The sequence below is a fragment of the Gluconobacter albidus genome, assembly GCF_002005485.1.
GTDB lineage: Bacteria > Pseudomonadota > Alphaproteobacteria > Acetobacterales > Acetobacteraceae > Gluconobacter > Gluconobacter albidus.
Genome location: NZ_CP014689.1, coordinates 1820001 through 1933870 on the forward strand (window position 1 = coordinate 1820001; position 113870 = coordinate 1933870).

Annotated in this window: 113 protein-coding genes and 1 pseudogene (1 of these 114 only partly in view); 63 read left to right on the forward strand and 51 right to left on the reverse strand. The window is 61.5% G+C overall.

The annotated features are described in order from the left end of the window. Together A0U94_RS08310 and A0U94_RS08315 are read left to right on the forward strand one after the other, a co-directional pair. A protein-coding gene (locus A0U94_RS08310; protein WP_149026729.1) for a hypothetical protein crosses the window boundary here: on the forward strand, window positions 1-420 show its 3' portion. It extends 15 nt beyond the left edge of the window; only the last 420 of its 435 coding nucleotides appear in the window; the start codon falls outside the window, past its left edge; the stop codon is at window positions 418-420. Next, the gene (locus A0U94_RS08315) at window positions 407-985 is read left to right on the forward strand and encodes a thiamine phosphate synthase (protein ID WP_077803071.1); all 579 of its coding nucleotides are present in this window, start codon (window positions 407-409) and stop codon (window positions 983-985) included. The genes A0U94_RS08310 and A0U94_RS08315 overlap by 14 nt, the downstream gene beginning before the upstream one ends. On the opposite strand, the gene A0U94_RS08320 is transcribed toward A0U94_RS08315, so the two are convergent. The 3 genes from A0U94_RS08320 to epmA form a co-directional block, all read right to left on the reverse strand. After that, the gene (locus A0U94_RS08320) at window positions 956-1738 is read right to left on the reverse strand and encodes a fasciclin domain-containing protein (protein ID WP_077803072.1); all 783 of its coding nucleotides are present in this window, start codon (window positions 1736-1738) and stop codon (window positions 956-958) included. The two genes, A0U94_RS08315 and A0U94_RS08320, sit on opposite strands and share 30 nt — an antisense overlap. A 56-nt stretch (window positions 1739-1794) precedes the next feature. Continuing rightward, a complete protein-coding gene (locus tag A0U94_RS08325; protein ID WP_198945504.1) occupies window positions 1795-2220 on the reverse strand; it encodes a hypothetical protein in 426 nt (141 codons plus the stop codon). A gap of 107 nt (window positions 2221-2327) precedes the next feature. After that, entirely contained in the window at window positions 2328-3335 is a 1008-nt protein-coding gene (gene epmA / locus A0U94_RS08330; RefSeq protein ID WP_077803073.1) for an EF-P lysine aminoacylase EpmA, read from the reverse strand. Between the two features lie 53 nt (window positions 3336-3388). Between epmA and A0U94_RS08335 the strand changes: the two genes are divergently transcribed. Then, window positions 3389-4447 (forward strand): lysine-2,3-aminomutase-like protein, encoded by a 1059-nt coding sequence (locus tag A0U94_RS08335; RefSeq protein ID WP_077803074.1) that lies wholly within the window; start codon window positions 3389-3391, stop codon window positions 4445-4447. Between the two features lie 14 nt (window positions 4448-4461). Here A0U94_RS08335 and A0U94_RS08340 read toward each other — a convergent pair whose 3' ends face one another. Further along, window positions 4462-4770: a carboxymuconolactone decarboxylase family protein gene (locus A0U94_RS08340; protein WP_077803075.1), complete on the reverse strand. Its 309-nt coding sequence runs from the start codon at window positions 4768-4770 to the stop codon at window positions 4462-4464. 216 nt (window positions 4771-4986) lie between these two features. Between A0U94_RS08340 and efp the strand changes: the two genes are divergently transcribed. The 7 genes from efp (at window position 4987) to A0U94_RS08375 (ending at window position 12690) form a co-directional block, all read left to right on the forward strand. Then, window positions 4987-5553: an elongation factor P gene (efp, locus tag A0U94_RS08345; RefSeq protein ID WP_062110196.1), complete on the forward strand. Its 567-nt coding sequence runs from the start codon at window positions 4987-4989 to the stop codon at window positions 5551-5553. A gap of 6 nt (window positions 5554-5559) precedes the next feature. Further along, the gene (locus A0U94_RS08350) at window positions 5560-6387 is read left to right on the forward strand and encodes an inositol monophosphatase family protein (RefSeq protein ID WP_062032950.1); all 828 of its coding nucleotides are present in this window, start codon (window positions 5560-5562) and stop codon (window positions 6385-6387) included. Window positions 6388-6461: 74 nt separating this feature from the next. After that, complete coding sequence (locus A0U94_RS08355) at window positions 6462-7226, forward strand: OmpA family protein (RefSeq protein WP_208611623.1); 765 nt, start codon at window positions 6462-6464, stop codon at window positions 7224-7226. Window positions 7227-7244: 18 nt separating this feature from the next. Further along, the gene (locus A0U94_RS08360; protein ID WP_062032955.1) at window positions 7245-8381 is read left to right on the forward strand and encodes a hypothetical protein; all 1137 of its coding nucleotides are present in this window, start codon (window positions 7245-7247) and stop codon (window positions 8379-8381) included. A 3-nt stretch (window positions 8382-8384) separates the two neighbouring features. Then, window positions 8385-9386: a peptidoglycan -binding protein gene (locus A0U94_RS08365; protein ID WP_062032960.1), complete on the forward strand. Its 1002-nt coding sequence runs from the start codon at window positions 8385-8387 to the stop codon at window positions 9384-9386. An 84-nt stretch (window positions 9387-9470) separates the two neighbouring features. Beyond that, window positions 9471-11273: a translation elongation factor 4 gene (lepA, locus tag A0U94_RS08370; protein WP_062032966.1), complete on the forward strand. Its 1803-nt coding sequence runs from the start codon at window positions 9471-9473 to the stop codon at window positions 11271-11273. A 10-nt stretch (window positions 11274-11283) separates the two neighbouring features. Further along, on the forward strand, window positions 11284-12690 hold the full coding sequence (locus tag A0U94_RS08375) for a glycosyltransferase family 2 protein (RefSeq protein WP_077803076.1): 1407 nt from the start codon (window positions 11284-11286) through the stop codon (window positions 12688-12690). On the opposite strand, the gene A0U94_RS08380 is transcribed toward A0U94_RS08375, so the two are convergent. Then, a complete protein-coding gene (locus A0U94_RS08380) occupies window positions 12681-13238 on the reverse strand; it encodes a biliverdin-producing heme oxygenase (protein WP_077803077.1) in 558 nt (185 codons plus the stop codon). The two genes, A0U94_RS08375 and A0U94_RS08380, sit on opposite strands and share 10 nt — an antisense overlap. Before the next feature lie 113 nt (window positions 13239-13351). Here A0U94_RS08380 and A0U94_RS08385 point away from each other — a divergent pair, with 113 nt between their 5' ends. From A0U94_RS08385 to A0U94_RS08395, 3 genes are all read left to right on the forward strand, one after another. Further along, window positions 13352-15490 (forward strand): AsmA family protein, encoded by a 2139-nt coding sequence (locus A0U94_RS08385; RefSeq protein WP_244177978.1) that lies wholly within the window; start codon window positions 13352-13354, stop codon window positions 15488-15490. 85 nt (window positions 15491-15575) lie between these two features. Continuing rightward, a complete protein-coding gene (locus A0U94_RS08390; RefSeq protein WP_077803906.1) occupies window positions 15576-16907 on the forward strand; it encodes an NCS2 family permease in 1332 nt (443 codons plus the stop codon). A 59-nt stretch (window positions 16908-16966) separates the two neighbouring features. Beyond that, window positions 16967-17755 carry a hypothetical protein gene (locus A0U94_RS08395; protein WP_077803079.1) on the forward strand — a complete coding sequence of 263 codons (789 nt, stop codon included), beginning with the start codon at window positions 16967-16969 and terminating at the stop codon, window positions 17753-17755. A gap of 115 nt (window positions 17756-17870) precedes the next feature. Here A0U94_RS08395 and A0U94_RS08400 read toward each other — a convergent pair whose 3' ends face one another. Together A0U94_RS08400 and A0U94_RS08405 are read right to left on the reverse strand one after the other, a co-directional pair. Further along, complete coding sequence (locus tag A0U94_RS08400) at window positions 17871-18350, reverse strand: hypothetical protein (protein WP_062110183.1); 480 nt, start codon at window positions 18348-18350, stop codon at window positions 17871-17873. A 9-nt stretch (window positions 18351-18359) separates the two neighbouring features. Next, entirely contained in the window at window positions 18360-18704 is a 345-nt protein-coding gene (locus A0U94_RS08405) for a hypothetical protein (RefSeq protein ID WP_062110181.1), read from the reverse strand. A gap of 168 nt (window positions 18705-18872) precedes the next feature. On the opposite strand from A0U94_RS08405, the gene A0U94_RS08410 reads away from it, so the two are divergent. The 8 genes from A0U94_RS08410 to A0U94_RS08445 all read left to right on the forward strand — a co-directional run bounded on the left by A0U94_RS08410 (window position 18873) and on the right by A0U94_RS08445 (window position 26293). Next, window positions 18873-19127, forward strand: coding sequence for a sulfurtransferase TusA family protein (locus tag A0U94_RS08410; protein ID WP_062032992.1), 255 nt, complete (start codon window positions 18873-18875; stop codon window positions 19125-19127). 97 nt (window positions 19128-19224) lie between these two features. Beyond that, on the forward strand, window positions 19225-19488 hold the full coding sequence (locus A0U94_RS08415) for an exodeoxyribonuclease VII small subunit (protein ID WP_062032996.1): 264 nt from the start codon (window positions 19225-19227) through the stop codon (window positions 19486-19488). Then, complete coding sequence (locus tag A0U94_RS08420) at window positions 19485-20390, forward strand: polyprenyl synthetase family protein (RefSeq protein WP_062110179.1); 906 nt, start codon at window positions 19485-19487, stop codon at window positions 20388-20390. The genes A0U94_RS08415 and A0U94_RS08420 overlap by 4 nt, the downstream gene beginning before the upstream one ends. Before the next feature lie 4 nt (window positions 20391-20394). Beyond that, entirely contained in the window at window positions 20395-22377 is a 1983-nt protein-coding gene (gene dxs, locus A0U94_RS08425) for a 1-deoxy-D-xylulose-5-phosphate synthase (RefSeq protein ID WP_062033003.1), read from the forward strand. A 7-nt stretch (window positions 22378-22384) separates the two neighbouring features. Then, window positions 22385-23146: a TlyA family RNA methyltransferase gene (locus A0U94_RS08430; RefSeq protein ID WP_077803080.1), complete on the forward strand. Its 762-nt coding sequence runs from the start codon at window positions 22385-22387 to the stop codon at window positions 23144-23146. Between the two features lie 80 nt (window positions 23147-23226). Further along, entirely contained in the window at window positions 23227-24450 is a 1224-nt protein-coding gene (rlmN, locus tag A0U94_RS08435; RefSeq protein ID WP_077803081.1) for a dual-specificity RNA methyltransferase RlmN, read from the forward strand. Between the two features lie 77 nt (window positions 24451-24527). Beyond that, window positions 24528-25760 (forward strand): argininosuccinate synthase, encoded by a 1233-nt coding sequence (locus tag A0U94_RS08440; RefSeq protein ID WP_077803082.1) that lies wholly within the window; start codon window positions 24528-24530, stop codon window positions 25758-25760. A 26-nt stretch (window positions 25761-25786) separates the two neighbouring features. Beyond that, complete coding sequence (locus A0U94_RS08445; RefSeq protein WP_062033022.1) at window positions 25787-26293, forward strand: FKBP-type peptidyl-prolyl cis-trans isomerase; 507 nt, start codon at window positions 25787-25789, stop codon at window positions 26291-26293. 6 nt (window positions 26294-26299) lie between these two features. Here the strand turns inward: A0U94_RS08445 and A0U94_RS08450 are convergent, their stop codons facing one another. Then, the gene (locus A0U94_RS08450) at window positions 26300-26866 is read right to left on the reverse strand and encodes a thymidine kinase (protein ID WP_077803083.1); all 567 of its coding nucleotides are present in this window, start codon (window positions 26864-26866) and stop codon (window positions 26300-26302) included. A gap of 95 nt (window positions 26867-26961) precedes the next feature. Between A0U94_RS08450 and A0U94_RS08455 the strand changes: the two genes are divergently transcribed. Together A0U94_RS08455 and trpS are read left to right on the forward strand one after the other, a co-directional pair. Continuing rightward, window positions 26962-27447, forward strand: a complete 486-nt coding sequence (locus A0U94_RS08455) for a c-type cytochrome (RefSeq protein WP_062033032.1) — start codon at window positions 26962-26964, stop codon at window positions 27445-27447. 55 nt (window positions 27448-27502) lie between these two features. After that, window positions 27503-28492: a tryptophan--tRNA ligase gene (gene trpS / locus A0U94_RS08460; protein WP_077803084.1), complete on the forward strand. Its 990-nt coding sequence runs from the start codon at window positions 27503-27505 to the stop codon at window positions 28490-28492. Window positions 28493-28496: 4 nt separating this feature from the next. Here the strand turns inward: trpS and lpxB are convergent, their stop codons facing one another. The 5 genes from lpxB to rpmI form a co-directional block, all read right to left on the reverse strand. Continuing rightward, window positions 28497-29744 carry a lipid-A-disaccharide synthase gene (lpxB, locus tag A0U94_RS08465; protein ID WP_077803085.1) on the reverse strand — a complete coding sequence of 416 codons (1248 nt, stop codon included), beginning with the start codon at window positions 29742-29744 and terminating at the stop codon, window positions 28497-28499. Continuing rightward, window positions 29741-32209 (reverse strand): phenylalanine--tRNA ligase subunit beta, encoded by a 2469-nt coding sequence (gene pheT / locus A0U94_RS08470; protein ID WP_077803086.1) that lies wholly within the window; start codon window positions 32207-32209, stop codon window positions 29741-29743. The genes lpxB and pheT overlap by 4 nt, the downstream gene beginning before the upstream one ends. Window position 32210: 1 nt before the next feature. After that, window positions 32211-33281 carry a phenylalanine--tRNA ligase subunit alpha gene (pheS, locus tag A0U94_RS08475; RefSeq protein ID WP_062033285.1) on the reverse strand — a complete coding sequence of 357 codons (1071 nt, stop codon included), beginning with the start codon at window positions 33279-33281 and terminating at the stop codon, window positions 32211-32213. A gap of 97 nt (window positions 33282-33378) precedes the next feature. After that, window positions 33379-33735, reverse strand: a complete 357-nt coding sequence (rplT, locus tag A0U94_RS08480; RefSeq protein WP_062033041.1) for a 50S ribosomal protein L20 — start codon at window positions 33733-33735, stop codon at window positions 33379-33381. A gap of 14 nt (window positions 33736-33749) precedes the next feature. Further along, on the reverse strand, window positions 33750-33950 hold the full coding sequence (gene rpmI / locus A0U94_RS08485) for a 50S ribosomal protein L35 (RefSeq protein ID WP_046901279.1): 201 nt from the start codon (window positions 33948-33950) through the stop codon (window positions 33750-33752). Between the two features lie 310 nt (window positions 33951-34260). Between rpmI and A0U94_RS08490 the strand changes: the two genes are divergently transcribed. From A0U94_RS08490 to A0U94_RS08500, 3 genes are all read left to right on the forward strand, one after another. Then, on the forward strand, window positions 34261-36687 hold the full coding sequence (locus A0U94_RS08490) for a glucose/quinate/shikimate family membrane-bound PQQ-dependent dehydrogenase (RefSeq protein ID WP_077803908.1): 2427 nt from the start codon (window positions 34261-34263) through the stop codon (window positions 36685-36687). Between the two features lie 133 nt (window positions 36688-36820). After that, window positions 36821-37474, forward strand: coding sequence for an energy transducer TonB (locus tag A0U94_RS08495; protein ID WP_077803087.1), 654 nt, complete (start codon window positions 36821-36823; stop codon window positions 37472-37474). Window positions 37475-37581: 107 nt separating this feature from the next. Next, window positions 37582-37791, forward strand: a complete 210-nt coding sequence (locus tag A0U94_RS08500) for a hypothetical protein (protein WP_077803088.1) — start codon at window positions 37582-37584, stop codon at window positions 37789-37791. A 39-nt stretch (window positions 37792-37830) separates the two neighbouring features. Here the strand turns inward: A0U94_RS08500 and A0U94_RS08505 are convergent, their stop codons facing one another. The 3 genes from A0U94_RS08505 to A0U94_RS08515 are packed head-to-tail and all read right to left on the reverse strand — an operon-like array spanning window position 37831 to window position 42030. Beyond that, window positions 37831-38271 (reverse strand): SufE family protein, encoded by a 441-nt coding sequence (locus A0U94_RS08505; protein WP_077803089.1) that lies wholly within the window; start codon window positions 38269-38271, stop codon window positions 37831-37833. Continuing rightward, window positions 38264-40234, reverse strand: a complete 1971-nt coding sequence (locus A0U94_RS08510; RefSeq protein ID WP_077803090.1) for a response regulator — start codon at window positions 40232-40234, stop codon at window positions 38264-38266. Before A0U94_RS08510 ends, A0U94_RS08505 begins: the two co-directional genes overlap by 8 nt. Further along, window positions 40231-42030, reverse strand: a complete 1800-nt coding sequence (locus A0U94_RS08515; RefSeq protein ID WP_408735607.1) for an ATP-binding protein — start codon at window positions 42028-42030, stop codon at window positions 40231-40233. Before A0U94_RS08515 ends, A0U94_RS08510 begins: the two co-directional genes overlap by 4 nt. A 138-nt stretch (window positions 42031-42168) precedes the next feature. On the opposite strand from A0U94_RS08515, the gene A0U94_RS08520 reads away from it, so the two are divergent. After that, window positions 42169-42579 carry a hypothetical protein gene (locus A0U94_RS08520; RefSeq protein ID WP_077803091.1) on the forward strand — a complete coding sequence of 137 codons (411 nt, stop codon included), beginning with the start codon at window positions 42169-42171 and terminating at the stop codon, window positions 42577-42579. 29 nt (window positions 42580-42608) lie between these two features. Here the strand turns inward: A0U94_RS08520 and A0U94_RS08525 are convergent, their stop codons facing one another. Together A0U94_RS08525 and A0U94_RS16335 are read right to left on the reverse strand one after the other, a co-directional pair. Next, complete coding sequence (locus A0U94_RS08525) at window positions 42609-42992, reverse strand: hypothetical protein (RefSeq protein ID WP_062110146.1); 384 nt, start codon at window positions 42990-42992, stop codon at window positions 42609-42611. Window positions 42993-43004: 12 nt separating this feature from the next. Then, a pseudogene (locus A0U94_RS16335) lies at window positions 43005-43097 on the reverse strand (zinc-ribbon domain-containing protein); the annotation flags it as partial. A 123-nt stretch (window positions 43098-43220) separates the two neighbouring features. Between A0U94_RS16335 and A0U94_RS08530 the strand changes: the two are divergent. The 8 genes from A0U94_RS08530 to A0U94_RS15705 all read left to right on the forward strand — a co-directional run bounded on the left by A0U94_RS08530 (window position 43221) and on the right by A0U94_RS15705 (window position 50378). Then, window positions 43221-43922 (forward strand): cell division ATP-binding protein FtsE, encoded by a 702-nt coding sequence (locus A0U94_RS08530; RefSeq protein WP_062033066.1) that lies wholly within the window; start codon window positions 43221-43223, stop codon window positions 43920-43922. Then, a complete protein-coding gene (locus tag A0U94_RS16125) occupies window positions 43919-44827 on the forward strand; it encodes a cell division protein FtsX (protein ID WP_077803094.1) in 909 nt (302 codons plus the stop codon). Before A0U94_RS08530 ends, A0U94_RS16125 begins: the two co-directional genes overlap by 4 nt. Next, window positions 44824-45417, forward strand: coding sequence for a YdcF family protein (locus A0U94_RS08540; protein ID WP_062033073.1), 594 nt, complete (start codon window positions 44824-44826; stop codon window positions 45415-45417). The genes A0U94_RS16125 and A0U94_RS08540 overlap by 4 nt, the downstream gene beginning before the upstream one ends. Window positions 45418-45462: 45 nt before the next feature. Next, complete coding sequence (locus A0U94_RS08545; RefSeq protein ID WP_077803096.1) at window positions 45463-46212, forward strand: lysophospholipid acyltransferase family protein; 750 nt, start codon at window positions 45463-45465, stop codon at window positions 46210-46212. Between the two features lie 249 nt (window positions 46213-46461). Beyond that, on the forward strand, window positions 46462-47520 hold the full coding sequence (locus A0U94_RS08550; protein ID WP_077803097.1) for a DUF2125 domain-containing protein: 1059 nt from the start codon (window positions 46462-46464) through the stop codon (window positions 47518-47520). A 219-nt stretch (window positions 47521-47739) separates the two neighbouring features. Beyond that, window positions 47740-49179, forward strand: coding sequence for a cytochrome ubiquinol oxidase subunit I (locus A0U94_RS08555; protein ID WP_062033084.1), 1440 nt, complete (start codon window positions 47740-47742; stop codon window positions 49177-49179). Window positions 49180-49184: 5 nt separating this feature from the next. Beyond that, window positions 49185-50210 (forward strand): cytochrome d ubiquinol oxidase subunit II, encoded by a 1026-nt coding sequence (cydB, locus tag A0U94_RS08560; protein WP_077803099.1) that lies wholly within the window; start codon window positions 49185-49187, stop codon window positions 50208-50210. Between the two features lie 18 nt (window positions 50211-50228). After that, complete coding sequence (locus A0U94_RS15705) at window positions 50229-50378, forward strand: DUF2474 domain-containing protein (RefSeq protein WP_149026731.1); 150 nt, start codon at window positions 50229-50231, stop codon at window positions 50376-50378. A gap of 58 nt (window positions 50379-50436) precedes the next feature. On the opposite strand, the gene gloB is transcribed toward A0U94_RS15705, so the two are convergent. Continuing rightward, window positions 50437-51153 (reverse strand): hydroxyacylglutathione hydrolase, encoded by a 717-nt coding sequence (gloB, locus tag A0U94_RS08565; protein WP_077803101.1) that lies wholly within the window; start codon window positions 51151-51153, stop codon window positions 50437-50439. A 40-nt stretch (window positions 51154-51193) separates the two neighbouring features. Between gloB and A0U94_RS08570 the strand changes: the two genes are divergently transcribed. From A0U94_RS08570 to A0U94_RS08580, 3 genes are all read left to right on the forward strand, one after another. Then, window positions 51194-51910, forward strand: coding sequence for a class I SAM-dependent methyltransferase (locus A0U94_RS08570; protein ID WP_077803103.1), 717 nt, complete (start codon window positions 51194-51196; stop codon window positions 51908-51910). A 79-nt stretch (window positions 51911-51989) separates the two neighbouring features. Continuing rightward, on the forward strand, window positions 51990-52667 hold the full coding sequence (locus tag A0U94_RS08575; protein WP_062033099.1) for a phosphatidylserine decarboxylase: 678 nt from the start codon (window positions 51990-51992) through the stop codon (window positions 52665-52667). Window positions 52668-52681: 14 nt separating this feature from the next. Then, window positions 52682-53587, forward strand: a complete 906-nt coding sequence (locus A0U94_RS08580; RefSeq protein ID WP_062033103.1) for a CDP-alcohol phosphatidyltransferase family protein — start codon at window positions 52682-52684, stop codon at window positions 53585-53587. A 75-nt stretch (window positions 53588-53662) separates the two neighbouring features. Here the strand turns inward: A0U94_RS08580 and A0U94_RS08585 are convergent, their stop codons facing one another. From A0U94_RS08585 to A0U94_RS08635, 11 genes are all read right to left on the reverse strand, one after another. Next, a complete protein-coding gene (locus A0U94_RS08585; RefSeq protein WP_062033107.1) occupies window positions 53663-54598 on the reverse strand; it encodes an ROK family protein in 936 nt (311 codons plus the stop codon). Window positions 54599-54763: 165 nt separating this feature from the next. Next, a complete protein-coding gene (locus A0U94_RS08590; protein WP_174694440.1) occupies window positions 54764-55249 on the reverse strand; it encodes an NADH-quinone oxidoreductase subunit B family protein in 486 nt (161 codons plus the stop codon). Next, entirely contained in the window at window positions 55246-56733 is a 1488-nt protein-coding gene (locus A0U94_RS08595; RefSeq protein WP_244177981.1) for an NADH-quinone oxidoreductase subunit D-related protein, read from the reverse strand. Before A0U94_RS08595 ends, A0U94_RS08590 begins: the two co-directional genes overlap by 4 nt. Next, window positions 56682-57770: a hypothetical protein gene (locus tag A0U94_RS08600; protein WP_077803107.1), complete on the reverse strand. Its 1089-nt coding sequence runs from the start codon at window positions 57768-57770 to the stop codon at window positions 56682-56684. Before A0U94_RS08600 ends, A0U94_RS08595 begins: the two co-directional genes overlap by 52 nt. Next, window positions 57770-58291 carry a hypothetical protein gene (locus tag A0U94_RS08605; RefSeq protein ID WP_077803108.1) on the reverse strand — a complete coding sequence of 174 codons (522 nt, stop codon included), beginning with the start codon at window positions 58289-58291 and terminating at the stop codon, window positions 57770-57772. Before A0U94_RS08605 ends, A0U94_RS08600 begins: the two co-directional genes overlap by 1 nt. Continuing rightward, complete coding sequence (locus A0U94_RS08610) at window positions 58288-59157, reverse strand: hypothetical protein (RefSeq protein ID WP_077803109.1); 870 nt, start codon at window positions 59155-59157, stop codon at window positions 58288-58290. Before A0U94_RS08610 ends, A0U94_RS08605 begins: the two co-directional genes overlap by 4 nt. Beyond that, window positions 59157-60395 (reverse strand): hypothetical protein, encoded by a 1239-nt coding sequence (locus tag A0U94_RS08615; RefSeq protein ID WP_244177982.1) that lies wholly within the window; start codon window positions 60393-60395, stop codon window positions 59157-59159. Before A0U94_RS08615 ends, A0U94_RS08610 begins: the two co-directional genes overlap by 1 nt. Window positions 60396-60505: 110 nt before the next feature. Then, window positions 60506-61351 carry an aldo/keto reductase gene (locus tag A0U94_RS08620; RefSeq protein ID WP_077803110.1) on the reverse strand — a complete coding sequence of 282 codons (846 nt, stop codon included), beginning with the start codon at window positions 61349-61351 and terminating at the stop codon, window positions 60506-60508. Between the two features lie 35 nt (window positions 61352-61386). Further along, window positions 61387-62475, reverse strand: a complete 1089-nt coding sequence (locus A0U94_RS08625; protein ID WP_077803111.1) for an aromatic ring-hydroxylating oxygenase subunit alpha — start codon at window positions 62473-62475, stop codon at window positions 61387-61389. Window positions 62476-62560: 85 nt separating this feature from the next. Then, complete coding sequence (locus tag A0U94_RS08630) at window positions 62561-63037, reverse strand: DNA polymerase III subunit chi (RefSeq protein ID WP_167369368.1); 477 nt, start codon at window positions 63035-63037, stop codon at window positions 62561-62563. Continuing rightward, window positions 63021-64493: a leucyl aminopeptidase gene (locus A0U94_RS08635; protein ID WP_077803112.1), complete on the reverse strand. Its 1473-nt coding sequence runs from the start codon at window positions 64491-64493 to the stop codon at window positions 63021-63023. The genes A0U94_RS08630 and A0U94_RS08635 overlap by 17 nt, the downstream gene beginning before the upstream one ends. A 91-nt stretch (window positions 64494-64584) precedes the next feature. Here A0U94_RS08635 and A0U94_RS08640 point away from each other — a divergent pair, with 91 nt between their 5' ends. From A0U94_RS08640 to rsmA, 9 genes are read left to right on the forward strand one after another with little or no spacing between them, the layout of a single operon-like run. Next, window positions 64585-65223 carry a hypothetical protein gene (locus tag A0U94_RS08640; RefSeq protein WP_077803113.1) on the forward strand — a complete coding sequence of 213 codons (639 nt, stop codon included), beginning with the start codon at window positions 64585-64587 and terminating at the stop codon, window positions 65221-65223. A 53-nt stretch (window positions 65224-65276) separates the two neighbouring features. After that, window positions 65277-66074, forward strand: a complete 798-nt coding sequence (locus A0U94_RS08645) for a 3'(2'),5'-bisphosphate nucleotidase CysQ family protein (protein ID WP_077803114.1) — start codon at window positions 65277-65279, stop codon at window positions 66072-66074. Beyond that, window positions 66071-67096: an L-threonylcarbamoyladenylate synthase gene (locus A0U94_RS08650; RefSeq protein ID WP_062033157.1), complete on the forward strand. Its 1026-nt coding sequence runs from the start codon at window positions 66071-66073 to the stop codon at window positions 67094-67096. The genes A0U94_RS08645 and A0U94_RS08650 overlap by 4 nt, the downstream gene beginning before the upstream one ends. Before the next feature lie 2 nt (window positions 67097-67098). Next, a complete protein-coding gene (locus A0U94_RS08655; protein WP_062110115.1) occupies window positions 67099-67596 on the forward strand; it encodes a hypothetical protein in 498 nt (165 codons plus the stop codon). A gap of 57 nt (window positions 67597-67653) precedes the next feature. Beyond that, window positions 67654-68823, forward strand: a complete 1170-nt coding sequence (gene lptF / locus A0U94_RS08660; RefSeq protein WP_077803115.1) for an LPS export ABC transporter permease LptF — start codon at window positions 67654-67656, stop codon at window positions 68821-68823. Next, entirely contained in the window at window positions 68820-70010 is a 1191-nt protein-coding gene (lptG, locus tag A0U94_RS08665; RefSeq protein ID WP_149026733.1) for an LPS export ABC transporter permease LptG, read from the forward strand. The genes lptF and lptG overlap by 4 nt, the downstream gene beginning before the upstream one ends. Continuing rightward, window positions 70010-72334 carry an LPS-assembly protein LptD gene (locus tag A0U94_RS08670; protein WP_077803116.1) on the forward strand — a complete coding sequence of 775 codons (2325 nt, stop codon included), beginning with the start codon at window positions 70010-70012 and terminating at the stop codon, window positions 72332-72334. Before lptG ends, A0U94_RS08670 begins: the two co-directional genes overlap by 1 nt. A gap of 2 nt (window positions 72335-72336) precedes the next feature. Next, on the forward strand, window positions 72337-73695 hold the full coding sequence (locus A0U94_RS08675) for a peptidylprolyl isomerase (RefSeq protein ID WP_077803117.1): 1359 nt from the start codon (window positions 72337-72339) through the stop codon (window positions 73693-73695). 1 nt (window position 73696) lies between these two features. Further along, complete coding sequence (rsmA, locus tag A0U94_RS08680; protein WP_077803118.1) at window positions 73697-74515, forward strand: 16S rRNA (adenine(1518)-N(6)/adenine(1519)-N(6))-dimethyltransferase RsmA; 819 nt, start codon at window positions 73697-73699, stop codon at window positions 74513-74515. Between the two features lie 6 nt (window positions 74516-74521). Here rsmA and A0U94_RS08685 read toward each other — a convergent pair whose 3' ends face one another. The 7 genes from A0U94_RS08685 to dnaG all read right to left on the reverse strand — a co-directional run bounded on the left by A0U94_RS08685 (window position 74522) and on the right by dnaG (window position 81990). Next, complete coding sequence (locus A0U94_RS08685) at window positions 74522-75742, reverse strand: SAM-dependent methyltransferase (RefSeq protein WP_077803119.1); 1221 nt, start codon at window positions 75740-75742, stop codon at window positions 74522-74524. A gap of 139 nt (window positions 75743-75881) precedes the next feature. Next, a complete protein-coding gene (gene rplI / locus A0U94_RS08690; RefSeq protein ID WP_062110103.1) occupies window positions 75882-76472 on the reverse strand; it encodes a 50S ribosomal protein L9 in 591 nt (196 codons plus the stop codon). Window positions 76473-76482: 10 nt separating this feature from the next. Further along, window positions 76483-76773, reverse strand: coding sequence for a 30S ribosomal protein S18 (gene rpsR / locus A0U94_RS08695; protein WP_062033187.1), 291 nt, complete (start codon window positions 76771-76773; stop codon window positions 76483-76485). A 5-nt stretch (window positions 76774-76778) separates the two neighbouring features. After that, window positions 76779-77261 (reverse strand): 30S ribosomal protein S6, encoded by a 483-nt coding sequence (gene rpsF / locus A0U94_RS08700; RefSeq protein ID WP_062033192.1) that lies wholly within the window; start codon window positions 77259-77261, stop codon window positions 76779-76781. Between the two features lie 159 nt (window positions 77262-77420). Continuing rightward, window positions 77421-77996 (reverse strand): GNAT family N-acetyltransferase, encoded by a 576-nt coding sequence (locus A0U94_RS08705; protein ID WP_208611624.1) that lies wholly within the window; start codon window positions 77994-77996, stop codon window positions 77421-77423. A 21-nt stretch (window positions 77997-78017) separates the two neighbouring features. Then, on the reverse strand, window positions 78018-79976 hold the full coding sequence (rpoD, locus tag A0U94_RS08710) for an RNA polymerase sigma factor RpoD (protein WP_062033200.1): 1959 nt from the start codon (window positions 79974-79976) through the stop codon (window positions 78018-78020). 166 nt (window positions 79977-80142) lie between these two features. Beyond that, on the reverse strand, window positions 80143-81990 hold the full coding sequence (gene dnaG / locus A0U94_RS08715) for a DNA primase (RefSeq protein WP_077803912.1): 1848 nt from the start codon (window positions 81988-81990) through the stop codon (window positions 80143-80145). Window positions 81991-82218: 228 nt separating this feature from the next. Here dnaG and A0U94_RS08720 point away from each other — a divergent pair, with 228 nt between their 5' ends. Beyond that, window positions 82219-82590: a hypothetical protein gene (locus A0U94_RS08720; RefSeq protein WP_062110099.1), complete on the forward strand. Its 372-nt coding sequence runs from the start codon at window positions 82219-82221 to the stop codon at window positions 82588-82590. Between the two features lie 46 nt (window positions 82591-82636). Here A0U94_RS08720 and A0U94_RS08725 read toward each other — a convergent pair whose 3' ends face one another. Beyond that, window positions 82637-83587: a cation diffusion facilitator family transporter gene (locus A0U94_RS08725; RefSeq protein ID WP_077803121.1), complete on the reverse strand. Its 951-nt coding sequence runs from the start codon at window positions 83585-83587 to the stop codon at window positions 82637-82639. Window positions 83588-83716: 129 nt separating this feature from the next. Next, entirely contained in the window at window positions 83717-84172 is a 456-nt protein-coding gene (locus A0U94_RS08730; RefSeq protein ID WP_077803122.1) for a GatB/YqeY domain-containing protein, read from the reverse strand. 260 nt (window positions 84173-84432) lie between these two features. Between A0U94_RS08730 and carA the strand changes: the two genes are divergently transcribed. Continuing rightward, window positions 84433-85812, forward strand: a complete 1380-nt coding sequence (gene carA / locus A0U94_RS08735; protein WP_077803123.1) for a glutamine-hydrolyzing carbamoyl-phosphate synthase small subunit — start codon at window positions 84433-84435, stop codon at window positions 85810-85812. Window positions 85813-85815: 3 nt separating this feature from the next. Continuing rightward, on the forward strand, window positions 85816-89070 hold the full coding sequence (carB, locus tag A0U94_RS08740; RefSeq protein ID WP_077803124.1) for a carbamoyl-phosphate synthase large subunit: 3255 nt from the start codon (window positions 85816-85818) through the stop codon (window positions 89068-89070). Window positions 89071-89125: 55 nt separating this feature from the next. Here carB and A0U94_RS08745 read toward each other — a convergent pair whose 3' ends face one another. Next, window positions 89126-89332 (reverse strand): helix-turn-helix domain-containing protein, encoded by a 207-nt coding sequence (locus A0U94_RS08745; protein ID WP_062033219.1) that lies wholly within the window; start codon window positions 89330-89332, stop codon window positions 89126-89128. Next, the gene (locus tag A0U94_RS08750) at window positions 89332-89853 is read right to left on the reverse strand and encodes a hypothetical protein (protein WP_062110092.1); all 522 of its coding nucleotides are present in this window, start codon (window positions 89851-89853) and stop codon (window positions 89332-89334) included. The genes A0U94_RS08745 and A0U94_RS08750 overlap by 1 nt, the downstream gene beginning before the upstream one ends. Before the next feature lie 168 nt (window positions 89854-90021). Here A0U94_RS08750 and greA point away from each other — a divergent pair, with 168 nt between their 5' ends. Together greA and A0U94_RS08760 are read left to right on the forward strand one after the other, a co-directional pair. Further along, a complete protein-coding gene (greA, locus tag A0U94_RS08755; RefSeq protein ID WP_062033225.1) occupies window positions 90022-90495 on the forward strand; it encodes a transcription elongation factor GreA in 474 nt (157 codons plus the stop codon). Beyond that, window positions 90495-91721 (forward strand): threonine ammonia-lyase, encoded by a 1227-nt coding sequence (locus A0U94_RS08760; protein ID WP_077803125.1) that lies wholly within the window; start codon window positions 90495-90497, stop codon window positions 91719-91721. The genes greA and A0U94_RS08760 overlap by 1 nt, the downstream gene beginning before the upstream one ends. A gap of 3 nt (window positions 91722-91724) precedes the next feature. Here the strand turns inward: A0U94_RS08760 and A0U94_RS08765 are convergent, their stop codons facing one another. From A0U94_RS08765 to msrB, 3 genes are all read right to left on the reverse strand, one after another. Further along, window positions 91725-92012, reverse strand: a complete 288-nt coding sequence (locus tag A0U94_RS08765) for a DUF1330 domain-containing protein (protein ID WP_062033232.1) — start codon at window positions 92010-92012, stop codon at window positions 91725-91727. 81 nt (window positions 92013-92093) lie between these two features. After that, window positions 92094-92732 carry a uracil phosphoribosyltransferase gene (gene upp, locus A0U94_RS08770; RefSeq protein WP_011251913.1) on the reverse strand — a complete coding sequence of 213 codons (639 nt, stop codon included), beginning with the start codon at window positions 92730-92732 and terminating at the stop codon, window positions 92094-92096. Then, the gene (msrB, locus tag A0U94_RS08775) at window positions 92729-93145 is read right to left on the reverse strand and encodes a peptide-methionine (R)-S-oxide reductase MsrB (RefSeq protein WP_062033235.1); all 417 of its coding nucleotides are present in this window, start codon (window positions 93143-93145) and stop codon (window positions 92729-92731) included. The genes upp and msrB overlap by 4 nt, the downstream gene beginning before the upstream one ends. A gap of 163 nt (window positions 93146-93308) precedes the next feature. Between msrB and A0U94_RS08780 the strand changes: the two genes are divergently transcribed. The 6 genes from A0U94_RS08780 (at window position 93309) to A0U94_RS08805 (ending at window position 99696) form a co-directional block, all read left to right on the forward strand. Then, window positions 93309-93500 (forward strand): CsbD family protein, encoded by a 192-nt coding sequence (locus A0U94_RS08780; protein WP_062033238.1) that lies wholly within the window; start codon window positions 93309-93311, stop codon window positions 93498-93500. A gap of 114 nt (window positions 93501-93614) precedes the next feature. After that, window positions 93615-95147: a 2,3-bisphosphoglycerate-independent phosphoglycerate mutase gene (gene gpmI / locus A0U94_RS08785; protein WP_077803913.1), complete on the forward strand. Its 1533-nt coding sequence runs from the start codon at window positions 93615-93617 to the stop codon at window positions 95145-95147. Then, window positions 95134-96426 carry a murein hydrolase activator EnvC family protein gene (locus A0U94_RS08790; protein WP_077803126.1) on the forward strand — a complete coding sequence of 431 codons (1293 nt, stop codon included), beginning with the start codon at window positions 95134-95136 and terminating at the stop codon, window positions 96424-96426. The genes gpmI and A0U94_RS08790 overlap by 14 nt, the downstream gene beginning before the upstream one ends. Before the next feature lie 128 nt (window positions 96427-96554). Then, a complete protein-coding gene (locus tag A0U94_RS08795) occupies window positions 96555-98012 on the forward strand; it encodes a S41 family peptidase (RefSeq protein ID WP_062033242.1) in 1458 nt (485 codons plus the stop codon). Window positions 98013-98029: 17 nt separating this feature from the next. Next, window positions 98030-99187 (forward strand): divergent polysaccharide deacetylase family protein, encoded by a 1158-nt coding sequence (locus A0U94_RS08800; RefSeq protein ID WP_077803127.1) that lies wholly within the window; start codon window positions 98030-98032, stop codon window positions 99185-99187. Then, complete coding sequence (locus A0U94_RS08805; protein WP_077803128.1) at window positions 99184-99696, forward strand: RNA pyrophosphohydrolase; 513 nt, start codon at window positions 99184-99186, stop codon at window positions 99694-99696. Before A0U94_RS08800 ends, A0U94_RS08805 begins: the two co-directional genes overlap by 4 nt. On the opposite strand, the gene A0U94_RS08810 is transcribed toward A0U94_RS08805, so the two are convergent. From A0U94_RS08810 to A0U94_RS08820, 3 genes are read right to left on the reverse strand one after another with little or no spacing between them, the layout of a single operon-like run. Then, window positions 99654-101408: an ABC transporter ATP-binding protein gene (locus tag A0U94_RS08810; protein ID WP_077803129.1), complete on the reverse strand. Its 1755-nt coding sequence runs from the start codon at window positions 101406-101408 to the stop codon at window positions 99654-99656. The two genes, A0U94_RS08805 and A0U94_RS08810, sit on opposite strands and share 43 nt — an antisense overlap. Window positions 101409-101453: 45 nt before the next feature. After that, window positions 101454-102644: a CCA tRNA nucleotidyltransferase gene (locus A0U94_RS08815; protein ID WP_077803130.1), complete on the reverse strand. Its 1191-nt coding sequence runs from the start codon at window positions 102642-102644 to the stop codon at window positions 101454-101456. After that, the gene (locus A0U94_RS08820) at window positions 102641-103180 is read right to left on the reverse strand and encodes a DUF1285 domain-containing protein (RefSeq protein ID WP_244178120.1); all 540 of its coding nucleotides are present in this window, start codon (window positions 103178-103180) and stop codon (window positions 102641-102643) included. Before A0U94_RS08820 ends, A0U94_RS08815 begins: the two co-directional genes overlap by 4 nt. A 152-nt stretch (window positions 103181-103332) precedes the next feature. Between A0U94_RS08820 and A0U94_RS08825 the strand changes: the two genes are divergently transcribed. The 5 genes from A0U94_RS08825 (at window position 103333) to A0U94_RS08845 (ending at window position 110771) form a co-directional block, all read left to right on the forward strand. Continuing rightward, window positions 103333-104361, forward strand: coding sequence for an AAA family ATPase (locus tag A0U94_RS08825; protein WP_077803131.1), 1029 nt, complete (start codon window positions 103333-103335; stop codon window positions 104359-104361). Window positions 104362-104366: 5 nt separating this feature from the next. After that, complete coding sequence (locus A0U94_RS08830; RefSeq protein ID WP_062033260.1) at window positions 104367-105293, forward strand: DUF58 domain-containing protein; 927 nt, start codon at window positions 104367-104369, stop codon at window positions 105291-105293. Then, a complete protein-coding gene (locus tag A0U94_RS08835) occupies window positions 105290-108040 on the forward strand; it encodes a DUF4159 domain-containing protein (protein WP_077803132.1) in 2751 nt (916 codons plus the stop codon). Before A0U94_RS08830 ends, A0U94_RS08835 begins: the two co-directional genes overlap by 4 nt. Further along, complete coding sequence (locus tag A0U94_RS08840) at window positions 108037-110076, forward strand: hypothetical protein (protein ID WP_077803133.1); 2040 nt, start codon at window positions 108037-108039, stop codon at window positions 110074-110076. Before A0U94_RS08835 ends, A0U94_RS08840 begins: the two co-directional genes overlap by 4 nt. Before the next feature lie 77 nt (window positions 110077-110153). Next, a complete protein-coding gene (locus A0U94_RS08845) occupies window positions 110154-110771 on the forward strand; it encodes an ankyrin repeat domain-containing protein (RefSeq protein WP_077803134.1) in 618 nt (205 codons plus the stop codon). A 74-nt stretch (window positions 110772-110845) separates the two neighbouring features. On the opposite strand, the gene A0U94_RS08850 is transcribed toward A0U94_RS08845, so the two are convergent. From A0U94_RS08850 to A0U94_RS08865, 4 genes are all read right to left on the reverse strand, one after another. Then, window positions 110846-111931 (reverse strand): site-specific DNA-methyltransferase, encoded by a 1086-nt coding sequence (locus tag A0U94_RS08850; protein ID WP_077803135.1) that lies wholly within the window; start codon window positions 111929-111931, stop codon window positions 110846-110848. After that, window positions 111928-112551 carry a ribonuclease HII gene (locus tag A0U94_RS08855; protein WP_062110072.1) on the reverse strand — a complete coding sequence of 208 codons (624 nt, stop codon included), beginning with the start codon at window positions 112549-112551 and terminating at the stop codon, window positions 111928-111930. The genes A0U94_RS08850 and A0U94_RS08855 overlap by 4 nt, the downstream gene beginning before the upstream one ends. 146 nt (window positions 112552-112697) lie before the next feature. Further along, entirely contained in the window at window positions 112698-113333 is a 636-nt protein-coding gene (locus A0U94_RS08860) for a DUF4339 domain-containing protein (RefSeq protein ID WP_077803136.1), read from the reverse strand. A 75-nt stretch (window positions 113334-113408) separates the two neighbouring features. After that, window positions 113409-113699: a CsbD family protein gene (locus A0U94_RS08865; protein ID WP_062029330.1), complete on the reverse strand. Its 291-nt coding sequence runs from the start codon at window positions 113697-113699 to the stop codon at window positions 113409-113411. Window positions 113700-113870 lie beyond the last annotated feature (171 nt).

A 113870-nucleotide genomic window follows, 5' to 3' on the forward strand; every position in this document is an offset into this window, starting at 1 on the left:
CCGCTCCGGCCCGTTGCTCAGGAAAGACCCGATCCCGCTTTGGGGTCAAGGACATCCCTGCCCATTCACTATCCTGTTTTCGTAATTTCGTCGCGCCACGAGATGGAGCGTCTGGCCCGACTCAAGGGAAAACGGTTTCTTGCTCTTTCCGTCGAAAGTGCAGGCAGCAGTTTTGGCGTTCCCTGGTGGCTGAACGTCGTGAATACCCATGCAGAACTGTCCATTCTGGACTGCGGCGACTCCCCCACGGCGGCACGGCAGGCACTGGATCTCGGGGTTGGAGGGGTGATCTGCCGGGTCAATGCGGCACAGTTGCGCACTCTGCAATCCTATGACCGATACCGCGGGCGCCTCCTGACGCTCAGACCGCCTAGCTCCCGCTCCGACAATCTGCGAGAAGATCCCCATGACAGCCTGTGATCTCTACCCCGTTCTGCAAACCGGTTTCAATATGGATGCCGCTTTGGCGGTACTGCGCGATATTCTGCCGTTGCCTGAAGTCACCGCCCTGCGGCTGCCTCGTGGCTGGACACCAGAGAAAGCACAGCTTTCAAAACTCGCAGCCCTGCTTCATGCCAATGGGGTCGCCCTGATTCCTGAAGTCGACGTTCCGCTGTCCGGCACATCAGACTCTCTGCTGGGAATCTGCGATGGACTGCATGTCGCCTGTGTCGAGGATCTGGTCACCCTTCGTAAGACCGTCGGGAGCGACATGCCAATCGGCTGTCACTGCGACAACCGTGATGACGCCATGAAAGCTGGCGAATCGGGCGCAGACTATGTTGCGTTTCCAGCGGGCGATCTGGAACTGGTGAAATGGTGGAGTTCCGTCATGGAGCTTCCGGGCGTTACCGAGAACGTCACAACCCCGGCTGACGCATCCCTGGCGATCGCTGCCGGAGCTGATTTCCTTGCCATCCCCCTTCAGTTTGATGGCAAGGATCAGGAGCGGTTTTCAGCGATGGCCGTGCTTGCCGCCGGTTGAAACCGTTTTGACGGGTATCGGCAGCAGCGTATCCTGGGTGAAGTAAAGAACGCCATTGGACTGTGGGAAAGACTTACCCCACAGGCGGTTAGTCTCACCAACTGCGTTTTCGAGCAGCAACTCACCAGTATGCGGAGCCACTTCCACGCCCAGAAGATCGCCATACAGCGTCTTCAAGCCGATCGCACGCCCATGATTGCGGCGGATTGCCCGGCGCAAAGCGGCTTCGTCCCATTTTCCATTGGCAATCGTGTAGCCCAGAATATGGACAAGCTGCCCACGGTTCGCCGGAGCCAGCAGCCCACCGGGCCAGCGCGCACTCAGACGCTCAAAAGCGGCATTGGGAATCGCAAAAAGCGTGTACGGCCCCGGACCGCTGATCCAAGGCTCCAGCTTCGCCACCCGGAGCGCCTTGACGTAATCGCTCAGTTCCAGAGAACCCGCGATATTTTCGTCAAGGGGACGGTCCTCGTAGGACATCATCGGAGGAGAATGGTAGGCAACCGGGCTGTTGGGCGTCCCGTCCGCGCTGGGCTGGTAAGCACCATCCGTAGTTCCCGGCATGGTGGAAGCCCGGGCGCTGATCCGGGTCTCGAAACTGTCCTGATAGTTCTTCGTCCAGTCCGTACCCTGCCAGTCAGGATCGCCACAGGCGGAGAGCGTGGCCCCGAGAAGAAGCCCTACGCCGAGTTTCAGCCCCTTCCCCCAGCCTGGAAACCGTCGTGAGGGAAAAACATCGAGTCGCACATCCATGCCTGATCGCACCATCCTGTGAGCGGGAGAGACGACCATAGAGCAGGTCGGGTGATTCAGCACCCGTCCCCGCGCATGGTCCATCCGACGACCCTGCCGCTGACCAGCTCGAATGTCGTCTGACAGCTCGTGTTGTAATAGGTCGACGGAAAACCGCCACCCCATCCACCCATGCCGCCCCAGCCGCCACCCCAGCCGCCCATACCACCCCAGCCACCGCCCCAGCCGCCCATACCGCCGCCCCAGCCATCCCAACCCCAGCCACCACCGGGAGAATACTGCGTCTGGTTGTCGATATAGGCGAGGAACGTATGGCCCTGCGCATCGTAGTTGCGGGTCGGCACACCGAACTGGCGCAGGACATCCACTTCGGACTTGCCGACCATGGAATCCAGAACCTTGCGCTGCTGAAGAGTCGGGACCTCACAGGCGGAAAGGCCCAGCAGCACCAGAACGGACAGCACGCCAACTTTTTTCATCATCATCTTCCCCGACTGTGCCGCTGCAACGCGGTCATGTTCCTCTTTCGACACGTTCTAGCCCTTCTGACGCAAAAGAAGGATTAAAACTCCTGCAAGTTCCGAAAAGATCAGGCCAACCACAAAATGTCACTGATCCGCGGCGCCCCCGTTGCCAGCATCACCAGCCGGTCAAATCCGAGCGCGATCCCCGAACAGGGCGGCAGATCCGGCAGCGCCGCCAGAAAATTCTCGTCCACCGGCCAGTCCTGATCCGGTGACAGACCGATACGGCGCTTGCGGTCCGTTACAAAACGCTCCCGCTGCTCCACCGGATCCGTCAGCTCCTCGAACGCATTTGCCAGTTCCAGCCCCCCCACATACAGCTCGAACCGCAGGGCGGCGCGCCCATCCATCGGATCCCGGCGCGCAAGAGCGGCCTGTTCAGCCGGCCAGTGCGTCAGGAATGTGGGACGTTCACGGCCGATCACAGGCTCGATACGCTCCAGCAGAAGCCGGAAAAACAGATCCTCCCAGGTCTCCCCGTTGCGCAGACCAACACGCGCCTGCTCTGCAAGGGCTGCAGCATCTCCAGCCGTTCCCAGCAGATCCGCCCCCACATAACGCGCGAAAGCAGCCTGCATCGTCAGACGCTCGAAGGGGAGTGACAGATCAATGACATCCGTGCCCCGATGCACCACAGGCGGCAGAAGCGCGCGCAGGAAAGATTCCGTTTCATCCATCAGGGACGACAGGTCGGCACCCGGACGGTACCATTCCAGCATGGTAAATTCGGGCGCATGCGTGTTGCTCGCCTCACCATTGCGCCAGACGCGCGCGAGCTGGAACACGGCTTTCCCCGTCGCCGCCACGATCCGCTTCATCGCGAATTCCGGACTCGTGTGCAGGAAACGCGCCTCGCGGGAGCCGTCAGGGCGTTCAAGCTCGGTTCTGAAGCACCGCAGATGGACTTCTTCTCCTGGAACGGGAACGGCGCAGGGCGTCTCGACTTCCAGATAGCCCCGTTCTTCAAAGAAGCTCCGAACGGATCTCACCATCTGTGAACGCCGTTCGAGCAGCGGCAGACGCTCGGCGATCCGGGCCGAATCAGCGGCCAATCCAGCGGACAATACGGTCATGGCGTCTATCGCTCCTGTTGCAAAACGGGGACCCGCACCGCTAGAGGCATCACATGCACGATATGGTCAAGACAGCCCAACAGCATTCCCCAAAACGCGCCACTCTCCGCACACCGTCGGATCTGATCGACGCGGGGCTGGCGCATGAGACGGACCGTTCAACGCTCGAAGCGGTGGGCGAACGCTTCACGATGGCTATTCCTCCCGCCTTTCAGGACCTGATCACACATCCGGACGACCCTATCGCCAGACAGGTCATTCCCGATGCGCGCGAACTGGTCACGCTGCCGCACGAAGACACGGACCCGATCGGTGACGATGCGCTCTCGCCCGTCCCCGGAATTGTCCATCGCTACGCGGATCGTGCGCTTCTCAAGCCTCTGCTGGTCTGCCCGCTTTACTGCCGCTTCTGCTTCCGCCGCGAACATGTCGGGCCCGGCGGCGGTCTTCTGAACGATGCGCAGCTTGAAACCGCGCTGGACTGGGTGCGGCAGCATCCCGATATCCGTGAAATCATCCTCACGGGAGGCGACCCGCTCATGCTGGCGCCGCGCCGGCTGAAGCATATCGTGCAGTCCCTGTCGGACATGCCCCATATCGAAACCATCCGCATCCATTCCCGCGTCCCCGTCGCCGACCCGGCCCGCATGACGGAAGAGCTTCTGGATGCGATGGAGACGGACCGCGCCATGTGGCTCGTGGTCCATGCCAACCACTCCAGCGAACTGACACCGAAGGCCACGAAAGCCATCCGCGCCGTCCTGTCGCGCGCCATTCCGGTCCTGTCGCAGTCCGTTCTGCTGCGTGGGATCAACGATACGGTGGAAAATCTGGAAGCCCTTCTGCGGGCATTCCTGAAAGCGCGGGTCAAACCCTATTACCTGCACCATCTGGATGCCGCCGCCGGAACGGGACATTTCCATGTTCCGGTCGAGGAAGGACAGGCGTTGCTGCGGCAGCTTCGCGGGCGGGTCACCGGCCTTGCCTGGCCAACCTATGTTCTGGACATTCCGGGCGGGCGAGGCAAAGTCCCGATCGGCCCGGAATATCTCAAGCCCGGCTCTCCGGGCACGGTTTCAACACCCGACGGAGAGACGTGCGACTTCACCTGAGACGGAAGAAGAGCCTACTTCGCTTCAAACATATGCGTGGCGTGTGTAATCGCACCGCCCGCGCGGATCGCCGCGGCCACAAGGGCGATTTCGGAAAGCTGGGCGTCCGTCGCCCCGGCTTCGCGCGCCGCCTTCACGTGAAGTTCAATACAGTACGGACACTGGGTCGTCAGGGCGACAGCCACGGCGGCAAGCTGCTTGGTCAGGGCGCTGACGGCCCCTTCTTCGAAAGCCGCGCGGTCGAACTGCCAGAAAGCGTCCATGCCCTTGGAGGCATTGGCTTCGAGATGGGAAATGCGCGAGAGGTTCTTCATATCGTACATGCGTCTTCTCCTTGCGTTTCGCCCTGACCCTCAGGACGCACACATAGTCTGACATGACCTGCCCGGCGTGCGCTCCCAAGCCCCTCTTCCTTCACACTTTCCTGAAGTCCCCACAGCCCACGTATCCCTTGTGCCTTGCTTAGAGCCCCCGTGCGGCGCTAGAAGCCCACAAGACGTGACAGAAAATCCCTATCCAAGGGTCATCAGGACACAAGCATGAAACAGCAAGCCAACCTTATCCGGGCCGGCCAGGTCATCGAGCACGACGGTCGCCGCTGGACGGTTCTCAAGCAGCAGATCATCACCCCGGGCAAGGGTGGCGCCTTCATCCAGGTCGAAATGCGCGATCTCAAGACGGGCAACAAGACCAACGAGCGCTGGAGAACGGCTGATTCCGTCGAGCGCCTGATGACGGAAGACAAGGACTACACCTATTCCTACATGGATGGTGACAATGTCGTCCTGATGGACCCGGAAACGTTCGAGCAGCTGATCCTCGCCAAGGACATCTTCGGCGACCAGTTCGCGTTCCTTCAGGACAACATGGCGCTGAACGTCAAGCTGGTCGAAGGCGACCCGGTGGGCGTGGAACTGCCGCCGCATGTGACGCTGGAAATCACGGAAGCCGACCCTGTGGTCAAGGGCCAGACGGCCAGCTCGTCCTACAAGCCCGCCGTCCTGTCCAATGGCGTCAAGACGCTTGTTCCGCCGTTCATCGAAGCCGGTGAGCGCATTGTTGTCCGCACGGAAGACGCCTCCTACGTCGAACGCGCGAAGGACTGATCCATCATGCGTCTCTCCCCGCACATGGCCGTCATGCAGGGCGCCGCGCAGAAGGCCTCGCGCCGTCTGCTCCGTGACTTTGCAGAGGTCGAACAGCTTCAGGTCAGCATCAAGGGTCCGGGAGATTTCGTCTCCCAGGCCGACCTGCGTGCCGAAACCATCCTCCGCGAGGAACTGAGCCGTGCGCGGCCGGGCTATGCCTTCCTGATGGAAGAAAGCGGCGCTTCGGGCGGGGACAACTGGACCTGGCGCTGGGTTGTCGATCCGCTGGACGGTACGACGAACTTTCTGCACGGCATTCCGCACTGGGCCATTTCCATCGGCCTTCAGCGCAGACTGCAGGACGGCTCGGTCGAACTGGCCGCCGCGGTTGTCTACAACCCGGCTGCCAACGAAATGTTCTGGGCCGAAAAAGGCGTGGGCGCGTTCCTCAACGAGCGCCGCCTCCGCGTCTCCGGCCGCCGCAACATGCTGGAAGCCGTTTTCGCAACGGGCATTCCCTTTGCGAAGGTTCCGGGCAGCAGCCGTCTGCCGTTCGCCCGCGTTCTCGGCGCGCTGATGCCGCAGGTCGCGGGGATTCGCCGCTTCGGCGCCGCCGCTCTCGATCTCGCATGGGTCGCCGCAGGCCGTTACGAAGGGTACTGGGAATTCGGCATCAAGCCGTGGGACTGCGCAGCAGGCCTGCTTCTGGTGCGTGAAGCCGGTGGCTACGCGACCGATCCGGACGGCAACGAACTCCACGATCTGCCGGACGACGTGAATGTCGTTGCGGGCAACACAAACCTGCACGGCACTCTGCGCGCGCTCGTGCATGAAGCCCTGAACCGGAACTGACTGACCGGAGCTGACGAAACTGTCCTCACGCCCCATTGCGGGAGTCGTGAGGCGTCGTCTAGGATCGGCCTGACATGCACAGGCCGATCCTCTCCTCCCTTTCTCTGGCGGCCTTTCTGGCCTGCCTTTCGCTGCCCGCCGCACAGGCACAGGTCACCAGCAATCTGGATGACCTGCCTCAGGCTAAACCAGCCCCTTCCGCGAAAAAACCGGTCCCTGCGCCGCGCACGGCCCACACCCCGGCGGCCCATGACGGCACAAAACCGGCTGCCCAGAAACCTGCCGTAGCCTCCACGCCTGCCCCGGCGGCCACTCCGGCCAGATCCGCTCCCGCGCATGAAACGGTTCCAGAAGTTCCTCCCGCTCCGCCGCCGCCCGTCGTGCTGCCCCCCCCGTTCGTTCCGGTCCAGCTTCACCCGCCCGTTCCTCCTGCGGACGTGACAGCTGTCGCCGATGCCGCAAGCCGTACGGAATCGCTGCCTGACGGTGGATTGCGGGTTCTGTTTCCATCCGGAAGCGAAGCGCTGAACGCCGACAGCCTTAAAACGCTTCAGGCCTATGGAGCCGAACTCTCCCATCACCCGGAAGAGCGGGTGGTGCTGATCGCCCATGCCACCCTGCCGGGCGATGACGTGTCCATGCCGCGCCGCATCGCGCTGGCCCGCGCACTCGCCGTGCGCTCGATCTTTATTCACGCAGGTGTCGCTACCACCCGTCTCTATCCCCGCGCGCTGGGACGTCCGGACGCCGGAGACAGCGCGCATGCCGACCGGCTGGATGTTGTCATCGAGACAAATCCCGCAGACCCCTCACCTTCCGCAAACGGCCTGCCGAAATAACATCAGGAAAGACACGCCGTGACACGTCCTACGACCTATCTGCTCCGAATGGCCGTTTTCCTTGTCGCGGTCGGCCTTCTGGCCGCGACAATGGGCACAACCCTGCTTCAGGCCTTCAGTGCGAACCCGAAGCTCGATGCCATCATCCTTGGTGTGCTCCTCCTGGGCATCCTGTGGAACCTGCATGTCGTCCAGCGCCTCATGCCGGAAGTGCACTGGGTTGAACTCCTGCGCCAACCCCGCGCCGGTCTGGCCGCACCCAAGGCGCCGCGCCTGCTCGCCCCCATGGCCAGCATGCTGGCGGCCCGCAACCGCACGGACCGCCTGACGCTTTCAACCCAGACGACACAGGCCATGCTCGACAGCCTGTCTTCGCGTCTGGATGAAAGCCGGGAAATCTCCCGCTACATGACGCAGCTCCTGATTTTTCTGGGTCTGCTGGGCACGTTCTACGGACTTCTGCTGACGGTCAGCTCGATTGCCGGTGTTATCGGCAACATGTCCGCGGGCGGTGGGGACATGGATGTCATGTTCAACCAGCTCAAGACCGGACTGGCGGGCCCGCTGGCGGGCATGTCCACGGCGTTTTCGGGCTCGATGTTCGGTCTCGCCGGCGCACTGGTCCTCGGCTTTCTGGATCTGACCGCCGGACAGGCCCAGACCCGCTTCTTCAACGAACTGGAAGAATGGCTGGCTGGCGTGACGCGCGTGAGCGGCAGCACGTCGATCGACAGCGATGGCGCACCTGTTCCCGCCTATGTTCAGGCCCTGCTCGAACAGACCGCCGAAAATCTGGAAACGCTCCAGAACGCCGTCTCCCGCAGCGAGGAAAACCGCGTCCGCGAACTGCACATGCTCGACAGCCTTCAGGAACGCCTGCGCGGCATGACGGATCTGCTCGCCGCCAACCAGACGCTCATGACCCGCACCGCCGAAACCCAGACCGCCCTTCTGCGCCATATGGGCGATGACGGTCCCGGCTCTCAGGGCACGGCGCTCCTACGGATCGAGACGCATCTCAGCCGCCTGATCCAGGAACTGCATGAAGGCCGTGCGCAGACGATCGGAGAGCTTCGAAACGATCTCCGCGTTCTGGCCCGCACGATTGCGGCGGCCTCCGGCAGCACGACGCCCTCCCCCGGCAGGCAGGACTGATCCATGGCCCGGCGCAGACGCGGATCCCACAACGCCCTTGATGCCTGGCCCGGCTATGTGGACGCCCTGTCCACCCTGCTGATGGTCGTCACCTTCGTCCTGCTGGTGTTTGTCGTGGGGCAGCAGTTCCTTTCGGTCTCGCTGTCACGACGCGAACACACGCTCGACGCCCTGCAAAAGCAGCTGGCCGAGCTGTCGCACATGCTGTCGATGACGGAAGACAAGAACAAAAGCCTGTCTTCGACCGTTGCCACGCTGTCTGACGAAAAGCAGCACAATCAGGTCCAGCTCCAGACCCTTTCGACCCAGATCGCCGCCTTGACGGGTCAGCTACAATCGAAAGATCAGGCCCTGGCCTCGGCAGACGACACGAGCAAACAGCAGAACAGCAAGATTTCTGACCTTCAGGCGCAGGTTGAAGAACTGACCCGCCAGCTTCAGGCGATCAGCAACGCCCTCGACATTGAAAAGAAGAACGAGCAGGGCAAGGACGCCCAGATCGCTGATCTTGGCAACAAGCTCAATCTGGCGCTGGCCGACAAGGTCAACCAGCTCAAACGCTACCGATCGGAATTCTTCGGCCGTCTGCGGGACCTGCTGAAAGATCAGAAAGGCGTGAATGTCGTGGGAGACCGTTTCGTCTTCCAGTCGGAAATCCTGTTCCCGCAGGGCAGCGCCGATCTGACGCCTGAAGGCCGCAAGGAAATCACAACCCTCGCCCATACCTTCAAGCAGGTCGCCTCAACGATCCCGACGGATCTTCCCTGGATCCTGCGCGTGGACGGCCATGCCGACCGCCAGCCGATCCACAGCGCCTTTCCCAGCAACTGGGAACTGTCGTCCGAACGCGCGATTACGGTGGTCAAACTGCTGATTGCCGAGGGCGTGGACCCGCGCCATCTGGCCGCGACAGGCTTTGCCGACTACCAGCCTCTGGACGCTGCCAGCACGCCGGCAGCCTATGCCAGAAACCGCAGGATCGAGTTCCGTCTGACGGACCGCTGATCCCACTCCCGCCTGCCTTTTCACAAAGGCAGGCTTTTGCGCAGATCTACTGACATTTCTGCGATAATCCCTTATGTAGCAGCCATGACCGATACCCCGCTCTCCCTTATCCGCAATTTCTCGATCATCGCCCACATTGATCACGGCAAATCGACGCTGGCCGATCGCCTGATCCAAGCCTGTGGTGCCCTGACCGCGCGCGAGATGAAAAATCAGGTCCTCGATTCGATGGAACTCGAGCAGGAGCGCGGGATCACCATCAAGGCGCAGACGGTACGCCTGACCTATCCGGCCAAGGACGGCCAGACCTATACGCTGAACCTGATGGACACGCCGGGCCATGTCGACTTCGCCTATGAAGTCAGCCGTTCGCTCGCTGCCTGTGAAGGCTCGCTTCTGGTCGTGGACGCCTCGCAGGGTGTGGAAGCCCAAACGCTGGCCAACGTCTATCAGGCGCTTGACGCCAACCACGAGATCGTCCCGGTCCTGAACAAGATCGACCTTCCGGCTGCCGAGCCTGAGCGCGTCCGCGCCCAGATCGAGGACGTGGTTGGCATTCCGGCTGATGATGCCGTCGAAATCAGCGCCAAGACCGGTATCAATATCGAAGGTGTGCTCGAAGCCCTCGTGCAGCGCCTCCCTGCTCCCACAGGCGACGCCGAAGCCCCGCTTCAGGCCCTGCTGGTTGATAGCTGGTACGATGCCTATCTGGGCGTCATCATTCTTGTCCGCATCAAGGATGGCCGCCTCAAGCGCGGTGACCGCATCCGCATGATGCAGACTGGCGCAACCTATCATGTCGATCAGGTCGGCGTCTTTCTGCCCAAGATGCAGTCGGTCGAGAGCCTCGGCCCGGGCGAGATGGGTTACATCAATGCCGCCATCAAGACCGTTGCAGACTGCAATGTTGGTGACACCGTCACGCTCGACAAGCGCCCCGCCCCCAAGGCTCTACCGGGCTTCAAGCCGTCTATTCCTGTGGTGTGGTGTGGCCTCTTCCCGATCGACGCGGACGATTTCGAAAAGCTGCGTGACAGCCTCGGCAAGCTGCGCCTGAACGACGCCTCTTTCCACTTCGAGGCCGAGACATCGGCGGCTCTGGGCTTTGGTTTCCGCTGCGGATTCCTCGGACTGCTGCATCTGGAAATCATCCAGGAACGCCTGTCTCGCGAATTCAATCTGGACCTGATCGCGACCGCCCCGTCCGTGGTCTACAAAATGCACATGACGGACGGCACGTCCGAGGATCTGCATAACCCGGCCGACATGCCGGAGCTGAGCAAGATCGAAACCATCGAGGAGCCCTGGATCAAGGCGACCATCATGGTTCAGGACGAGTATCTCGGCCCGGTCCTGACGCTGTGTTCCGAACGTCGTGGCGTCCAGATGGATCTGACCTATGTCGGCAACCGCGCCATGGCCGTTTATCGCCTTCCGCTGAACGAAGTAGTGTTCGATTTCTACGACCGCCTGAAATCCATCAGCCGGGGTTACGCCTCTTTCGATTATCAGATGGACGGCTACGAAGAGAGCGACCTGGTCCGCATCTCCATCCTCGTGAACCACGAGCCTGTCGATGCCCTGTCCTTCATCTCGCACCGCACCGTCGCCGAACAGCGCGGTCGTTCGATCTGCGGCAAGCTCAAGGATCTGATCCCCAAGCAGCTCTTCAAGATCGCCATTCAGGCGGCCATCGGCTCCAAGGTCATCGCCCGTGAAACAATCGGCGCCCTGTCCAAGGACGTGACGGCCAAATGTTATGGCGGCGACATTTCCCGCAAGCGCAAACTTCTGGACAAACAGAAGGAAGGCAAAAAGCGCATGCGACAGTTCGGCAAGGTCGAAATCCCGCAGAGCGCCTTCCTCGCCGCCCTGAAAATGGACTGATCCCAGCCCGATGTCGAAAAGCGCCGCCATCCTGTTCGTTCACAACGAGGTTGATACGATCGGATGGTGGCTGGCCCACCATGCCACCATCGGTTTTTCGACCCTGATCGTCTGCGACGACCATTCGACCGACGGAACCGCTGCCGTCCTCTCAAACGCAGCCACGCTCTACGACATCCGGGTCCAGTCCGCCGATACGACGCTCCCCACACAACTGGAGCGTCAGACCCGCTTCCATGAAAATGCTCTCGAACAGGGCCGGGACGAGTTCGACTGGATGATGATCCTGGCGGCGGATGAGTACCTACATTTCGAGACCGCCCGATCCGTCACCGAATTCACGGCGGGTGCGACCGAAACAGCAATAGCGATAAACTGGTGTCTGTTCGGCTCTTCCGGACACTTGACGCCTTCGGCCTTCTCACCCGTCGAAACCTTCACCCGTCACGGACTGCTCAACCTGCCGGATCACCGTGTTGTGCGGCATCTTGTCCAGCCCCGTCATCATGGCAGCAGCCTGCCCGATCCCTTCTCGGCAATGGACAGACAGGCGACCTGGGACAAAAGCCGGGTCCTTCATTTTGCCGCGGGCGACCGGGAAAGTTTCTTCAGGCGCAACCCGAGTGCAATGCCTGAACAGGCATGGAAAAATTTCGATCGCAACGATGCCGACTATGGCGGTGCAAGGCGCTGGCTTCCCGAAAGCCGGCGAATTTCCTCTTTCATAACACAGGCGTCGCTGACCGATCTATACTGGCGTCTCAAGGCTGCCATGATCCATGCAGACAAGCCCGTGCTGCAAAAGCTTGGCCTGACCCCGGCACAACTCTCCGCTCCTTCGCCCCGACGCTCCCCTCCGCAATTCCGCTTCTGCACACTCGGGCAGTCGCCACGACTGATGCTGGATACGCAGAACGGCTCTCCGGTCTCCGTCGAAGCAGCCAACACAAATTTCGGGCGTTACAACCCGCTCGTCATGGCTCTTGAAGTGTCGGACACAGATCTCTGGCACGCATGCCTTTTCACAGAAAACCCCCTGCCCGACCGCTATCTCTGCTTGCCGGGTTCGCCGACGCTTCTGCCCATGGTGCCACTGCGCATCCGGATCGCGGAGAACACGGTTCAGTCGCCCGTGAGCGGTGACGACATCCACATCACCATCCCCGATCATGCCCTGACGGAAATCGATTCTACGATCGGCCTCTACAGCCGCATGACACCCTTCATGGTCCTGACGGCGGAAGGCCATAACCTTGCGGGGCTCCTGCGCGGGATCGACAGACTTCCCGCACCGGATGCCAGCGCTCTGGGCTGTGCGATTGCAATGTTGCCGTTTGAAGAGGCCGAGCGCCTGTCCGACGCTTTTCCGGGTGTTGTTCCAAGAAACGTGCGACCGGCTCGACCGCTTCAGGCCTGAGAACCGGCGCTGTTGCGGAACAGGTCAAACGTCAGAACTGCTCCTGCCGTAACAGCATCACACCGTACCACGTCACTCTCGTTCAGAGAGCGCTCCAGATACGCCAGAAACTCCGGCCATTCCCCTTTCTGATGAAAGGCCGACAGATACGCCCGGGGCAAGCCCTCAGCCACACGGGCCGAAAGCACCCTGCCGCCAAGGCGCGATCCCTCCAGAACATACAGAATGCCCAGCGCCAGGCCGTCATGCTCGGGAAAAATGTCCTGACGCGCCGCAGGAACTCCAAGCCCCATCTGCCGCAGATCATCCTTCAACAGTTCCGAGCGTGAACGCCATGAGGGCAGCGCGCTCGCGTGTTTCGCTAGATAAGTCTCGGCCGTCAGAAGCGCGCCTGCATGAGCCGTCAGAAACGCACCGTAGGATTTTCGATCCGCAAGATCGAAACGCGAAAAAGCCTCATCTACGGCTTCATGCGCCTTTCGGCTGACACGTCGCAGTTCCGCAAGGCCTGAGCTCTTTTGCCCGCCAATGCGTTCAACCGTGTCCATTCGTCCTGATCTTCCTATCCTTTGTGAAACCGTTTCCGGTTCTGTCCGTAATTAGAGTGACTTGCAACAACCAGATCCCTTCCGACACACCACAAATTCCGGAGAAACCCCCGTTGAGCAGCACCCCGCCCCGGACGCCTTCCCCTTCTGACAAACCTCTCGCCGGGCGGGAAAAGCGACATCGGCTCCTGAAAACCGCTGGCGGTATGATCGGAGCGCTGGCGGCCGCCCTCATCGTCCTGATTTTGGTCTGGCAATGGGACTGGTTCGTTCCCTACATTGACCGCAAGGCCACAACAGCCCTGCACCGCCCCGTCAGCATCGCGCATCTGCACGTTCATCTTGGCTTCAAACCAACAATTACGGTCGATGATCTGAAAATCGGCCAGCCCGAGGGCTTTGGAAAAGAAAAAGACGATTTTGCCTCTGCTCGCGCCATCACGGTCAAAGTCGATGCCTGGCGTTACCTGACAGGTGGCGGTCTTTCCGTGCCACTGATCCGTGTCGATGCACCAAAAGGCGACATCGTCTCACTGGCTGATGGCACGAACAATTATACATTCCCCTCAGCGTCCGACACATCCTCCCAGACAGCGTCATCCTCAACAGCCCTGCCCAAACTCGGCAAGATCGAGATCAATGACGGCGATATCCGTGTGGCGATGGCAAAGCTGAAGACGGACATGCACGTCCTCATCCATACCGTTTCGCCAAAAGACGGTGATGACGGGCATATCGTGATTGATCTCGAAGGCCGGTACGCCCGCGCGCCCATCACGGGTCATATCGTCGGAGGCGCCCTTCTGGACATTACGGACACCACGCATCCCTATCCGATCGACGGACGCCTCGCCAACGGACCGACCTACATCACGCTGCGCGGCACGGTTGACGATCCGATCCACTTTCGCGGCACCAATCTTGCGCTGCATTTTGCCGGTCCGGACATGGCGCTCCTCTACCCGCTGACGGGCGTGCCCATTCCGCAAACCCCGGCCTATAGCGTCACTGGCAATCTCGCCTATTCCGACCGCGCAATCCGTTTCCAGAAATTCGAAGGCCATATGGGCTCTTCGGATATTGGCGGAGACATCAACGTCAATCCGCATCAGAAACCGATCTTCGTGGACGCAGCGCTGCACTCCCATTCCGTGGATCTGGCGGACCTGGGCGGCTTCATCGGCGCGCAGCCCGGTGCAGCGAAAAAAGCCGAACCGGCCAGCACACGCGTACTGCCTGACAAGACAATCAATGTCCCGAAACTCAACGCTGCCAACGTCCATCTGACGTATCACGGCGAGCATATCCGCAACAAAAACTGGCCTCTGGACAACATTGATACCGAACTCGACATCCACGATGGCGCCATTGACCTCAAACACCTGACCTTCGCCACCGGGACAGGAACCATTTCCGCGAACGCTACGCTTGAGCCGACCAAAAACGAGCAGTTCCATACCCGCTTTCGTCTGGAGGTCTCCCGCCTGCCACTTTCACGGATCATGACATCCAAGGACATGTTCCAGGGCGAAGGCACCATTGGCGGTCATGTCACCCTGACATCCACCGGCAGTTCGGTAGCAACCCTGGTTGAAAACGGTGACGGCGGCACAACACTGGTGCTCAACCGCGGGGGTGACGTGACGGCCCTTCTTCCCGATCTGCTGGGGCTCAAGCTCGGCTCGGCCATCCTGTCTGCGCTTGGAATTCCGGATCGTTCGAAGCTGGAATGCCTCGTAGCCGACCTGCCCCTCAAGAACGGCATCGTCCATACCGATGCGATGCTCCTGCAAACCGGCACCACCCGGACAAGCGGCACCGGAACCGTCAATTTCCACAAAGACACGCTGGATTACGCCGTGACCACCCGTTCGATCGGGCCACAGATCCTGTCCCTGCCCGGCGCGGTCCATATTTTCGGCCCGATCAACAGCCCCACAATTCTGCCCGGTGCGGAACTGATCGGCCGCGTCGCGGCCTCCGTCGGGCTTGGGATCGTCTTCCCGCCCGCGGCCCTTATCCCGACCATCCAGCTTGGTGTCGGCAAGGGCTCGGCCTGCGAAAAAGCCATTCTGGAAGCCAACGAACACCCCGCCGCCGGAATTGCACCCGGCGCCACCACAGGCTCAGGCCCCAGCAGCATCCCGCACCCGGCTCACCCCCACCCCGAAAAACATCCGCAAGTCTCACATCACCATCTGAGTCCGGCAGAAGTCAGCAAGGCATGGGAGAAAAAATCGAACCCGAAATGAAAAGATACGCTCCAGCCCATGGCAGGGACAGGTTTTTTAACTATAGCTTGGCCCAGCCATCCCCTGCCCCCGGAGTGTCCGCTTGCTGCTATCCAGACTCGACCGCTGGTTTCATATCACGGCCCGCGGTTCAACGATCCCGCGTGAGGTCATTGCCGGACTGACGGTCTTCGGGGCCATGGCCTATATCGTGGCCGTCAACCCGGCCATCCTCTCGGCCGCGGGTCTGGATCGCCATGACATGGTCATGACCACGATCGCAGGCGCCGTCGCCGGAACGCTCCTGATGGCGCTCTGGGCCAGACTGCCCATCGCCCTTGCCCCCGCCATGAGCAGCAACGTTCTATTCGCGCAGGTCGTGGTGCAGCAGGCCCATGTCAGCCCGCGCACAGCCTTCACGGTCGTCCTGTTCAGCGGACTGTGCTTCACCGCCCTCTCCCTCAGCCAGATCCGCCAGCGCATCATCCGTGGCTTTCCGCCATCGATCGTCCTTGGGATCCAGATCGCACTCGGCGCCTTCATTGCCCGGATCGGCCTGATCACGGGGGGCATCGCAGTTCCTTCCCCCGAAGGTCTGACATTCGGATCCCTGAGCAGCCCGTCCATCCTCCTCAGCATGGCGGGTGTCGTTCTGAGCGCCATTCTCGTGGTCCTGCGCGTCCCGGCCGGATTGCTCCTCGCCATCCTCGCCATCACCATCGCCGGACTTTTCATCCACACACCCTCAGGCCCCATCACGCATCTGCCGGCTCACCTGCTGGACTGGCCTCATTACCCGACCAACCTGTTCCTGCCCTTCGATTTCCACGAATATTTTTCCCATCTCGGACTTCTCGTCCCCATCACGCTCTACTTCCTGCTGAGCGATTTCTTCGACGCGACCGCAACCATGATGAGCGTCGCCCACCGCGCAGGCCTGGACGGAACGCTCGAAAAACCCGCTCTTGACCATCGCGCTTTCGCCTCCGATGGAGCGGCCAGCATCATCGGAGCCTCACTCGGAACCTGCACGGTCTCTGCTTATGTCGAAAGCCTGGCTGGCGTCGAAGCCGGTGGCCGGACAGGCCTGAGCGCACTCGTCGTCGCCGTCCTGTTTGCCCTGTCTTCCGTTTTCTGGCCGCTCATCACCGCCATTCCCGCGATCGCCACAGCTCCCGTGCTCATTCTCGTGGGCCTGAACATGCTCGGCAGCCTCAGCCGTGTTGCTGAAACACCCGCAGAAGCCATCCCGCCCCTGACGATGCTGCTCATCGCAGGCGTGACCGGCAATTTCATGCTGAGCCTGTCCTGCGGCTTGTTGATCTATACCGCACTCGCCATCGCAACCCGCCAGTTGCACCGTCTGACACCAATCGTCCTCGGTCTGGACGCCGCCTTCGTCTTTTACATGGTTCTTCAGGCGCACATGGGAGCATGAAGACTTTTTAAAGCGCGGTTTTAATTCTTTTTTCATGGCTTCAGGGCAGGCTGTCCCGCATGACTTCCTGCCCTCCCAGTCCGCGCCACGTCTTTATCGCCACGCCCTGCTTCGGCGGCACCATCACGCTGGACTACATGCAGTCTCTCATCGGCTGCATCACCGCGGCACCGGCCCATAATCTGCAGCTCACCCTGTCCACGATCGGCAGTGACGCTCTCATCACCCGCGCCAGAAACACACTCCTGCATCAGTTCGTGACCATGACCGATGCCACCCATCTTCTTTTCATCGACAGCGACATCGGCTTTTCCATCACCGACATTCTCGCTCTTCTGGATGCAGACCGCCCTCTGATCGGAGGGGCCTACCCCCTGAAATCCCATTACTGGGACCACGATACGGACCGTTTCATGGCCGCTGGCGAAGAGTCCAGAACAGCCAGCCTGCGCTATGTCGGAGACTGTGCCACCCTGCACGATGACAGCGCACCGGGCGAAATCGCGAACGTCTCCTATATCGGCACAGGCTTCATGCTCATGACCCGCCAGATGGTGCTCGACATGATCGCCCACTATCCCGAGACCCGATACAGCCGCATCGACGCGAAGTCCGAAGGCCAGACTTCGCAAGCTCCGTCGTCAGACGCCTATGCCCTGTTCGACTGCCTGATCGACCCGGAAACCCGGACATATCTTTCCGAAGATTTCGCCTTCTGCCGTCGCTGGATCACAATCGGAGGGCGCGTCTCCCTCCACCGTGGCCTGTCACTGACACATACGGGTAGCACGACGTTCAAAGGCGACCTGTCTGCGCGAACGTTGCCACTTTCTACATCCCGAACCTGAAACGGCCGGATTTCAGGCGTCATCTGCCACTATTCCGTCATATTAAACCGGTTTAAACAGTCATGCGGTGTCGGGAGCGTGATGCATACATTCCCCGACACCGCTCCCTCTCCCTTCAGACCAGAACCGCCTGACGGAAAAACGGGATATTGGCCACAGGGTCAGCTGCCCCGGCAGCCGTGTTGTAATACTGCTTGTGAAAACGGCTCAGAACCGCCGGATCGCTGGACGACGGCAGTGAGACCGGCGTCCGGTAATACCGGATGCGGGCCATTGCCGATGCATATCTCAAATTGGAGACAAGCTGCGCGCTTCGTGGCAGATCCTGCGAAAGCATCCCCTCCAGAATCCGCTCGAACCTCCTGCCCGCTGGATAACACAGAAAGTTGACCCAGCAGTCGTCATGCGTCGCTGGTTCCATCTGCCACAAACCCAGAGCCGGACCGCCACCGATCTGCCGGACATATGTTCCCCGACTTTCCGCAAGGGCCGTGCCCGTCACCAGATTGACCGCAACATCCCCATCCAGCCCGAGCGCCGCCAGTGCGGGAGAGACCACGAGATGCTTGAGCTGGCCTGCATCAATTCCACTCATGGCATCTCCTCACTTTGTGGTCAGGGACAGGGCAACATGCACCATGCCCGTCCCCAGAATGGATGTGGCCAGCGTGATGATCCCCGTAATGACCGCCCGCCCCCCGATCAGCCGGTCCAGCTTCCCGTTGACCACACGATTCCCCTCATCAACCTTCGTCTCCAGCAGTTTCATTTGATCCCGCAGCGACGAGATTTCCTGCCGCATCTCGGTGCGCAGTTCCTCATATCGATCCGAAAGCCCCCCTGCGATCGTCTCCAGTCGCAGAACCCGATCCTCGAGCATCCGTAGCGTATAGGCGCGTCTCTCATTTCCATCAGCCAGACTAACTGCCTGGCCTTCCCCGTCCGACATACCGTTCCCCCAATAAAAAAAGCGCTCCCCGAGAGGAACGCTTTTGTGGCATTAAGCCATTAATATAGAAACAAACGCCTGATTTATCAACGAAAACCTGAAACCCTCAGACAAGCGCACCAAAAGCCGACTTGGCCCCCTCCAAAGATGGGCGCATAGTCGTGCCCCATGACTGTTCCTCCGACAGAAACACTTCTCGATCTGCGTGGTCTGGCTTGCCCCATGCCCGTCCTCAAAGCCAATCGTGCCCTCCGCGACATGGCCCCGGGCGCGAAGCTGCGCGTCCTCGCCACGGATCGCGCTTCAGTGGCGGATTTTCAGTCCTACTGCCGCGAAACCGGCCATGCGCTCATTGCGTTCACAGAAGCCGCAGGCATGCTTTCCTTCGTAATCCGGCGACGTGCAGAAACATCACCGTCCTGAGGAAACTCCAGCGTTCCCGTGGTCGGGGCTGGCAAAAACTGTCTTCTGCCTGTAATCCCCTCGCTACCTTGTTCCAAAGTGTGCCTTGAGGCTCTTCATGCCCGAACCCATTGATGCCCCCATGGATGCCCTGTCTTTTGAGGATGCCCTGTCCGAACTGGAGAGGATCGTCCGTGGCCTTGAAGGCGGCCAGATGAAGCTCGAGGACGCTATTTCCGCCTATGAACGCGGTGCTGCCTTACGCAGACATTGCGATGCGAAGCTGGGAGAGGCCGAGATGCGTGTGCGTGCCATCGTGCAGAACGATGACGGCACGACAGGCACGGAGCCTCTTGCCGATACCGGAGAATCCGGCCGATGAATGTCTCTACCCCGTCTGTTTCCCTGAAGGACGCGCTCGCCCGCGCCTGTGCCGAAATCGAAAGCACGATCGACGCTCTTCTGCCCATGGTTCCGGGGGACGAGTCCGTCCTTCTGGACGCCATGCGTTATGCCGCTCTTGGCGGCGGCAAGCGTCTGCGCGGTTTTCTGGCCGTCGAAGTCGCGACACTGTTTGGCGCAGACCGCGAGGCTGCCCTGCGTGTTGCCGCGTCGGTCGAACTGCTGCACGCCTATTCGCTGGTCCATGACGACCTGCCCTCCATGGATGATGACGACCTGCGACGCGGGCAGCCATCCACGCACAAGCAGTTCGACGAAGCCATCGCGATTCTGGCGGGCGACGCCCTGCAGACCCGTGCTTTCGAAATTCTTGTCGAACCCGAAACCAGCCCCAATCCGGCCGTCCGCGCCAATCTGGCCCTTGCCCTTGCGCAGGCCTCTGGATCGGCTGGCATGGTTGGCGGTCAGGTCATCGACATCCGTGGCGAAGGCCGCGCCTTGCCGCTCGATCAGGTGCGCCGTCTGCACGCCTTAAAAACCGGCGCCCTCATCCGCTATGCGGCTGAATCCGGCGCCATTCTGGCCGATGTGGACGACGAACGCCGTGCTGCCATCGTCGCTTATGGCCGCGATCTGGGCACGGCGTTTCAGGTTGCCGATGACGTTCTGGATTCCACAGCCACAGCCGAGGAACTCGGCAAAACCGCAGGCAAGGACGAAGCCAGCGGCAAATCAACCTATGTCTCCCTGCTTGGCATCGACGGTGCCCGAGCCGAGGCCCGTCGCCTGAGCGACCGGGCCCGGGAGGCTCTTTCATCTTTCGGTGCACAGGCCGACGCCCTCAGGGCACTGGCAGATTATGTCGTCGAGCGCAGGAACTGATCCCATGAGCAAGAAGTCCTCCACGATTCCCACCTATGGCCGCTATCCCGAGCTGGATCGCGTCCGCTTCCCTGCCGACATGCGAAACCTGTCCGTCGACCAGCTCAAGCAGCTTGCCGACGAACTGCGCTCGGAAACCGTTGACGCCGTCTCCACCACGGGTGGCCATCTCGGCGCCTCTCTCGGCGTGGTCGAACTGACCGTTGCCCTGCACGCCGTCTTCAACACACCCGATGACCGCATCATCTGGGACGTCGGTCATCAGGCTTACCCGCACAAGATCCTGACCGGCCGCCGCGACCGGATCCGCACCCTGCGTCAGCCCGAGGGGCTGTCCGGCTTCACCCGACGCGCGGAAAGCGAATACGACCCGTTCGGCGCAGCGCATTCCTCGACGTCGATCTCGGCTGGCCTCGGCATGGCCGTTGCGCACCATCTGCGCGCGGAAGAAGACCCGAGCTACCACGAGCGCAATGTGATTGCCGTGATCGGCGACGGCTCGATTTCGGCTGGCATGGCCTATGAAGCCATGAACAACGCCGCAGTCGCAGGCCCTGGCGCGAACCGTCTGATCGTGGTGCTGAACGACAACGAAATGTCGATCGCCCCGCCGGTCGGCTCGATGTCGGACTACCTGTCGCGTCTGATGTCCTCGCGCCAGTTCTTCAGCCTGCGCGATCTCGCCGGCAAGGTCGCCAAGCGCCTTCCGGGCAAGATCGAGCGTACCGCCAAGCGCGCCGAAGAATATGCCCGCGGCCTGATTACCGGCGGCACGCTGTTTGAAGAACTCGGCTTCTACTACGTTGGCCCGGTCAACGGCCACGACATGAGCCAGCTCGTGCCGATCCTGCGTAACCTGCGCGATGCCGACGATCAGGGCCCGATCCTGCTGCACATCATCACCGAGAAGGGCCGCGGCTACAAACCCGCCGAAGCCGCCGGTGACAAGTATCACGCCGTCAGCAAGTTCAATGTCGTCACGGGCGAGCAGAAGAAGGCCCCGGCTGGCCCGCCGAGCTACACGTCCATCTTCAGCCGCGAACTGATGCGCCGCGCCAAGACCGACGACAAGCTGGTTACGATCACCGCCGCCATGCCGTCCGGCACGGGTCTGAGCGCATTCGCAAAGGCCTATCCGGACCGCTTCTTTGACGTCGGGATTGCCGAACAGCACGCCGTCACCTTCGCCGCTGGTATTGCATCTGAAGGTCTGCGCCCGTTCTGCGCGATCTATTCGACCTTCCTGCAGCGCGCCTACGATCAGGTCGTGCATGACGTCGCGCTCCAGAACCTTCCGGTCCGTTTCGCCATCGACCGCGCCGGTCTGGTCGGTGCCGATGGCGCCACCCATGCCGGTTCGTTCGACCTCAACTACCTGTGCTGCCTTCCGAACATGGTCGTGATGGCGCCGTGCGACGAAATCGAACTGCTGCACGCTACGGCTACGGCCTGTGAATATGACGCCGGACCGATCGCCTTCCGCTACCCGCGTGGCAACGGCATCGGCCTTGATCTGCCTGAAAAGGGCGAAGTTCTGGAAATCGGCAAGGGCCGCATCGTCCGCGAAGCCCGTCGCGCGCCGAACGCCCGCGGTGGCGTCGCCATCCTGTCGCTTGGCCCCCGTATCCACGAATCCCTGCGCGCCGCCGACCAGCTGGCCGCACAGGGCGTTCCGGTCACAGTTGCGGATGCCCGCTTCGCCAAGCCAATCGACAAGGCTCTGGTCGAAGATCTGGCCAACCAGCACGAAGTCTTCATCACGCTTGAAGAAGGTGCCATTGGCGGCTTCAGTAGCCTCGTCGTTCAGCACCTTGCCGAGACCGGCCTGCTGGACAAGGTCAAGTTCCGGCCGCTCGCCCTGCCGGATCGTTACATCGACCACAACACGCAGGACGCCCAGTACGAGGAAGCCGGCCTGACCGCGCCGAACATCGTGCATGTCGCCGCCGCTGCCCTGGGCGTAGACGTCGCCCAGCAGTCCGCCTGAGCGACTGATGGCCAAACGCCGCGCCGACCAGCTCCTCGTTGACAGGGGGCTGGTCGAAAGCCGGACACGGGCTCAGGCCCTGATCATGGCTGGCCTCGTCTATACCAGTGACCGCCGGATCGCGAAGGCCGGCGACCAGCTTCCCGAGGATGCCCCCCTCGCCCTCAAAGGCCAGGACCATCCCTGGGTCTCGCGCGGTGGCCTCAAGCTGATTCACGCCATCGAACATTTCGGACTGGACCCGAAAGGCCGCATTGCTATTGACGTGGGTGCCTCGACCGGTGGCTTCACGGATGTCCTGCTGACCCACGGCGCCGAAAAGGTCTATGCCGTGGATGTCGGACACGGACAGCTCGCCTGGAAAATCCGCTCGGACGAACGCGTCATCGTCATGGAAAAGACGAACGCCCGCGCCCTGACTGCCGAACAGATTCCTGAGCCTGCCGGAATTGTCGTCTGCGACGCGAGCTTCATCGGCCTGCGCACCGTCCTGCCCGCAGCCCTTGAACTCACCACGCCGGATGCCTGGGCCGTCGCCCTCATCAAGCCCCAGTTCGAAGCCGGACGCGGGGAAGTCGGGGCCAAAGGCGTCGTCCGCGACCCTGCGGTCCATGAGCGTGTCTGCGAAGAAATCCGGGAATGGTTCGCAGCCCTCCCCGGCTGGGACGTCCTCGGGATCGAGGCCAGCCCCATCACCGGCCCCGAAGGCAACCGCGAATTCCTGATCGCAGCCCGCAAAACTGATACGACACAGCCCACCGCGGAATAGTTTTCCAAAACGGTTTTACCGGAAAGACCGCGCTTTTCCTTTGGAAATTCGGGTCTTCTCCGTGCTATGGCTCCGCCGTCATGACAGCCGTAATCCATCCCGACATCCGCCCCCGAATCAATTCCGTCGCCTCCGACGACCTGAACGCAGCCGAGCGCGAGCGTATCCACGCGAAATCTGCTCTCTTCGCACCGCCCGAGGCGCGTCTCGCGGACGGACGACGCGATCTGGTGGGCCTGTCACGCGAAGAGCTGGCCGCGCTCATGACGGATATCGGCGAGAAGCCATTCCGCGCCAAGCAGCTCTGGCATTGGATTTACCATCAGGGCGCCACCGATTTTTCGGCCATGACAACCATCGCCAAGCCGATGCAGGCCAAACTCGCCGAGCACTTCGTCGTCAGCCGCCCCACGACGGCCACCGAACAAACCTCCATAGACGAGACGCGCAAGTTCCTTTTCCGCTTCCGCGACGGTCAGGAAGCTGAGACAGTCTATATTCCAGACCGTCGGGAAGACCGCGGCGCCGTCTGCATTTCCTCGCAGGTCGGCTGCACCCTGTCCTGCACCTTCTGCCACACCGGCACCCAGAAACTTGTCCGCAACCTTGGGCCTGCCGAAATCGTTGGCCAGTTCATGGCTGCCCGCGACAGCTACGGTGAATGGCCGAGCCCCAGCGCGGATATGCCGCGCTATCTGTCCACGATCGTGCTGATGGGCATGGGCGAGCCGCTCTATAATTACGAAAATGTCGCAAAAGCCATGCGGATCATCATGGATGGTGAAGGCATCGCCCTCTCCCGCCGCCGCATCACGCTCTCAACATCCGGTGTAGTCCCGATGATGGACCGCTGTGGCGAGGAACTTGGAATCAATCTGGCCATCTCCCTGCATGCCGTGACGAACGAACTGCGTGACCAGATCGTCCCGTTGAACCGCAAATACCCGATTGAAGACCTGATCGCCGCCTGTCGTCGCTATCCGGCTGCATCCAACGCCCGACGTATTACCTTCGAATACATCATGCTCCGCGGCGTGAACGACAGCGAAGCCGATGCCCGCGAACTGGTGCGCCTGATCCGCGATCTGCCGGCCAAGGTGAATCTGATACCGTTCAACCCTTGGCCCGGCTCGGACTTTCAGCCTTCCAGCCGCGCGCAGATTACGAAATTCGCCAATATCGTGATGGACGCAGGGTTCGCCTCCCCCATCCGCGCAGCCCGCGGACAGGACATCCTCGCGGCCTGCGGGCAGTTGAAAACCGAAAGCGAACGCCAGCGTCGCACTGCCGCATCGGATACCTGACACACGCCCGGTTTCCCTCTGTCGGCTGAACTGCTAGAAACGCTTCTCAAACAAAACACACCAAGGACCACACCGTTATGAGTGCCCACCAGGACGTCAAGAAAGTTGTGCTCGCCTATTCTGGCGGCCTGGACACTTCGGTTATCCTTCGCTGGCTTCAGAAAACCTATAACTGTGAGGTTGTCACCTTCACCGCCGATCTCGGACAGGGCGAAGAGCTGGAGCCGGCCCGCAAAAAGGCCGAGATGTTCGGCGTCAAGGAAATCTTCGTCGAGGATCTGCGCGAAACCTTCGTCAAGGATTTCGTGTTCCCGATGTTCCGGGCCAACACGCTCTATGAAGGCCAGTACCTGCTGGGCACCTCCATCGCCCGTCCGCTGATCGCACAACGCCAGATCGAGATTGCCGAAGCCGTCGGTGCCGACGCTGTGGCACATGGTGCGACCGGCAAAGGTAACGATCAGGTCCGCTTCGAACTCGGCTATTATTCGCTCAAGCCGGATGTGAAGGTCATCGCACCCTGGCGTGAGTGGGACCTGACGTCCCGCACGAAGCTCCTTGCCTTCGCCGAAGAGAACCAGATCCCTGTCACGAAGGACAAGCGCGGCGAAGCCCCGTTCTCCGTGGATGCGAATCTTCTGCACTCCTCTTCCGAAGGCAAGCTGCTCGAAGATCCGTCGATCGGCGCCGAGGAAATCGTTTTCCAGCGTACGATCTCTCCGGAAGCCGCCCCTGACGTCGCAACCGAAATTGCCATCGACTTCGTCAGCGGTGATCCGGTCGCCATCAACGGCGTTGAAATGACCCCGGCAACTCTGCTGACGCGTCTGAACGAACTGGGCCGCGACAACGGCATCGGTCGTCTCGACATCGTGGAAAACCGCTTCGTGGGCATGAAATCCCGCGGCATCTACGAAACGCCGGGCGGCACAATCCTGCTGGCTGCCCACCGGTCCATCGAAAGCATCACGCTCGACCGCGAAGCTGCCCATCTCAAGGACAGCATCATGCCGCGCTATGCCGAAATCATCTATAACGGTTTCTGGTTCTCGCCAGAGCGCCGCATGCTGCAGGCTCTCATTGACACCAGCCAGCATTCCGTCACCGGCCGTGTCCGCATGCGCCTGTACAAGGGCAATGTGACCTGCGTCGGCCGTGAAAGCCCCCACAGCCTGTACGATACCCGCGTCGTGACTTTCGAGGACGACGAAGGCGCCTATAATCAGCAGGATGCCCAGGGCTTCATCAAGCTCAACGCCCTGCGCCTGCGGCTCGGCGGTCAGATCGGCCGTCGTGGCGGCACGCTCTGATTTCTCAACTGACTCCCCGGGGGACCATGACCAGTCTGATCCGTCTTACATCCGCTTTCGCCCTGTGTGGTGCCTTTGCCCTGACGGGCTGCTCTGGCGCCCCGAAGCCAGTGGATGATTCCGACCTGACGCCCGCGCAGTTCATGGCGAAAATCCATGCTGAACCAGGCGTCAAGACCCTGCCGGACGGCCTGGCCTACAAGGTTCTCCAGTCAGGCCCAAAAGATGGTGACAGCCCGCATCACGGCTCCACCATCATGGTCATCTACGAAGGCCGCCTCCCCGATGGCGGTATTTTCGACAGCTCTGACCAGCATGGCAGCGGTGCCTACATGGAAATGCCGCTCGACGGCCTCGTGCAGGGCTGGCTCGAAGCCCTTCCCATGATGCATGTGGGCGATGAATGGATGCTCTACCTGCCGCCCAATCTCGGCTACGGCAAGCGCTCCATGGGCATTATCCCGCCCAACAGCCCGCTGATTTTCAAGATCCGCCTTCTGGGCGTCAATAACGGCGGCGGCGGCCAGCAGTAAAAACCGTCATCCCCTTCCGGAACCCCTCTTCAGGGCTGCCTCCGGAAGGGTCCAGTGCGCATCGCAACGCGCCTCATAAAGCTCCTGATCGCCCGTCTCCAGAAGATGACCCGTATCATGGGTTTTTGCGGTCCATGCCGCTGGCGCCCCGCAGACATGACAGCGCGCTGTCAGAACAATGACCTCATCTGCCTCATCCCGCAGCCGCTCCATGACGTCGAACGGGACACGCCGGTAATCGGTATCCAGCCCCCCGACCGTCACATCCACGCCCTGCGCCCGGACTTTTTGGATATCCTGGACGATATCGCCCTGATAATGTGGCGCGACCCAGAACTGCCCCTCATCCAGAACGACATGGCTGTACCGGTGTGCCTCTGCGGGCCATACATTCACCGAAACCGCAGCAAGATGGGATCCATCCCGGCTGACAAGTTCGGAACCATCTCGCTTATCAAAGCCCGGCTTGAGCGCCAGTACATCTGCCTGCTTTTTCGCTGCGGCAATCAGATGTGCGGATTTCCCGGCAAACATCGGCCCCACATACACTACAAGACGGCCTCTGACGGTCATGGCTTCTCCTTCCGATAGCGCCATGAGCCCTATTACAGCCGATTTGCCAAGCCCCGGACTTGCTGAAACGCCTCCGAAGATGCGACAACGACACTGTGATCAGAATTGACCCAGCTGTCCGACTTCCCCTGTTTCTCGCCATTTTCATGGTGGCGGTCTTCGTTGTCGGCCATGCCTGGGAAAATCGTGTTCAGGCCCCGCGTGAATACTCCAATGAATGCAGCATCTGCCATCACGGCGGTCATGGCCAGGTTTCTGAAGTCGCCCCGATTTTTGGCCGCGTTGGCCCGATCGCACGAACTCCTGCCGGGCACCACTACCTGGCTGACGTCCTGCTTTACGGACTGGACGGCCCCATCACAGCGGGAGACGGTCATTACAACAGTTCCATGCCGTCCTTCCATCGCCTCTCCAACGACGAGATCGCGCGTATCCTGACATTCGTCGCAAGTCAGGAAATGCCCGCAGACGCCCCCACATTCACCGCCGCCGACATCGCAGCCGCACGGGCTCATCCGATGTCGGCGACGGATGTTTTGCAGGAACGGCAGAAGCTCGACCTGCAGACGCCCGTTCAGTGAAGCCGCCCGCTTCCTCCATCCCTGCTCCCTTTCCCAGCAACTGAAGACAGAACCCATGCAGCGCGTATTTTCCGGCATCCAGCCAACCGGCATTCCCCATCTGGGCAATTATCTCGGAGCAATCCGCAACTGGGTTACGCTGCAGAAAGACCATGACTGCGTCTTCTGTCTGGTGGACCTGCATTCCATCACCATGCCCTGGGACCCGCAGACCCTGCGTGAACAGACACTCGGCTCAACGGCCTGTCTTCTGGCCGCCGGAATCGAACCCACACGCCTGTACAACCAGTCCGCCGTCAGCGCGCATGCCCGTCTCGGCTGGATCTTCAATTGCGTCTCCCGCCTCGGCTGGCTCAACCGCATGACCCAGTTCAAGGACAAGGCCGGCAAGAACCGCGAAAACCATTCGGCGGGCCTTTATGTCTATCCGAACCTGATGGCGGCTGACATTCTGGCCTTCCACGCAACCCGCGTCCCCGTCGGCGAAGACCAGCGCCAGCATATCGAGCTCACCAACGACATCGGCCAGAAGTTCAATCACGACATGGGCGTGGAGTTCTTCCCGCAGGTGGAGGCCTTCATCCCTCTCTCCGCAGCCCGCGTCATGAGCCTGCGCGACGGCAGCAAGAAAATGTCCAAGTCCGACCCGTCAGAACAGAGCCGCATTGTCCTGACCGACACCGCAGACGACATCGCCCTGAAAATCCGACGCGCCAAGACCGATTCCGAACCGCTCCCCAGCGAAATGGACGGTCTGAGCGAGCGTCCGGAAGCCCGGAACCTCGTCTCCATCTATGCAGCCATGTCGGATGAAACACCGGCAGACATTCTGGCCCGCTTCAGCGGTCAGGGCTTTGGCCCGTTCAAGAATGCTCTCGCGGATCTTCTGGTGGAACGTCTGGCCCCGGTCGCCAGCGAAACGCAGCGCCTGCTTCAGGACGAAGCACATCTGCTCTCGGTCCTGCGTGCCGGTGCCGAACGTGCAAACAGCGTTTCGGAACCGATCGTTCAGGAAGCCGAGCGCCTCGTCGGCTTCCTGCGCTAGGATTTCAGATGCTGGACGACCGGGAAACCGGTTCGTTCAGCAGATCCATGATCTCGGCAGCGGCCGCATCAGCGGGCGTCCCCACAGGCGGTGCGAGCATCTCAAGCACGTCAGCAAACGCCATACGCTGCTTTTCCACCATCTGCGGATCACTCAACAGCTTCGAGACCATCTCGGCCAGCTTCTTCGGCGTACAGTCTTCCTGAAGCAGTTCCGGCACCACCTTCCGCCCCGCCAGCAGATTGACCATCGCCACATGCGGAACCTTGATCAGGCGCCGCGCGATCGTCGCCGTCACCGGATTGACCCGATACGTCACCGCCATCGGCACATTGCCCATCGCGAGTTCCAGCGTGGAGGTCCCTGACTTGGTCAGGGCACACTGCGCAGCCGCAAAGGCATCGTGCTTGTCATGAATATCGGTAACAATATGCGGCTGGATCGGCCATTTGCGGATCAGCTGACGGATTGTCGGCGCAATGACGGGCGCAACCGGAATCACAGGACAAATATCCGGATACTGCACCCGCAGTAGATCCAGCATCTTGCGGAAAACGGGCAGAAGCCGGGGGGCTTCCGAACGCCGGCTGCCCGGCATCAGGATCACGACGGGCGCATTGGCCGGAATATTGTGCCTCAGCCTGAACCGCTGCGCATTCCCCTGCCGCACGCCCGACTGAAGCACCGGATGCCCGACAAACCGCCCCTCAAGACCACGCTTTGCAAACCATTCAGGTTCAAAAGGCAGCAGGCAAAGAAGCCTGTCCCACAGACCAGGGAATTCCTTGACCCGGCTTTCCCGCCAGGCCCAGACCTGCGGCGCCACATAATGAACGCGCTTGATTCCGGAACGCTCGATTTTCTGCAACAGGCGCAGGGCAAAACCCGGACTGTCGATCGTCACGACAAGATCGGGCTTGCGCAGTTCGATATCCTGAACGGCCTCCAGAAGTCGCTGCGACAGATGCCGCAGACGGGGCAGCACTTCGACAAGCCCCATGACTGCCAGATCGCTCATGGGAAACAGGCTGTGCAGCCCCAGAGCTTCCATACGGCCGCCCCCGACGCCTGCGAAAACCAGCGAAGGGTCCTGTGCATGAAGCGCCTGCATCAGGCGCGCTCCAATCACGTCTCCACTGGCCTCGCCTGCCAGAATCCAGATCACCCGCCCGTACCGGGGCAAAGGCATGGTCGTTTGGGAGGGGTCCACCGTGGACTGTCCGTCAGATCCGGATTCTGGAAGAGAGCTCATCGACGCAATACTGCCCCTGTTGCCTTGAGAACCGCAGCTTCCACCGATTTGGAAACCGCTTCAAGCTGCGTATCCGTAAGACTCTCGGTCTGTGGCTGCAAGACCACTTCCACACCGAGCGAGCGATGCCCCTCTGGCAGGCTGCCGCCTTCGAACACGTCAAACAGACGCACATCCTGTACCAGATTGCGATCCGCCATCCGAACCGCCTTCAGAACAGCCTGGATTTCGACATCCGGTCCGGCAACGAAAGCAAAGTCTCGCCGGACAGGCTGCAACGATGACAGCACAGGCGCGGATTTCCGCTTCACCTTCGGCTGCGGCACCTGATCCAGATAGACTTCAAACGCCACCACGGTCCCGCTCAGGCCCAATGCCCGCGCAACACGCGGATGCAGTTCTCCGAACGTCCCCAGAACCGTCTTTGGCCCCTGCCGAACCTGCCCGGAACGACCCGGATGATAGAACCCCGGCGCATCTGCCGTCACGGACAAAGCCGCTTCTGGCACCCCCAGAGCCACCAGAGCTGCAAACAGATCCGCCTTCGCATCCCACAGGCTGGCTTCATGCGCAGCAACACCCGGCTCACGCGCAGTCAGCCCGGCCCGAAGACCGGCAAGACGCAGATGCTGCCCCGTCGCGTCAAAACTCGGTCCAACCTCAAACAGCGCACCCTCGCCCGAAACGCCAAGACCGCGCGCCAGATTGCGCGACAGGGCCCGCGCCAGATTGACCAGCGGGGTCGGACGAAGCTGGTCCAGATCCGTGGCGATCGGGTTCAGAAGATGCTGCGTTTCCGGAAGCTCTCCGAACAGCGCCGCATCATCCTGCGCCACAAAGGAAAATCCGACCGTCTCGGTTAGTCCACGCGCCGCACAGATCCGTCGCAGCAGCGCCGCACGCGCCTGAAGAGACGTCACGGCCGGAGCCGGAACCACCGTTGCCTGCGGCAGCGCCACTGCCGGAACATTGTCCAGTCCGTAAAGACGCAGCACTTCTTCAAGAAGATCGCATTCCGCTTCCATGGCCTGAACATGCCCGGCAGCTTTCGCAGCCACATCCGCATCCAGTGTCGACGCCTGGGCCAGAACCTGTCCCGAAGCGATATCGTTCCGCCAGGACGGCACCAGGAACGTCGCAGCGTCTGCCGTCTGCTCCGTCACCTCGAAACCGAGATGCTCAAGCGAGCGCACAGCATCTTCGGCTGTAAGATCGACGCCCCCCAGCGTCTTCAGACGCTCGAAACGCAGCGTCGCCGTCCGCTTCCATTCGGGCAGAATGCCCGCTTCGGTAATCTCGCTGACCTCACCGCCACACAGATCGCGGATCATGATCGTGGCGGCTTCAAGCCCATTGAGAACCTGTGCCGGATCAATCCCACGCTCAAAACGCTGGCGCGCATCGGTATGAATGGCCAGACGACGCCCGGTCAGGGCAATCCGAACTGCGTCAAAGAGCGCCGATTCCACGAACACATCGGTGGTGTTCTCATCAACGCCACTGCTCTCACCACCGATCAGGCCCGCGAGCGACTGCACCCCGGCTTCATCGACAATGACCATGTCCTCGGTGCCGAGCACATATTCGCGCCCATCAAGGCCGGTAAAGGTTTCGCGGGCGGCATGTGTCACCGTCAGCATATCGCCTTTAAGTTTTGCAAGATCAAAGACATGCAGCGGACGACCAAGATCGTATGTGAGGTAATTCGTCACATCGACGAGCGCCGAAATCGGCTTGACCCCAACAGATTCCAGACGCCGCCGCAGCCAGTCCGGGCTCGGCCCGTTTTTCACATTCCGAATAACGCGCCCAACAATATACGGGCAGGCCGGATGTTCAGTCTTCCACGCCAGAGGCGACGGGAAATCCCCTTCAACCGCTTCGGTAAGCCAGGGCTTGAGACGCCCGATGCCCGCCGCAGCCAGATCCCGCGCAATACCACGAATGCTCAGCGCATCACCCCGGTTGGGCGTAATCGCGATCTCGATGACCGGATCATCCAGTTCAGCATAGGCTGCATAAGATTCGCCGATCGGAGCCGCCTCGGAAAGCTCGGCAATTCCGTTGCTTTCCTCGCCCAGCCCCAGTTCCTTCAGGGAGCACAGCATTCCGTTGCTGTCCTGCCCGCGGATCTTGCCCTTCTTGATGGTGATGTCGAGCCCGGGAACATACGTCCCCGGCGTCGCAAAAATCACATGCAGACCTGCACGCGCATTCGGCGCACCACAGACGACCTGCACATCTTCAAAACCGCCGCCTGCCGCCACACGACAGACCTGAAGCCGGTCTGCATCAGGATGGCGATGCGCTTCGACAATCTTGGCCGTCCGGAAGCCCACAAGGCTGTCGGCAGGGTTTTCAACGCCCTCGACCTCAAGCCCGATGACACTCAGCCGGGCGCAGATATCTTCAACAGAAGCTGTAAAATCAAGATGTTCACGCAGCCATGAGAGAGAGAACTTCATGTCACACGCCCTCCGTCAGCGTGGCAGGCGAAAACGCCGAAAATCCATAGTGCCGCAGCCAGCGCAGATCACTTTCATAGAAAGAGCGCAGATCAGGGATGCCATTCTTCAGCATCGCCAGTCGCTCAATTCCCATTCCGAATGCAAATCCCTGCCATTCGGCCGGGTCCAGTCCGCAATTCGCCAGAACCCGCGGATGGATCATCCCCGAGCCCAGAACCTCAAGCCAGTCAGACCCGCCACCGATCTCGCCTGTCGCCTTCGACCAGCCGATATCGACTTCCATGGAAGGCTCGGTGAACGGGAAATAGGAAGCGCGAAAACGAACCGGCAGGTTCGGCTTGTCGAAATAGACGCGCAGGAACTCGATCAGGCAGCCCTTGAGGTGACCGAGCGTGATATTACGATCCACCACCAGACCTTCGCACTGATGAAACATCGGCGAATGCGTGGCATCATGGTCCGCACGATAGGTGCGCCCAGGGGCAATAATGCGGATCGGCGGCTTTTCGCCCAACATCGTTCGGATCTGCACGCCCGATGTCTGCGTCCGCAACACCCGTGGCTCACCGCCTTCAGCCTCGGGCGGCAGATAGAATGTGTCGTGCTCGGTCCGCGCAGGATGGTGGTCCGGCGTGTTGAGCGCCGAGAAATTGTGCCACTGGCTCTCGATATCCGGCCCTTCGGCAACGGAAAAACCCATCGCGCCGAAAATGGCCGTCATTTCTTCAATGGTACGGCTGATGGGATGGATGGTGCCCGTCACAACCGCAGGGGCTGGCATCGTCACATCCACGCGCTCGGAGCGCAAACGGGCCTGAAGCGCCTCTTCCTCAAGATCGCGACCACGCGCCTCGACAGCCGCTGTCAGTTCGTCACGCAAACGGTTCAGCGCCTGACCGCGCTCCTTGCGTTCCTCAGGCTCCAGCTTTCCGAGTTGCTTGAGCAGCCCGGTCAGCGCACCGGATTTGCCCAGTGTTCCGACGCGGATCGCGTCCCACTGCGCGCGGTCCTGCGCTCCGGCCAGCGCGGCCAGCGTGTCATTCCTGAGTATATCGAGATCGTCAGCCATACCGCCCATCTCCTGCAGCACAAAACAAAACGGGCCGTCCTGATAACAGGACGGCCCGCCAGTCACCAGACCCCCAGGGGGGTCAAGCCGGAAAAGCTCAGCCGAGAGCGGCCTGGGCCTTCTTCACGATTTCACCGAAAGCGGCGCTATCGTCAAACGCAATAGCAGCGAGGACCTTACGGTCGATCTCGATGCCAGCCTTGTCCAGACCGTTGATGAAGCGGCTGTAGGTCAGACCGTGCTCGCGGACGGCAGCGTTGATACGCTGGATCCACAGGGCGCGGAAATCACGCTTCTTGTTGCGACGGTCACGATACGCATAACGCAGCGCCTTCTCGACGCGCTCCAGAGCAATGCGATAGTTCGTGGAAGAACGGCCGCGATAGCCCTTGGCGAGCCCGAGAACCTTCTTGTGACGGGCGTGCGACGTTACGCCCCGCTTGACACGTGCCATAGTACCTTATCTCCTCAGAGCCCGTAGGGCGCCCACTGCTTGATTGTCTTCGCATCCATGTCCGTCATGGTCTGGGGACCACGGTTGGTGCGCTTCATCTTCTGCGGACGGTTGATAAGGCCATGGCGCTTGTTGCCTGGGCCGCACATCACTTTGCCGGTCGCGGTGATCTTGAACCGCTTCTTGACCGACGACTTGGTCTTCATCTTGGGCATTTCGGTCTCCCTCGCCGTAAACGATTGGTCCTACACACAGTAAGGACTCTGCACGGCCGGGCATGCCACTCGTGGCCCGGACGCGTGCGCGGAAGCGGTGTCCTTATCCGAGGACAAAGTATTCTGCAAGCGCATTATTTTCTTGAACGCTCAATCATAAGTGGCCCCTTTCCTCAAGTCACGACGACGTGAATGTCCTCACAGTGACGTGAGCAAGATGAACCTTCTGACATCTTGACCCTTGATATCCTTCCATGTGCTTTGTCCGGAAGTCACCGTGCTGCACCAGAACAACATCTTCAGGAACATCATGAGCACATCATCCCGGCCAGGGCTCTGGGCCCTGATAACGGCCGCGGTCTTCGCGCTTTGCGGCGCGATCCTTACCGTTGGCGGCGCATGGGTCGCCGCTATCGGCGGCCCTCTCTATTATGTCCTCCTCGGCGTGGCACTCCTCGCCACGGCTTTCCTCTCATTCCGGCGCAATCCGGCTGCACTCTACCTGTTTGCAGTCGTCGTATTCGCAACGGTCATCTGGGAACTCACCGTTGTCGGTCTCGACATCTGGGCCCTGATCCCGCGTTCGGACATCGTCATCATCCTTGGCATCTGGCTGCTTCTGCCGTTCGTCTCCCGCCAGATCGGCGGTACGCGGACGACCGTGCTCCCGCTCGCAGGCGCGGTTGGCGTTGCGGTTCTGGCCCTGTTCGCCAGCCTCTTCACAGACCCGCATGACATCAGCGGCGAGCTGCCGACGCAGATCGCAAACGCCTCCCCCGCCGACCCGGACAACGTTCCGGCCAGCGAATGGCACGCCTATGGCCGCACGCAGGCTGGTGACCGCTGGTCCCCGCTGAACCAGGTCAACGCATCGAACGTCAGCAATCTCAAGGTCGCGTGGCATATCCACACCGGGGATATGATGACATCCAACGACCCGGGCGAAGCGACGAACGAAGCAACCCCGATCGAATTCAACAACACGCTTTACATGTGCTCCCTGCACCAGAAGCTGTTTGCGATCGACGGTGCGACCGGCAACGTCAAATGGGTTTATGATCCGAAACTCCAGATCAATCCCGGCTTCCAGCACCTGACCTGCCGCGGCGTCAGCTTCCACGAGACCCCGGCCAACGCGACCGATTCCGATGGTAATCCCGCACCGACGGACTGCGCCAAGCGCATCATCCTCCCGGTCAATGATGGCCGTCTTGTCGAGATCGACGCCGATACGGGCAAGACCTGCTCAGGCTTTGGCACCGATGGTGAAATCGGTCTGCGCGTTCCGAACCAGCCATATACAACGCCTGGTCAGTATGAACCGACGTCCCCGCCGGTCATCACGGACAAGCTGATCATCGCCAACAGCGCGATCACCGATAACGGTTCCGTCAAGCAGGCTTCGGGCGCCACGCAGGCATTTGATGTCTATACCGGCAAGCGCGTCTGGGTGTTCGACGCATCGAATCCCGATCCGAACCAGCTTCCGGATGAAAGCCATCCTGTCTTTCATCCGAACTCCCCGAATTCCTGGATCGTGTCGTCCTACGACCGTAACCTGAACCTCGTGTACATCCCGATGGGCGTGGGCACTCCCGACCAGTGGGGCGGTGACCGCACGAAGGACTCCGAGCGTTTTGCTCCGGGCATCATCGCGCTCAACGCAGACACGGGTAAGCTTGCCTGGTTCTACCAGACGGTTCACCACGACCTGTGGGACATGGACGTTCCGTCCCAGCCGAGCCTTGTGGACATCACGCAGAAGGACGGCACGCTTGTTCCGGCCATCTACGCTCCGACCAAGACCGGCGACATCTTCGTGCTCGACCGCCGCACTGGAAAGGAAATCGTCCCTGCACCGGAAACCCCGGTTCCGGGTGGCGCTGCTCCGGGCGATTACACCAGCCCCACACAGCGGATGTCACAGCTGACCCTGCGTCCGAAGAACCCGCTGAACGACTCCGATATCTGGGGCGGCACGATCTTCGACCAGATGTTCTGCAGCATCTATTTCCACACCCTGCGCTACGAAGGCCCCTTCACGCCGCCGTCGCTCAAGGGTTCGCTGATCTTCCCTGGCGATCTGGGCATGTTCGAATGGGGCGGTCTGGCCGTCGATCCGCAGCGTCAGGTGGCCTTCGCCAACCCGATCTCCCTGCCATTCGTCTCCCAGTTGGTTCCCCGCGGACCGGGTAACCCGCTCTGGCCTGAAGAAAACGCCAAGGGCACAGGTGGCGAAACCGGCCTGCAGCACAACTATGGCATTCCGTATGCCGTCAACCTGCATCCGTTCCTGGATCCGGTGCTGCTACCGCTCGGCATCAAGATGCCCTGCCGTACACCGCCCTGGGGCTATGTCGCCGGTATTGACCTGAAGACCAACAAGGTCGTCTGGCAGCACCGTAATGGCACCCTGCGGGATTCCATGTACGGAAGCTCCCTGCCGATCCCGCTGCCGCCGATCAAGATCGGTGTCCCGAGCCTTGGTGGCCCGCTCTCCACGGCCGGAAACATCGGCATCCTGACGTCGTCCATGGATTACTACATCCGGGCTTACAACCTGACGACAGGCAAGGTCCTGTGGCAGGATCGTCTGCCGGCCGGCGCCCAGAACACACCGATGACGTATGCCATCAATGGCAAGCAGTACATCGTGACATATGCTGGCGGACACAACTCGTTCCCGACCCGCATGGGCGATGATATCATCGCCTACGCCCTGCCCGATCAGAAATGATCTGACAGGACCAGAAAAACCATGAAAAAGGGGAGGTGCCATCCGGCATCTCCCCTTTTTTTATTGCAGCGTACTGGCCACAGACACGTTCGTTACATATGGTAATACTTCGGTCGCAGACGAAAGACATGCCATGAGATTGCCCGCCGCCCGCCCCGCACTCGCTGTAACAGTCGTATTTTTAAGTACGATGATAACAGCACGCGCCGAGGATCAGTCTCTCGGAGCAATGCTGGACCCCCACCATCATGGTCAGCTCATCTACCCGCCGGCGGAACTCGAACAACGCAAAAGCGGTACGGCCCATATCCGCTGCACCATCAGTGCCACGGGTTTTCCTACAGAGTGTGAGGCCTCCGCCTCACAGCCGGATTTCGCGCTCGCTGCCGAACATCTGGCCTATAGCTCAAAATTCCTGCCAGCTTACGAACATGGCAGCCCCGTTCAGAGCACATGGGAATATGCATACACTTTCCACGTGCACCCCGACCTGACGACCCCGCTGCTCGATAAGCTCCATTCTGCACCGCCCCATTATCCCGAAGCGGCAGATGTTGCCGCCCTTGGCGCGCACATCGCCGTCACCTGCCAGGTTGATCCGATCGGTGTCGCCCATGACTGCACCGCCAGCGAAGGCCCCGCTATCCTGAAACAGGCATCGCTCGCTTATTTCGGTCTTGCAAGATACTATCCGGCCCTGAAGGACGGTCAGCCCGTTTCGGCGCAGTATCACGGCAGCATCAACTGGGACTCATCTCATCCCGTGGATCAGAAGGGATTTCGCTAGTTCGGCGGCGATGAGGCAACTTGCCTCATACCCGAAACATATTGCATGATTTCCACAAATCCGGGACACGGCTTCCACGACCCGGTCCTGCTCTGGAGACCTTCACCATGTCATTTCGTCGCCTGTCCGTTGCCGCACTTGCCGTTATGGCCCTCGGTGCCCAGATGGCTCACGCCAAGCCCTGTCGTGACGACAAGGGCAAGTTCACAAAATGCGAGGCACCGCAGAAGCCGAAGCCCTGCCGCGACACGAAGGGCAAGTTCACAAAGTGTCCTGCCCCCGCCGGCACCCCGGCTCCTGCAACAGCCCCGAAATAAAACCTCACACCCCCGAAGGCTTCGGCCGACGGGGGTTTCTCATACCGGGAGAGCAGCCCGTTTCTGAATGGCCTGCGCCATGGCTTCGACCCCGTTGCCACGATTTGTCGAAAGCGCCTTGACCAGACCCATCTCATGCAAAAACACCGGGCTCGTCCCAAGAATTTCCGCATTGGTCCGACCTGAGTAAACCCTCAGCAGAAGCGCCACGAGCCCCTGGACGATCGCGGCATCGGACGCACCGGCAAAAAACAGCTTTCCACCCCGTTCAACGGCCTCAAGCCAGACCTGACTCTGACAGCCCGGAACACGATGAGCATCATCCTGCCAGTCTTCCGGAAAAGGCGGCAGTTTGCGTCCCATCTCGATGATGTACTGATAACGCTCCATCCAGTCATCAAACAGACCCAGCTCCGCCTCGATCTCCTCAATGGCAGCAGCAGCCGTGTCTTCCTGGGGCACAAGATAGGCATCACTCACGCGTTACAATCTCCATTACAGACCTCTGCTCCATGCTCACGTTACCGTTCCGCATGGTCTCGGCAACAGCCCTGCGCAAGGCATCCTGCGTAAAAGGCTTTGGCAGAAGCAGACCGTTTTCAGGCGTCGGCATATCATCTGTATGTCCGCTGATAAACAGGACCTTCAATCCCGCCATCGCTTTCTGCAACGCTGCCGCACAGGTCAGGCCATCATGCTCGGGCATCCGCATATCAATGATCGCCAGATCGAAGCTGGATGCCGGATCGACAGAGTTCAGCGCCTCTTGCAGAGAGGCCACAGCCGTCACCTCATGCCCGTCCTGCGCAAGGAAACCTGCCGTCACCATCCGTACCGGCGCTTCATCATCCAACACCAGAACCTTCAGCGACCGTCCAACCGTCCCACCGGAACGTTCCGGCTGACTGATCCGCTGCTGCCCACTCCGCGCCACAGGCAGAATCAGCGTCATGCGCGTTCCCTCACCCACGACGCTCTCTACGGCGATTTCCCCGTAACTGCGGCTGAGGAACCCATACACGCTCGACAGCCCCAGCCCCGTCCCGCGCCCGACATCCTTGGTCGTGAAGAACGGGTCGAAAATTCTCGCCGCAATTTCGGGTGTCATGCCCGCCCCTTCATCCACGACGTCCAGCGCCACAGCCCGCTCTGGGCAGCATTCCGCAGGCAGGTCCGTTCGCTTCTGATCCACAATCCGCGCACTGATCTGCACCGTTCCACCATCGGCCATGGCATCGCGCGCATTCACACACAGGTTCAGAAGCGCCATTTCAAGCTGGTCGGCATCCGACCAGACCAGCGGCAGATCCTGCGGCAGATCTTCGACACATAGCGCGCAGGGCGACGCCACTGCAGGCGCACCGCGCTTCTTGAGGCTCTGACGCAGAAGATCCGTCAAACCGGGCAAAAGCTGCTCCAGGGACACCGCCGACAGACGTGCTTCACGCGGGCGGCCGAACTGAAGCAGCCGTCGTGTCAGAACCGCTCCACGCTGCGCTGAATCCGCAGCATTGCGCAGCAGTGCCACAGAGGCCTCGTCCAGATCGGCGATATCTTCCAGCAGTTCGAGAGATCCAGAAATCGCTGCGAGCAGATTATTGAAATCATGCGCGATTCCCCCTGCAAGCGTCCCCAGGGACTGAAGCTTTTCCGCCTGTCGAAGCCGAGATTCCATAACAACGCGCGAGGTCACATCGCGGTCCATGCTGACCTGCCAAGCATCCTCCGAAGACGCACCTTCCGGCCATGCCAGCGCCAGCCGCGTCAGTTCGTGCCACCGGGTTGAGGTCTTGCCGCCTTCTTCTGCAAGAACTTCCCCAACCAGACGCTCTTCCTGCCCCGACCTGCGAACGCCCTCCCGCATGGCCGAAACCTCCGGCCAAAGACTTTCAGGAAAATGAGCCTGCTCGGTCTCGGCGCCGCTCTCGGCTTCATCCCGCACATTGCTGCGGATGCACCGGCCGTCCCGATCCGAAAAGACCAGTCCGATCGGCAGCGCTTCCATCAATCCACGCAGCAGAGCCTGCTCGGTCCGTAACGCCCGCTGCGCCAGACAATGCTGCGTGACCTCACCGACCAGCGACCGCAGCGCATCCGAATCCCACGGCTTGTGCACATATGCCTGAACCTGCCCCTGATTCAGCGCCGATACGACGGCCTCCAGATCCGCATATCCCGTCAGTAGAATGCTGCGCGCGTCCGAAAACCCCCGCGCCTGCATCAGCAGCTGGTCTCCGGTCAGGCCGGGCATCCGCTGATCGGAAATGATAGTCGCAACATCCCTGTGCTCCCGCAGCAGATCCAGCGCCCGCAGCGGATCCGTCGTGGACAGGATTTCATACTGGTCTTCCAGCAGGTCCGTCAGGGCGACAAGGATTTCCTCCTCATCGTCCACCAGCAAAATCAGAGGACGCGACGGTCCTTTTGCGCTCCAGAAAGTCATGCTGCGCGGCCAGTCGCCACCGGCCCCTCCTCGGTCATGCGAACGGGCAGACTCAGCCGGAAACAGGCTCCGATGCCATGCCCGCCCGGCAGATTGGCGTCCATTACTTCAATCGTTCCGTCATGCGCCTCCATGACACTATAGGCAATGGCCAGCCCCAGCCCCGTCCCGGTTCCCACAGGTTTGGTCGTGAAAAACGGGTCAAAGATCCGTGTTCGCAGTTCATGCGGAAGGCCCGGCCCATCATCGCTCACGCTCATTTCATAGCGCCCGTTCTCCAGCCGCGAGGCGATAACGATCGTACCGCGCACCACATCCCCATCCGAAGAGATGTCCGCCAGCGCATCCGCCGCATTGGAGATGATGTTCATGACAACCTGATTGAGAAAAGCCGGCTGACAGACCAGTTCTGCCGGAGCCTGAAGATCCTTCCGGACCACAATCCCCGGCCCCAGCTTATGGGCCAGCAAAGCAAGCGCCGTCTCCAGTGCGGCCGGAACGTCGACTTTCTGGAACGAACTTTCGTCCAGGCGCGAAAACCGGCGCAGGCTCAGCACAAGATTTTGAATACGCTGCAGTCCGAGTTTCATGGATTCCAGCCGCGACATGCCTTTTTTTGTCAGCGAGATTGCTTCGTCAGACGCATTGACGCCCTGCAGACGTTTGAGCGTCCGCGTCACCGTATCGGCATGCGCAATCGTGAAAGCCAGCGGATTGTTGATCTCATGCGCAATCCCAGCCACCAGTTCGCCCAGCGAGGCCATTTTCGCCGTCTGCACGAGTTTGGACTGCGCCTGCAGAAGGCGCTCGTTCGTGCGCGCAAGTTCCATATTGGCCTGCGCCAGCGCCTCAGCCATCTCTGCCTTGGCACGCGCGGCTTCAAGCGTCAGCGCATTCTGCTGACGCTCGATTTCCTGCTGACGAAACTCGTCCTGCGCCATCCTGCGCTGGGCCAGCGTCCGAATTCGCATGGCAAGGGCCTCAAGCGCGATATCGCTGGGCACCAGATCATCAATTCCGGCCTCAAAAAACTCGCCCGAAGACTGGCGCCTGAACCGCGATGCCTCCACGATTCCCAGTGTCCGGAACGGAATTCCGCCTGCCTCCAGAACAGCCTGCCGCCGGGCGTCCAGAAGGCGACAGAATTTCAGATCTTCGTCTCCGCTCCCGAGTTCAAGCACCAGACAGTCCGGACTGTCCGCCCCCCGCAGCCAACCACCGTCGATCAGATCGTCCGAACGCTCAATGGACGTAACGGTGTGTCCGTCACGCCAGAGCAGCTCTCCCAGCGTCGTTTCGGGCGCTTCTTCGACGGCATCTTCCTCGTCCTCATCCTCCCGTGGAGAATTGACGATCACGATCCGTGCCCGACGCAACCGGGACGCCTCGTCAACCTGAAGAAGCTCAGGCCCCTCCCGCAACAGCGCCCGCATCCGCAGAACCATCAGGTCAGGATGCGCCGATTTTGAAATATAGGCGTCAGCCCCGCTCTCCAGCCCTTCGCGCTCGACGCCCGGCGACGCATCTTCCGTCAGCATCAGGATGGGAATATTGCGGGTCAGCGCATCTAGTCGCAGTCGCCGCGCAAGCTGGCCACCACTCATCCCCGGAAGCTCGGTACAGGCCACCACCAGATCGGGCATCGTATCCTCGATCGTGCCCAGCCCTTCTTCGCCGCTGGTTGCGCAGGTGAGCGCAAAGCCCTCATTGACCAGAATCCGGGCAATCTGCCGGGCATGGTCGCAGTCAGGCTCCACCAGAACGACCCGGGGCATGTTCGGCGTTACCATCGGCATCTCAAATTCAGGAAAAGGCATGACGGCACGGGAAAGTTTGCATTGGCGATCTCTTGCAGCTAGTCCGAAGTGAACCATTCGTCCGATTTCAGTGACGAACACTAACTCCCGTTGCCGGACCACTGGAAGCCATATCTCATGGACATGCAGCCCCCACCCCATATCACGGACCGCCTCCTTGGTAGCAGAAGCCAAAGCGAGTCATCGCTCACAACATCCTCGATGATCCGGATGGGCGTGTGGTCAGTCTGCTATTTCGCCTTCTATATGGCCCAGCAGGTTGCGGAACTTCTGGCTCCCCTGCTGCTGATCCTGGGGCTGGGCTGGTACATTCTTCCGCATATCGTCAATGCGATCACAACCAGCGCAGCCAGTGCCGATCCGCAGGCGCGTGACATCATGAACCACGTAGCCGGAACCCTTCCAACCCATCTTCAGGTCGGCAGCCATCTCGTGACGCCAGGTTCCCTCATTTTTGACGGTATCCTGCTCATGGCGGTAGCCGCTATCGGCGCAACGATCTCAGCCCTCGCCGCCCGCAACATGTAAAACAAGGCGGCCGCAATTCAGCCTGGGGCTCAGTAAAAATGTCCGCGTCCCGGAAGAAACCCGAACAGGCCCGCTCCCTTGCAGTACCACAATGCCGCAACTCCGGAGCCTGCCAGAACAAGACTGGCACCCCAGGCCGCGGCCCAGAGCCCGGTAGATCCGATCATCGACGGGCCACTCAGATCAGCCGGTGCCTGCACGTCACCGGTTGAACGGGAATGCAGAACAGCTGAACGACGCGCAATATTTCGCCCAGCCATCGCCCCAGTGGCGCGGAACGTTCCTTCCGTCCCGGACGCGGGTTTTTCTGCCACAACCGGCTTCCCGGCGCTTTCTTCTTCCGGAACTTCAAAAACAGTCGGCGCAGCCTCAGAAAGCACTTCGTGCGACGTCGTCGCCACGGGCGCAGCCATTTCCCAACTGTCTCCGCAATTGGCGCAGCGCAACCGCTTGACCCCTTTTGCCATCGCCTCCGGCACCTCAAAGACCGCATGACAATGGGGGCATTCAATGCGCATTCAATCAATCCCTTCGACAGCTGGCTCTGATCCGGCCTAGCCTGAGCCGTGTGCTTGCCTGTTATGACGAAATGATCGTTATTAAATGGTTAATAGATTGCTCCACTTTTCAATGAAAGCATCATGATCCGCCTCCTGAATGTCTCGATGATGCCCCCCGGCGTAGGCCAGCCGGTCTTGCGGAACCTGACCCTTTCCGTGCCGCAGGGGGAGTTCCGCTGGCTGCTCGGACCATCCGGCGCAGGCAAATCGAGTCTTCTGCGCCTCCTGACACTGGAGACACGCCCGTCCGCCGGTCAGATGGACCTGCTTGGCGTTTCCGTCACACATGCCAGCCGCGCGACCCTGCGAAACCTGCGCCGAAGAATCGGCTTTGTTCCCCAGGACTATCGCCTGATCGGGGAATGGACAGTGTTCGACAATGTGGCGCTTCCGCTCCGTCTGCGCGGCGCCTCCGAACGCGATACCAGGCGGGAGGCTTTCGCCGTTCTGGAATGGCTGGACGTCGCGCATCTGGCCGACAAACGTCCGGGAACCCTTTCGGGCGGCGAACAGCAACGCACCGCCATTGCCCGCGCCCTGATCGGGCGTCCTGAGCTGCTGCTCGCAGATGAACCGACCAACGCGCTGGAAGATGCGCAGGCCCGGCGGCTTCTGACGACATTTCAGGAACTGATCGAAATGGGTACGACCGTCATCGTCGCCACCCATAACGAGGCTCTGGTCCACGAAGCCCCGGCAGCCTCGATCGTTCTTCAGGACGGCACGATCGCAAATACCGACATTCAGGGCGGCATGTCCGTGCGACGGGGAGAACGCTCATGAGCGCTCCGGTCTCCCCCGGGCTGCGCTCGGGCAGCCTGCCGCTTCTCGTCGCACTCATGACGCTGCTCGCAGGCCTTTCGCTCGCCGGCCTGGCAGGCGTGCAGACCCTTGCTGAAAGCTGGTCCGGCGCCGCCCGCAACGCAACCACGATCGAGATTCCGTCCGATACACCCCAGCTCGCAGACCGTACCCACACCCTGATCCACACCCTGACCAAAACGCCAGATGTCACGACCGTCCGTGAACTCTCCACCAAAGAGGTCCAGACCCTTCTCGCTCCCTGGCTGGGGCAGGTCTCTGAAAGCGCAGGCCTTCCCGGCCTCTCATTGCCCGTGGTCCTAATCGTCGCCCATACCGGCACTCCCGATCTGGGCACAATCGTACATGGCGTCCTGCCTGAAGCCGTGGTGGAAGAAGATCGCCGCTGGGGCGAGCGCCTCAACGGTCTGGGAAACAGCCTGATCGCCTGCGCCTGGCTGGCCGTGAGCCTCATTGCGGCCATTGCGGTCCTTTCGGTGGGCATGACCGTCCGTCGCTCCGTCATGGCTCAGCGCAAATCCGTCGAAATCGTCCATTTCCTTGGTGCCGGAGACCTGACGATCTCCAGCCGGATCGCAGGACGGGCCGCGCTGCTCAGTCTCGCCGGAAGCCTCGTCGGCCTGCTGCTCCTGAGCCCGGTCATCACCATGCTGGCCCGGAAGCTCACACCCTTTTCACATGGCGCCCCTGCTGCTGCCCCTGCCGCCAGCACATGGGACGCCCTGATCGCCACATGGTGGAGCACCCTGCACGTCCTGCCGCGCATGCTCCTCGAAGAACTCGGCGCCCTGCCCCTGATCGCCGCCGGCCTGGGCTGGCTCACGGCGCAAACCGTCGTACTTGTCTGGCTGCGGCGCCTGCCATGAGACGCTTTTTCCGGGCATGTCTGGCCCTGGGAGGGCTCTGGCTGGCGGGCTTCGCCTGGTTTATTCAGGACGCCAGCAAGCCTCCCGTCACTGCCACTGTCTGCGATGGCATCGTCGCACTGACCGGCGGAGAGCAGCGCGTCGATACAGCCATTACCCTGCTGCGGGGCGGATACGGACACCTGCTGTTGATTTCAGGTGTTGGCCCCCACGTCACGCTGCAACATATCCTTCATCTTCAGCAGGAATCGCTGTCCTCGCCTCTGGCCGCGCGCATCACTCTGGGTCGCCGCGCCACCAGTACGATCGGCAACGCCCACGAAACAGCCGAGTGGGCAACAGAAAACCACCTCCATCGTGTTCTTGTCGTCACCGCCGGCTATCACATCCGCCGCGCCGTTCTCGAAATCCACAGGACGGCCCCCGACTTGGACCTCATGCCCTACCCCGTCGTGCCACTTGCCCTGCAAGGCACCCTTTCCTACAAAATCCTGTTCCTGATGTTTCGGGAATACAACAAGCTACTCGGAGCCGAAATCGGTGTCCTAACAGGCCTGCCAGATGGTCGCGAAGGACTGGATGGCGCCTGACAGCCCTTGTGCCTGCCCCCGTTTTCTGGTGTGCAGAACACCATGATGAGCATTCTGCGCGGCGTCCTGTTCAATCTCTATCTCTTCTGGATCACCCTGTTCATGGGCGTCGGAACCATTCCGATCCGCCTGATGAAAAATCAGGATCTGGCTCTTTCGTACGCAAAACTCTGGGCACGAGCCGTTCTGTTCGGCTTTACCCGCATCTGCTCGGTCCGGATCGAGATCACCGGCCAGGATAACCTGCCGCCCGGTCCGCTGCTGATTGCCTCGCAGCACCAGTCCTTCTTCGATGGCTTCATCTGGATGACGCTGGTTGACCGCCCCGACTACATCATCAAAACGGAACTGACACGCATTCCCGTCGTCGGCCCAATGCTGCGCCTGACCGGCATGATCTCCGTTGACCGGAAAGCCGGATCAAAAGCCCTGCGCACCATGATGCAGGATGCAAAATCCGCTCACGACGCAAACCGCCAGATCATCATCTTCCCCGAGGGCACCCGCACCCTTCCCGGCGAACGTCATCCGATCCAGCCCGGTATCGTGGCTCTGGCCCGGCAGGCCAACGTTCCCGTCGTGCCTGTCGCAACCGATTCAGGCCTCTTCTGGGACCGGCACCCCTGGCTCAAACGTCCGGGCATCGTACACGTCGTGATCGGCCAGCCCCTTCCGCCGCAGCAGGAACGCCGAGCTTTTACCGAAGGACTGGAGAGCGCGTGGGACGAACTGTGCACAACCCATGCGTTGCCCCGAGATCCTGTGGATAACTCTGTGGACCCGGAAAAAATCTGACTGATCAGCAAAAAACTGAAATCTTTCAACGATCTTGTAAAAACAGGATACTTCTGGCGTCCTATCATTAACAAATTCTCCATATTCTTTGGTTTTCTGCGGTTTTCATAGCCACATCAGCTTCAGGGCGTTTCTGAAAAACCCTCAGGCAGGCGCATTTTCCCGCATTCCCAAGGCACTCTCCACGGCTGGGGATAAAACAGACGGGGGTTGACCAATCCCGCAGCCAATCCCGAAAAGAGATGCTCAATGGATCGCTTGTTCTTTACTGTCCGTTACAGCAGATACGCTGTGGTATTGATTGCCATTCTCGCAATATCGACCCTCCTCGATACACTCTGCTGGCGTCACACCATCCACAGACTGGAAACCGTCGCCCACACTGCCATCGCTACTGCACGCAAAAACGGCTGGGTCGTTAACACGACTCCGTCGCACAGGGGCGGTTGGCCGTTCGGCGCATGGGTAGAACTGGACCGTCTGGACGCCACACATCCAGCATCGTCCGGTGCGCCCTACGATGCTGGGTGGGCCGCAGAGCATCTCCGCCTTGGGGGATCATGGCCCTTTTTACTTGGCGCGGAACTGCCGGTTTCCCTGACAGGGCATCAGGCTGCGCGACTTGTCCTGAATAATGCGATCCTGACCTTTGTGACTGCAGACCTTCAGATTCGTTTCAAAAATCCACAGGATCTGCGTTTTTCCGTCTCACAGCTTAAACTGGCCTTCTCCGGGCGCTGGCCTGACAAGCAGATCTTCGCAAAAAACCTCTCCGGACGCCTCATCCGCTTTCCCGAAGCCCTGGCCGGTGCAACACGGCTCGGCATAAACGCAAAAGCAGCTGATCTGTCAGGGTTTCCATTGCCCTATGGCGCCTCCGTCGACCTCCATTACATGCATCTTGCGCTTGCCCTGACAGCATCCGACGCCTCCACAGAACTCTCGCTTCTCGACCCGAGTTCGTACGGACGCCTTCTGCTTCAGGACGCCTCGGCCTCGCCAGCTTCCACAAACAGCCGCATCATCCTGTCCGGCGCCATGGCACTCCCGAGCCGGAATGGCACTCTCACTCTCACCGTGATCCAATGGCAGACCCTCGCAGACCGGCTTCTGGCCCAATCTGAAATAGAGTCGCACCTTGCACCGGACCTTCAGGTCGCTCTCCGCAAGGCTCTGGAAAAAGCTTTCACCCGACGGGCTGGAAACGGACAGCCACTTTCGATGGCGATCCCTGTCGTCAACGGGGAGATCCTCCCCGATACGCAGGCGTTTTCCGCGCTTTTCAACGGAAAAGCTCCTCTCCCCTGAAAGCTGCCAGGACCCGAAGCCGCCGGTTGATTTCCATCAAAAACACCACCTGAACACAGAACTTTCTCTGGCCAAACACGTTCTGGAGGTTCAAAAGACGGCGACACACGAAACGATCACAACTTCGTTACTCTCGTTCTGCGTGCGTCAGATCCTTTGGGGAGCGACATTGCTTCTGACGGGATCTGCCACTCGCCATCTATCCAGAAGGCAACCGAAATGTTTGGCCTCTCGGCTTTATTCCTGGCGCGGTTCCAGTTCGCGTTCACGGTCGGGTTTCACATCGTGTTCCCGGCCTTCTCGATCGGCCTCGCAGCCTATCTCGCTGTTCTTGAAGGACTCTGGCTCAAGACAGGCCGCAGTGCCTATCTGGACCTTTTCAAATACTGGCTGAAAGTTTTCTCCGTCGTCTTCGGCATGGGCGTGGTCTCCGGCCTCGTCATGTCCTACGAGTTCGGGACGAACTGGTCGGCCTTTTCGCAGAAAGCAGGTCCGATCCTCGGCCCGATGCTGGCCTATGAGGTCATGACGGCCTTCTTCCTTGAAGCCGGCTTTCTCGGCGTCATGATGTTCGGCCTCAACCGCGTCGGCAAAGGCCTGCATTTCGCAGCCACCTGCATGGTCTCGATCGGCACACTGATTTCCATGAGCTGGATCCTGTCGTCCAACTCGTGGATGCAGACCCCGCGTGGCTATCGCATCGACGAAGCCACCGGCCGCTTCCTGCCTGTCGACTGGTGGCAGATCGTCTTCAACCCGTCTTTCCCGTACCGCATCGTCCATATGGGCCTCGCAGCATTCCTGTGCGTGGCATTCATCGTGGCAGGCGTGGCCGGATGGCACTTGCTCAAGGCGCGTCGTGAAGGCCGTCAGGCGTCCGAACAGGTCCGCCTGATGTTCTCCATGGCCATGTGGATGGCCGCCATCGTCTCCCCGATCCAGGTTCTGGCCGGTGATACGCAGGGTCTGAACACGCTGGAATACCAGCCCGCCAAAATCGCCGCCATCGAAGGCGACTGGGAGTCCGAAAGCCGCGCGCCGGAGTTGCTGTTCGGCATCCCGGACATGAAGAACGAGACAACCCATTACAAGATCGCCATCCCCTATATGGGATCGCTGATCCTGACGCACAGCCTCGACGGCAAGGTTCCGGGCCTGAAGGACTTCCCCAAGGAAGACCGTGCCTATTCCCCACTGCTGTTCTTCTCGTTCCGCATCATGGTGGCCCTGGGCATGCTGATGGTGCTGGTCGGTCTGTGGTCGCTGTATCTGCGGTGGAAAGGCAAGCTGTACGATACGCCGCTGCTGCACCGGGTTGCCCTGTTCATGTCCCCGGCAGGCTTCCTCGCCCTGCTGTGTGGCTGGGTTACGACCGAAGTCGGCCGTCAGCCCTTCACTGTCTATGGTCTGATGCGGACCGCCGACAGTGTCTCGCCGATCGCCCTGCCGAGTATCGCAACGTCGATGATCGCTTTCATCATCGTCTATTTCATCGTGTTCATGGGTGGCATCACCATCCTTCTGCGGACCTTTGCTGAAGAACCGCATGCGGACCAGCATGGCCCCGCCGAGGACCAGCCCCAGCGTGCCGCAGGTACAACACAGGTCTCTCATCAGCCCCCGTCCAGCCCTGCGGCCGGCGCTGGCATGGCGGAGTAAGAACCATGACAGAAACAGCCGGCTTCTGGCTTCCGGTGGTCTGGGCGCTGCTCGCAGCAACCGCCATCTTCCTCTATGTCTGCCTTGATGGTTTCGACCTCGGGATCGGCATCCTTTTCCTCAAGGAAAAGGACCACGATCACCGCAACCTCATGGTCAACACGGTCGCCCCTGTCTGGGACGGCAACGAAACCTGGATGATCTTTGGCGGCGCAGCGCTCTACGGCGTCTTCCCCGTCGCCTATGGCACGATCCTCCCAGCGCTCTATCTGCCAATCCTGTTCATGCTGCTGGCCCTGATCCTGCGCGGCGTGTCCTTTGAATTCCGCTTCAAGTCGGAATCGCCCATGAGCCAGTTCTTCTGGGACACGTCGTTCTGCGGCGGCTCCATCGTGGCAGCCTTCATGCAGGGCGTCATTCTGGGAACACTCGTTCAGGGCATCAAAGTCGAGAATAACGTGTTCGTCGGTTCCAGCTTCGACTGGTTGACCCCGTTCGCCCTGTTCTGCGGCCTCGCCGTCGTCATCGGTTATGCGCTTCTTGGCGCCACATGGCTTCTGTGGCGCTGCGAAGGCGAACTGCATGATGCGATGCGCCGGATCTCCTTCGTCCTCGGCGGCCTCATGCTGGCGACGATCGCGCTCGTCTCGGTCTGGACGCCGATGCTCCACACCACCTACATGCAGCACTGGCTGGACATGCCGCAGTTCGCTCTGGTAGCGCCGGTTCCGGTTGCAGTCCTCGTGCTGGCAGCCGCACTGTTCCTTGGACTGCGGAACCCGCGCTCGCACCTGCTTCCGTTTATCGCGACACTGGGCCTGTTCTTCCTGTGCTTCAGCGGTCTGGGCATCAATGTGTGGCCCTATATTGTGCCACCGACCATCACCATCTGGCAGGCATCCTCCCCGCCGGAAAGCCAGACCTTCCTTCTGGTCGGCACGATGTTCCTCCTGCCGCTGATCCTCTCCTACACTGCCTATTCGTACTATGTGTTCCGCGGAAAAATGTCCGCCGGACACCACTATCACTAACGGCGGAGAACCAGCCCCATGCGCATCGAATACGGTCAGCGGGACGAGAAACCGGGCTTCCTGAACTGGATGAAGCGCGTAGGCTGGTTCGTGGCAATCTGGGCGGGCGGCGTCGTTGTAGTAGGCCTCGGCGCCGAACTGCTCAAGCAGGTCATCTTCGGCTGGTAACAGCCTGACAATGCCCAAAAAAAGCCCCGTCTCTTGCGAGCGGGGCTTTTTTGTTCCTTCAGAACGTATCCTTTTCCCTGCGCAGCCGCGCGAAGGTCTCAACATCCGGCGCAAGCAGAAACGGGTTTGTCCTGCGCTCCACGCCCAGCGCCACGGGAAGCGTCGGCCGCCCGGCTTCCAGCAGACGTTCAACTTCCCCGGCCCGCGCCTTCAGGGCAGCATTATCCGGATCGACATGCAGCGCGAACGCCAGGTTCGAGCGCGTATATTCATGCCCGGCACAGACAAGCGTGCTGTCTGGCAGACTGTCATAGCGGTGCAGACTGTCGAACAGTTCCTGCGCCGTGCCTTCCAGCAACCGCCCGCAGCCGAGACTGAACAGCACATCCCCGCAGAACAGCGCCGGAACCTCGTCCACGACATACGACACATGCCCCACCGCATGACCCGGCGTGAACAGGACCCGGATCTGCGTGCTTCCCAGACAAACGACGTCCCCACCCTCAACGGCGTGATCCAGCCGGGGGAGCCATTCCTGCTTCTGGCGCGGCCCGTAAACCTGCGCGCCATAGCGCTCCCGCAATGCCTCCGTCCCGGCCGTATGATCGGCATGATGATGGGTCAGCAGGATCATATCCAGCCGCCCTTCCCCGATTTCGTCGATTATTGGCCCGGCCTCTCCGGGATCCACGACGGCCCGCGCGCCCTGGGGCGTCGTCAGCAGCCAGGCATAATTGTCCGACAGAACCGGAATCGGCTTGATATCAAGTGGCATGACTGTTCCCCTTGGACTGTCCCGCTGATGAGGTACCTGCATGCTGACGTCCCTGGCCCGCATCCGTTCCGATGATGCCGCCACTTTCTATGAAAGCCGACAGGGACAGCGCACGGCCCTGCTCCTCAACGAGCGCCTGCGACGCATCATGCCCCCCATGCGGGGGCGACGCATTCTCGGCATAGGCTACACAGCGCCCTATCTTCCCGAAAGTGCCGAATTCGCAGTCTCCGCGCGCCTGCTTCACGCCCAGACCCAGAAAGCACGTCACCCATCCTCGAGGGACTGCATCGTCGACAGCGGTCGCCTGCCTTTCGACGACCTTTCGATGGACGTGGTGCTTGTGGTTCATGGCCTCGAATTCACACGTGTCGCGCCGGATTTCCTGCGCGCCATCTGGCGCACCCTCACCGATGACGGCGTCCTGATCCTGATCGTGCCCAACCGTTCAGGCTACTGGGCGCATACCGATGCCACTCCTTTCGGCCACGGCATTCCCTATAGCAGCCGCCAGTTGACCCGCCTGCTCGACCAGACCCTTTTCCGGATCGACCATCACTCAGGGGCGCTGATGCCCCCCCCCGCCGCTCTTTCCGCCACACATGGACGCCTCGTGGAGCGGATCGGGCACGGGCTGCGCCTGCCCTGTGGCGGCGTTCACCTCGTCACGGCCCGCAAGAATGCCTATGCCGGAACACCCCTGATCGACGACAAACTGGCCGCCCCGCTTCCCCAACAGGTACCCAGACCCGCCTGAAGCAGAAAACCTGCCCGAAAAACGCCTTCTTTGTGGCGAATTCTTGACCCTCCCGCCGTGTGCCGTAAGAGTGCGTTCCATGTCGCTGATCCAGTCCTTCAAGCTCGTCCTGTCGCCGCCGCACCGCGCCGCGACTCCCTTCCTCCTCGCCGGTTCGTTCGTCGGGCTGCTCGGACGGGCCACGCCCTGGCGCGCCACGCGCCTGCTGGGCAATGCAGGTATCGCCTTCACGGCGTTCTGCCTGTACTTCTTCCGCGATCCCAAACGCACCCCGCCGCCGCGCGCCGATCTGGTGCTGGCATCCGCCGATGGCCGCGTCACATCCGTCGCCCTCGTCACGCCGCCGCCCGCGCTGGAAATGGGACACACGCCGGTCTGGCGCGTCTCGACGTTCCTCTCGGTGCTGAACGTTCATATCAACCGGATGCCCGCCGCCGGTGAAGTGACAAAGATCGCCTATCACGCTGGCAAATTCCTCAATGCCAGCCTCGACAAGGCGTCGGAACACAACGAACGCAACGAACTGCGCCTGACGCTGCCGGATGGCCGCAATATCGGCGTGGTCCAGATCGCTGGCCTGATTGCACGCCGCATCCTGTGCTTCGTCGAGGAAGGGGACCGCATGGAAGCGGGCGAGCGCTTCGGCCTGATCCGCTTCGGCTCGCGCACCGACGTCTATCTGCCGCCCGGCGTCGAACCTCTGGTTGTGGAGGGGCAGACCATGGTTGGCGGCGAAACCGTCCTGGCGACGCTCTGAGCCAGACGCCATACATGACCACGCCTCCGACGGTTGACCCCACCCGCGAACCCGCCCAGTCCGTTAGCGCCTCTGGCCGAAAGCGTCGCATCCGGCGCAGACTCCGCCGCATGGGGCGCAGCCCCCGCACGCGGGTGCGCGGGCCGTCGTTCAACCGCCTCATCCCCAACATCATGACGATGCTCGGCCTCTGCGCCGGGCTCAGCGGCATGCGGTTCGCGCTCGAACACCAGTTCGAACCCGCGGCCGTAGCACTCCTGATCGCCGCCTGCATCGACGGGCTCGACGGGCGCATCGCGCGCCTCCTCAAAGGCGCCACCCGCTTCGGAGCGGAATTCGACAGCCTGTCGGACTTCGTCTGCTTCGGCGTCGCGCCGTCCTTCGTCCTGCTGATGTGGTCCCTCGAACATGCCGGACGCTATTCTTTCGTCCCGTGCATCCTGTTCACGGTCTGCATGGCACTGCGTCTGGCCCGCTTCAACGCGAGCCTCGATGACGACGACAAGCCGGAATATTCCTACAGCTTCTTCACGGGTGTCCCGGCCCCTGCGGGCGCCGGGCTGGTGCTGTTCCCGGTCTTCCTCGGCCTCGAAGCCGACCGCCTCCATGCCGAAGGTCTGGCCGCGTTCGCCCGGCTGCCTCTCGTCTCGGCCGTCTGCCTGATCGTCACGGGCCTGCTGCTGGTCTCGACGCTTCCGGTCTGGTCGTTCAAGAACTTCAAGGTCCCGGCGCGCTACGTCCTGCCCCTGATGCTCGGGACCGGCCTGTATGCGGCCCTTCTGGTCGCGGACCCCTGGGGCGCCCTCGCAGGTGCGGGACTGCTCTATATCGCGATCCTGCCCTTCTCCCGCCGCTCTTATCACCGCCTGAAACTTGCGGCGGAAGAGATGTCGGAAACGGTGGAAGAAGAACCCGCCTGAGAGCAGGAAATACCAACAAAAAAGGGCCGCCCGGATATCCGGGCGGCCCTTTTTCATGTCCGATACGCGACGGGCTTATTCCGTCACGTCCCACAGCCATGCCGCACCACGCACACCAGAGCTGTCACCATGCTTGTTCCGCACGATCGGCGTCGTGCAGACCGGCGTAATGACATGCTTGGCCAGAAGCGGCGGCACGCGCTCATACAGCGTGTGAAGGTTGGAGACGCCGCCACCGAGGACGATCACATCTGGATCAAGGAAGTTGATGACCATGGCACAGGCCCGGGCAAAACGCTCGGTGTAACGGCCCAGCGCCGCAATTGCAGCCTGATCGCCATTGGCTGCAGCCTCTTCGATCCCGGCCGTATTGCGATGGCCCGGTCCTTTCCAATCCGCGGCAAGTGCCGGGCCCGAAAGGTAGCGCTCCATGCAGCCCTTGTTCCCACAGAAGCACTCGCGCGCCGGCGCATCTTCTTCCGTCGGCCAGGGCAGAGGCAGATGCCCCCATTCGCCAGCAATATGATGACGCCCCTCAAGCACGCGGCCATTATTGACAATACCCGCGCCCATGCCCGTCCCGATGATCACACCGAAAACGGTCAGCATGCCCTTGGCCGCACCATCGGCAGCCTCGGACAGAGCAAAGCAGTTGGCGTCGTTTTCCGTCCGGACCGGACGGGCCAGCGCGGCTTCCAGATCATGCCCGAAAGGCTGGTTGTTCAGCCAGGTTGCATTGGCATTCTTGATCAACCCGCTCTCTGGCGAGATTGATCCCGGAATCCCGATGCCCAGAGTGGAGGTGTGCTGCCCCGCCGAGACGCGGTGGCTCGGCACCGCACCCAGACGGTGATCCACATCCGCAACCAGATCCCGGATCGCCAGAACGGCCTCGTTATAAATACCGGGATTGGCAATCCGTTCCCGCAGGACGAGATCGCCCGAACGATTCAGAACCGCGATTTCGATCTTCGTGCCACCAAGATCAATTCCAAGGCGATAATCAGCCATCTCAAGCCCTGTGCTCTGTGCGGCGACCTGAACGACAGGCGGCCGGACCTCATGGAAAACGCATCCAGTGCGCCCGTCTGCTTTAACGCGAAACCGTGTCACGACAAGCCGTCCGAAGACAAAACTTCGTTGTTTCAGGCAATTTCCCGCGTCAGAATATCGCGATCAGACCCGCGCCAGTTCCTGAAGGGCCTGCAGGATCTCCTGTGGCGCGGGAGGGCAGCCCGGAATCGCACGCCGCACCGGCGTCAGGGCCTGCAAGCCGCCCAGCGTCGCATAACTGGCCGGAAACGGCCCTCCATCGACCGCACAGGCCCCCACCGCAATCAGGCTCCGGCCCGGTGGCATTGCCCGCCACACCCGGTCCACCATCTCGGCACAGACCCGCGTCACCGCCCCGGTCAACAGCAGCCAGTCCGCATCCGCCGGATCACTCACACAAACAAAACCCGCCTGCTCCAGAGCAAAAGCACTGCCTTTCAGGGACTCGATCTCCATGAAGCAGCCCTCGCATCCCCCTGTCTCCAGCACATACAACCCGATCGGACGCTCACGCCCCACAGACACCCCCTCTGTGGAGGGCCGCCAGCGCCGCGCATCCATGAAGGCGTAAAGCAGGCTCAGAGGCCCCGTCCGTCGCAGAGCGTTCACAACGCAATGCCCGCTGGAGAGAGCCCGATCGAGCCCAGAGCCGCTGGTATCCGCTCGATAGGACAGCCCCGCAGCATCGCCCCTAGAACCGGTAAAACCGATACACCCGGATCGCGGACATGCAGGTTCTCGATCCGGCCGTTTTTCAGCCGTACCCAGTACCACACATCTCCGCGCGCGCCCTCGGCCACGCCAATGCCCTCATCCGTACGATCCGGCGCAGGCTCGTCGTCCTCCAGACCGATGCTCCCCAGAATTCGTTCCATCAGCTTCAGCGAATCCCTGATTTCCGCAAGCCGCAATCTGTCACGCGCCCGGGCATCGCCCCGGCTCGATCCCGTCGCCCGCAGGGCCTCCAGCCGCATTCCGGATTCCCGCCGCCGCATATCCATGCTGCGGCCGCTCGCACGCCCCGTCACGCCTCCAACGGCAAAACGCTCGGCCAGCCGCACATCCAGAACCGCAAACCCGTTCAGACGTGACGCAAAGACCCGATGAAGCTCCTCCAGCGCCGCAAGACGTGGCTGCATCGCCGCATGAACCGCCTGCGCCAGCGGGACGATCTCCAGCCCCTCGCGAAAACCACCACAACTCACCGTATCCATCAGACGACGCGACACGCCCTGCTCCGAACAGGCCTGCGCAATGGCTTCGCGCGCATGATCGCAATGTGTCGCCAGAAGCTCCGCATCCACACCCCGCGCCGTCCGGGCCATGTCAAACAGATGGAGCGACATCCGCTCGATCTCCAGCAGGATCATCCACACATCCCGAATTCCCGGCCCCGGAACCTGCCCCCGCGCCTGCGCCACAGCGCGCGCAAAGGCCAGAGGATGCGCCACAAACGCACCCGCCGTCATCCGCGCCACGAGGAACATGGCCTCTTCCGGTGTCTTCCCCAAAAGACGGGACACCACCCCCCGATGCGCCCCGCCCGCGCAGACATCCACAGTCCGGACTTTCCCTTTCAGAACTTCGAAAGACAGGTCCAGAGGGCCACTCAGCCCCGTCTGCTCCGGACGCAGAAAATGACTCCCCGCGAGCGGACGCAGACCACCCGACGCCGGTCCCGGCCGGGACGACAACGGCCATGTAGACGTCCATCCGCCTTCATCCAGCGCCGGCGTTCCGTTGCCACACGCATCCATGGCCTCGACGCCATACAGATCATACGAGACGCGCTCCCCCCATTCCGCCCCGGCAAACCGCGATGAAGGCGCCAGATACCGGCGCTCTTCCACAATCGTGCTCGCCAGAAGCGGACAGTCCCCCTCCAGCAGCAGGACATAGGCGCGGGAATCATTCGCCCAGCATGAGATCAGTGGCAGCGTCGCGCCCGGAGCACAGAGCATGTCGCTCCACTGCGCAGGATCGAGATGATAATGCGACAGCGCCACACGCTCTCCACTACGGATGATCCGCCCCATGCTTTTCATGGCCGCCACCCCGTCACCGGATGCCACGCCAGCAATAGCGGACCACACAGCCCGCCCAGCAGCAGCACAGCCTGCATCACTGCGACAATCCCCCGTTCTGGCCGCCCGAACGCTGGCAGCAGGGTCATAGGACGTACGGACCACAAAGCAGGCAGCAGACACAACACCAGCAGAACCAGCTGTGCGGTTTCAAGCGACCGCCCGATCCCGACCAGCGCACAGAACACCGGCCATGGTGCGGCTCCTGCCCCCATGACCTCCGCCCCCTCGGCCTCGTGCAGATCCAGAACGCCCAGTCCGAGCGCGGACAGAAGCAGCAGGACGAGCGCCGGACCTCCGCCGGTCGCGGCCGCAACAGCACCCAGCGCCGACAGCATCGGCAGAGAAATCGCCCGTCCCGTCGAACGGGACAACACCAGCATGAGGAGTGTTCCAAAGCCCGCAACCAGCATGAGCAGATGAACCAGCGGATACACACTCAGACGGAACATCAGCATCAGCGCCGCAAACCGCAGTCCCGTATCCAGCAGCGCCGCCTCCGGCGCAGGGGCCGGTGACGGTCCCAGACCCGCCACCATGCACAGCCCGACCGTCAGCAGAACCGCCCCCAGAGACGACTGCTGCATCGGCAGAAGCGACGCGCCCAGAAGCCCCAGAACCACGCCCCCGAGCCGGCTGCGCGCGATGTCCCACACAACCGCGGCCTGACGGGGACCACGCCCCTCGCGCCACGCCAGAAGAACCGTTCCCGCGCCACACAGGATCGTCACCGCGAACGCCGAATGGACATTCAGCGCCAGCAGCGCGCATCCCGTCACCAGAAACGGCAAAATCCGTCCGGTCCGGTCCCGGGCCTGCGGGAGAAGAAGCGGAATGGCCGTCACGATGCAGGAACACGCAGCGGCCAGCGCATCCGTGCCCGGCATCAGCCACACGGCCAGCGGCGTGATGACAAGTCCGGCCACGGCAAATGTCCGACTGCTGGCGGACTGCCGGTTTTCAGGCGTCAGACACAGCAGAAACGCTGCCAGAAGCGGCCAGACGGTAACGGCAAACAGCGTACCGACGGGTGCGAGCGGATGCATCAGACGTCCTCCACCCGCCGCCATGCCAGACGCGGCAGCAGCGTGATGCCCAGTGCGGCCAGAACACCCCACAGACTCAGAGCAACGGCAAAAAGCGGCCATGAATTCAGAACGCAGGCGACAACAACCAGTCCGTCCGCAGCGCGGAGCAGTCCCGTGAACTGAACCAGCGGCGTTCCCCAGGCCGCGCCACACAATCCTGCCAGAACCGCGCCCGCACCCAGAACCGGAGCAAGTCCCAGACCCGCCCCCGACAGACCAAGCGCCAGAAGCAGGACAAGCGTGCCCACAACCGGCAGAACAGCGGCCCGATCCGGCGCTTCCGGCGCAAAGCGCCTCAGCCAGATCCACGCCAGGACGCTCAGTCCGATCAGCGCCACGGATGTCAGCAGCGCCATCAGTCCCGAGCAGACCGTCGCCCCGGCAAATGCGCAGACTGCCCCGTAAAGCGGCAGCCCCCGCCCGTCTTTTCCCAGACCCGCAAAAGCCAGCAGAAGGAGAAGTCCGAACCCAACGATCATGTGCCAAACCTCCCCGCCAGAGCCAGAAGAAGCGCCACGCCCGCAAACAGCGCCGTCAAACGTGCGCTCCGCTCCTGCGCCATCAGTCTCAACCCGACCGCCACGCCCACAGCCAGCGCCAGCCGTGCGACAAGCGCAACCAGCCCGAGCCACCAGCCCTGAACGCCTCCCTGCGCGAGCCCCACGCTCACCGGCCATGCCAGATCAGCCAGCAGCAGCAGCCATGCACAATTCAGCACATCGGCGATGCAGCGCGCCGCCTCGCGCTCCTGCCGGCCTCGCAATCCAGACAGCATCTCCGTCACGTCCTCGGAACGCAGCGGAGGACACGCAATCCCCAGAGCCAGCGCACAGGCGGCAAGCGCTCCCTCCAGACCGGGTTCGGGCTCGATATGCAACATCGCACACAGCCCCCCGAGGCCATCCGTCCCCGGAGCAGCCAGCGCGATCAGAGCCTCCGTCAGACAGAGCAGCAGAACCGCCGGCCCCAGCCGGGACGCCTCTCCCGACAGAACGCCCGCCCCCAGAAATCCACGTCCCATCAACAGCATCAGGCCCATGACGAGCGGGTCCGCAAGCGATGACAATACCGATCCCGTTGTCACCGCAGGCAGACACACGAGCGCCAGAACCCCCACGGTCAACGCGAGTGCAGGACGTCCCCCCAACGGACTCCGAAGCACGTCTTTCCAGAAACGCCCTGCACCAAAAAGGCGAAACTGCACCGCGCCTCCCGACCGGCCAGCCAGCCAGAATGGCAGACTGTCCAGACACCATCCCAGCACAGGTGCCAGAACAAGCAGCAGCCCTACCTGAAACAGGGCTTCCAGCACTGACAGCGCGATCAGTCCGGCTTCATGCGCCATCACGTCATCACTCCCAGAACCGCGAGGACGAGCCCGAGAAGAACAAGCCAGAGTCCCACGGCCCCCTGCCGCAGATCGGGCAAAACGGGCGCTTTCATCTCTCTCAGCGCCCTGAACCGTACCCGCCCCGACACGATAAGACGCCGCAGGCTCCAGCCCAGAGATGGCGCCTCTTCAAACAGGGCATCGCCTGACGAGAGCAGCCTTGCCAGCGCCGGAGCGAGTGTGGAGGCCGCCTGAACGATCCCTCCGATCCTCCGCCAGGGACGCACAAGAACGATCCAGATTACGGCTCCGACCATCACGAAGGCCATCAGCCGGAAATGGGAGCCGTCGCCCGCACCGATACTCCAGATGGGCCAGACCCATTCTCCTCCCACAACGTGCAACGCAGGGCTTGTCATCCCGAACACCAGAGCCGGCAGCAGCAGGCTTCCAGCCCCCAGAAGCAACACGGAAATCCCGGATACGGCAGCCGCCCCCCCGGACATCTGCCGCCCAACGACAAGCAGATCGGACAGCACCAGAACGCCCAGAAGCAGCGCCACCGCCACGCCAAGCACGCTCCAGCCCTCCACACCAGCCGCCAGGCCTAGCGCGGCATGAATTCCGAGCCACAGCACAACCAGTCCGGGCAGAGGCGGAAACGGCAGGCGCAATACGGCCAGCATCGGAAACCGGAGCCCCAGTGATGCCGTCAGAGCCAGCGTGGCAAGATCAAGAAGCGTGGCTTCCAGCGCAATCCGGGCACAGACCGCCAGACCCTCGCCCTGCGCCGCCACCACCAGAACCATCAGCAGAACGGGACGCAAAAGCCCTAGATTTCCAGGCCGATGCGCGCCCAGAACGGACCATCCGATCAACCCGAGCACACACAGGCCCAGACCCGCAACCAGCTCGGCCGACACGACGTCTGAAGCATGCCACACCAGCGACACGCCCAGAATGCTCATAACAACGGAACAGCCCCCGTCCCTGCGACGCACAAGCGCAGGCCAGAACAGAACAGGCAGCAGCCCCAGCAGAACAGGCGTCTGGGCAGGGAACAACACGCTCAGCAGCAGAACCGGAACGCTCCACACCGCCGGACAGGCATCCCGCTCCTGCGCCGCAATCACACCCAACGCAACGGCCAGAACAGCTGGCGAAAGCGCCAGTACCGCAGCCAGGGCCGCCAGACATACGGTTACGGCCTGCCCGAACCGCCCCGGCTGAAGCACCAGCACACAGGCAGGCACAACCAGAACCGCGAGGCAAAGGGAAACCGGATCAGTATGGAACAGGGACGTGAAAATATGCAGGGCGCGGTCCGCAGGTTAGGGAGAACGGACCGCAACCATCACGACCGTCAGATCATGGCGAGAGATAGCTTGCGTTTCGGAGAAGGGAAAGCGCCGTCAAGCGTTTTGAGATCCGCATCCGTCAGGCTGATCTCCAGACTGGCAAGATTTCCCGCCACATGCTCCGGAGAAGCGGCCTTCGGAATGGCCAGAACATTCGGCCGACGCAACACCCAGGCCAGAGCAATCTGCGCCGGATCGGCAGGCCCAAGCGACGTCTCATGCCGTGATGCCACCTCTCTCAGGGCCGGATGCCCCAGAAGCTCCCCACCCTGCCCGAGCGGCGAATAGGCCATCGTCACCGTTCCGGATTTCAGATCATGCTCCAGAAGATCGAACTCCGTCCCGCGGTGCTCCAGATTATACAGAACCTGATTGACCAGACAGTTCCCGGAAAGGTTTTCGACCTCTTCCATGTCATCGACATCGAAGTTCGATACGCCCCAGCCCCGGATCAGACCATCGTCCTTCAGATCCTCAAAGGCCTGGATTGTCTCGTCAAGCGGCGTCCCCCCGTGCCAGTGCAGCAGATACAGATCCAGCCAGTCCGTATCCAGATGCTTCAGGGAACGCCGGCACGCCTCATACACTCCGTCATAAGACGCATTGGACGGCACGACCTTGCTGACGAGATAAACCTCGTCGCGCACATCCGCGATGGCTTCCCCGACCAGATCTTCCGAGCGGCCGTTGCCATACATCTCGGCCGTATCCACAACGCGCAGACCGGCTTCAAGCCCTTTTCGCAGGCTCTCGATCTCGCTGCTGCGCCGCGAAGCGCTGTCGCCGATATTCCAGGTTCCCAACCCCAGTGCCGGAACCGTAACACCATTCCTGAGCGTGACTGTTTTCATGACCGTCTCCTGTCCGTATCCCCAGACCCATGTCTCTAGACAACGACAGGATCAGCCGTCTGTTCCCTCACAATTCCATTGACCTTCAGAAGGTCGCGCAGCTTTCGCACGATGGGGAAAACCTCGACGTTGTGATCGCCCCCCAGGTCCCGCCAGGCACTCTGCTCCAGTTCCATGATCTCCCGGTCTTCTTCAAAGATCCGGTTCGTGAAAACGCCCAGCGCGGGCCAGATCACATCAATCAGGAATGGCGTTTTCGGACGCAGCACCGAGAGCAGACCAAACGTCTGCGTGCTCATGCCATCGGCACTGTCCGGAACGTAAACACTGAACAGCTCCATAATCAGATCGTCGTCCTTGTCATGGATTTTCAGGCTTTGATACGGATAGGTCGTGCGGATACTGACGATTTCCTCAACCGGCTGCTCCCGGCCCGGATCATCGTGGTGCTTGCCGAAAATCAGCCGCTCCGCCAAAGGCTGCTGGGTGCCGCTGCGTGCGAAACTATAGCGCGCCTCAATGAAGCCCTCGCCCGCATCCTGCCCCAGAAAACGTGCCTTGATCTGCCCCATCTGGCGGCGGTGCAAGAACTGATGGTTCATGTCCATCAGGTTTTCATGCATGAACGTGTAATGGCATTTCACGACAGGGCTAAAATGCCGCGTCTTGAATGCCGGATTGTCCACCTGCGCCAGTGCCGGCAGGGGAACGCTTTCCGCTTTCGCCGCATCACCGGGGAAAATGAAAATCATGCCGCCTGCTTCACGGCAGGGATAGGTCCTCACACCGTTCGGAAGCTTGCCCTTGCCCAGATACGGCACGTCGATGCAGCGGCCCGAACGGCCATACGCCCAGCCGTGATAGCAGCACTGAACAGCCTCACCGCTGACCTTGCCCAGACTGAGCGGAACCTGACGGTGCGCGCACCGGTCTTCCAGCGCAAACACGCTGCCTTCCGCAGGCCGTACCAGCGCAACGGGATGGCGTTCGAACCGACGCCCGATCGTCTTCCCGCGCTTGAGATCCTTCGACCATGCCAGCGGATACCAGAAATCAGGATTGATATCGACGCGACGCAGATCGGCTTTCAAAGGATCGGGGGAAGAATTCGTGGGGTCCGGCACAGTCAGGCGTCCTCTCCAGTGACATGAAAGACGCCCCAGATCAGACGGCCCCTTCCATCAATGGCTTCAGACACACTTTGAAACCTTACCCTGCCTTTTTCCAGCCCCGCTCTTCCTGTTTCCAGTACACGAGACTGTGACCAGAGGATTTCATCGCAACCCAGCGGTCTCTTGCCCGCTGCACGGATTGCGGATTGCCACCATCAAACAGATCGAAAATCCGGGTGAAGGGCGCGAAATCATCCTCCCCCGCCCCATCGACCCGAAACAGGAAGCGCGCCCCATTCGGCACGTCTTCGCCTTCCGTCAGCCAGATCGGCTGCCGGGCCGCATGACCGTTCTTTGCAGTCCCATGCGGAAGCCATACCGGGTCCCGACACGCCCAGAGCGCCGTATCCAGCGCCATGACGGCGGCGGCATCCGGACAACGCACGAGCGCGCGCTCTCCCGCCTCCAGCGTCCGGCCCAGAAGGGCCGGAAGCGCCTCTTCAAGCGGCGTACGCGTCAGATGATAGAACCCGACATCCACAGCGTGATCCCGATCCTCAGGCGCTGGCTTCATGCGCCTTCACAAAACGGTCCAGCAGCCGCACGCCAAAGCCTGTCGCGCCCTTCGGTGCAATGGCGGACGCCTTGGTCTTCCAGGCCGTCCCGGCGATATCGAGATGCGCCCAGTCCGTGTCACCCACAAAGCGCTTGAGGAATTCCGCCGCAAGGATCGCGCTGCCCGGACGCCCGCCGATATTCTTCATGTCGGCAATATCTGAATCGATTTCACGGTTATAGGCCTCGCCCATCGGCATCCGCCACAGGCCCTCACCGACCTGCGTTCCGGCCTCCGAGAGCCCTTTGGCCAGCGCATCGCTGTTGCTGAACAGACCGGCATTTTCATAGCCAAGGCTGACCACGATCGCGCCCGTCAGCGTGGCGAGATTGACCATGAGCTTCGGGTTAAACCGCTTGCGCGTGTAAGACAGCACATCCGCCAGAACGAGACGCCCTTCCGCATCGGTATTGAGAACTTCGATCGTCTGCCCGTCATAGGCCCGCACGATATCGCCCGGACGCTGCGCCCCGCCGGACACCATGTTCTCAACCAGCCCGACCACACCGATCGCATTGACCGGCGCCTTGCGACGCGCCAGCGCATTCATGAGACCAATCACCGTCGCGGCCCCGCCCATATCGGTCTTCATCTCGTCCATACCGGCCGCGGGCTTGATGGAAATGCCACCACTGTCGAACGTCACACCCTTGCCGATGAACGCCAGAGGCGCCTCGCTGCCACCGCCATTGTGACGGACAATCACCGTCCGCGGCTTGTGAACACTGCCCTGCGCCACACCCAGAAGCGCACCGAAACCAAGCTCCGTCATGGCGCTTTCGTCCAGAACCTCAACCGTCAGGCCAAGCTCACGCAGGTCTTCAATCCGCTGCGTAAAGCTCTGGGGATAAAGCACATTCGGCGGCTCGCTCACGAGATTCCGCGTCAGGATCACACCCTGCGACACCGCATCCAGAGCCGTCCAGCGTGCCTTGGCTACCACCACGTCCGACACCGCGACGGTCAGCGCCTTCAGGACCGGACGCCCCCCGGGTTTCTTGGTGCGATACAGGTCGAAATCATAGGACGCCAGACGCGCGCCTAGCCCCGCTTCCGGAGCAAACTGTTCCAGCGCCCCGGACACGACCAGGACCGCGCTTTCAACGCCATCCAGCAGCCGCACCGCCCGACCCGCAGCGTTCTCGACCGCCACGGCATCCACAGCGGCGCCACCCTTCGGCATCACCCCGGCGAGAACGATCTGCGACAGCCCCTCAGCCGGAGCCGGCAGCACCACGCTCTGTCCGGCTTCCCCCTTGAAACCTTTGAGGGCAACGGCGCGCGACACCGCACCGGCCGTCGCCTTGTCCAGCGCCGAGAACGTCTCGCCACCGACAGTCTCGCACAGCAACACAACCGCATGGGGCGCATCTGCTGAAAAAGCAGGAAGGGAATCGAAAATCACTGAAAGCATGATGGCCCTGTCGTCTGGAACATGAAATCGTCAGCTCCGTTATCGGAAACACCGCCCCGGCATACAAGCCCTCCCCCGAGAAAGACCTTCCATGCGCCGCACCGCCCTGAAGATCCTGCTCTGCTCCGCCGTCGCGCTCGGCCTCCCGAAAGGACATGCCGCTCCCACAGCGCCCCGGATCACCGAAATTACGCCCATCCTGATCGGCAACAGCCCGGTAACCCTGCACCCGAAGGGCTTTCCCGCCGTGACGGTCACGCCGTTCTGGCGCGAAAACGGAAACGCATGGGGCTATCATCTCTATGCCGTCACCACCCCCGATGCCGAACAACCCGATCAGGCCGACCTCGTGGACAGACAGGACGCGGACCCTAACGCTCCGCTCGCCGACATGCTTGCGGACAGTCCCCATACTGGCGAAGACGCGATCCAGACCGTCCATTTCGCCTCCGCCCGCGTGAACGGACAACCGGGCCTTCTTCTGTTCATCACAACGCGCGACATGGACGGCCATCCCGTCCCGCAGCCCAGCCCGGCGCATGTCCGGATCTATCAGCTGACACGCGAAGACGGCGAACCCGGCACCACGGCGTTCACTTTCAGGCCCCTGTCCACAATCGCATCCCCGGTCACGACCTGCCATGCGGACATCGCCCTCAGCGCCGCGACAAAAATCCCGTTCGCAACATGGAACGGCCCTCATGAACCTGTGCCGACCTGTCCGCAGTAAAACCGCCTGTATCAGCACATGACGCAAAAGCCTTCTTGGAGTAGTCTGGACGAATGACTTCCGCTTCCCTCATTACCGTCCCCGCGAACGATGACCGCGCCCTTCTGGATCTGGCATTCCGGCTCGCCTCCGAAGCCTCGAACATCATCAACGCTATCCGCGAACGCGGCTTTCGCACGGATATCAAGGACGATGCCTCTCCCGTCACGGAAGCGGACCATGCCTCCGAACATCATATCCTGTCAGGCCTGCGCGTAGCCTGTCCGTCCATTCCCGCAATCGGTGAGGAAGAAATGTCGGCCGGGATCCGCGTCATCGCAGGAGACGCCTACTGGCTGGTCGATCCGCTGGACGGCACTCGGGGTTTTGCATCGGGTGGCAGGGATTTCACGGTCAATATCGGCCTCGTCCGCCATGACCGCCCGGTTCTGGGCGTTGTGGCGCTTCCCGGTTACGGACTGATCTACAGCGGCGGTCAGGGCCTCGGCGCTCACCGGTGGGACGGCACCCACAACACCCCGATCCGGACCGCAACACCGTCTGCCGAGGGCCTGCGCGTGCTGGCCTCCAGCCATCATGGCGACCCGGAACTGCTGGAACGCTGGCTGGCGGGACGAAAAGTCGCTTCCATCGACAAACTGTCCTCTTCGGTCAAATTCATGCGCGTCGCGGAAGGATCGGCGGATTTCTATCCCCGCTTCGGCCCCACCATGGAATGGGACACAGCTGCTCCACAGGCCATTCTCGAAGCCGCAGGGGGCGCCCTTCTGGATGCAGACGGCCAGCCCCTGCGCTATGGCAAGCCCGGCCGACTGAATTCATCCTTTTACTGCACGGGAGGTGCATCTTGAGCGACACGCCGCATACCGAACGCCTGACAGCCACGCCCGAAGGTATCCGCCGCGCGGCGGAGCTTCTGAAAGCCGGAAAGCTGGTCGCCTTCGGTACCGAGACCGTCTACGGCCTTGGGGCCATCGCCTCGTCCGACACCGCTGTCGCCCGGATTTTCGCCGCCAAGGGACGTCCGCGCTTCAACCCGCTCATCAGCCACCTGCCCGATGCCGAAAGCGCCTTCGCACAAGCGTCGCTCAGCGGCAGGATGAAGGAAATCGCCCATACATTGGCCGAGCGGTTCTGGCCCGGCCCGCTGACGATGGTGCTGCCCCGCTCCCCAAACTCGACCGTCTCGGACCTCGCTGCCGCAGGGCTCTCCACGCTCGCCCTGCGTGTGCCGCGTGGAAAAACGGCACTGGCGCTCCTGCGCGAAGTGGGCGCGCCAGTTGCAGCACCATCCGCCAACGTCTCGGGCACCGTCAGCCCGTCCGACGCGTTCCACGTCCTGCGTTCGCTTGACGGCCGGATCGACGCGGTTCTGGATTCCGGCCCCTGTTCCATCGGCGTGGAAAGCACTGTGCTGGACCTGACCCGGAACGTGCCGGTTCTTCTGCGTCCGGGCGGAGTCACGCTCGAGGAACTGAACGATCTGTGCGGTCCGATCCGCCATCCGGACGATTTCGCCGAAATCGCCCCTGCCTCTCCCGGCAGACTGGCTTCGCATTATGCTCCCAGCCTGCCCGTCAGGCTGGACGTGACCTCCATTGCGCCCGACGAGGCCCAGCTTGCTTTCGGTCGCCCGTTTCCTGGCGCGGGCCTGACATGGAACCTGAGCGAAAGCGGCAATCTTGAAGAAGCAGCGGCCCGTCTTTTCGCCGGACTGCGTTTTCTGGATGCAGAAGGCAGCCGACGCGGCCTGAAAACCATTGCTGCACAGACGATACCCCGTCACGGGCTGGGCCTCGCGATCCGTGACCGTCTGCGCCGCGCGGCCGAACCCCGCACCGATACTCACGCAGACACCATGGCACCGTCCTGAGCATGGCCCGTGCGCCGGATCCCAAAGACATCGACCCGAGGGAAATCAAAATCCTCTCCGATATTCTGGCGCTGGTGCTGGACGAGCAGCCCGGCCATGCCGCCACGGCGCTGGAACGGATCCGCCAGATGGCCCGCCGCGACGGCGTCACGGGCGGCGCACTGAAAAACCTGTTCATCACGCGTATCGGCACCATCGCCCCGCGGGACACCGCAACGCGGGAAAGAGGCCTGCGCGAGCGCGTTCAGGATCTGGAACACCGCCTCAGCCAGAGCGAAACCGATACCCGCGCTGCCCAGCTTCGGCTCGGGCGCTGCCAGATGGACATGGGACTGCTCCAGGTGGAAGTGGCCACCTTCCGGATGCAGAAACCCTGGCGTTATATCGCCCTCGCCTTCGCGGCGGGTGCTGGCCTTCTGGTCGGTATTGCCGGAACACAACTCTATCACAGCCTGTCGGCCACAAGGGTGCCCATCGACCGGGCCGCCTATCTGCGATAGAAACTGTTTCGTTTTTTCGCCTTCCTCCCGCCACGCGCTAGGGATAGATGAAGGGCCATGGCCTCATCCTCCGGTACTTCCGGGCGGCAGATCCTGCCTCTGCTCGACCGCTACATTCTCCGTCAGCTCCTCATCGCCCTGCTGGCGCTGACCGGAGGTGCAACAGCCCTGATCTGGCTGACCCAGTCGCTGCATTTCGTCTCGATGGTGGTCCAGCATGGCCTGTCCCTGCGCGTGTTCATCCAGCTCACCTCGCTGATGCTCCCGACCTTCATCGCCGTCATCCTCCCCATCACGACCTTTCTCGTGGTGCTGTTCACCTATCAGCGAATGGTCGGGGACCGGGAACTCACGGTCATGCGCGCCGCCGGGCGCTCCCCGCTGGAACTGGCCAGACCGGGACTGCTCTGCGCGTTTTTCTCAGTAGCATTGTGCTACACACTGACATTGTGGCTTGCCCCCATGTCCTACCACGCGTTTCACCGCTACGAATTCCAGATCCGCAACCGCATGGCGGCCTTCCTGCTTCAGGACGGCGTCTTCACCAGCCTTTCCGGAGACATGACCGTTTACGTCCGGGGAAGGACCAGTGACGGGCAGCTTCACGGCGTTCTGGTCGAAGATGATCGCAACCCGGATTCCCACACCACGGTCCTCGCCGAGCGCGGCACCATGGTCGTGGTGAACAACCAACCCCGCGTCGTCCTCTATAATGGCTCGCGCGAGGAAATTGACCGCCATACCGGACGACTGAACGTCCTGACCTTCGGACGCAACACCATTGACCTGACCTCGGGGCGCCGGAACAGTCACGAAGACAGGGACCCGGACGAGATGTCACTCCACGAACTGTTTCATCCCGACCCTCACGAAGTCTCCGAACGCGATCGCGGCAAAAACATCGTCGTGGGCTGGCGGCGGTTCACCTCTCCCCTGACGGCCCTGTCCTTTGCGATGATCGGTCTGGTCACGGTGCTGCGCGGCGCCTTCTCCCGTCACGGCAACATCACCCGCCCCCTGACCGCAATCCTGACGGTCGTCGGTCTGCTGGCTCTCTCGCTCATGCTCCAGAACCTCGCCGGACGACATCTTGCGCTGGTGCCGCTCATCTGGCTTGAAGCCCTCCTGCCCGCAGTCATCTGCGCCGTCCTGCTGTTCCTCGAACAGTGGACCGGAAGCGTGAAGCAGCCAGTCCCGATGATTCCTTCGCCGGAGGCCTCCCGATGAGAAGCATCGCCTCTCCGCGACTGAGTCCTTGGCTGACATCGCTGTTTCAGGTGTTCAGCACCCGCGACGACCACGCCGGGTTCTCCACGACCCTGGCCATCTATATCGCCCGGCAGTTCATGCTCAGCACCCTGTCCATGGTGCTCGCCCTGACCGGACTGGTGTCGCTATTCGATTTCATCGACCTGTTGCGCCGCGCAGCCACCCGCCCCAACGTTCCAGCCAGCCTCATCGTCAAGATCGCAGCGCTGCATGTGCCGTACTACATCATTTATGTCCTGCCCTTCGGCATTCTGCTGGGCGGAATCGTGTGCTTTTCGCGCCTGACACGCTCGTCTGAACTCATCGTCGCCCGCGCTGCCGGCATTTCCGCCTGGCAGTTCCTCGCCAGCCCGCTGGCCTGCGCCCTGCTGACCGGTCTTCTGACCACAACCGGCATTTCTGCCCTGTCGTCGAGCATGTTCCGCAGTGCAGAAATGCTGGATCAAACCTACCTACGCTCCGGTGGAGGTCCCCTGACGCTCAACGGGGGAGCCCTGTGGCTCAGACAGTCCGATGACGGACTTGTTCCTCACGGCGTTGCTATTCTGCACGCCCAGGACGTGCATCTCATCAACGGCGCGCTGAAAGTTTCCGGCGTCTCGATCTTTCGCCTCGACGACCGGGACCGCCTGATCCTCCGTATCGAATCTCCCAATGGCGCTCTGGGCGACCACCAGTGGCTGCTGCACGATACCTCCGTACTGCACCCCGATCACCTGCCCCAGAAAATCGGTAACATGACCCTTCCCTCCGACCTGACGGTCAGCCGCGTGCAGGAAAGTTTCGCATCCCCCGACACGCTATCGGTCTTCGCGCTTCCGGGGTTCATTAACCTTCTGGAGCGCTCGGGATTTCCCTCGATCCGGCACAGACTTCATTTCCAGTCGCTGCTGGCCCTTCCCATTCTGGCCGGGACCATGGCATTGGTATCTGCAGGCTTCTCGATGCGTCCGACACGGCGCGGCGGCGTAGCCCGGATGCTGGGATCGGGAATTGCCGCAGGCTTTGCGCTGTTCACCATCTCGAAAGTGGCCGAACAGTTTGGTGAATCCGGTGCGTTGCCGCCGGTTCTTGCGGCATGGGCGCCGACAGGTGCGGGGCTCTGCCTCGCCGTGGCGCTTCTGCTGCACATGGAGGATGGTTGATGACGGTGCCCCTGTGGCTCCCAGCACGCGCCCGCAGACGCGCTTCGTTCGTCGGTGCCACACTGATGGCTGGAACCGCGCTCGTGGCGCCGCAGAAAATGTCTGCCAACACGATGCAACGCGACAACTCCCATATCATCGTCGTCGGAAAACCCACCTCCCAGACTGATCCCCTGACCTATCTCGCCGATAGCGAAAGCTATGCGAAGAACGGTCTGATCACATGGGACGGCAATGTGCGCGTCTGGCAGGGCGACCACGCCATGCGCGCGGACCGCGTGACCTATGACCGCAGCACCGGCATCCTTTCGGCGAAGGGTCATGTCGCGGTCGTAGAACCCGACGGCAGCACGACCTATGCCGATTATGTCGAGTTCAGCCACGGCATGCATGACGGCATCGGCAGTGGCATCTATATCCGCATGGAAGACAACGCCAAACTGGCCGGCAACGGCCTGCGCCGCACGAACGGGATGCTCAATGACCTGACACACGCCGTCTATACGGCCTGCAAGATCTGCGAGAAGAACCCCGACCTTCCGCCGTTCTGGCAGTTTCAGGCTTTCGGCGCGACGCAGGACGTGCAGCACAAGCGCCTCGAATTCGATCACGCCTGGCTGAAAATGCTCGGCCTGCCCGTTTTCTATTTCCCGTTCTTCTCCATGACCGACCCGTCTATTAAACGGCAGAGCGGCTTCCTCATGCCCGGCATCAGCCCGCATGACCGCTATCTCGGCACCTATTTCACACTGCCCTATTTCTGGGCCATCGACGAACAGCAGGATCTGACGGTTCGCGGTCTGGTTTCCACCAAGACCGGCCCTGAATTGACAGCACAGTACCGCAACCGCCTCAACTTCGGCGCGATCGACGTCACCGGCGGCGTCGCCTACGACACCCATAACGAGAGCAAGTACACTACTGCTTTCGGCAACAACGTAGGCTCATCCAGCGAATACGGCATTCAGGGGTATGTGTTCGGTCGGGGCAATTTTGCGATCGACCGCAACTGGCAGGTCGGCGCCAACATCAATGTCGCCAGCTCCGCCAACTATATGCGCGACTACCGCGTTCCCGGTTACGGTCAGGAAATGCTGAACTCGAACCTGTTCCTCGAAGGATACGGCGTCGGCTCCTACCTGCGCTTCGATGGACAGGCCTATCAGGGGCTGAACCAGGGCGTTATCCGCAACTCGGATCTGCCCTGGGCTCTGCCGCGACTGACTTATGCGTTTCAAGGGCAGCCGGACATGTTCGGCGGTCGCCTCAGCGTGCAGACGACTGATTTCAACCTCTACCGAAAGAACGGCATCAACGATCAGCGTGGTCAGGCGGCCATCCAGTGGGACCGTCCGTTCCACAACAAACTCGGTCAGCAGTTCCTGCTGACGGCGCGGATCGATTCGATGGTCTATCACGCCACGCAGGCCTACCAGCAGCCGACCTACTACATGAATGCCGGCGGCAACCATCTCGTGGGACAGGTCCAGCCGACCATCGCCCTGCGCATGAACTGGCCGTTCCTGCGCAGCTTCGCGAAGGGACACGGCTCTCAGATTCTGGAACCCATCGCCCAGATCATCGCCGCCCCAAACACCGGCAACTCGCAGAACCGCCGCCTGCCCAACGAAGACAGCCTGTCCTACGAATTCACGGACACAACGCTGTTTTCTCTCAACCGCTATCTTGGAACCGACCGTCTTGACGGTGGCCTGCGCGCCAATGTCGGTATCCATCAAAACTGGTCCTGGAACGGTCATGCCATCGACATGCTCATCGGCGAAAGCTTCCAAGAACATATCGACCATAACCGGCTGCCCTATTCCGGGCTCGACCATCACCTGTCGGATCCGATTGGTCGCCTGCGGGTCAGTCCGAATCAGTATGTGGATGTGACGGCGCGAGGCCGCTTCAATCCCTGGACCCACCAGTTCGATTACGGCGAAGGCCTGATCAGCACAGGCGTCCCGATGTTCCGCCTGACAGGCGGATATGTCTACGCTCCCGTAACGCCATATTATTATTACGCAACAGATTTCCGCCAAAGCGGCCCCAATGCCCCCTATCTGGTCAAAACCAGCGAAGTAACAGGCGGGTTCTCAACCCACTGGCGCAATTACCATGCATCGGGTTTCTTCCGCCGCAGCCTGTCCCGGAAACAGTTCGTCGCCAATGGTGGCACAATCGGCTATTCCAATGACTGTTTCGGGCTGGATATCATGTATATCAAACAATACACCCGTATCGGCGGCGAACAGCGTAACGAGACGGTCCTCTTCAACTTCACGTTCAAGACGATCGGCACCTTCGGAATCAACGGTTGAGCATGTCCAAGACCCATTGCACCGCATCCACGGCCCTGGCTGTCCTTCTGGCTTTCTCGGCCACCTTCCCGGCCATGGCCGCACCACACCACAAGGCGGCCACGAAACCTGCCGCCACCAAAGAGGCCGCGGCCCCGGTCAGGCCCCCGGAAGACCAGATCCTTGCCGTCATCAACGGACAGGTTCTCACGCAGCGTGACGTGGATAACCGCGCAAAGCTCTTCGTGCTTTCGACCGGCCTGCCCATCAGCCCGGAAATCATGGGGCGCATGCGTGGCCAGATCATCCATCAGCTGATCGACGAACGCCTGAAAACGCAGGAAATCCTCAAGCGTCACATCAATGTGGAGCCTGATCAGATTGCAGCCGCAATCGCCAATATCGAGCAGCGCAACGGGATGCCAAAGAACGCCCTGCGCAACCGTCTCGCTTCGGACGGCGTCTCGCTTACGACACTGATTGACCAGATCCGCGTTCAGATCGGCTGGATGCAGGTGCTGCGCGAAAAGCTCGGCGAAGAAGGTCGGATTACGGCAACCCAGATCAGCCAGCGCGAACAGGCGCTTCAGGCAGAACAGGGACGTGCCCAGTATTTCATGAGTGAAATTTTCGTCCCCGTCGCCGATCCCCGACATGATGACGCCGAACTCGCCTTCACCAAAACCATCATCTCCCAGCTCCGCGAAGGCGCACCGTTCCCGATCGTGGCGGCCCAGTTTTCGCAGGCCCAGTCTGCCCTTGATGGCGGCTCCATGGGCTGGGTCCAGGAAGATAACCTCGATCCGCAGGTCGTCAACATCGTGCGCCAGATGCCGATCGGCGCCATCTCCAATCCCATTCAGGTCGCGGGCGGCTTCGTGATCGCCACCGTTCAGGCCAAGCGCGTGGTCGGCAAGCAGATGGGCACCCAGCTTGACCTGAGACAGGCATTTTTCCCGTTTGATGCCCCTCTGAACCCGCAGAACCCAACCGAACAGCAGCGCGCAGCCCTGCAGAAAGCAACCTCTGCAGTCCAGACGGTTCATAGTTGTGACGCCATGGAAGCGCTCAACAAGTCTCTGGGTGAAAAGCGCCCCGGAAATCCCGGTTCGCAGATTCTGGAGCGTCTTATGCCCCAGATGAAGTCGGTTCTCGAATCGCTGCCTCCCAACAAGGTCAGCCGCCCGCTGGTCTCTATGGACGGTATCGCCCTGCTCATGGTCTGCAACCGGCAGGAAAAGAACCTGGCGCAGCAGAGCCCCAGCGAAATCGCAGATCAGCTTATGAACGAACATGTCGAGCAGGCCTCACGCCAGCTTCAGCGTGACCTCCAGCGCCGCGCCATCATCGAGATGCGCCCTGCCGCCAAGGCCACCAACTGACGTGTCTCTCCCCTCACTGCGCGACACCATCCAGATCCATGGTCTGGATGCCAAGAAATCCCTCGGCCAGCACTTCCTCCTTGATCCGGGCATCTGTGCCCGGATTGCAGGCCTCGGCGGCGACCTGACCGGACGCAGCGTCATTGAAATTGGCCCCGGCCCCGGCGGCCTGACCCGTGCTTTGCTGGACACGCCCGCCACCCGCGTAGATGTGGTGGAAATCGACGAACGCGCCTGGCCCCTTCTGGACGAACTGGCGACCTACTATCCGGGCCGCCTGCACGTCGTCCGCGAAGACGCCCTGAAGCTGGATGCCGCCACCCTCGCCCCCGCACCACGCCAGATCATCGCCAATCTGCCCTATAATGTCGCAACGCCTCTTCTGGTCGGATGGCTGCGACAGGCCGTACAATGGGAACGGCTGTCCCTGATGTTCCAGCTCGAAGTCGCCGAGCGGATCTGCGCGGAACCGGGCAGTTCGGCTTACGGGCGTCTCGCGGTGCTGGCCCAGTGGTGCGCCTCCTGCTCGGTCGCCCTGCGTATTCCGCCCGGAGCGTTCTCGCCGCCACCCAAAGTCCATTCCGCAGTGGCCGTCATCATCCCACACGCCGAGCAGCCGTCCCCGCAGCTGTTCCGCGCCATGGAGCAGGTCACGGCCGCCGCCTTCGGACAGCGCCGCAAGATGCTGCGCTCATCACTGAAATCCATTGGCGGCGAACGCCTTCTGGAAAAAGCCGGGATCGAGCCGACCCGCCGCGCCGAAACCCTCTCGGTCGCCGAATTCGCACGGCTGGCTGAACTCAATCTCGCCAGCCGCTGAGAACCCTTACCGGTTCGCGCTCTCCCGTTCACGCTCGAACATATAGTCCCGCGTGAACGGCACAGCGTCGATGGACCGGGTCAGCTGAAGCTGGAAGTTCATGTGTCCCTGCACCCGGAACGACAACTCGGCCCCCACCAGATAGAACTCGAACATCCGGACAAACCGCTCGTCATACAGCGCCCGGATCTTCTCACGGTTGGCATCGAAGCGCTTGCGCCATTCCGCCAGCGTACGCGCATAATGCAGACGCAACACCTCACAGTCCGTCATCCACAGCCCCGACCGCTCAATCGCTGCCAACGTCTCGCTCAGGGCCGGTGAATACCCGCCCGGAAAAATGTATTTCTGGATCCAGGGATTGGTCGTGCCCGGTCCGTCCATCCGTCCAATGGAATGGATCAGCGCCACGCCGTCCGTCTTCAGACAGGCCTTCACTTTCTGGAAAAAAGCCTCGAATTGCGGCGGCCCCACATGTTCGAACATGCCCACCGAAACAATCCGGTCAAACTGCTGATGCAGATTGCGGTAATCAATCAGTTCAAACCGGACCTGCCCGTCAAGCCCTGCGTCCTTCGCCCGCTGCCGCGCCACACCAAGCTGCTCGCGTGACAGCGTGATACCCAGAACCCGCGCGCCGTAATCCTTCGCCAGCGTCAGAGCCATTCCGCCCCAGCCACACCCGATATCCAGCACATCAAGCCCCGGCCGATCCAGATTGAGCTTGGACGCGATATGCCGCTTCTTGGCAGCCTGCGCCTCCTCCAGCGTCATGTCCTCACGCTCGAAATATGCACAGGAATACTGCCGGTCCTCGTCCAGAAACAGATCGTACAGCGTACCGTTCAGATCATAGTGATGCGCCACATTGCTTCGGGATGTCTTCAGGGAATTCAGCGTCTTCCAGGCCCGGGTAACATAACGCAGACGATCCTCGATTTCTTCGAAGACATGACCATGACTGTTGATGTTTTCCATCAGAACCGTCAGCAGCGTTTCAAGCGTACATCTGTCGGGCACGATGCTGCCCGCCATGTATTCCTCACCGAAGGCAAGACCGGAATTGACGATCAGGGCGCGTTCGGCCTGCTTTGTCCGAAGATGCAGACCAGCCTCAAGTCCCGGCTTTGATCCGCGATAGGTGCGGACAATACCATCGCTGAATACGACTCGCAGGCTTCCCGTCTGAATGAATTTCCGCAAGACAAAATCCAGAATCCGCTTCATTCCGATCTCCTGTTTCCAATACCGGGAAAAAGCCTCAGCGGGCCTGTAGTTGTATCCTGCCAGTCAAATGGATATAAAAAAACCCGGCCCGGGAATATTCCCGGCCGGGTTCTTCAAAACGAGATCAGCGGTAAAAGCCTCAGGCTTCTTCCGATGCCTCGCCAGCTTCGGCAGCAGCCTCTTCGGCAGCATTCTCAGCCTGCAGGTCACCAAGGATGTTCTCATCCTCGTCCTGCACACCGATTGCTTCGCCACGAGCCTGACGCTCTGCTTCTTCAGCGGAACGGGCAACGTTAACCGTCAGCGGAATGGACACTTCCGGATGCAGCACAACGCGTGCTTCCGTCAGGCCAAGCTGCTTGATCGGGTGCGCCAGAACAACCTGCTGACGCGAAATCGTCAGGCCGGCATCCGTAGCGGCAACCGCGATGTCGCGGGTGCTGACAGAACCATACAGGCTGCCACTGTCGCCAGCCTGACGGATGACAACAACGGACAGCTCGTGCATGCGCTCGGCAAGGCGCTCGGCCTCTTCACGCTTCTTGAGGTTCTGGGCCTCAAGCTGGGCGCGCTCGGTCTCGAAACGCTTCTTGTTGGCAACCGTGGCGCGCATGGCCTTGGCCTGGGGCAGCAGGAAGTTACGGGCATAGCCCGGCTTCACGTGCACCAGGTCACCCATCTGGCCGAGATGCTCGACCCGCTGCAGCAGGATCAGTGCGGTCTGGGACATGATGCTCTCCTCAGTTCACAACGTAGGGGAGCAGGGCGAGGAAACGGGCGCGCTTGATCGCCTGTGCCAGCTCACGCTGCTTCTTGGCCGAAACGGCCGTGATGCGGCTCGGCACGATCTTGCCGCGCTCCGAAAGGAAGCGGCTCAGCAGACGCACGTCCTTGTAGTCGATCTTCGGGGCATTGGCACCGGAGAACGGGCAGGACTTGCGACGACGGTAGAACGGACGACGTGCGCCAACTGCCGTGCGACGGGCAGCGGGGTTCACTTCGTTTACGTCGGGAGTGATGGTGTCAGACATGATTCTTACTCCGCTCCAGCCGTCTCGCGAACATCGTCATGCTCGCCACGTGCACGATATTCCTCACGATCTTCGCTGCTGCGACGGGGACCGCCACGGCCGCTCTCGAAACGACCAGCCGGCTTGGAGCCGCCACGGAAGTTACCGCGATCGCCACGATCGTCGCTCTTGCGAGCCAGAACCGGAGAGGGGTTCTCGTCGATCTCGTCAACGCGCAGCGTGAGAACGCGCAGCACGTCTTCGTTCAGGCCGAGCTGGCGCTCTACTTCGCGCAGCGTGTCGGGGGTGCAGTCAAGGCCCAGCAGGACGTAATGGCCCTTGCGGTTCTTCTTGATGCGGTATGCGAGGGAACGCAGGCCCCAGAACTCACGCTTCTGGATGGAACCGCCGTTGTCCTTGAGCAGGGTTTCGATGGTCTCGACCAGGGTTTCCACCTGAGCCTGCGACACATCATTACGTGCGATGAGCACGCTTTCATACAATGGCATGAAGACTCCCTTCGGATTGGGTCAACCCGCGACTGGTCCCGGCCCATGCCGGAAACAGGGCCCATGTTTCAGGGCACGGGTATAGCCGGTGCGATGCCACATCGCCCGGCAGGGAAAGGCGGCATTAATCACGCACAGCCCCCAAAAGCAAGCCTTAACTCAGAGTCGCTTCAGCCTTTCCGGCACATATTCGTCTGGAACGTCCCATGTTTCAGACACGACATGCCGGACGGAAAATCCCGCCCGACGATAATTCGGCAGTGCATTGGGATGGTCCAGGGTGCAGGTATTGACCCTCAGCCTCCAGCTCCCTGCCCCGAACGCCCGCGCAACGGCATGGTCGAGAAGCACCCGTCCGAGCCCGCGCCCCATCGCCGGCGGCAGAAGACCAAAATAGGCCAGATTGGCATCCCCGCCCTGCCGCAGATCCAGCTCATAGAAACCCGCCGGTTCGCCGCGGCTGTCACGTAGAACCATGAAATGAACGGCTGGATCGTGGAGGATTTCTCCCAGTTCCGCATCCGGCATCGACCGGCGCATCCACCAGCAGTAATCCTGCCCGACTGTCAGATACAGAAAGCGGTAGAGCGCGACTACCTCAGCCCCCGTCATACGAGAGAGAGAAAACCCCTCCGGCAGAACCGGAGACGGCCGGGACGAACACACCTCCAGAAAAGTGACATCCACCGCAAGACGGGTGGATGCCCCTTTCGGCCTGAGCCAGTCCGGCAACACCGCCGCGCGCTCTCAGGCGGCTCAGTTGTCGTCGAGGAAGGAGCGCAGCTTGCGCGAACGGCTCGGATGCTTGAGCTTGCGCAAAGCCTTCGCTTCGATCTGACGGATACGCTCACGCGTGACGTTGAACTGCTGGCCCACTTCCTCAAGGGTGTGGTCCGTGTTCATGCCAATGCCGAAGCGCATCCGCAACACGCGCTCTTCACGCGGCGTCAGGGACGCCAGAACGCGTGTCGTGGCTTCACGCAGATTCGTCTGGATCGCAGCATCCAGCGGAATAACGGCCGTCTTGTCCTCGATGAAATCACCGAGATGGCTGTCTTCCTCGTCACCAATCGGCGTCTCAAGCGAGATCGGCTCCTTGGCGATCTTCAGGACCTTGCGGACCTTTTCAAGCGGCATGCCCAGCTTCTCGGCCAGCTCTTCCGGAGCCGGCTCGCGCCCGATTTCATGCAGCATCTGACGCGACGTGCGGACCAGCTTGTTGATCGTCTCGATCATATGGACCGGAATACGGATCGTCTTGGCCTGATCCGCGATGGAACGCGTGATCGCCTGACGGATCCACCAGGTCGCATAGGTCGAGAACTTGTAACCGCGACGGTACTCGAACTTGTCCACGGCCTTCATCAGGCCGATATTGCCTTCCTGGATCAGATCCAGGAACTGCAGACCACGGTTCGTGTATTTCTTGGCGATCGAGATCACCAGACGCAGGTTCGCCTCGATCATTTCCTTCTTGGCACGCGTGGAATCACGCTCGCCACGGGAAACGGTCGCATAGACGCGGCGGAACTCGCCAACCGGCAGGCCCGTCTCATGCGACAGCGCCGCAATCTCGCCACGTAGATTGCGCAGCTGGTCCATGTGCTTGGTCGTCAGGTTCTTCCAGCCCTTGCCTGGCAGCGCGGAAATGCTGTCCAGCCAGGTCGGATCCAGTTCGCGGCTGCGATACTTGATGAGGAAGTCATCGCGCGAAATCTTGCAGTTCTCGGCCAGACGCATCATCCGGCCTTCAACGCCGTTCAGCTTCTGGACCTGCATCTTGATCTGCGCGACCAGTTCCTCGATCCGGTTGTTGTGCAGATGCACCTGCTCAACCAGACTGACCAGCTCATGACGCAGCTTTTCATAGGTCTGCTCAGACTTGTCCGAGTGATCCTCGCCGCCCGTCAGGGCTTCAATACGCTTGATCTGGATCTTGCGCAGCTTGTGATACAGCGGCTCGATGGCTTCAAAACGGGCCAGGATTTCCGGCTTCAGCTTTTCTTCCAGCGCCGACAGGGACAGGCCACTGCCTTCCTGCTGCTCGCCGTCGCCCTCTTCGCTCTCGTCCTCGGCCTTGTCGTCCTCTTCAGACGCCTCATCGCCCTCTTCACCCTCGACCGCATCGGGGTCGGGACCACCCCCCTGACTGGCCTCGAGATCCACGATGTCACGCAGGAGCATCTCGCCGTCCTTGAGGCGCTCATGCCAGGAAATGATGGCGCGAATCGTCAACGGGCTCTCGCACAGGCCGCCGATCATCTCATCGCGACCCGCTTCGATCCGCTTGGCGATCGCAATTTCGCCTTCGCGCGACAGCAGCTCGACCGAACCCATCTCACGCAGATACATCCGGACCGGATCATCCGTGCGGCTGGCAGCCTCGGCATCGACGTTGCCGCCCTGAGGGCCTTCGGCTTCCTCGGTCTCAGCTTCGGCTTCCTTTTCAGCAGGGCCCTCGGCTTCGTCCTGTTCCTCGTTCTCGATGACCTGAATGCCCATTTCCGACAGGGCCGCCATAATGTCCTCGATCTGCTCCGAAGACATCTGGTCCTGCGGCAGGACCGCATTCAGTTCATCAAAAGTGATATGCCCGCGTTCACGCCCTTTGGCGATCAGCCGCTTGACGGCAGCGGACTGCGTATCAAGGAGAGTGGTATCCCCCTCCTGTTCCTGCGCGTTCCGATCCGTTCCAGAGGCTGTTTTCGTCGCCATTCGTCTCTCCGTCAACTCCGCCGCGAGTTAGCAATCCGGCAGCGTGCAGGTGGTCGATCCTTCGCCCGAAGTCAAGATTGCGGCTCCAAAGAATGCAACCTTTCGGGAATAAAAGTCGTTCCGATTCCATTTCTTTACAACAAGCCCTGCCGCTACATCAGTCCAGTCACTCTCCGACTCTCTCTCCGCTTTTCAAAGCGTCGCGCACACGCAGCCGGGTCATAAGCGCACTGGGGAAGCGCAGTCCGCTCTGGCCATTCTCGTCCACAAAAGGCTCCATGTCACCATTCACCACGGCTTTGGTCACATCTTCTTCAAGAGTGCGCTCGAAGGTCTGAAAATTGACCAAGGCATAAAAATGCCACCAACTTTCAATGACATCCACCGTCAAAACCTCGTCCCGGACCTTCCCGTCTCCCACACTTCGTGGCAACGGCCCGCTTTTCAGCGCCTCGGCCAGATCCGTCAGTCCATGTCCCTCAAGCCACGCCATGCAGCTCTCTTCCGTCAGGGCATCGCGCCCCTCTTCCTGACAGGACCAGTCCAGAAGAGCCGAGCGCAAACGATCCAGATCGGACGGAAGAGAAAGCCCCGCATAGGCCTGTTCCACTTCCGGAAGGATATCGGGATGCCGCAGCAGCATCGCCGTCATGATGTTGAGCCGCTCCACATTCCCCGACTCCACATCGCGCATCGCGCCGGGGGCCTGCGTGGACAGCTTCAGACTTTCGCCACCCTTGCGCTGGAAAGTCTTTTTTCGCCTGAAACGCTCGAAGAACATGTCCAGCAGCGTGCTGCGATATTCCGAAGCCAACGCCCTGTCCGGGATCAGCTTCGACAGCGTCACCAGCTTTTCCCGCAGCGCCGCCCGCTGATCCGGCCCTGGATCGACCAGTCCCGCAGTCAGGAGCCCGAACAGTTCCTCCGCCATGGACGTCGCCCCGGACAGAGCCTCCTGCATGGCCCGCGGTCCACGGCTGCGGATCAGACTGTCCGGATCGTCCTTCGCGTCCAGCCGGCAGAAGCGGATCGTCCGTTCCGGTGAAAGCAGCGGCAGCGAAACTTCACACACACGAAGCGCCGCCCGAGCCCCTGCCGCATCGCCGTCCAGACACAGGATCGGCGACGGCGACATGCGCCACAGCAGTTCAAGCTGCTCCTCCCCCATCGCGGTGCCCAGAGGGGCGACTGCCCCCCCAAACCCGGCCTGATCCAGGGCGATCACGTCCATATACCCCTCGACCACCACGAGATCCGCTCCGCGATGCACGCCTTCCCGCGCCAGATCGAGATTGAACAATGTCCGCCGCTTGGAAAACAGCGCCGTCTCCGGACCATTGAGATATTTGGGCTGCCCGTCTCCCAGCGTCCGTGCACCAAAGGACATCATCCGCCCCCGCCGATCGCGGATGGGGAACGTCACACGGTTAAAGAACAGCTCCCCCTTCGGAGCCCCCTGCTCGTCCACCCGCATGACGCCCGCGCGGATCAGCATTTCGACGCTCACGCCATGCGGCCGCAGTTCGTCCAGCAACTGCCGCCCGTCCCCTGACCAGCCCAGACCAAACCGCTCGATCGCCTGATCCGTCAGGCCCCGTCCACGCAGGTAGGCCAGCCCTTCGCGTCCCTCCGGACGATACAGACGGCGGCGGTAACTTTCCTGCACCAGATTCAGAACATCGCCCAGAGACTGCGCTTCGCGCGCGCGCGCCTCGGTTCGCGGATCCGCTTTCGGGACCTCAAGCCCGGCCTCAGAGGCAAGCTGTTCGACCGCTTCGGGAAAACTGCGCCCCTCGCTCTGCATCACATAAGAGATCGCATCTCCATGCACACCGCAGCCAAAGCAATGGAAATGATCGTCATAAATGTAGAAGGACGGCGTTTTTTCGCCGTGAAACGGGCAGCAGGTTTTCCAGTTCCGCCCAGACCTCACCAGCTTGTTGCGGCGCCCGATCAGCGACGGAAGCGGCGTCCTGTTCCGTAATTCATCCAGAAAGGCCGCATCAATTGCCATGGGCAGAAAGAGCCTTTCATGCACGTCAGAGAGAAGAACCATGAGCGCATACAGCGCCAGCGCTCATGTTTAAAGGAAACTTTCTTCCAGAATCCACATCCGTCACACCCCGTTTCAGATTTCTGCCCCTGCCCGGCCTGTTGTTCCGGATGCAGGGTTAAGGCATGCTTAAAGCCCTCTCTCTCTGCTGCCGGGTGCTCCGGCAGTTTTGAACAACAGGAAGCATTCATGAAAAAGTACCTGATGCTTGCAGCCGCAACCGGCCTGCTGGCGACGTCGCTTACGACAGCACAGGCAGAACCGGGCGGATGCCTCAAATACGGTGCCGCCGGTGCCGTCGGCGGCCACGTCGCCAACCATCATGGGGTTCTGGGTGCCATGGGCGGCTGCGTGACCGGCATGTATGTGCGTCACCGCTACCGCAAGGAAGCCCGCGCCAAGGCGGCCCTGTACGATCAGGAGCACCCGGGCGCCAAGGGTTCTTACGAAGAAAAGGCAACGGCTTATGACGTGGAACACTCCACAAAGCCCGGCCAGATGACCGGCACGACACCTTCAACCACCGCGCCTGCCGCAACGGCTCCGGCACAGCCCCAGTAAGCACACCACACCGGGCTTTCTTCAACGGAAGCCCGGTTAGCCCGCTTCAGATCGGAACCGGCACACCATCCCTGTGGTCCTGTGCTTCGACATACATCCGCATGACCGACGGATACCGCGCCCGCGTCACCCGCTCCAGCGCAGAAACCCCCTGCTCGACCTGCCCCGCTGTCAACGTATCCTCCCAGTCCAGCGACAGCAGAACGATGATGCTCCCCGGTCCCCGCGTTTCGGTCACGACCTCGTTCACCCCGACCACACCCGGCAGTCTCATCGCCTCTTTGCGCACATAGGCGTCAATTTCCGGATTGCTCTCCCCGACCAGCAGAGAGCGCGTCTCGTTCGTCAGCAGCACCGCCACGATCACCAGAACCACCCCGATCAGCAGCGACGCAACGCCATCCAGAATATGCCACCCCGTCACAACGGACAAAACCGTAAAGAGCAGCGCGATCATCAGACTGACCAGCGCCGCGCCGTCCTCGAACAGCACTACAAATAGCCCCGGATCGGTACTGCGCCGGATCATGGTCCACAGCGATCCCTTGCCCGATGGCATGGACTTCATGGCCGCCAGAAAACCATATCCCTCCATGCTGCCCGAAATCCCGAGAATGGCCACGTTCAGCCACCAGCCGGGCAAGACATGTCCCAGAATGTGGACAGACTCCATCGCCGACGGATGCCAGACCTTTTCCCAGCCCTCATGCAGGGATGCGACGCCACCGCCGACAAACAGCGCCCCCGCCACAACCAGCGTCCAGAAATAAAGCTCCCGGTGATGTCCCAGCGGATGCTCTTTCGTCGCCGGAGCCGCCGCCCGCTTCATCCCCACCAGCAGCAGGATCTGGTTGCCGCAGTCGACAAACGAATGAACCGTCTCCGCCAGCATGGCCGCCGAACCGGTCAGGAGCGCAGCAGCCCCCTTCACGCAGGCAATCCCGAAATTCACCCCCAGGGCAATGAAAACGACCTTCGCTGAACCACCTGCGGACATTCTGGCCTCATTCGTAAAATCCGGACATCAGAGTGATGACCTCCACGCTCCGCTGTCAAACGCCCGTCCCAACAAAAAAGCCGCCCCCGAAGGAGCGGCTTTCTGCATCATGACCTTCTGAACGGCCGATCAGGCCGAGAGATGCGCCTTCACCAGCGCGCTGGCCTTCACCGGGTCCAGATCCGCGCCGAAGCGCTCCTTCAGAGCCGCCATGACCTTGCCCATGTCCTTCATGCCCGCCGCTTCGGTCTTCTGCACCGCTTCGGCAATGCCGGCCTTCAGCGCGGACTCATCGAGTTCCGGCGGCAGGTAGGACTTGATCGTCGCGATTTCGCCCTCTTCCTTTTCCGCCAGTTCCGGACGGCCACCCTCACGATACATCGTAGCGGATTCCGTGCGGGACTTGATCATGGAGCGCAGGGCGGAAATGATGTCCGTATCCGTCACCTCGGCGCTCTTGGCACGGGCAGCGACATCCAGATCCTTGATCTTGGCCGTGATCCCGCGGATCTGCGCCACCGTCTCGGACTGACCGGCCTTCATCGCCGTCTTGAGGTCATCCATGATCTGCTTGCGAAGCGACATCGCCGTTCTCCTTCATCGGACAGCCCGCAGGAAACTCCCTCGGCGAGCCGTCCCTCATTCCTTGAATGGCAGCAAAATCGCACAAAAGCCGGATTGCAACAATCCGACAGCCTCCCAACGCACGAAACGAGCCATTCGGAAAAAACTTCCCACCCCCTCCGGGCATGCAGAGCGCGCAGTGGGAAAAAACTTCCCATTCCGTTTCCGATCCCTTATTCAGAGGCTCCAGAGTACATCCGGCAGTCAGCAACGGGGCGACCATGGACATCGACAGAATCATCGAAAAAGCCGGAGGCGCGGACGAGATCGCCGCCCTTGCGGGCGTCGGGCTGGAGGCCGTGCGCAAATGGCGCCAGTCCCGCATGGTCCCCACCAAACACTGGCCGGCCCTGCTGCGCGTGCCGGGAATCGCCCTTCAGGATCTGACAGCGGATCTCACCGCACCTCACACCCCACAAGAACAAGAAAGAGAGACGGACGTGTCCAATCCCTGCCCTCCCGGCGCCAACGCCGCCCTTGTCCTTGCAGACGGGACAGTCCTGTGGGGCCGCGGCTTCGGCGCCCATACGGAAGGCGCCGTCGGAGAACTCTGCTTCTCCACCGGCATGACCGGCTACCAGGAAACCCTGACAGACCCGTCCTTCGCCGGACAGATCGTGACCTTCACCTTCCCGCATATCGGTAATGTCGGCACGAATGCCGATGACAACGAGGCCCCGAAAATGGCCGCCCTCGGTGCCGTCGTGAAGGAAGATATCACCGCCCCCGCAAGCTGGCGTTCGCATGAACCCCTCGCTGCGTGGCTAAAGCAGCACGGCCGCGCAGGCATCAGTGGCGTCGATACCCGCGCCATCACCCGCACTCTGCGCGACAGCGGCCCACAGACCGCCATCCTCGCCTTCCCGGAAAACGGCCGCATCGACACGGACAGCCTGCTGAACCGCGCCCGCCAGTGGCCCGGCCTCGAAGGCATGGACCTCGCCAAAGAGGTTACGCAGCCCAAACGCGTCTGGACAGAAGGCGTGTGGGAAACCACCCGCCCGGCCCGGACCGAAAACCGCCGCCGCGTGGTCGCCATGGACTACGGCGCCAAGGACAACATCCTGCGCTGTCTCGTGACCGCCGGATGTGACGTTACCGTCCTGCCCGCCACGGCCACCGCCGAAGAAATTCTGGAACTGAAGCCCGAAGGCGTGTTCCTCTCCAACGGCCCCGGCGATCCGGCCGCGACCGGCACCTATGCCGTCCCCGCCATCCGCACGGTGCTGGACGCAAACGTCCCCGTCTTCGGCATCTGCCTCGGCCATCAGCTCCTCGCACAGGCGCTGGGCGGCAAGACCTACAAGCTGGAGCGCGGCCATCGCGGTGCGAACCAGCCGGTCAAGGACGTCGAGACCGGCCGCGTGGAAATCACCAGCCAGAACCACGGCTTCGCCGTGGACGAAAAGTCTCTGCCTGCGGACGTGAAGGTGACGCATGTGAGCCTGTTCGACGGCTCCAACGAAGGCATCGCCTCCACCACGAAAGACGCCTTCTCCGTCCAGTACCATCCCGAGGCGAGCCCCGGCCCGTCCGACAGTTTCTATCTTTTCGAGCGTTTCGTCGCGGTCATGGACCGTCGCGCTAAAGCAGGAGCCTGAGCCATGCCAAAACGGACAGACATCAAGTCCATCCTGATCATCGGCGCTGGCCCGATCGTCATCGGACAGGCCTGCGAATTCGACTATTCCGGCGCACAGGCCTGCAAGGCCCTGCGCGAGGAAGGCTATCGCGTCATCCTGATCAACTCGAACCCCGCCACCATCATGACCGATCCCGGTCTGGCGGATGCGACCTATATCGAGCCGATCACCCCGGAATTCGTCGAGCGCATCATCCTCAAGGAAAAGCCCGACGCCGTCCTGCCGACAATGGGTGGCCAGACAGCCCTGAACGCTGCCATGGCGCTCGACAAGTCCGGCTTCCTCAAAAAGCACAATGTGGAACTGATTGGCGCGGACGCAGAGGTCATCGACCGCGCGGAAGACCGCCAGAAATTCCGCGAAGCCATGGACGAGATCGGGATCGAAAGCCCCCGCAGCACCATCGCCCACACGCTTGAAGAAGCCCGCGCGGCACTGGCCGATGTCGGTCTGCCCGCCATCATCCGCCCGTCCTTCACCATGGGCGGCGCTGGCGGTGGCATCGCCTATAACCGCGAGGAATTCGACCAGATCGTCACGGGCGGCCTCGATGCCTCGCCCACGACCGAAGTCCTGATCGAAGAATCCGTTCTCGGCTGGAAAGAATACGAGATGGAAGTGGTCCGCGACACCGCGGATAACTGCATCATCATCTGCTCCATCGAGAACATCGACCCGATGGGCGTCCATACCGGTGACTCCATCACCGTTGCCCCCGCCCTGACGCTGACCGACAAGGAATACCAGCGCATGCGGGACGCTTCGATCGCGTGCCTGCGCAAGATCGGCGTCGAGACCGGCGGCTCCAACGTGCAGTTCGGCGTCAACCCGGCCGATGGCCGTCTGGTCGTCATCGAGATGAACCCGCGCGTGTCGCGTTCCTCCGCACTTGCCTCGAAGGCCACCGGCTTCCCGATCGCCAAGATCGCCGCCAAGCTGGCCGTCGGCTACACGCTGGACGAACTCAAGAACGACATCACGAAAACGACCCCGGCCTCCTTCGAGCCAACGATCGACTATGTCGTTGCCAAAATCCCCCGCTTCACCTTCGAGAAATTCCCCGGCTCCCCGGCGCTGCTCTCGACGTCCATGAAGTCGGTCGGTGAAGCCATGTCGGTGGGCCGCTCCTTCGCCGAAGCCATCCAGAAGGGCCTGCGCTCGATGGAAACGGGCCTCACCGGCCTCGACCCGGTCGAAGCCCCCGGCGACGGTTCGCACAACGCCTACCTCGCCGCCCTGGCCGAGCCGCGCCCCGAGCGCATCCTGATGGCCGCACAAGCCCTGCGCGCCGGGCTGTCGGTCGAGCAGATCAACGAAGCCTGCAAATTCGAGCCCTGGTTCCTCCGCCAGCTCGAAGACATCGTGGCTTCCGAGCGCGAGATCGAAAAGAACGGCCTGCCCACGGACGCCTACAACCTGCGCCGTCTCAAGGCCCAGGGCTTCTCGGACGTCCAGCTCGCACGCCTCTCCGGCCAGAGCGTCACAGATGTCGCAGAACTGCGCGAAAAACTGGCTGTCACACCGGTCTATCGCCGCATCGACACCTGTGCCGCCGAATTCGCCTCCGACACGCCCTATCTGTACTCGACCTATGAAGGCGGATTCGGCACGCCGGAATGCGAAAGCCGCCCGACGAACCGCGACAAGATCATCATTCTCGGTGGCGGCCCGAACCGCATCGGTCAGGGCATCGAGTTCGACTATTGCTGCGTCCACGCCGCCTACGCCCTGCGCGAAGCCGGTTTCGAGACGGTCATGGTCAACTGCAACCCCGAGACGGTCTCGACCGACTACGACACCTCGGACCGCCTGTATTTCGAACCCCTGACCGCCGAGGACGTGATCGCCCTGATCCGCACCGAAGCAAAGGGCGGCAAGGTTCTGGGCTGCATCGTGCAGTATGGCGGCCAGACCCCGCTCAAGCTGTCCCGCGCCCTTGAAGACGCCGGCATCCCGCTTCTCGGCACGCCAGCGGACGCGATCGACCGCGCCGAGGACCGCGAACGCTTCCAGACCATGCTCCGCAAGCTCGGCCTGCGCCAGCCCCGCAACGGCATCGCCCGCAGCCCGGCGGAAGCCGAGAAAATCGCGGAAGAAGTCGGCTACCCGGTCGTCGCCCGCCCGTCCTACGTTCTGGGCGGCCGTGCGATGGAAATCGTCTATGACAAACCGGGCCTCAAGCGCTACCTCAACGAAGTCCTGCGCGCCGCCGGCCCGGAAGTCTCGACCGGTCCCGTCCTGCTCGATCACTACCTCAACGACGCCATCGAAGCGGACGTGGACTGCATCTGCGACGGCGAGAACGTCTATGTCGCAGGCGTCATGGAACATATCGAGGAAGCCGGCATCCATTCCGGTGACTCCGCCTGCTCCCTGCCGCCCTATACGCTCTCCCCGGCACTGGTGACGGAACTGCGCTCCCAGACCGAAGCCATGGCCCGTGAACTGGGCATCCGCGGCCTGATGAACGTCCAGTACGCCATCAAGGATCAGGAAGTCTTCGTTCTCGAAGTGAACCCCCGCGCATCCCGGACCGTGCCATTCGTCGCCAAGGCCACCGGCGTTCCGGTTGCCAAGATCGGCGCGCGCGTCATGGCGGGCGCGAAACTCACCGAGTTCAAGCTTGATGGTGGTGCGGTCTCTCCGCATGTCGCGGTCAAGGAAGCGGTGTTCCCGTTCCACCGCTTCGCCAATGCCGACACGATCCTCGGCCCGGAAATGCGCTCCACGGGTGAAGTCATGGGGCTGGATTCCAGCTTCGAGCGCGCCTTTGCGAAATCGCAGCTTGCCGCCGGTGTGACGCTGCCGCTTGCGGGCACGGTGTTCCTGTCCGTTCGTGACAGCGACAAGGCGCATGTCCAGCCTCTCGCCCGCAAGCTGGTCGCCATGGGCTTCACGATCCTTGCCACCAGCGGCACGGCGTCCCGTCTGGAAGCCGCCGACATTCCCGTAAAGCGCGTGAACAAGGTGATGCAGGGCCGTCCGAACTGCGTGGACTCCATCCGCTCGGGCGACGTGCAGATGGTCATCAACACCTCACAGGGTGGGCAGGCCGCACAGGACAGCTACGAGATCCGTCGCAGCGCCCTGACGATGGGCATCCCGCATTACACCACGATCGCAGGCGCCCGTGCGGCGACCTATGCGATCGCGGTCCTGAAGGAAGACGATCTGGGCGTCGCCCCGCTCCAGTCTTACTTCAAGGGTGAGTTCTGACCCCTTCCTGACCTTAAAAAACCCCGCCAGAGCAATCTGGCGGGGTTTTTCATTTTCAGTCGCCTGAATATCGAAGAAGATCGCCCGGCTGGCAGTTGAGAACCCGACACAAGGCCTCAAGGGTCGAAAAACGGATCGCCTTTGCTTTGCCTGTCTTGAGAATGGAGAGATTGGCCAGCGTCAGCCCCACTTTCTCCGACAGTTCCGTCAAAGACATACCCCGCGCCTTCAGCAACTCATCCAGATTGACCTGCACCGGCATCAGATGACCTCATCAATTTCGGACTGAAGCTGAACGCCTACCCCGAAAAGCAAAGCAATAAGATAAACCAGTCCCAGACAGAGCAGGGAATCAACAAGATCCGAAAAACAGTTGATCCACAGGAATGGGCCGAATTTTACAGGGTCAAGAAGGCTCGAAAATATTCCCCCGAAAAAGCCAATTCCGAAAAAATAAACGATCCTTCTAAAAATAACCCACATGATTTCCGCATTATTTTGAGCAAAAATTTTTTCGGAAATGGAATTATCAACAATCTTAATTGAACCACTTAAAACATTCATCAGTATGTACATGTCGACAACAGCAAGCATGAGACCAAATATCTCGCCTGCATCTTTCCATATCAAATGCGATGCCTTGTCCCAGAAGACGTAGAGCAGTGGCGCGAGCAGAAGGCTGCCTACCAACAGCATCAATCCGCTCCAGAAAAGCACCGATGAGATACCGGAGAGAACACGCAGAACCTGACGAATGCGGCACAAACTATCAACTGTCTTCATAATGGCTTCTCCTTATCGAAAAACGATAAGCACACTCACCCCTTACCCAACAAGGATTTTATCGTTTTTCAATAAATAAAAATACGCCATCTTGCAAAAAACTCCCTGAAATCCTATATTGTCAGGCTGTTTATCAAGTTTCAGTCACGCTTTTTCGAGGATTTCAGAGTGCAGAAGATCCCCATGACCGCGAAGGGACAGCAGCGTCTCGAAGACGAACTGCGGACCCTCAAGAGCGTCGACCGTCCGGCCGTCATCCGCGCCATCGCAGAAGCCCGCGAACATGGGGACCTGTCCGAAAACGCTGAATACCACGCCGCCCGTGACCGCCAGTCCTTCATCGAAGGCCGGGTCCTGGAGCTGGAAAGCATCGTCTCCAACGCCGAAGTGATCGACCCTTCGACGCTGACCGGAACGCGCGTCCGTTTCGGCGCGCATATCCAGCTTGTCGATGAAGAAACCGACAAGGAAGCCCTGTACCAGATCGTGGGCGTCCATGAAGCCGACATCAAGCAGGGCCTGATCTCGATTTCCTCGCCGCTAGCCAAGGCACTGATTGGCAAGGATGTCGGTGATACCGTGTCTGTCCCCGCGCCCGGTGGAGACCGGACTTACGAAATCCTCAAGGTCGCATATCGCTGATGTCTGACGTCCTGACGTCCACCACTCCTGTCGTAACCATTGCGGACATCGAAAGCGCCCATGAGCGCATCGCGTCCACCGTGGTTCGCACGCCGACAATTTCCTGCCCTGCCCTGTCCAAACTGACAGGCGCGGACATTACGCTCAAGCTTGAGAACCTTCAGGCGATCGGCTCCTTCAAGGAGCGCGGAGCGGCCAACAAAATGGCCCTCCTGACGCCGGAAGAGCGGGCCCGTGGCGTCATTACCGTCTCGGCAGGCAATCACGCACAGGGTGTGGCCCGTCAGGCCAGTCTTCTCGGCATTGATGCCACCATCGTCATGCCGCGCTTCACGCCCGCTACCAAGGTCGCGGCAACGCAGGCCTGGGGCGCGAATGTGGTGCTCGCAGGTGACGATTTCGCGCAGGCCAGCGAAACAGCCGCCGAGCTTCAGAAGCAGGACGGGCGCGTTCTCGTTCACCCGTTCAATGATCCGGCCGTCATCGCCGGTCAGGGCACGGCTGCGCTCGAGCTTCTGCAGGACGCACCGGATATCGACACAGTCGTCGTGCCGGTCGGTGGCGGTGGACTGATCGGTGGGTTTGCCACCGTCATGGCGGCCCTGCGCCCGGATGTTGAAGTGATCGGCGTTCAGGTCGAGGCCTATGCCTCGCTGTCCAGCTATCCGAAGGAAGACGGCCCGACACTGGGTGGATCGACCATTGCGGAAGGCATCGCTGTTACCAGACTCGGTGATCACTGCCTGAGCGCATTCCGCAACAAGATCTCGAAAATCCTTGTCGTGAGCGAACTTCAGGTCGAGAGCGCCGTCACGACACTGGCCGAAAAGGCCAAGCAGGTCTGCGAAGGCGCGGGCGCGACGGGTCTCGCCGCCGTCCTCGCCTATCCGGAGCTGTTCAGAGGTCGCCGCGTCGCCCTGCCGCTTTCGGGCGGGAACATCAACGCGCGCATCCTCGCCAACACGATCCTGCGCTCCCTTCTTCGGGATGGGCGGATCCTGCGGCTGATCTTCCAGATCCCCGACCGGCCGGGCATGCTGGCAGATATCTCCACCCGCATCGGCAATTACGGCGGAAACATCATCGAAGTTTCCCATCACCGCCTGTTCGCCTCTCCGTCCGTTCAGACGGCGGAACTTCTGGTGATGGTGGAAGCCCGCGATACCGAACACGCGCACCAGATCGAAACCGATCTGGCACGGCATTACATCGTCCGGCGGGACTGATCCTCAGATCCCGTCGACGATTACGACGTTATAGGTCGCGGCCTTCCAGCGGTGCTCGGCAGCCTTCTGGTAGGCCGGGCTTTCATACCAGGCGCGGGCCGAGGCCGCGTCCGGAAACTCGATGATCACCACGCCATCAGGCTCTGTGCCTTCGAGTTTTTCCTGCTTGCCGTAGGCAGCAAGGATTTTAGCCGGGAAACCCTTGAAGGTTTCACCAACCACTTCCGAATATTTTTTAAATTCAGTCGGATCAGCCAGTTTGTCACGAATAAACAGGGCATAGGCAGGCATGGAACGCTCTCCTCAGAATGAGCCTCCATACCCGCCACAAAACGCCTGACATTTCAGCACACAAGAGCGTGTGCCCGTGCTTTAGCGCGTGCCGAACAGACGATCGCCCGCGTCTCCGAGGCCCGGAACAATATAGCCATGCTCGTCCAGATGGCTGTCGATCGAACAGGTCACGATCTGCACGTCAGGGTGCAGTTCTGCCATATGGGCAATGCCCTCCGGAACAGCCAGCAGGCAGGCAAAGATCGGGTTTGTCGCCCCGGCAGCCTTCACGCGGGTCAGCGCAGCCGCAGCGGAGTGTCCCGTCGCGAGCATAGGGTCCAGAACGATGCAGGTCCGGCCCGGAACATCACTCGGCATATTGAAATAATATTCGCTGACTTCCAGCGTCTCGTGGTCCCGACGCAGCCCGATATGGCCTACGCGCGCGGACGGCACCAGATCCAGCATTCCATCCAGCAGACCGTTGCCAGCCCGCAAGATGGAAACGAAGCAAAGCTTCTTGCCATCCAGTTCTTCACCTTCCATCGGGCCGCTTGGCGCTTCAATATGGCGCGGCGCCAGCGAGAGGTTCCGCGTGGCTTCATAAGCCAGCAGCAGGCTGAGTTCGCGCGTCAGGCGCCGGAAACCGGCCGTGGACGTATTGTGGTCACGCAGACGGGTCAGCTTGTGGCGCACCAGCGGATGGTCGAGAACGATAGGCGGCAGCGCCTGACTCATGCTTTTTCTCCTTCGGCCGGGCGAAAATCGAGCGCCAGCCCATTCATACAATAACGCAGCCCCGTGGGCGGCGGCCCATCAGGGAACACATGCCCCAGGTGCCCCTTGCAGTTCGCACAGTGAACTTCCGTGCGGACCATGCCATAGCGGCTGTCCTGCGTCGTCTCGACGCCCCCTTGGAGAGGCTGGAAGAATGACGGCCAGCCACTGCCGCTGTCATATTTCGCATCCGAGGAGAACAGCGGACGTCCGCAGGCCGCACAGGCATAGGTTCCCGCCCGTTTTTCATCATTGAGCGGGCTGGATCCGGGACGTTCCGTGCCATGTTCGTGAAGGATGCGCCGCTGCTCCGGTGTCAGGCCGACGCCGCAACCACTGCCGTTCTGCCCGGTCGGGCCGCAACTCTGGGTCATGCTGGTTCTCCGGAAACTCTGAGGGACGTCTTCTGGGAATGGATCTTTGGGGATGTATGAAAGCGCGGCCGTATTTTGTCACGCATCTTAAACTGTCAGGACGCAACCCGGCACGATGAAACCCGTTAAGATCCGTACAACATCAAGACGGAAGGATCCGGTCATGAGTTCCATCGAAGACAAGATCAAAGGCGTCGCCAATCAGGTGACGGGCAAGATCAAGGAAGAAGTCGGCCACGTGACGAACGATGAGAAGCTTGAGGCTGAGGGTATCGCCCAGAACCTCAAGGGCAAGGTCCAGAAGGGCGTCGGTGACGCCAAGGATACTGTCAAAAGCGGTATCGACAAGCTCTGAGCCCCACCTGCGATCACAATGCAGCGCCCGCCTTCATGGCGGGCGTTCGCATTTGCGGGGAATGGTGGCATGATGGACGGCAGTTCCCTCCTTCTTTCCCTTCAGGAGACTGTCATGTCTGCATCCTCAACGCCCCGTCCCGTTATGCTGGTCATCCTCGACGGCTTCGGCTGGCGTGAGGATGACTCCGACAATGCGGTCCGCCTCGCCCGCACTCCGACATTCGACACGCTCTGGGCCACAAGCCCCCACGCGTTTCTGAAAACATCCGGCGAGGACGTAGGCCTTCCGGACGGGCAGATGGGCAATTCTGAAGTCGGCCATCTGAACATCGGTGCCGGTCGCGTCGTCATGCAGGAGCTCCCCCGCATCTCCCGCAGCGCCCGAGACGGCTCACTGGCTCAGAATCCTGTCCTTCTGGACCATATCGCGGCGCTGAAAGCCTCGGGCGGAACCTGCCACCTCATGGGCCTGATTTCGCCCGGCGGCGTGCATGCCCATCAGGATCATGTCGTTGCACTCGCCAGAATCGTCAGCGCAGCAGGCATTCCCGTTGCCGTTCATATCTTCAGCGATGGCCGCGACACCGCGCCGCGCTCAGGCGAGCAGTTCATCGGAAAATTCCTCACGGACCTGCCAGACAGCGTAAAAGTCGCCACACTCAGCGGCCGCTACTATGCCATGGACCGCGATCGCCGATGGGAGCGTGTTGACCTGGCCGTCGCGGCCATCCGCGATGCGAAGGGGCCTCACGCCCCGGATGCACTTTCCGCCCTCCAGACCAGTTACGACAGCGACAAGGGCGATGAATTCGTTCTTCCCACCGTTCTGGGCGATTACGCAGGCATGAAGAACGGAGACGGCATCCTATCCTGCAATTTCCGTGCAGACCGCATCCGCCAGCTTCTGGACGTTCTGGTTCTTCCGGATTTTGCGGAATACGAAAGTGGCCGGAAGATAAAATTTGCGTCCGTCTGCGGCATGTCACGCTATTCCGACCATCTGTCGCCTTATATGAGCGTCCTGTTCTCCAAGGTGCCGCTCGACGATCTACTGGGAGACGTGGTGGCCAAAGCGGGCAGAACACAGCTTCGCATGGCGGAAACAGAGAAGTATCCGCACGTTACCTACTTCCTGAACGGAGGCCGCGAAGTCCAGTTCGAGGGCGAGGAACGCATTCTGGTTCCCTCACCCAAGGTCGCGACCTACGATCTTCAGCCCGAAATGTCCGCGCCCGAACTGACAGACAAGGCCGTTGCCGCCATTGAAAGCGGCAAATTTGACATGGTCGTCCTGAACTTCGCCAATCCTGACATGGTCGGTCACACAGGCTCCCTGCCCGCCGCCATCAAGGCCTGCGAAACGGTCGATCAGGGGCTGGGACGCATCAATGACGCCATTGTCAAAGCCGGTGGCGCTCTGCTCGTGACTGCGGATCACGGCAACTGCGAAACCATGCGCGACCCCGTGACGGGTGGCGCCCATACGTCCCACACACTCAATGTCGTGCCGGTCATTCTCGCCCATGCAGACGGCAAGACCATCCATGATGGTCGCCTGGCTGATCTCGCCCCAACCATGCTAGCGCTCATGGGCATCAGCCAGCCTGACGCGATGACGGGTGTCTCCCTGCTTGAAAGCGCCTGATCCACGGCATGTCCTGCCGCTTGCCCTGATCCTGTCGCCCCACTGGGCGACAGCACACCATGCGCCACACCATCATGTCGCGAAATCAACGCTGACAGCACCAAGCGCGGAACAAAGTGCGGGGCAGAAAGCCCTCGCCCGCGCACAGGCCGCACGCCACGCGCTGGAACAGCAACAGGCCTCAGAAGCCGCCGCCCTGCGGGCCAAACAGATCGCGTCGGCACAGGCAGAGGCAAAAGCCCGACAGGACACGGCCCGAACGCTCGCTTACACCGCCCAGACCCATACGGCCCAGTCCGCCATGGACAGCACCCAGAACCGCATCCAGACCCTGCAAGCCAGCATCACAGAGCTGAAAAACAGACAGGCCGCGGTCCAGGCGAACATCCGCCAGCAGAACGCCGCCCTGCAACCCTTGCTCCCCGTCGCCGCGCGCCTGTCCATCGCTCCTGACGCTGCGTTGCTGGCCTCTCCCGAAACAGCGTCCGAAAGCGTAACCGCTCTGTCCATTCTCGGCGGATTTTCCCAGTTGACCCGACAGCGCGCCCGAACCCTTCAGTCTCGCGAAGATGAACTCCGCGCCATCGGCAACGATCTGGAACAGCAACAGAAAGAGCTTTCGACGCTGCTGACACAACAGACCCACGAACGAAACACGGCCGCCGCCCGCACCCGGGTTGCAGCGCATCAGGAAGCCATCGCAGATCAGGGCGCGCAGAGAGCCCGCAAAGCCGTTGCCGACGCCATGCAGGCCGCAGCAGATCTGTCTGCGGAGATCAGCAGTCTGGTACAGCAGGAAGCACAGGCCCGTGCCGAACTGGAAAAAGAAGCTGCAGCCCTTGCCCGCCAGCACGAGTTCGAGCGCGCCCGCCATGCGCGCTCACAGGCCCAGTCCCTCTCTTCCGCCGGACAGGGGGTTTCCAGCAATGACGGTCATGCCCCGGTTCCGGGACATGTTGCCATCCGCTGGGGACAGGCAACGGAAGCCGGACCGGCAACCGGCATCACCTACGCCGCCCTCTCTTCCGCCCCCGTACAGGCTCCGTGTACGGGCCGAGTCGAATTTGCCGGCCCTTTCCGCTCCTTTGGGCAGATGCTGATCCTGGATTGCGGGCGCAACTATCGTTTCGTATTATCTGGACTGGGGCAACTGACGGTTTCGGGTGGCCAAAGCATCAGGAAAGCCGCCACACTCGGCCAGATGCCCGCGGCCGAAGGGATGCTGTTCGTCCAGCTCCGCCACGGCGCACAGGTCGTCAGCCCGGCGCCTTTCCTCTGAGCCGGTTTGCCGAGCGCGTCTGACCTTGTAGGATCGTATCTTAGTAATTTGGCAACCTGAACCGGCCTAGTCTCCCTGCGGAGCACCGTAGGCCAGCAGGTTCCTTCGTGCCCGAGGATGGAGATCACATGAAGTTTCGCAGTGGCCTGTTGCTGGGCACCGCCTTTCTGGCCGGACTGGCTGTTGGACCGGGCGCCCTGCGTCTTGCTGGCTCCGGCGACTTTCCGGGCGCAGCCTTCGCCCGTGAGATTTCCCATGACAACAGCGCGGAAACCGTCCGCCTGCTGACGCTGCTGGGAACGGTGATGGACGTGGTGAAGGCGGAATACGTCCACCCCGTGTCTGACAAGGACCTCATCAACAACGCACTGGATGGAATGGTCGGCAATCTCGACCCCCACTCCTCCTACATGACCGCAGCCCAGTTCCACGACATGCAGACCGAGATTTCGGGCAAGTTTGGCGGTCTGGGTCTTCAGGTTCAGGGTGAATCCGGCCATGTCCGTGTCGTCTCCCCGATCGACGGCACTCCGGCCGCGCGCGCTGGTATCCAGCCAGGCGATTTCATCACGATGGTCGACCACAAGAGCATCGACGATCTGACGCTCGATCAGGCCGTCCGCAAGATGCGCGGCGATCCGGGCACCAAGATCAGCCTGACAGTCGTGCGCCCCAAGACCGGCAAGACCCTGACTTTCGACATGACGCGCGAAATCGTCCATGTCCAGATCGTAAAATCCGCTCTCTATGGCAGCACGGGCTATATCCGTCTGACCGAGTTCGATGACGATCTCGAAGGCGCCATGCATGCCGCGTTCGACAAGCTCAAGGCAGAAGCCGCCAAAACTCCCGGTGGCAAGCTGACCGGAATCATTCTCGACCTGCGCTCCAATCCGGGCGGCAAGCTCGATCAGGCCATCGCAGTCGCGGACGACTTCATCAAGGATGGAGAAATCGTCTCCATTCGCGGTCGCCATGCGGAAAACAACCAGCGCTGGGACGCGAAAGGTACGGACATCACCAATGGCCTGCCGATCGTCGTTCTGACGAATGGTGGCTCCGCCTCGGCCAGTGAAATCGTGGCCGGCGCTCTGAAGGACCATCACCGCGCCATCATCCTTGGTGAAAAGACTTTCGGAAAAGGTTCGGTCCAGACCCTGATTCCGATTGGCGATCAGGGCGCAGTCCGTCTGACGACAGCCCGCTACTACACGCCGTCCGGCCGTTCCATTCAGGGCCTTGGCATCACACCCGATATCCCTGTATCCGAAACAAAGGATGACGATGCTTATGGCTACCGCGAGGCGGATCTGTCTCACATCCTGACGAACATCGGCGGAAACCGTACGACCGAGACGCCGCGCACCGATATTCCGCCAATTGCGAAGTCCATTCCCAAAATGCCGGATGCCAGCTGGCCCGCGTTTGACGCTACAAAGCCTGCGACAGATTTCCAGCTTCAGCAGGCCATCAAGGTCATCAATGCCATGGCGGGCATTTCAAACCCCGCCCCTGCGACCGCACCAGCGACCGAGGTCAAGGCCTCTGCTCCCGCAGTACCCAAGCCGCCCGAAGCACATCACTGACAAGGACATCCCGGATCGTGCAGAACCGTCCCGCCTCCAGCCGTGCAGGGCTCTGGCAACGACTTCCCGTTATCGGACGCCTTCTGATCGCGTTCTGGGCAGTCCTTCTGGCCGGAGGGGCCGGAGCGGCGGCATTCCTGTTCCATCAGCATAAGCCCGTCGTTCTGGCAAAGGTCACGCCCCCAGCCCGACCGGAAGTCCCGCCTGCGCACAGCAGTTCCTCGATCGTCTCCACACCGATGCCAAGAGAGGCGATCCGGCCTATCAGTGCGCCTGAGACGCAGACGCCAGCGCCTCCCGCAACAGCAGAAGTCATTCCCTCCAAAGCCGTTCCGCCCACAGTCACAGCACCTTCAACCACAGTGACACAACAGGCACTTCCATCGGTGACGCCCTCCACGTCCACCGATTCAGCAGCCGTTGTAAGGCCGCCGCTGGCGGCTATCCCGGCGAACAAAACCGCCATTGCAATCGTGCTCCAGGGCTTTGGTTATTCTGACGCCCTCACCTACGACGTCCTTGCGCGCATTCCAGCTCCGGTCGCCGTTGGGATTTCGCCGTATGTCAGCAATATCGGCGACATTATCGCCCGAGCCCACGCCAGCCATCGTGAAGTCTATGTCACACTTCCGATGCAGAGCGCGCATCCCGAGCGCGTTGATGAAGGCCCGCACGCGCTGGGATATGGCAATTCCGCGGCTGATGACCAGCGTGAACTGGAATGGTGTCTGTCCCGCGCCACAGGCGCAGAAGGGCTGACGGACGCTTCTGAAAATGGGGACGATCAACCGGGCGGCGGTTATGCGACCTCGCCGGATTTTGCTCCGATCGCCAGCGTCATCAGCAGTAAAGGTCTTCTTTATCTGGCAGGCTCCGCACAGGATGGTCGCCACACACGCGGCATGACCGCGACGGCCTGGATTGATGGCGACACGGACGCAGCCACTCTGGACAGCCGTCTTGCCGCGCTGCTGCCCGAGAAGGGAAAGCCCACGAAAATTCTGCTGATGGTTGGTCCCATCACCCCCGTCATGATCGACCGTCTTGCAAACTGGCTCAAAGGCCCGGCGGCCGCCAGCTTCGTCCTGGTACCTCCCTCAAGTTTCGTCGATAGCGGTATCGGGAACGAGCAGGCCGCCAATTTATCTTCCGCCAGCCCGGTTGCCCCTCTATGAGCGATCCCATGACCCTTCCCTACCGCCCGAATGTCGGAATTGCCCTCTTCAACCGGGAAGGCAAGCTGTTCATCGCCTGTCGGACAGATCTTCCGGGCCGGATCTGGCAGTGTCCACAAGGTGGCATCGACGAGGGGGAGACGCCCGAAACAGCCGCCATGCGAGAGATGGGCGAAGAAATCGGAACACAGAACGCGCGTATCCTCGCCCAACGCGAGGAATGGCTATCCTACGACCTGCCCGCTGTCCTGATCGGAAAGGCTTTAGGGGGCCGTTTCCGGGGGCAGACCCAGAAGTGGTTCGTGATGGGATATGAAGGACGCGATTCCGAAATCCGTCTGGACCTTCATGAGCCAGCGGAATTCGACTGCTGGGAATGGGTTGAGCCGGACGAGGTGCTAGCACGCGATCTGGGCTTCAAAAAAGACCTTTACGCCGCTCTGATCCCGGAACTGACGGCCCTGTTTCAGGCCGCCGCCAAAGACTGGGTCCGCACCAGTCTCGCGTAAAGACCGTCTTTCCGGAGCAGTTCCGCATGCGTCCCCGCTTCGACGACGGCTCCGTGATCCATGACGACGATGAGATCCGCCGCCTGCACCGTTGAGAGGCGGTGTGCCACGATCACAGTCGTGCGGCCCGAGCGCAGATTAGCCAAAGCTTTCTGAACCCGCGCTTCACTTTCGGAATCAAGCGCGCTTGTCGCCTCATCCAGTAGCAGTACCCGCGGATTACGTAAAAGAGCGCGGGCAAGAGCCACGCGCTGACGCTGCCCACCAGACAGGCGACGTCCCCCCGGTCCCACGCGGGTTTCCAGTCCCGCTGGCAGATTATCGAGAAAATCGACGGCCGCCATGGCACACGCTTTTTCGACCTCGTCGCGCGATGCGGATGGCCGCCCGATCCAGATATTCTCAAGCAGGGACATGTCAAACAGGGTCGTATCCTGGCTGACATAGGCGATGGCATCGCGCAGGGATGAAAGCGTCAGATCACGCAGATCCACGCCTTCCAGCCGGATACTCCCTTCACTCACATCATGCAGACGCGGGATCAGGGAGAGCGCCGTGGATTTTCCTGCCCCGCTGGGGCCGACAAGTGCGACGGTTTTGCCGGGCTGCACGTCGAAAGTCAGGCCCCGCAACGCGATCCTGCCGTCCTCGTAACGGTAGCTGGCCTGCTCGAAAACCAGATGTCCCTTTCCTGCAGGCAGGGGTTTCGCACCCGTCCGCTCCATCACTGCGGGAGGTTCGTCAATCACAGCGAAAACACGCGACAATCCGGCCAGCCCTTCCTGAAGGGCCGTGTTCAGAGATCCCAGCGCGCGGATGGGTCGGGATGCGGTGAGAAGGGCTGCGATGAAAGCAGTGAAATCTCCCAGTGTCGCGCCACCCTGCGCCGCCCGCCAGCCCGCGAACCCCAGCACGGCAGCCACCGCTGCGCCCCCCAGAACCTCAAGCACCGGATCGACGCGGGCACGGCCTTTTGCAATGCGCAGAAATGCCGAATGGAGTAGATCGAGGGAGTGATCGACCCGCGTGCTTTCCCGGTCTTCCATACGGTAAATACGGATCTGCCGGGCCAGAGCGAAACTTTCGTTCAGCAGGGCCGACGTCTCGCCAATCTGCTCCTGCATGCCGCCCGAAGCCCGGCGTACTTTTTTGCCCAGCTTCTGGATCGGCACAGCCGCGACGGGGTAGAGGACGAGTGCGATCAGACTCAGTTCCCAGTCCGTCACGATCATGGAAATCACCAGCCCCACCACCGTCACAGCGTCTCCGAGCGCATTGACCACGCGAATCATCGCTTCACGGATCGAAATGGCGTCCGTGGTGAAGCGGGCGGCCCATTTGGCAGGCGCATCCTTCTCAATCGTCGAGACATCCGCCTGGAGCGAATGAGCAAACATGCGGGACTGCAATCCCCGGATCACCGCCAGAACCAGCCCCTGCACGGCAATCGTCTGCCCGTACTGGGACGCAGCCTTGAGCCCCGTCACGAGCACGACAAGAGCCGGAACCTGATACAGGATGCGGGAATCATGCGCCGCGAACATGTCCACGGCCCGTTTGATGACGGCGGGATAAAGCGCGGTCAACGCTGCCATCAGAACGGTCAGGACAACAACGGAAACGATCCGTCCCACATGCTGGCGCATTTCCTCGCGCCAGATGCGTTTCATCAGGACGCGGCTGTCCGTATCAAGGGCTGTGGCTTTCGTCATGTCCGGGGGTGTAGCAAACCTTGCGAAAAGGACGAAACCGCGATCTCACGGATGTCCGGCAAGATAAGCCAGACACTGCTCCCGATCTGGCAAACATCCCTGCGCCATCCACCAGTTTCGGCCTTTTTTCAGCCACTGCCCCATTCCCGGACCCGGCAGAACACCTTGGGCAAGGGCATCCTTGCCAGAGAGCGGGAAATGCGGCTGGGGCAGCGCCTGCACTCTGGAACGGAACCGGTCCCATGCGCTGTCGGACGTACCCACAAGACGGGCCTGATACAGCCAGCTCCGTTCCACAAGCTGATCCAGATCCTGCTCTGCGCGAAGACGCCGCAGATCATCGTCAGACATGCCCGGCGATAAAACCGGTCTGTCTGAGGCCCAGACTTCAATTCTTGCCGCATCTGCATTGGAAAGTTTCAGCCGCCCAGACAGCTCCCGACTGTTCTCATGGCAAAGAGCAAATAACCTGAGCAGGGAATTTGCCGGAGCATCGCAGTTCAGCATACGATTCAAAGCGGCCAGATCCGGGTCAGGCAGAATAACCTGCAACAGCCCGACCGCCGCCATTGCTGTGATCGTTTCGGCAAGGCGTGGACCCGACAGAATTCTTAAAAGTTCGGACGCGACCCGTTCGGCAGAAAGCGTCCCAATCAGCTTCAGATGTTCCGAAACGGCTTTATAGGCCGCCGGATCAGGGATGCCGTTTCCATAACGCGCGTCGAACCGGAAGAAACGCAATGCCCGCAAAGCGTCTTCCGCAATCCGGCACGGTGCGTCCCCGACGAAGCGGACCTGACGCTTCCTCAGATCCTCCTGCCCCCCGAAATAATCGTGGAGGCGGTCATGACGGTCCAGCGACATGGCATTGATCGTGAAATCGCGCCGGGCTGCGTCTTCCGCCCAGTCCTGCGTCCAGACCACAACTGCGTGACGCCCATCCGTTTCCGCGTCACGACGCAGCGTCGTAATCTCGTACGGAATTCCATCCAAGACCGCCGTCACCGTTCCATGAGACAGACCGGTCGGGATCACCCGGATTCCCGCATCTTCCAGCCGGTGCTGGACCTCTTCGGGAGGCTCCGGAGTCGCAAGGTCCAGATCATGGACAGGAACGTCTGAGAGCAGATCGCGGACGGAACCGCCGACAAGACGGGCCGCAGGCAGGACGCTCCAGATCCGATCCAGACCTTTCCTGTCCGGCAGACGGTCCAGCAGACCGGTGCGCTGCGTCATGCAGGGCGTGAAAGCGGGAAAAAGCAGTCCTGGCTCCAGACACCGAGACAGGGTTTTCCCTTCACATGTCCAGGAACAGCAAGAGCTGCGAGTTCATAATGGACAGGGCGCGTCACCCGCGCCTGAATGGGAAAGGCGCCTTCGCCATCCCGGACATGGACGTAAGGCACGCCCGCACACTCTTCCGAAGGCCGATCCCAGTCACACGACAGCGGATGTTCGGGGCCGATACAGATCAGTTCATCCATATTGGTGCGGAAACACAGATTCTGCTGCCGGCCGCAGGTGCCGCGGAAATCCAGTTCGACCGCCAGAAAGGGGGCGTCCTCGACCTGGATGATCCCCTGCTCCATTGGGGTTTTCAGCCAGTAGATGCCTTCGGGGTCCCGGGTCAGCATGGACGAGAACATGCACAGCATGGCTTTGCGCTTTACCGCGGAGCCGCGATACAGCCATGTGCCGTCGCGCTGGATCAGAAAGGGCAGCTTTCGAGGACCCGTGGAAGAGCAGTCGGGAAAGGAGGACGGTGCCACCAGCGGATCTGGAGCCGCGAAGGCGTCAGGCCGGGCCGCCTGCCGGAACTGATGATCGCTCAATTTTCCCTCCAACTGCATAAAAACTCTCTTCTCACACCAACTTGGGTGCAATCGAGCCTTGATGAAACCCCCACACCTGTCAGACTGGCGTTATGAGCGAGCAGCAATATTCTTCCGGCGTCTCCGCCGGCACCCTGCGGGGCGAGGCGGACGTGGCTGAAGCCGATCGTCTGGCTCCGGTTCTCCATCATGTCCGTCAGGCCATCGGCAGCATTGTTCTGGGCCAGAACAGCGTCATCGAACAGGTTCTTGTCACGATCCTGTCTGGTGGTCACGCACTTCTGATGGGCGCGCCCGGTCTGGGCAAGACCCTGCTGGTCAACACGGCGTCACAGGTTCTGGGTCTGGAGGCCACGCGCATCCAGTTCACGCCCGACCTGATGCCGTCGGACATCACAGGGGCGGAAATTCTCGATCAGGATGCTGATGGACGACGCGCCTTCCGCTTCCTGCCCGGCCCGATCTTTGGCCAGCTTGTGCTTGCCGACGAAATCAACCGCGCCAGCCCCCGCACCCAGTCCGCCCTGTTGCAGGCCATGGCGGAACGTCGGGTCACGCAGGGGGGCAAGGACTATGCCCTGCCGCGCCCCTTCCATGTTCTCGCGACCCAGAATCCGATCGAGCAGGAAGGCACCTATCCCCTGCCCGAAGCCCAGCTCGACCGGTTCATGCTTCAGATCAGCCTCGGCTTTCCGAACCGGGACGCGGAACGGCAGATGCTGCTTCAGACGACAGGCGCCACGACGCCGACTGTCTCGGCTCTGATGAATGCCGAAAGTCTGCTCGCCGCCCAGAACCTTGTCCGGCGTCTGCCGGTCGGCGATCAGATCGTGGATGCCATCCTGAGCCTGACGCGTTCGCTGCGTCCGGAAGATCCGTCCGCCTCGCCGGACGTGCGGGAGGCCGTGTCTTACGGCCCCGGTCCGCGTGCGGCCCAGGCGCTGATGATCGCCACCCGTGCCCGTGCCCTGCTGGATGGCCGTCTGGCACCGAGCCTTGATGACGTTGTGGCCCTTGCAAGCCCGGTCCTGTCCCATCGTATCGGGCTGGGCTTTGGCGCCCGTGCCGCCGGGACGGACAGCGAAGCCCTGATCCGCAAGCAGGCTCAGGCTCTCCTCTGATCGCCGTGAGAAGTCCGTCCGATACCCTGCGCAGTCTGTTTCGCCGCAACCGGGGTGCCAGTTCCGGCGCACCGACCGCGCAGGCGGAAAGCCTGCCCCTGCCCGCGCTCGTTCTTGAAGCCGAAAAGATTGCCGCAAGCCTGCAAAGCGGCGTTCATGGCCGCAGACGTTCGGGGCCGGGCGAGGATTTCTGGCAGTTCCGGCCCTATCATGCCGGCGAGCCAGCAACGTCCATCGACTGGCGTCAGTCTGCCCGCTCGCCGGTCGAAGACACGTTCTGGGTCCGGGAACGCGAGCGCGAGAACGCCCAGTCGCTGATGCTGTGGTGTGACCCCTCGCCCTCCATGCAGTGGCGGTCTTCCGATACCCTGCCGACCAAGGCGGAGCGCGCGCAGCTTTGCACGCTGGCGCTGGCGTCCGCGTCCCTGCGCGGCGGCGAACGCGCGGGTCTGCTGACCGGAATCGAGGCCGGACGCGCCCTTGCCGGACGTCAGGTTCTGCCGCGACTGGCGGCATCCCTTCTGCGTCAGGACGCGGATGAGCCCGAATTTCCTCGCATGTCTCTGGTTCCTCCACGGTCCGATCTGGTGGTGATCAGCGATTTCCTGTGGGACGAAGACCGGATCGACACGTTCCTCAAAACCTGCGCCAGCCGTCCCGTGCGGACCCATCTCCTCTGTATTCTCGACCCGGCGGAACGGGCGCTGAAACGCGCAGGACGAATCCGGTTCGAAGGGCTTGAAGGGGGCATTCTGACCCTTCCCGCCATGGAAAGCCTCGGTCCGGCCTATGAGCAGGCAATGAACGCGCATCTCGCGGCCCTCAAACAGAGTGCGGCGTCGCTCCATGCCGACTGCATCGTGCATGACACGTCGCAGAACCCGCTTCCGGCTCTACTGGCGTTGCACATGGCGCTCGGAGGCGGCCGATGATCCTTTTTGCTCCCTTCCTGCTGCTTGGTCTGCTCACACTGCCTGCGCTGTGGTGGCTGGTGCGCGCGACGCCGCCCGCTCCGCAGGAACAGTCCTTTCCGTCCCTGCTCATCCTGAACCGGCTGACGGCACGGCGGGAAGACGCCGCCCGTTCCCCGCTCTGGCTTCTGATTCTGCGCATGGTGGCGGTGGCCCTCGTCATTTTCGGGCTGGCGCGCCCTGTCCTGACGCCGCATCGGACCGAAACCGGCAATGGACCGCTGACCCTCATTCTCGATGATGGCTGGGCCGCCATTCCGCACTGGACCGACCGCATTTCGGCAGCGCTCGCGCTTGGCGAAACCGCGATCCGCAACGGTCAGGACGTCACGTTCCTGCATGCTGCGCGTGCGCCGGATGGCGCGATGCCCGAAGCATTCACAACGCATGACCCCCATGCCCTGTCTGAACATCTCTCGCGCCTGCGTCCGCAGCCCTGGCCGACGGACCGTCAGGCTCTGGCTGCCCTGCTCGGGGGCCGGGATCTATCAGGCCAGCGCGTGATGGTGCTTTCGGACGGTCTGGCCGCGAAGGGAGACGACGCGCTGCGGGGCGCGCTCGCAAAGGCGCGGTCCGTTCAGGACATGCGCTGGAACGGCTGTGACATCCTGCGCCTTGATGCCGCGACAGGTCAGGACGGCGCGCTTCACGCAAAAGTCGATACGCTGCCCTGCCCGACCCGGACCGTGACGCTGCATGCCGTCAACGCCAATGGCGGCACGCTTGCGGCCTATCCCCTCACGACGGGGAAGGACCAGACGCTCTCCCTCCCCGCGCTGCTGCGGAACCAGCTCGATCGTCTGACGCTCGAAGGCGCGACCGGCCCTGCCGCTGTGCATCTGATGGGACAGGCCGATCACCGCCGCCCGGTCGGTATTCTCCAGACGCCCGGCGACGCCACACCTCTTGTCGGATCCGCGTTCTTCCTGAATCGTGCCCTGCAACCTATTGCGGACCTGCATAGCGGCGACGCCACGGCCCTGCTGGGCGCACCACTGTCGGTTCTGATCGCCACGGATGGGGCGCTTTCGGGTGAGCAGACGCGCCATCGCGTTCTGGACTGGGTGCGGCATGGCGGAATGCTCGTCCGCTTCGCAGGCCCGGGTCTCGCCGCCGATCAGACAGCCACGTCCGACGCGACCTCCGATGCGCTCCTTCCCGTCCATCTCATGAGCGGGATGCGTCAGCTGGGTGGCCCGATGTCGTGGGGGAAACCCCAGACGCTGGCGCCCTTCCCCGAAACTTCGCCGTTTTCGGACCTGACGATTCCGCCCGATGTCACCGTCTCGCGACAGGTTCTGGCCAAGCCCGAGACCGGATTGACGGATCATGTCTGGGCGGCCCTGAGCGACGGCACCCCGCTCGTGACCGCGCGCGCCGAAGGCAATGGCGAGATCGTGCTGTTCCATGTCACGCCCTCGCCCGACTGGTCCAACGTGCCGCTTTCCGGGCTGTTTCCCGACATGCTGGAGCGTCTGATCGAACGCTCCGCAGGCGTGGCGGGCGGCGGTCCGGCAGAACTGGCGCCCTGGCGTATTGTCGGGAGCGATGGCGGGCTCGTCATGCCGCCACAGGCTGCGCGCTCCCTCCGCGCTGCGGATCTGGCGCATACGGATGTTTCCGTCACGCATCCTGCCGGGCTTTATGGTCCGGCCCGTGGAACACGCGCGCTCAATCTCGGTGACGCTGCTTCCCCGATGATGGAGGAGCCTTTGCTCGGGACGCGGATTTTGCCTGATGGTGCGCATGCGGATCGGCCGATCGGCCCCGCGCTGATGACGGCGGGTCTGCTGCTGCTGCTGCTGGATCTGCTCCTGTCCCTGCGGCGGCGCGGTCTGCTCGGCGCTCTGGCGGTTGCAGGTCTGCTGCTTCTGCCGATCGCCCACGCCCAGACGCAGAATCAGACGCCAGCACAGACAACGGCTCCCCTGCCGCCAACCGTGCCGCAGGCCGCACTTGAGACACGGCTGGGCTATGTCCTCACGGGGCATGACGATATCGACGCCGTCTCCCGCGAAGGGCTTCAGGGCCTTTCCGATTATACGACAGCCCGCAGCTCCGCCACGCTCGGTCATCCCGACGGCGTTGTTCCCGGCAAGGACGATCTGGCGTTCTATCCGCTCCTGTACTGGCCCATCACACCGGATATGCAGCCCGATCCCGAACGCACGAAAGCGCTCAATACCTTCATGGAACACGGGGGGATCCTGTTGATCGACGAACAGGGTGCTGGCACCGACACCGATTCCGGCACAAGCGCCGCCGCCCGGGCCGCGCTGCAGCGCGTGACCGATGGTCTCGTCGTGCCGCCACTCGCGAAACTGACGGACAAGCACGTTCTGGCCCACACCTTCTATCTGCTGCACAGCGGCTTTCCTGGTCGCGTTGCCGGACAGCCGGTTTATGTTGCGCGCAATGGGGACGAGGCGAATGATGACGTCAGCCCCGTCATCATCGGCAACGGCGACTGGGCCCATGCCTGGGCCGTGGACGGGTCGGGCAACCATCCCTTCGCCGTCATTCCCGGGGGCGAAGACCAGCGCACGCAGGCCTATCGCTTCGGCGTGAACATGGTGCTCTACGCCCTGACCGGAAACTACAAGAACGATCAGGCCCAGTATCCTGAAATGCTCCGCCGCCTCGGCAGCCCGGATGCAGCACCCGCCACAACCAGTCCCGACACCGCCGACGAGGAGGACGCACCATGATGTTCGATCTTTCTCCGATGCTGCCCGTCTGGCTGCTGGCGACGCTGGCCGCACTCAGTATTGCAGGCGCGCTTTACGGTGCCCTGCGTGGCGCGCGCGGAATGCTCTGGCGGGCGCTGGCCGTTCTGGCCCTGCTGGGATGGCTGTCCGGACCGCGCGCACTTCATCCGGTGCTCCGCCCGGTACCGCAGGATGCGCTGCTGGTTGTGGATCGTTCGGCCTCGATGCAGGTCGGCCCCCGCACGGCCATCGCGGATCAGACCGCACGGCAGATCATGCAGGACGCGGCCCGTCTTCCGGGCCTGACGCTCCATCGCGTCGATGTTCCGGGTGGCACGGGCCACGGCACCCGTCTGTTCGAGGCGCTGGATCATGCCGATCTGCCGCAGGGCAGGTTTGCAGGTGCCATCGTCGTAACGGACGGCATGGATCATGACGTTCCGGCCCATCTTCCGGCACGCTTTCAGGGACCGGACGGACAGAAACTTCCGCTGCATCTTCTGCTGACGGCGCGGGGCGAGGAACAGGACCGTCGCCTGCGCATCCTGAGCACGCCGCCCTATGCCATCGTCGGACAGAACGCCACGATCCGCGTTCAGGTCGACGATCTGGGCGCTCCGGGTGCGGCCGACGCGGTTCTTACGATCCGCTCGGGCGATGCTCCGCCGCAAACCCGCCCGATCCGGACCGGCACGCCCGAGGACATCACCGTTCCCGTGCAGCATCCCGGCGAAACGCTTGTCGGCCTGTCGGTCTCCCCGTTGGCGGGTGAGGCCTCCACCGAAAATAACAGCGAAGTCGTCCGCATCCGGGGCGTCCGGGACCGGCTGCGCGTGCTGCTGGTGTCCGGCGTTCCCAATCAGGGCGAGCGCGTCTGGCGCCGGCTTCTGAAGGCCGATCCGTCCGTGGATCTCGTTCACTTCACCATTCTGCGCTCCCCTAACACCGATGACGGCACCCCGCTGTCGGATCTGGCGCTGATTCCGTTTCCCATCCGCGAACTGTTTCAGGAAAAGATCCGCAGTTTCGACCTCATCATTTTGGACGGCTTTCGCAACAGCAACATCCTGCCGGACGAATACCTGACCAATATCGCCGATTATGTCCGCAACGGCGGCGGCCTGCTGGTAACGGCAGGGCCTGAATTCACGCAGGACGGCACACTTCAGGATACCAGCCTCGCACAGATTCTTCCGGCCCATGTCGGGACGGACGGGGTCGTTACGCGGGCTTTCCGTCCCTCCCTGACCGATCTGGGTAAAACCCATCCCGTCACGGCTGGCCTGACGGAAGACTGGGGCCCCTGGTATCGTGCGCTCCGTCCGGACCAGTCCCATGGCGAGGACCTGATGCATGGCCCGGACGGCGTACCGCTTCTGCTTCTGGACCGGGTGGATCGGGGGCGCGTCGCCATGCTCATGTCGGACCAGCTCTGGCTCTGGTCGCGTGGTGAGGGCGGCGGTGGACCGCAGGCCGAGCTTCTGCGCCGCCTCTCCCACTGGCTCATGAAAGAGCCGGACCTTGAGGAGAACCGCCTTACGGCCCGGATCGAAAACGGCCAACTTGAGGTCGAGCGTCATGCCGCGGGACAGGCTGTTTCGCCTGAGGCTTTCGTCACGGCGCCGGACGGAAAACGCACGCCCGTTACCCTGAAACAGACGGATGGCGTCTGGCACGCCACGCTCGCCGCTACGATGCCCGGAATCTGGAGCGTCCGGCAGGATGGTCTGGTCGCTTTCGCCAGTCCCGTCTCCCATGACCCGATCGAACGGCAGGACCTGCGCGCCACCGCGACTATCATGGGCGTCAGCGCTCAGGCATCGGGGGGAGCCGTGGCATGGACCGCGGACCATACGCCCCATCTGAAACAGGTTCCCACTGGCTCGGTCATGAGCGGCTCGGACTGGATGGGCCTGCCCGTCACCACGGCCGCCGTCGCAGGTGAGACGCGTACGACGGACCTCGTTCCCGCATGGGCGGCCCTGTTCGCGGCCCTGATTTTCCTCGCAATCGGCTGGTGGCGGGAAGGTCATTGAAAAAATGTCACAATCCGGCACCTCCGGGAGGCATCTGCAGACTCGCGCAGGACGAACGATCACAGTATATTGGTTTTATGCGACTGCTCCCCACCCTGCCCCGCCTGCTGCTCGTTGCCGCTCTGGCAATGACGCCGACGATTCTCGTACCCTGGCACCACGCCCAGGCTCAGGATGCCGACGACGCCGAGGCTGAACAGGAAGCCGAGGCCAATCAGAAGAAAGCCGAAGCCCGCAAGGCCGCCCAGCGCGCCGCGCCGCCTTCCGCCCTTCCGGGAGCAGAAGCCTCCGACGACGACGCCGGTCATGCCCGTGCCGATGTGAACCCGACCACAGCCCTGTTCGATGCGATCAACCGCGGCTCCCTCAACGCGGCGAAAGAAGCGCTCAACCGTGGCGCCGACATGGGCGGCCACAATGTTCTGGACCAGACACCGCTGGACATGGCCATCGACCTGAACCGCAAGGACATCATGTTCCTGCTGCTGTCGATGCGCACCTATAATCCGGACGGGAAGATCGAGAACAGCGTTTCCGATCAGGGCGTTGAAATGAAAAACGGCAGCGGCCATCTGACGATTGGTGGAAAGTCTGTCACGCCGAAACATGCTGCTGTCGCAGCATCCCCGCATTTTGACGCGAGTGGCGGAAAAGCGGATCCTTCAATCGGCTTCCTCGGCTTCGCAGGTCACTAGCCTCATCTGATCCAGAGACGAAAAAAGCCGGAGAGTAACTCTCCGGCTTTTTTTATGCGCGCTGTCGTCCGGTGTCAGCCGACGTTGCGCAGCGCCTGACTTTCCTGACGCAGGACGTCGATCTGAACGAACTGGCCGTCACGCTCGAAATACCAGAATGTCCAGCCATTGCAGGACGGAGCGCCCGTCAGGCCCGCGCCCAGCTTGTGGATGGAGCCGCGCTGGTTGCCCGATACGAGCGTACCATCCGGGGTCACGGTTGCTTTCAGACGCTTCTGCCGGTCGTAGAGCACGGTTCCTGCTGGCAGAATGCCCGTCTCCACGAAACTTCCGAACGGAATACGCGGCATTTCGCGCCGGGCCGGCGTGGTCGCAAGCTGTTCGGACGTCAGGCGTTCTTCGCGCGCCACGCGCTCCCGGGCTGCCTTGACGTAATCCGGATGACGTTCGATGGCGATGTAATGACGCCCCAGCCGCTTGGCCATTGCCGGGGTGGTCCCGCTTCCGCAGAACGGATCCAACACCACATCATTGGCATTGGTCGAAGCCACCAGAACGCGATGCAGCAGACTTTCCGGCTTCTGCGTCGGATGCAGTTTCAGGCCGTGTTCATTCTTCAGACGCTCATTGCCTGTGCACAGCGGCAGGTACCAGTCCGAACGCATCTGAAGATCGTCGTTCAGGGCCTTCATGGCCTGATAGTTGAAACGATATTTGCTCTGCGGACCACGTGCCGCCCAAATCAGCGTCTCATGCGCGTTCGTGAAGCGCCGTCCACGAAAATTCGGCATCGGGTTGGACTTGCGCCAGACGATGTCGTTCAGGATCCAGAAGCCCAGATCCTGCATGATCGCGCCAAGCCGGAAGACGTTGTGATAGGAACCGATGACCCAGATTGTGCCGTCCTTGTGCAGGATCCGGCGCGCTTCGCTCAGCCATTCGCGCGTGAAGTTGTCGTAGGTCGCGTAATCCGCAAACTTGTCCCAGTCGTCATCCACGCCATCCACGACGGTTTCGTCCGGACGACGCAGCTCGCCGCGCAGCTGAAGGTTATACGGCGGATCAGCGAAAATGCAGTCCACGCTCCCGTCCGGCAGCGTCTTCATCGTTTCGATGCATTCTCCACGCAGGATCTGGTCGACGGGAAATTCACCGCTCATGCTGCGTGTGCCTCTGCTTCAATCATGTTTCGTATTGGCGCGAACCCGCGCCTGTGATGGGGTGTCACCCCCCGGAGCTTCAGGCCCTGCATGTGCGCGGCCGTGCCGTAACCCGCATTGCGCTCCCAGCCATAGGCATCGTGGCGCATGGCCAGGCGCGCCATCAGGCGGTCGCGCGTTACCTTGGCGATGATGGAGGCTGCGGCAATGGACAGGCTGATCCCGTCGCCACCGATCACCATTTTGATGGGACAGGGCAGTTTCGGGGCGTGTTTGCCGTCCACGAGGGCAAGGTCCGGCACCCGGCCGAGCCGGGACAGCGCCCGGCGCATGGCCAGGTAGCAGGCCTGGGCGATATTGATCTGCTCGATTTCCGGAACGGATGCCGCGCCAATGCCGATCAGCACCTGTTCGTCGGCCATCAGGGCCTCATAGGCGAGCATCCGGCGCCGGGCCGTCAGTTTCTTGGAATCATCGAGAAGGGCAGACAGGGTTTCAGACGGCGGCGCCGTAAATGCCACGGCGGAGGCTACGACCGGCCCTGCCAGAGGACCACGCCCGACTTCGTCGATCCCGACGACCAGCCCCCCATGGGCAGCTTCCAGGGCGTAATCCGGCATTTCTGAGTGTCTCCCCGACAGATCACCGCGAAATCAGGTGACCGAATCGGTTGTGAATCATGGCGACTCGAAAGGGAACCCCAAAAATGCATGAGTTCTAAGTTTAATATGTCAAGTGTGGTGAGAAAGACTCTTTACCCCAAGCGTCAGAGGTCTTCCTGCTGGCTGTCCTGACCGGACGCTGACGGAGGCGATGGAGCGGGCTGATCCATCTGCCCGTGTCGCATCTGAATCTCTTTCTCGATCTGAGGGAACTGATAGATTTTTTCCGTCACATTGACCGTCAAAAGGACAAGACTGACGATCAGCAGCGAGAGCCCCCGACCAACGATCTGGCGGCGTTTCCAGAAATATCCCGGCAGAAACAGCCACCACCAGAAGCCCGGCGGCGTCTTTCCGCTTTCGCGAATGGACGTCCGGTCCAACATGAAGGAAACAAAAAACAGGATCAGCGACATCATCCCGACGACGGAAATCGTTCCCACCCGGCCGCTGTCCGGAATCTGGCGCAGGTCCAGAATCAGCAGCGTAAGGCGCTGGATCAGCCATGGTCCGACCAGAAGCACCCAGGCCCAGTGTTCCGAACTTCCCGAAGACATCCGCAGAAGCCCTGTCAGTGGAGAGACAAGCCCCGCAGCGCTGGCAGGGCGCCATGTTGATCCGAATTCCGCCGTCCAGACGAGCGTTTCGGGCTTGATCTGCCGCTGCATGATCAGGCGCAGGATTTCCTCACGGGAGACTGGACCGGCCTGTTGCCCGTTGTTGTCGTAAAACCATTCCATGAAAAAAGCCTCCCGGATTACTCCGGAAGGCTTCTAGCACAAAGACGTCCCTATGGTCGAAACGCCTGTGGCGCCTCAGTCGCTTTTGCGACCAAACAGCAGACCGCCGACGATCATTCCGACGACTGTTGCGATCACCAGCGAGATCAGCGGGCGATCCTGCACAAACGCCGTTGCGGCTTCGAGCTTGGTTTCGCCTTCGTCGTACAGATCAGCGAATTCCTGCTGCGCCATGCCGGAAAGCTGGTCAAACTTGCCCTCGGCCTGAAGCTTCGCATCGCCGGTCAAGCCACCAAAACCGTCCTTGAGCTTGCCCTTGGCGTCATCCACAAGGCCTTCGACCTTCGTTTCAGTTGTGTCGGCCATTTTGTTCTCCTCTGTCCGGATTAACCTGTCCTCAATGCAAACGCACAACACAGACACCCGGTTCCAACCCGATATGATCCCTGCGCGGAAAAGAGACAAGCCCCATGGAATGGTCATGGCCAGGAATGTAACGAAAAGTATCATTTCCGGTCATTTTGATTTTCATTGCCA

Bases quoted from the DNA above. Each gene is read 5' to 3' on its own strand.
- A0U94_RS08315 (WP_077803071.1), top strand. From the start codon at position 407: ATGACAGCCTGTGATCTCTACCCCGTTCTGCAAACCGGTTTCAATATG.
- A0U94_RS08320 (WP_077803072.1), bottom strand. From the start codon at position 1,738: ATGGATGTGCGACTCGATGTTTTTCCCTCACGACGGTTTCCAGGCTGG.
- A0U94_RS08325 (WP_198945504.1), bottom strand. From the start codon at position 2,220: ATGATGAAAAAAGTTGGCGTGCTGTCCGTTCTGGTGCTGCTGGGCCTT.
- epmA (WP_077803073.1), bottom strand. From the start codon at position 3,335: ATGACCGTATTGTCCGCTGGATTGGCCGCTGATTCGGCCCGGATCGCC.
- A0U94_RS08335 (WP_077803074.1), top strand. From the start codon at position 3,389: ATGCACGATATGGTCAAGACAGCCCAACAGCATTCCCCAAAACGCGCC.
- A0U94_RS08340 (WP_077803075.1), bottom strand. From the start codon at position 4,770: ATGTACGATATGAAGAACCTCTCGCGCATTTCCCATCTCGAAGCCAAT.
- efp (WP_062110196.1), top strand. From the start codon at position 4,987: ATGAAACAGCAAGCCAACCTTATCCGGGCCGGCCAGGTCATCGAGCAC.
- A0U94_RS08350 (WP_062032950.1), top strand. From the start codon at position 5,560: ATGCGTCTCTCCCCGCACATGGCCGTCATGCAGGGCGCCGCGCAGAAG.
- A0U94_RS08355 (WP_208611623.1), top strand. From the start codon at position 6,462: ATGCACAGGCCGATCCTCTCCTCCCTTTCTCTGGCGGCCTTTCTGGCC.
- A0U94_RS08365 (WP_062032960.1), top strand. From the start codon at position 8,385: ATGGCCCGGCGCAGACGCGGATCCCACAACGCCCTTGATGCCTGGCCC.
- lepA (WP_062032966.1), top strand. From the start codon at position 9,471: ATGACCGATACCCCGCTCTCCCTTATCCGCAATTTCTCGATCATCGCC.
- A0U94_RS08375 (WP_077803076.1), top strand. From the start codon at position 11,284: ATGTCGAAAAGCGCCGCCATCCTGTTCGTTCACAACGAGGTTGATACG.
- A0U94_RS08380 (WP_077803077.1), bottom strand. From the start codon at position 13,238: ATGGACACGGTTGAACGCATTGGCGGGCAAAAGAGCTCAGGCCTTGCG.
- A0U94_RS08395 (WP_077803079.1), top strand. From the start codon at position 16,967: ATGACTTCCTGCCCTCCCAGTCCGCGCCACGTCTTTATCGCCACGCCC.
- A0U94_RS08400 (WP_062110183.1), bottom strand. From the start codon at position 18,350: ATGAGTGGAATTGATGCAGGCCAGCTCAAGCATCTCGTGGTCTCTCCC.
- A0U94_RS08405 (WP_062110181.1), bottom strand. From the start codon at position 18,704: ATGTCGGACGGGGAAGGCCAGGCAGTTAGTCTGGCTGATGGAAATGAG.
- A0U94_RS08410 (WP_062032992.1), top strand. From the start codon at position 18,873: ATGACTGTTCCTCCGACAGAAACACTTCTCGATCTGCGTGGTCTGGCT.
- A0U94_RS08415 (WP_062032996.1), top strand. From the start codon at position 19,225: ATGCCCGAACCCATTGATGCCCCCATGGATGCCCTGTCTTTTGAGGAT.
- A0U94_RS08420 (WP_062110179.1), top strand. From the start codon at position 19,485: ATGAATGTCTCTACCCCGTCTGTTTCCCTGAAGGACGCGCTCGCCCGC.
- dxs (WP_062033003.1), top strand. From the start codon at position 20,395: ATGAGCAAGAAGTCCTCCACGATTCCCACCTATGGCCGCTATCCCGAG.
- A0U94_RS08430 (WP_077803080.1), top strand. From the start codon at position 22,385: ATGGCCAAACGCCGCGCCGACCAGCTCCTCGTTGACAGGGGGCTGGTC.
- rlmN (WP_077803081.1), top strand. From the start codon at position 23,227: ATGACAGCCGTAATCCATCCCGACATCCGCCCCCGAATCAATTCCGTC.
- A0U94_RS08440 (WP_077803082.1), top strand. From the start codon at position 24,528: ATGAGTGCCCACCAGGACGTCAAGAAAGTTGTGCTCGCCTATTCTGGC.
- A0U94_RS08445 (WP_062033022.1), top strand. From the start codon at position 25,787: ATGACCAGTCTGATCCGTCTTACATCCGCTTTCGCCCTGTGTGGTGCC.
- A0U94_RS08450 (WP_077803083.1), bottom strand. From the start codon at position 26,866: ATGACCGTCAGAGGCCGTCTTGTAGTGTATGTGGGGCCGATGTTTGCC.
- trpS (WP_077803084.1), top strand. From the start codon at position 27,503: ATGCAGCGCGTATTTTCCGGCATCCAGCCAACCGGCATTCCCCATCTG.
- lpxB (WP_077803085.1), bottom strand. From the start codon at position 29,744: ATGAGCTCTCTTCCAGAATCCGGATCTGACGGACAGTCCACGGTGGAC.
- pheT (WP_077803086.1), bottom strand. From the start codon at position 32,209: ATGAAGTTCTCTCTCTCATGGCTGCGTGAACATCTTGATTTTACAGCT.
- pheS (WP_062033285.1), bottom strand. From the start codon at position 33,281: ATGGCTGACGATCTCGATATACTCAGGAATGACACGCTGGCCGCGCTG.
- rplT (WP_062033041.1), bottom strand. From the start codon at position 33,735: ATGGCACGTGTCAAGCGGGGCGTAACGTCGCACGCCCGTCACAAGAAG.
- rpmI (WP_046901279.1), bottom strand. From the start codon at position 33,950: ATGCCCAAGATGAAGACCAAGTCGTCGGTCAAGAAGCGGTTCAAGATC.
- A0U94_RS08490 (WP_077803908.1), top strand. From the start codon at position 34,261: ATGAGCACATCATCCCGGCCAGGGCTCTGGGCCCTGATAACGGCCGCG.
- A0U94_RS08495 (WP_077803087.1), top strand. From the start codon at position 36,821: ATGAGATTGCCCGCCGCCCGCCCCGCACTCGCTGTAACAGTCGTATTT.
- A0U94_RS08500 (WP_077803088.1), top strand. From the start codon at position 37,582: ATGTCATTTCGTCGCCTGTCCGTTGCCGCACTTGCCGTTATGGCCCTC.
- A0U94_RS08510 (WP_077803090.1), bottom strand. From the start codon at position 40,234: ATGACTTTCTGGAGCGCAAAAGGACCGTCGCGTCCTCTGATTTTGCTG.
- A0U94_RS08515 (WP_408735607.1), bottom strand. From the start codon at position 42,030: ATGCCGATGGTAACGCCGAACATGCCCCGGGTCGTTCTGGTGGAGCCT.
- A0U94_RS08520 (WP_077803091.1), top strand. From the start codon at position 42,169: ATGGACATGCAGCCCCCACCCCATATCACGGACCGCCTCCTTGGTAGC.
- A0U94_RS08525 (WP_062110146.1), bottom strand. From the start codon at position 42,992: ATGGCTGCGCCCGTGGCGACGACGTCGCACGAAGTGCTTTCTGAGGCT.
- A0U94_RS08530 (WP_062033066.1), top strand. From the start codon at position 43,221: ATGATCCGCCTCCTGAATGTCTCGATGATGCCCCCCGGCGTAGGCCAG.
- A0U94_RS16125 (WP_077803094.1), top strand. From the start codon at position 43,919: ATGAGCGCTCCGGTCTCCCCCGGGCTGCGCTCGGGCAGCCTGCCGCTT.
- A0U94_RS08540 (WP_062033073.1), top strand. From the start codon at position 44,824: ATGAGACGCTTTTTCCGGGCATGTCTGGCCCTGGGAGGGCTCTGGCTG.
- A0U94_RS08545 (WP_077803096.1), top strand. From the start codon at position 45,463: ATGAGCATTCTGCGCGGCGTCCTGTTCAATCTCTATCTCTTCTGGATC.
- A0U94_RS08550 (WP_077803097.1), top strand. From the start codon at position 46,462: ATGGATCGCTTGTTCTTTACTGTCCGTTACAGCAGATACGCTGTGGTA.
- A0U94_RS08555 (WP_062033084.1), top strand. From the start codon at position 47,740: ATGTTTGGCCTCTCGGCTTTATTCCTGGCGCGGTTCCAGTTCGCGTTC.
- cydB (WP_077803099.1), top strand. From the start codon at position 49,185: ATGACAGAAACAGCCGGCTTCTGGCTTCCGGTGGTCTGGGCGCTGCTC.
- A0U94_RS15705 (WP_149026731.1), top strand. From the start codon at position 50,229: ATGCGCATCGAATACGGTCAGCGGGACGAGAAACCGGGCTTCCTGAAC.
- gloB (WP_077803101.1), bottom strand. From the start codon at position 51,153: ATGCCACTTGATATCAAGCCGATTCCGGTTCTGTCGGACAATTATGCC.
- A0U94_RS08570 (WP_077803103.1), top strand. From the start codon at position 51,194: ATGCTGACGTCCCTGGCCCGCATCCGTTCCGATGATGCCGCCACTTTC.
- A0U94_RS08575 (WP_062033099.1), top strand. From the start codon at position 51,990: ATGTCGCTGATCCAGTCCTTCAAGCTCGTCCTGTCGCCGCCGCACCGC.
- A0U94_RS08580 (WP_062033103.1), top strand. From the start codon at position 52,682: ATGACCACGCCTCCGACGGTTGACCCCACCCGCGAACCCGCCCAGTCC.
- A0U94_RS08585 (WP_062033107.1), bottom strand. From the start codon at position 54,598: ATGGCTGATTATCGCCTTGGAATTGATCTTGGTGGCACGAAGATCGAA.
- A0U94_RS08600 (WP_077803107.1), bottom strand. From the start codon at position 57,770: ATGCATCCGCTCGCACCCGTCGGTACGCTGTTTGCCGTTACCGTCTGG.
- A0U94_RS08605 (WP_077803108.1), bottom strand. From the start codon at position 58,291: ATGATCGTTGGGTTCGGACTTCTCCTTCTGCTGGCTTTTGCGGGTCTG.
- A0U94_RS08610 (WP_077803109.1), bottom strand. From the start codon at position 59,157: ATGGCGCATGAAGCCGGACTGATCGCGCTGTCAGTGCTGGAAGCCCTG.
- A0U94_RS08620 (WP_077803110.1), bottom strand. From the start codon at position 61,351: ATGAAAACAGTCACGCTCAGGAATGGTGTTACGGTTCCGGCACTGGGG.
- A0U94_RS08630 (WP_167369368.1), bottom strand. From the start codon at position 63,037: ATGAAGCCAGCGCCTGAGGATCGGGATCACGCTGTGGATGTCGGGTTC.
- A0U94_RS08635 (WP_077803112.1), bottom strand. From the start codon at position 64,493: ATGCTTTCAGTGATTTTCGATTCCCTTCCTGCTTTTTCAGCAGATGCG.
- A0U94_RS08640 (WP_077803113.1), top strand. From the start codon at position 64,585: ATGCGCCGCACCGCCCTGAAGATCCTGCTCTGCTCCGCCGTCGCGCTC.
- A0U94_RS08645 (WP_077803114.1), top strand. From the start codon at position 65,277: ATGACTTCCGCTTCCCTCATTACCGTCCCCGCGAACGATGACCGCGCC.
- A0U94_RS08655 (WP_062110115.1), top strand. From the start codon at position 67,099: ATGGCCCGTGCGCCGGATCCCAAAGACATCGACCCGAGGGAAATCAAA.
- lptF (WP_077803115.1), top strand. From the start codon at position 67,654: ATGGCCTCATCCTCCGGTACTTCCGGGCGGCAGATCCTGCCTCTGCTC.
- lptG (WP_149026733.1), top strand. From the start codon at position 68,820: ATGAGAAGCATCGCCTCTCCGCGACTGAGTCCTTGGCTGACATCGCTG.
- A0U94_RS08670 (WP_077803116.1), top strand. From the start codon at position 70,010: ATGACGGTGCCCCTGTGGCTCCCAGCACGCGCCCGCAGACGCGCTTCG.
- A0U94_RS08675 (WP_077803117.1), top strand. From the start codon at position 72,337: ATGTCCAAGACCCATTGCACCGCATCCACGGCCCTGGCTGTCCTTCTG.
- A0U94_RS08685 (WP_077803119.1), bottom strand. From the start codon at position 75,742: ATGAAGCGGATTCTGGATTTTGTCTTGCGGAAATTCATTCAGACGGGA.
- rplI (WP_062110103.1), bottom strand. From the start codon at position 76,472: ATGTCCCAGACCGCACTGATCCTGCTGCAGCGGGTCGAGCATCTCGGC.
- rpsR (WP_062033187.1), bottom strand. From the start codon at position 76,773: ATGTCTGACACCATCACTCCCGACGTAAACGAAGTGAACCCCGCTGCC.
- rpsF (WP_062033192.1), bottom strand. From the start codon at position 77,261: ATGCCATTGTATGAAAGCGTGCTCATCGCACGTAATGATGTGTCGCAG.
- rpoD (WP_062033200.1), bottom strand. From the start codon at position 79,976: ATGGCGACGAAAACAGCCTCTGGAACGGATCGGAACGCGCAGGAACAG.
- dnaG (WP_077803912.1), bottom strand. From the start codon at position 81,990: ATGGCAATTGATGCGGCCTTTCTGGATGAATTACGGAACAGGACGCCG.
- A0U94_RS08720 (WP_062110099.1), top strand. From the start codon at position 82,219: ATGAAAAAGTACCTGATGCTTGCAGCCGCAACCGGCCTGCTGGCGACG.
- A0U94_RS08725 (WP_077803121.1), bottom strand. From the start codon at position 83,587: ATGTCCGCAGGTGGTTCAGCGAAGGTCGTTTTCATTGCCCTGGGGGTG.
- A0U94_RS08730 (WP_077803122.1), bottom strand. From the start codon at position 84,172: ATGTCGCTTCGCAAGCAGATCATGGATGACCTCAAGACGGCGATGAAG.
- carA (WP_077803123.1), top strand. From the start codon at position 84,433: ATGGACATCGACAGAATCATCGAAAAAGCCGGAGGCGCGGACGAGATC.
- carB (WP_077803124.1), top strand. From the start codon at position 85,816: ATGCCAAAACGGACAGACATCAAGTCCATCCTGATCATCGGCGCTGGC.
- A0U94_RS08745 (WP_062033219.1), bottom strand. From the start codon at position 89,332: ATGCCGGTGCAGGTCAATCTGGATGAGTTGCTGAAGGCGCGGGGTATG.
- A0U94_RS08750 (WP_062110092.1), bottom strand. From the start codon at position 89,853: ATGAAGACAGTTGATAGTTTGTGCCGCATTCGTCAGGTTCTGCGTGTT.
- A0U94_RS08760 (WP_077803125.1), top strand. From the start codon at position 90,495: ATGTCTGACGTCCTGACGTCCACCACTCCTGTCGTAACCATTGCGGAC.
- A0U94_RS08765 (WP_062033232.1), bottom strand. From the start codon at position 92,012: ATGCCTGCCTATGCCCTGTTTATTCGTGACAAACTGGCTGATCCGACT.
- upp (WP_011251913.1), bottom strand. From the start codon at position 92,732: ATGAGTCAGGCGCTGCCGCCTATCGTTCTCGACCATCCGCTGGTGCGC.
- msrB (WP_062033235.1), bottom strand. From the start codon at position 93,145: ATGACCCAGAGTTGCGGCCCGACCGGGCAGAACGGCAGTGGTTGCGGC.
- A0U94_RS08780 (WP_062033238.1), top strand. From the start codon at position 93,309: ATGAGTTCCATCGAAGACAAGATCAAAGGCGTCGCCAATCAGGTGACG.
- gpmI (WP_077803913.1), top strand. From the start codon at position 93,615: ATGTCTGCATCCTCAACGCCCCGTCCCGTTATGCTGGTCATCCTCGAC.
- A0U94_RS08795 (WP_062033242.1), top strand. From the start codon at position 96,555: ATGAAGTTTCGCAGTGGCCTGTTGCTGGGCACCGCCTTTCTGGCCGGA.
- A0U94_RS08805 (WP_077803128.1), top strand. From the start codon at position 99,184: ATGAGCGATCCCATGACCCTTCCCTACCGCCCGAATGTCGGAATTGCC.
- A0U94_RS08810 (WP_077803129.1), bottom strand. From the start codon at position 101,408: ATGACGAAAGCCACAGCCCTTGATACGGACAGCCGCGTCCTGATGAAA.
- A0U94_RS08815 (WP_077803130.1), bottom strand. From the start codon at position 102,644: ATGACGCAGCGCACCGGTCTGCTGGACCGTCTGCCGGACAGGAAAGGT.
- A0U94_RS08825 (WP_077803131.1), top strand. From the start codon at position 103,333: ATGAGCGAGCAGCAATATTCTTCCGGCGTCTCCGCCGGCACCCTGCGG.
- A0U94_RS08835 (WP_077803132.1), top strand. From the start codon at position 105,290: ATGATCCTTTTTGCTCCCTTCCTGCTGCTTGGTCTGCTCACACTGCCT.
- A0U94_RS08840 (WP_077803133.1), top strand. From the start codon at position 108,037: ATGATGTTCGATCTTTCTCCGATGCTGCCCGTCTGGCTGCTGGCGACG.
- A0U94_RS08845 (WP_077803134.1), top strand. From the start codon at position 110,154: ATGCGACTGCTCCCCACCCTGCCCCGCCTGCTGCTCGTTGCCGCTCTG.
- A0U94_RS08850 (WP_077803135.1), bottom strand. From the start codon at position 111,931: ATGAGCGGTGAATTTCCCGTCGACCAGATCCTGCGTGGAGAATGCATC.
- A0U94_RS08855 (WP_062110072.1), bottom strand. From the start codon at position 112,551: ATGCCGGATTACGCCCTGGAAGCTGCCCATGGGGGGCTGGTCGTCGGG.
- A0U94_RS08860 (WP_077803136.1), bottom strand. From the start codon at position 113,333: ATGGAATGGTTTTACGACAACAACGGGCAACAGGCCGGTCCAGTCTCC.
- A0U94_RS08865 (WP_062029330.1), bottom strand. From the start codon at position 113,699: ATGGCCGACACAACTGAAACGAAGGTCGAAGGCCTTGTGGATGACGCC.